This is a genomic window from Sanguibacter keddieii DSM 10542 (assembly GCF_000024925.1).
GTDB classification, from domain to species: Bacteria; Actinomycetota; Actinomycetes; order Actinomycetales; family Cellulomonadaceae; genus Sanguibacter; species Sanguibacter keddieii.
Genome location: NC_013521.1, coordinates 1,090,279 through 1,205,621, shown reverse-complemented (window position 1 = coordinate 1,205,621; position 115,343 = coordinate 1,090,279). Strand labels below are relative to the sequence as shown.

At 71.9% G+C, this 115,343-nt stretch carries 93 protein-coding genes and 1 tRNA gene (2 of these 94 only partly in view); 32 read left to right on the top strand and 62 right to left on the bottom strand.

The features are described from left to right. Positions 1 to 1,759, bottom strand: the 5' portion of a protein-coding gene (gene glgP, locus SKED_RS05070) for an alpha-glucan family phosphorylase (protein ID WP_012866055.1). It extends 809 nt beyond the left edge of the window; 1,759 of the gene's 2,568 nt are visible here — the first part of the coding sequence; the start codon lies at positions 1,757 to 1,759; its stop codon lies off the left edge, out of view. 428 nt (positions 1,760 to 2,187) lie between these two features. On the opposite strand from glgP, the gene SKED_RS05060 reads away from it, so the two are divergent. The 4 genes from SKED_RS05060 (at position 2,188) to glgB (ending at position 9,871) form a co-directional block, all read left to right on the top strand. After that, positions 2,188 to 4,179, top strand: coding sequence for an alpha-1,4-glucan--maltose-1-phosphate maltosyltransferase (locus SKED_RS05060; protein ID WP_012866052.1), 1,992 nt, complete (start codon positions 2,188 to 2,190; stop codon positions 4,177 to 4,179). Continuing rightward, positions 4,176 to 5,969, top strand: coding sequence for a maltose alpha-D-glucosyltransferase (gene treS, locus SKED_RS05055; protein ID WP_245534608.1), 1,794 nt, complete (start codon positions 4,176 to 4,178; stop codon positions 5,967 to 5,969). The genes SKED_RS05060 and treS overlap by 4 nt, the downstream gene beginning before the upstream one ends. A gap of 64 nt (positions 5,970 to 6,033) precedes the next feature. After that, positions 6,034 to 7,554 (top strand): maltokinase N-terminal cap-like domain-containing protein, encoded by a 1,521-nt coding sequence (locus tag SKED_RS05050; RefSeq protein ID WP_042438661.1) that lies wholly within the window; start codon positions 6,034 to 6,036, stop codon positions 7,552 to 7,554. A 70-nt stretch (positions 7,555 to 7,624) separates the two neighbouring features. Next, entirely contained in the window at positions 7,625 to 9,871 is a 2,247-nt protein-coding gene (gene glgB / locus SKED_RS05045) for a 1,4-alpha-glucan branching protein GlgB (RefSeq protein WP_012866049.1), read from the top strand. Positions 9,872 to 10,025: 154 nt separating this feature from the next. Here the strand turns inward: glgB and SKED_RS05040 are convergent, their stop codons facing one another. The 3 genes from SKED_RS05040 to SKED_RS18890 form a co-directional block, all read right to left on the bottom strand. After that, positions 10,026 to 10,967 carry a tetratricopeptide repeat protein gene (locus SKED_RS05040; RefSeq protein ID WP_012866048.1) on the bottom strand — a complete coding sequence of 314 codons (942 nt, stop codon included), beginning with the start codon at positions 10,965 to 10,967 and terminating at the stop codon, positions 10,026 to 10,028. A gap of 64 nt (positions 10,968 to 11,031) precedes the next feature. Then, positions 11,032 to 12,030 (bottom strand): DUF8094 domain-containing protein, encoded by a 999-nt coding sequence (locus SKED_RS05035; protein WP_052293872.1) that lies wholly within the window; start codon positions 12,028 to 12,030, stop codon positions 11,032 to 11,034. Then, on the bottom strand, positions 12,027 to 13,514 hold the full coding sequence (locus tag SKED_RS18890) for a hypothetical protein (protein WP_012866046.1): 1,488 nt from the start codon (positions 13,512 to 13,514) through the stop codon (positions 12,027 to 12,029). The genes SKED_RS05035 and SKED_RS18890 overlap by 4 nt, the downstream gene beginning before the upstream one ends. A 302-nt stretch (positions 13,515 to 13,816) precedes the next feature. Here SKED_RS18890 and SKED_RS05025 point away from each other — a divergent pair, with 302 nt between their 5' ends. After that, the gene (locus tag SKED_RS05025; RefSeq protein ID WP_012866045.1) at positions 13,817 to 15,859 is read left to right on the top strand and encodes a coiled-coil domain-containing protein; all 2,043 of its coding nucleotides are present in this window, start codon (positions 13,817 to 13,819) and stop codon (positions 15,857 to 15,859) included. A 12-nt stretch (positions 15,860 to 15,871) separates the two neighbouring features. Continuing rightward, entirely contained in the window at positions 15,872 to 16,318 is a 447-nt protein-coding gene (locus tag SKED_RS05020; RefSeq protein WP_012866044.1) for a hypothetical protein, read from the top strand. Positions 16,319 to 16,355: 37 nt separating this feature from the next. Here SKED_RS05020 and SKED_RS05015 read toward each other — a convergent pair whose 3' ends face one another. Together SKED_RS05015 and SKED_RS05010 are read right to left on the bottom strand one after the other, a co-directional pair. Beyond that, positions 16,356 to 17,225 carry an alpha/beta fold hydrolase gene (locus SKED_RS05015; RefSeq protein ID WP_012866043.1) on the bottom strand — a complete coding sequence of 290 codons (870 nt, stop codon included), beginning with the start codon at positions 17,223 to 17,225 and terminating at the stop codon, positions 16,356 to 16,358. Between the two features lie 93 nt (positions 17,226 to 17,318). Continuing rightward, a complete protein-coding gene (locus SKED_RS05010) occupies positions 17,319 to 17,600 on the bottom strand; it encodes a hypothetical protein (protein ID WP_012866042.1) in 282 nt (93 codons plus the stop codon). 168 nt (positions 17,601 to 17,768) lie between these two features. Here SKED_RS05010 and SKED_RS05005 point away from each other — a divergent pair, with 168 nt between their 5' ends. Both SKED_RS05005 and SKED_RS05000 read left to right on the top strand, forming a co-directional pair. Continuing rightward, a complete protein-coding gene (locus tag SKED_RS05005; protein WP_012866041.1) occupies positions 17,769 to 18,731 on the top strand; it encodes an FKBP-type peptidyl-prolyl cis-trans isomerase in 963 nt (320 codons plus the stop codon). Between the two features lie 147 nt (positions 18,732 to 18,878). Continuing rightward, a complete protein-coding gene (locus SKED_RS05000) occupies positions 18,879 to 19,391 on the top strand; it encodes a phosphoribosyltransferase (RefSeq protein WP_012866040.1) in 513 nt (170 codons plus the stop codon). Between the two features lie 142 nt (positions 19,392 to 19,533). Here SKED_RS05000 and nrdF read toward each other — a convergent pair whose 3' ends face one another. The 6 genes from nrdF to SKED_RS04970 all read right to left on the bottom strand — a co-directional run bounded on the left by nrdF (position 19,534) and on the right by SKED_RS04970 (position 28,387). Then, a complete protein-coding gene (gene nrdF, locus SKED_RS04995) occupies positions 19,534 to 20,511 on the bottom strand; it encodes a class 1b ribonucleoside-diphosphate reductase subunit beta (RefSeq protein WP_012866039.1) in 978 nt (325 codons plus the stop codon). A 319-nt stretch (positions 20,512 to 20,830) separates the two neighbouring features. Continuing rightward, positions 20,831 to 22,975: a class 1b ribonucleoside-diphosphate reductase subunit alpha gene (gene nrdE, locus SKED_RS04990; RefSeq protein WP_042437791.1), complete on the bottom strand. Its 2,145-nt coding sequence runs from the start codon at positions 22,973 to 22,975 to the stop codon at positions 20,831 to 20,833. Beyond that, the gene (gene nrdI / locus SKED_RS04985; RefSeq protein WP_012866037.1) at positions 22,945 to 23,361 is read right to left on the bottom strand and encodes a class Ib ribonucleoside-diphosphate reductase assembly flavoprotein NrdI; all 417 of its coding nucleotides are present in this window, start codon (positions 23,359 to 23,361) and stop codon (positions 22,945 to 22,947) included. The genes nrdE and nrdI overlap by 31 nt, the downstream gene beginning before the upstream one ends. A 17-nt stretch (positions 23,362 to 23,378) precedes the next feature. Next, the gene (nrdH, locus tag SKED_RS04980) at positions 23,379 to 23,624 is read right to left on the bottom strand and encodes a glutaredoxin-like protein NrdH (protein WP_012866036.1); all 246 of its coding nucleotides are present in this window, start codon (positions 23,622 to 23,624) and stop codon (positions 23,379 to 23,381) included. 598 nt (positions 23,625 to 24,222) lie between these two features. Then, entirely contained in the window at positions 24,223 to 25,662 is a 1,440-nt protein-coding gene (locus SKED_RS04975) for a GH1 family beta-glucosidase (RefSeq protein WP_012866035.1), read from the bottom strand. Positions 25,663 to 25,846: 184 nt separating this feature from the next. After that, positions 25,847 to 28,387 (bottom strand): glycoside hydrolase family 2 protein, encoded by a 2,541-nt coding sequence (locus SKED_RS04970; RefSeq protein ID WP_012866034.1) that lies wholly within the window; start codon positions 28,385 to 28,387, stop codon positions 25,847 to 25,849. 258 nt (positions 28,388 to 28,645) lie between these two features. On the opposite strand from SKED_RS04970, the gene SKED_RS04965 reads away from it, so the two are divergent. Both SKED_RS04965 and SKED_RS04960 read left to right on the top strand, forming a co-directional pair. Next, the gene (locus SKED_RS04965) at positions 28,646 to 29,935 is read left to right on the top strand and encodes an ROK family transcriptional regulator (protein WP_012866033.1); all 1,290 of its coding nucleotides are present in this window, start codon (positions 28,646 to 28,648) and stop codon (positions 29,933 to 29,935) included. Positions 29,936 to 29,944: 9 nt separating this feature from the next. Next, on the top strand, positions 29,945 to 31,192 hold the full coding sequence (locus SKED_RS04960) for an AGE family epimerase/isomerase (protein WP_012866032.1): 1,248 nt from the start codon (positions 29,945 to 29,947) through the stop codon (positions 31,190 to 31,192). Between the two features lie 296 nt (positions 31,193 to 31,488). Here SKED_RS04960 and yicI read toward each other — a convergent pair whose 3' ends face one another. Then, a complete protein-coding gene (yicI, locus tag SKED_RS04955; RefSeq protein WP_012866031.1) occupies positions 31,489 to 33,789 on the bottom strand; it encodes an alpha-xylosidase in 2,301 nt (766 codons plus the stop codon). Continuing rightward, on the bottom strand, positions 33,786 to 35,879 hold the full coding sequence (locus tag SKED_RS04950) for a beta-galactosidase (protein WP_012866030.1): 2,094 nt from the start codon (positions 35,877 to 35,879) through the stop codon (positions 33,786 to 33,788). The genes yicI and SKED_RS04950 overlap by 4 nt, the downstream gene beginning before the upstream one ends. A gap of 270 nt (positions 35,880 to 36,149) precedes the next feature. Between SKED_RS04950 and SKED_RS04945 the strand changes: the two genes are divergently transcribed. Then, entirely contained in the window at positions 36,150 to 37,178 is a 1,029-nt protein-coding gene (locus SKED_RS04945) for a LacI family DNA-binding transcriptional regulator (protein ID WP_012866029.1), read from the top strand. Here the strand turns inward: SKED_RS04945 and SKED_RS04940 are convergent. The 3 genes from SKED_RS04940 to SKED_RS04930 are packed head-to-tail and all read right to left on the bottom strand — an operon-like array spanning position 37,168 to position 40,828. Continuing rightward, a complete protein-coding gene (locus SKED_RS04940; protein WP_042437787.1) occupies positions 37,168 to 38,178 on the bottom strand; it encodes a carbohydrate ABC transporter permease in 1,011 nt (336 codons plus the stop codon). The genes SKED_RS04945 and SKED_RS04940 overlap by 11 nt on opposite strands. After that, entirely contained in the window at positions 38,175 to 39,170 is a 996-nt protein-coding gene (locus SKED_RS04935) for an ABC transporter permease (protein ID WP_012866027.1), read from the bottom strand. Before SKED_RS04935 ends, SKED_RS04940 begins: the two co-directional genes overlap by 4 nt. Then, positions 39,167 to 40,828: an extracellular solute-binding protein gene (locus SKED_RS04930; RefSeq protein ID WP_052293871.1), complete on the bottom strand. Its 1,662-nt coding sequence runs from the start codon at positions 40,826 to 40,828 to the stop codon at positions 39,167 to 39,169. Before SKED_RS04930 ends, SKED_RS04935 begins: the two co-directional genes overlap by 4 nt. A gap of 353 nt (positions 40,829 to 41,181) precedes the next feature. Here SKED_RS04930 and SKED_RS04925 point away from each other — a divergent pair, with 353 nt between their 5' ends. Next, positions 41,182 to 44,106, top strand: a complete 2,925-nt coding sequence (locus tag SKED_RS04925; RefSeq protein ID WP_012866025.1) for a beta-glucosidase family protein — start codon at positions 41,182 to 41,184, stop codon at positions 44,104 to 44,106. 96 nt (positions 44,107 to 44,202) lie between these two features. Here the strand turns inward: SKED_RS04925 and nucS are convergent, their stop codons facing one another. From nucS to argS, 27 genes are all read right to left on the bottom strand, one after another. Further along, a complete protein-coding gene (gene nucS, locus SKED_RS04920) occupies positions 44,203 to 44,898 on the bottom strand; it encodes an endonuclease NucS (RefSeq protein ID WP_012866024.1) in 696 nt (231 codons plus the stop codon). A 55-nt stretch (positions 44,899 to 44,953) separates the two neighbouring features. Then, positions 44,954 to 45,379: a DUF2550 domain-containing protein gene (locus SKED_RS04915; protein WP_012866023.1), complete on the bottom strand. Its 426-nt coding sequence runs from the start codon at positions 45,377 to 45,379 to the stop codon at positions 44,954 to 44,956. Positions 45,380 to 45,406: 27 nt separating this feature from the next. Continuing rightward, positions 45,407 to 45,688, bottom strand: coding sequence for a F0F1 ATP synthase subunit epsilon (locus SKED_RS04910; protein WP_012866022.1), 282 nt, complete (start codon positions 45,686 to 45,688; stop codon positions 45,407 to 45,409). Positions 45,689 to 45,734: 46 nt separating this feature from the next. Beyond that, entirely contained in the window at positions 45,735 to 47,216 is a 1,482-nt protein-coding gene (atpD, locus tag SKED_RS04905) for a F0F1 ATP synthase subunit beta (RefSeq protein ID WP_012866021.1), read from the bottom strand. A 100-nt stretch (positions 47,217 to 47,316) separates the two neighbouring features. Then, positions 47,317 to 48,213, bottom strand: a complete 897-nt coding sequence (locus SKED_RS04900; protein ID WP_012866020.1) for a F0F1 ATP synthase subunit gamma — start codon at positions 48,211 to 48,213, stop codon at positions 47,317 to 47,319. A gap of 3 nt (positions 48,214 to 48,216) precedes the next feature. Then, on the bottom strand, positions 48,217 to 49,848 hold the full coding sequence (gene atpA / locus SKED_RS04895) for a F0F1 ATP synthase subunit alpha (protein WP_012866019.1): 1,632 nt from the start codon (positions 49,846 to 49,848) through the stop codon (positions 48,217 to 48,219). Positions 49,849 to 49,935: 87 nt separating this feature from the next. After that, positions 49,936 to 50,751 carry a F0F1 ATP synthase subunit delta gene (locus SKED_RS04890; protein ID WP_012866018.1) on the bottom strand — a complete coding sequence of 272 codons (816 nt, stop codon included), beginning with the start codon at positions 50,749 to 50,751 and terminating at the stop codon, positions 49,936 to 49,938. Next, positions 50,751 to 51,332 (bottom strand): F0F1 ATP synthase subunit B, encoded by a 582-nt coding sequence (locus SKED_RS04885; RefSeq protein WP_042437784.1) that lies wholly within the window; start codon positions 51,330 to 51,332, stop codon positions 50,751 to 50,753. The genes SKED_RS04890 and SKED_RS04885 overlap by 1 nt, the downstream gene beginning before the upstream one ends. Then, complete coding sequence (gene atpE, locus SKED_RS04880) at positions 51,332 to 51,568, bottom strand: F0F1 ATP synthase subunit C (RefSeq protein ID WP_012866016.1); 237 nt, start codon at positions 51,566 to 51,568, stop codon at positions 51,332 to 51,334. Before atpE ends, SKED_RS04885 begins: the two co-directional genes overlap by 1 nt. A 134-nt stretch (positions 51,569 to 51,702) precedes the next feature. Next, on the bottom strand, positions 51,703 to 52,587 hold the full coding sequence (gene atpB, locus SKED_RS04875; RefSeq protein WP_012866015.1) for a F0F1 ATP synthase subunit A: 885 nt from the start codon (positions 52,585 to 52,587) through the stop codon (positions 51,703 to 51,705). A gap of 84 nt (positions 52,588 to 52,671) precedes the next feature. Further along, on the bottom strand, positions 52,672 to 53,178 hold the full coding sequence (locus SKED_RS04870) for a Cg1360 family ATP-synthase-associated protein (protein ID WP_012866014.1): 507 nt from the start codon (positions 53,176 to 53,178) through the stop codon (positions 52,672 to 52,674). Beyond that, complete coding sequence (locus SKED_RS04865; RefSeq protein WP_012866013.1) at positions 53,175 to 54,302, bottom strand: MraY family glycosyltransferase; 1,128 nt, start codon at positions 54,300 to 54,302, stop codon at positions 53,175 to 53,177. Before SKED_RS04865 ends, SKED_RS04870 begins: the two co-directional genes overlap by 4 nt. Further along, positions 54,299 to 55,054: an L-threonylcarbamoyladenylate synthase gene (locus tag SKED_RS04860; RefSeq protein WP_012866012.1), complete on the bottom strand. Its 756-nt coding sequence runs from the start codon at positions 55,052 to 55,054 to the stop codon at positions 54,299 to 54,301. Before SKED_RS04860 ends, SKED_RS04865 begins: the two co-directional genes overlap by 4 nt. Beyond that, positions 55,051 to 55,989, bottom strand: coding sequence for a peptide chain release factor N(5)-glutamine methyltransferase (gene prmC, locus SKED_RS04855; RefSeq protein WP_012866011.1), 939 nt, complete (start codon positions 55,987 to 55,989; stop codon positions 55,051 to 55,053). The genes SKED_RS04860 and prmC overlap by 4 nt, the downstream gene beginning before the upstream one ends. Before the next feature lie 3 nt (positions 55,990 to 55,992). After that, positions 55,993 to 57,078 (bottom strand): peptide chain release factor 1, encoded by a 1,086-nt coding sequence (gene prfA, locus SKED_RS04850; protein ID WP_012866010.1) that lies wholly within the window; start codon positions 57,076 to 57,078, stop codon positions 55,993 to 55,995. A 159-nt stretch (positions 57,079 to 57,237) separates the two neighbouring features. Beyond that, positions 57,238 to 57,447, bottom strand: a complete 210-nt coding sequence (gene rpmE / locus SKED_RS04845; protein WP_012866009.1) for a 50S ribosomal protein L31 — start codon at positions 57,445 to 57,447, stop codon at positions 57,238 to 57,240. 185 nt (positions 57,448 to 57,632) lie between these two features. Further along, positions 57,633 to 59,888: a transcription termination factor Rho gene (gene rho, locus SKED_RS04840; protein ID WP_012866008.1), complete on the bottom strand. Its 2,256-nt coding sequence runs from the start codon at positions 59,886 to 59,888 to the stop codon at positions 57,633 to 57,635. A gap of 379 nt (positions 59,889 to 60,267) precedes the next feature. Beyond that, entirely contained in the window at positions 60,268 to 61,215 is a 948-nt protein-coding gene (thrB, locus tag SKED_RS04835) for a homoserine kinase (protein ID WP_012866007.1), read from the bottom strand. Positions 61,216 to 61,231: 16 nt separating this feature from the next. Next, a complete protein-coding gene (gene thrC, locus SKED_RS04830) occupies positions 61,232 to 62,299 on the bottom strand; it encodes a threonine synthase (protein ID WP_012866006.1) in 1,068 nt (355 codons plus the stop codon). After that, on the bottom strand, positions 62,299 to 63,609 hold the full coding sequence (locus tag SKED_RS04825) for a homoserine dehydrogenase (RefSeq protein ID WP_012866005.1): 1,311 nt from the start codon (positions 63,607 to 63,609) through the stop codon (positions 62,299 to 62,301). The genes thrC and SKED_RS04825 overlap by 1 nt, the downstream gene beginning before the upstream one ends. A 110-nt stretch (positions 63,610 to 63,719) precedes the next feature. Then, positions 63,720 to 64,721: a hypothetical protein gene (locus SKED_RS04820; protein WP_012866004.1), complete on the bottom strand. Its 1,002-nt coding sequence runs from the start codon at positions 64,719 to 64,721 to the stop codon at positions 63,720 to 63,722. 16 nt (positions 64,722 to 64,737) lie between these two features. Further along, complete coding sequence (locus tag SKED_RS04815) at positions 64,738 to 65,664, bottom strand: heme ABC transporter ATP-binding protein (RefSeq protein ID WP_012866003.1); 927 nt, start codon at positions 65,662 to 65,664, stop codon at positions 64,738 to 64,740. Then, complete coding sequence (locus tag SKED_RS04810) at positions 65,661 to 66,833, bottom strand: FecCD family ABC transporter permease (RefSeq protein ID WP_012866002.1); 1,173 nt, start codon at positions 66,831 to 66,833, stop codon at positions 65,661 to 65,663. The genes SKED_RS04815 and SKED_RS04810 overlap by 4 nt, the downstream gene beginning before the upstream one ends. Then, a complete protein-coding gene (locus SKED_RS04805; RefSeq protein WP_012866001.1) occupies positions 66,830 to 68,014 on the bottom strand; it encodes a heme/hemin ABC transporter substrate-binding protein in 1,185 nt (394 codons plus the stop codon). Before SKED_RS04805 ends, SKED_RS04810 begins: the two co-directional genes overlap by 4 nt. 92 nt (positions 68,015 to 68,106) lie before the next feature. Then, positions 68,107 to 69,609: a hypothetical protein gene (locus SKED_RS04800; protein WP_143755660.1), complete on the bottom strand. Its 1,503-nt coding sequence runs from the start codon at positions 69,607 to 69,609 to the stop codon at positions 68,107 to 68,109. A gap of 74 nt (positions 69,610 to 69,683) precedes the next feature. Then, complete coding sequence (gene lysA / locus SKED_RS04795) at positions 69,684 to 71,072, bottom strand: diaminopimelate decarboxylase (protein WP_012865999.1); 1,389 nt, start codon at positions 71,070 to 71,072, stop codon at positions 69,684 to 69,686. Continuing rightward, complete coding sequence (gene argS, locus SKED_RS04790; protein WP_012865998.1) at positions 71,069 to 72,748, bottom strand: arginine--tRNA ligase; 1,680 nt, start codon at positions 72,746 to 72,748, stop codon at positions 71,069 to 71,071. Before argS ends, lysA begins: the two co-directional genes overlap by 4 nt. A gap of 217 nt (positions 72,749 to 72,965) precedes the next feature. Between argS and SKED_RS04785 the strand changes: the two genes are divergently transcribed. The 3 genes from SKED_RS04785 (at position 72,966) to SKED_RS20255 (ending at position 74,144) form a co-directional block, all read left to right on the top strand. Continuing rightward, complete coding sequence (locus SKED_RS04785) at positions 72,966 to 73,691, top strand: FadR/GntR family transcriptional regulator (RefSeq protein WP_012865997.1); 726 nt, start codon at positions 72,966 to 72,968, stop codon at positions 73,689 to 73,691. An 84-nt stretch (positions 73,692 to 73,775) separates the two neighbouring features. Beyond that, a tRNA-Arg gene (locus tag SKED_RS04780) sits at positions 73,776 to 73,851 on the top strand. A gap of 116 nt (positions 73,852 to 73,967) precedes the next feature. Further along, a complete protein-coding gene (locus SKED_RS20255; RefSeq protein ID WP_012865996.1) occupies positions 73,968 to 74,144 on the top strand; it encodes a hypothetical protein in 177 nt (58 codons plus the stop codon). A gap of 21 nt (positions 74,145 to 74,165) precedes the next feature. On the opposite strand, the gene SKED_RS04775 is transcribed toward SKED_RS20255, so the two are convergent. Then, positions 74,166 to 74,609: a GNAT family N-acetyltransferase gene (locus SKED_RS04775; RefSeq protein ID WP_012865995.1), complete on the bottom strand. Its 444-nt coding sequence runs from the start codon at positions 74,607 to 74,609 to the stop codon at positions 74,166 to 74,168. 76 nt (positions 74,610 to 74,685) lie between these two features. Between SKED_RS04775 and SKED_RS04770 the strand changes: the two genes are divergently transcribed. Continuing rightward, positions 74,686 to 75,243, top strand: a complete 558-nt coding sequence (locus tag SKED_RS04770) for a hypothetical protein (protein ID WP_012865994.1) — start codon at positions 74,686 to 74,688, stop codon at positions 75,241 to 75,243. Positions 75,244 to 75,276: 33 nt separating this feature from the next. Here SKED_RS04770 and SKED_RS04765 read toward each other — a convergent pair whose 3' ends face one another. From SKED_RS04765 to SKED_RS04750, 4 genes are all read right to left on the bottom strand, one after another. Beyond that, positions 75,277 to 76,314 carry an ABC transporter substrate-binding protein gene (locus SKED_RS04765; protein WP_012865993.1) on the bottom strand — a complete coding sequence of 346 codons (1,038 nt, stop codon included), beginning with the start codon at positions 76,312 to 76,314 and terminating at the stop codon, positions 75,277 to 75,279. 115 nt (positions 76,315 to 76,429) lie between these two features. Continuing rightward, entirely contained in the window at positions 76,430 to 77,332 is a 903-nt protein-coding gene (locus SKED_RS04760; protein WP_012865992.1) for a siderophore-interacting protein, read from the bottom strand. Positions 77,333 to 77,423: 91 nt separating this feature from the next. Next, on the bottom strand, positions 77,424 to 79,538 hold the full coding sequence (locus SKED_RS04755; RefSeq protein ID WP_012865991.1) for a hypothetical protein: 2,115 nt from the start codon (positions 79,536 to 79,538) through the stop codon (positions 77,424 to 77,426). A gap of 129 nt (positions 79,539 to 79,667) precedes the next feature. Next, entirely contained in the window at positions 79,668 to 80,600 is a 933-nt protein-coding gene (locus SKED_RS04750) for an AraC family transcriptional regulator (protein WP_012865990.1), read from the bottom strand. A gap of 96 nt (positions 80,601 to 80,696) precedes the next feature. Here SKED_RS04750 and SKED_RS04745 point away from each other — a divergent pair, with 96 nt between their 5' ends. The 3 genes from SKED_RS04745 (at position 80,697) to SKED_RS04735 (ending at position 84,915) form a co-directional block, all read left to right on the top strand. Next, the gene (locus tag SKED_RS04745; RefSeq protein ID WP_012865989.1) at positions 80,697 to 82,106 is read left to right on the top strand and encodes an MFS transporter; all 1,410 of its coding nucleotides are present in this window, start codon (positions 80,697 to 80,699) and stop codon (positions 82,104 to 82,106) included. Further along, entirely contained in the window at positions 82,106 to 82,978 is an 873-nt protein-coding gene (locus SKED_RS20480; RefSeq protein ID WP_012865988.1) for a helix-turn-helix domain-containing protein, read from the top strand. The genes SKED_RS04745 and SKED_RS20480 overlap by 1 nt, the downstream gene beginning before the upstream one ends. Positions 82,979 to 83,160: 182 nt before the next feature. Then, the gene (locus SKED_RS04735; protein WP_012865987.1) at positions 83,161 to 84,915 is read left to right on the top strand and encodes an HNH endonuclease signature motif containing protein; all 1,755 of its coding nucleotides are present in this window, start codon (positions 83,161 to 83,163) and stop codon (positions 84,913 to 84,915) included. Between the two features lie 107 nt (positions 84,916 to 85,022). Here the strand turns inward: SKED_RS04735 and SKED_RS18885 are convergent, their stop codons facing one another. The 5 genes from SKED_RS18885 to SKED_RS04705 form a co-directional block, all read right to left on the bottom strand. Continuing rightward, positions 85,023 to 85,751: a hypothetical protein gene (locus SKED_RS18885; protein WP_012865986.1), complete on the bottom strand. Its 729-nt coding sequence runs from the start codon at positions 85,749 to 85,751 to the stop codon at positions 85,023 to 85,025. A 185-nt stretch (positions 85,752 to 85,936) separates the two neighbouring features. Continuing rightward, on the bottom strand, positions 85,937 to 88,633 hold the full coding sequence (locus SKED_RS04720; RefSeq protein ID WP_012865985.1) for a purple acid phosphatase family protein: 2,697 nt from the start codon (positions 88,631 to 88,633) through the stop codon (positions 85,937 to 85,939). A 179-nt stretch (positions 88,634 to 88,812) separates the two neighbouring features. After that, complete coding sequence (locus SKED_RS04715) at positions 88,813 to 89,514, bottom strand: methylated-DNA--[protein]-cysteine S-methyltransferase (protein ID WP_012865984.1); 702 nt, start codon at positions 89,512 to 89,514, stop codon at positions 88,813 to 88,815. Beyond that, complete coding sequence (locus tag SKED_RS04710; RefSeq protein WP_012865983.1) at positions 89,501 to 90,058, bottom strand: RNA polymerase sigma factor; 558 nt, start codon at positions 90,056 to 90,058, stop codon at positions 89,501 to 89,503. The genes SKED_RS04715 and SKED_RS04710 overlap by 14 nt, the downstream gene beginning before the upstream one ends. After that, the gene (locus SKED_RS04705) at positions 90,058 to 90,606 is read right to left on the bottom strand and encodes a methylated-DNA--[protein]-cysteine S-methyltransferase (RefSeq protein WP_012865982.1); all 549 of its coding nucleotides are present in this window, start codon (positions 90,604 to 90,606) and stop codon (positions 90,058 to 90,060) included. The genes SKED_RS04710 and SKED_RS04705 overlap by 1 nt, the downstream gene beginning before the upstream one ends. A 229-nt stretch (positions 90,607 to 90,835) precedes the next feature. Here SKED_RS04705 and adhE point away from each other — a divergent pair, with 229 nt between their 5' ends. Then, entirely contained in the window at positions 90,836 to 93,649 is a 2,814-nt protein-coding gene (gene adhE, locus SKED_RS04700) for a bifunctional acetaldehyde-CoA/alcohol dehydrogenase (RefSeq protein ID WP_012865981.1), read from the top strand. 251 nt (positions 93,650 to 93,900) lie between these two features. Here adhE and SKED_RS04695 read toward each other — a convergent pair whose 3' ends face one another. The 3 genes from SKED_RS04695 to SKED_RS04685 form a co-directional block, all read right to left on the bottom strand. Beyond that, the gene (locus SKED_RS04695; protein WP_245534606.1) at positions 93,901 to 94,578 is read right to left on the bottom strand and encodes a M15 family metallopeptidase; all 678 of its coding nucleotides are present in this window, start codon (positions 94,576 to 94,578) and stop codon (positions 93,901 to 93,903) included. Between the two features lie 511 nt (positions 94,579 to 95,089). Continuing rightward, complete coding sequence (locus tag SKED_RS04690) at positions 95,090 to 96,130, bottom strand: hemolysin family protein (protein WP_012865979.1); 1,041 nt, start codon at positions 96,128 to 96,130, stop codon at positions 95,090 to 95,092. Next, complete coding sequence (locus SKED_RS04685) at positions 96,127 to 97,458, bottom strand: hemolysin family protein (protein WP_012865978.1); 1,332 nt, start codon at positions 97,456 to 97,458, stop codon at positions 96,127 to 96,129. Before SKED_RS04685 ends, SKED_RS04690 begins: the two co-directional genes overlap by 4 nt. A gap of 270 nt (positions 97,459 to 97,728) precedes the next feature. Here SKED_RS04685 and SKED_RS04680 point away from each other — a divergent pair, with 270 nt between their 5' ends. The 6 genes from SKED_RS04680 to SKED_RS04655 all read left to right on the top strand — a co-directional run bounded on the left by SKED_RS04680 (position 97,729) and on the right by SKED_RS04655 (position 106,456). Then, positions 97,729 to 98,463, top strand: a complete 735-nt coding sequence (locus SKED_RS04680; protein ID WP_012865977.1) for a response regulator transcription factor — start codon at positions 97,729 to 97,731, stop codon at positions 98,461 to 98,463. Positions 98,464 to 98,479: 16 nt separating this feature from the next. Next, entirely contained in the window at positions 98,480 to 99,628 is a 1,149-nt protein-coding gene (locus SKED_RS04675) for a HAMP domain-containing sensor histidine kinase (RefSeq protein WP_012865976.1), read from the top strand. Between the two features lie 40 nt (positions 99,629 to 99,668). After that, positions 99,669 to 100,628 carry an ABC transporter ATP-binding protein gene (locus SKED_RS04670; protein WP_012865975.1) on the top strand — a complete coding sequence of 320 codons (960 nt, stop codon included), beginning with the start codon at positions 99,669 to 99,671 and terminating at the stop codon, positions 100,626 to 100,628. Beyond that, the gene (locus SKED_RS04665; protein ID WP_012865974.1) at positions 100,625 to 101,443 is read left to right on the top strand and encodes an ABC transporter permease; all 819 of its coding nucleotides are present in this window, start codon (positions 100,625 to 100,627) and stop codon (positions 101,441 to 101,443) included. The genes SKED_RS04670 and SKED_RS04665 overlap by 4 nt, the downstream gene beginning before the upstream one ends. A 319-nt stretch (positions 101,444 to 101,762) precedes the next feature. Then, positions 101,763 to 105,650, top strand: a complete 3,888-nt coding sequence (locus SKED_RS04660) for a multifunctional oxoglutarate decarboxylase/oxoglutarate dehydrogenase thiamine pyrophosphate-binding subunit/dihydrolipoyllysine-residue succinyltransferase subunit (protein ID WP_042437780.1) — start codon at positions 101,763 to 101,765, stop codon at positions 105,648 to 105,650. 185 nt (positions 105,651 to 105,835) lie between these two features. After that, entirely contained in the window at positions 105,836 to 106,456 is a 621-nt protein-coding gene (locus SKED_RS04655; RefSeq protein WP_012865972.1) for a GDSL-type esterase/lipase family protein, read from the top strand. A 147-nt stretch (positions 106,457 to 106,603) separates the two neighbouring features. Here SKED_RS04655 and SKED_RS04650 read toward each other — a convergent pair whose 3' ends face one another. Continuing rightward, positions 106,604 to 107,458, bottom strand: coding sequence for a DUF4097 family beta strand repeat-containing protein (locus SKED_RS04650; protein ID WP_012865971.1), 855 nt, complete (start codon positions 107,456 to 107,458; stop codon positions 106,604 to 106,606). Positions 107,459 to 107,644: 186 nt separating this feature from the next. Next, positions 107,645 to 108,733: a type IV pilus twitching motility protein PilT gene (locus SKED_RS04645; protein ID WP_012865970.1), complete on the bottom strand. Its 1,089-nt coding sequence runs from the start codon at positions 108,731 to 108,733 to the stop codon at positions 107,645 to 107,647. A gap of 236 nt (positions 108,734 to 108,969) precedes the next feature. Here SKED_RS04645 and SKED_RS20950 point away from each other — a divergent pair, with 236 nt between their 5' ends. Further along, positions 108,970 to 109,044 carry a 50S ribosomal protein bL37 gene (locus SKED_RS20950; protein WP_156968370.1) on the top strand — a complete coding sequence of 25 codons (75 nt, stop codon included), beginning with the start codon at positions 108,970 to 108,972 and terminating at the stop codon, positions 109,042 to 109,044. 71 nt (positions 109,045 to 109,115) lie between these two features. On the opposite strand, the gene rsrA is transcribed toward SKED_RS20950, so the two are convergent. Both rsrA and SKED_RS04635 read right to left on the bottom strand, forming a co-directional pair. Further along, positions 109,116 to 109,358, bottom strand: coding sequence for a mycothiol system anti-sigma-R factor (gene rsrA / locus SKED_RS04640; protein WP_012865969.1), 243 nt, complete (start codon positions 109,356 to 109,358; stop codon positions 109,116 to 109,118). Continuing rightward, on the bottom strand, positions 109,355 to 110,077 hold the full coding sequence (locus SKED_RS04635) for a sigma-70 family RNA polymerase sigma factor (protein WP_281043973.1): 723 nt from the start codon (positions 110,075 to 110,077) through the stop codon (positions 109,355 to 109,357). Before SKED_RS04635 ends, rsrA begins: the two co-directional genes overlap by 4 nt. 230 nt (positions 110,078 to 110,307) lie before the next feature. On the opposite strand from SKED_RS04635, the gene SKED_RS04630 reads away from it, so the two are divergent. From SKED_RS04630 to hisN, 4 genes are all read left to right on the top strand, one after another. Then, on the top strand, positions 110,308 to 110,886 hold the full coding sequence (locus SKED_RS04630) for a DoxX family membrane protein (RefSeq protein ID WP_012865967.1): 579 nt from the start codon (positions 110,308 to 110,310) through the stop codon (positions 110,884 to 110,886). A 128-nt stretch (positions 110,887 to 111,014) separates the two neighbouring features. Beyond that, complete coding sequence (aroA, locus tag SKED_RS04625; RefSeq protein ID WP_012865966.1) at positions 111,015 to 112,361, top strand: 3-phosphoshikimate 1-carboxyvinyltransferase; 1,347 nt, start codon at positions 111,015 to 111,017, stop codon at positions 112,359 to 112,361. A 5-nt stretch (positions 112,362 to 112,366) separates the two neighbouring features. Continuing rightward, on the top strand, positions 112,367 to 113,401 hold the full coding sequence (rsgA, locus tag SKED_RS04620) for a ribosome small subunit-dependent GTPase A (RefSeq protein WP_012865965.1): 1,035 nt from the start codon (positions 112,367 to 112,369) through the stop codon (positions 113,399 to 113,401). 58 nt (positions 113,402 to 113,459) lie between these two features. After that, a complete protein-coding gene (gene hisN, locus SKED_RS04615) occupies positions 113,460 to 114,260 on the top strand; it encodes a histidinol-phosphatase (RefSeq protein WP_012865964.1) in 801 nt (266 codons plus the stop codon). 129 nt (positions 114,261 to 114,389) lie between these two features. On the opposite strand, the gene SKED_RS04610 is transcribed toward hisN, so the two are convergent. Beyond that, a complete protein-coding gene (locus SKED_RS04610; RefSeq protein WP_012865963.1) occupies positions 114,390 to 114,878 on the bottom strand; it encodes a DUF6912 family protein in 489 nt (162 codons plus the stop codon). Between the two features lie 388 nt (positions 114,879 to 115,266). Here SKED_RS04610 and SKED_RS19915 point away from each other — a divergent pair, with 388 nt between their 5' ends. Then, positions 115,267 to 115,343, top strand: partial view of an Rv3235 family protein gene (locus SKED_RS19915; protein ID WP_012865962.1) — the start only. The gene runs 466 nt beyond the window's last position; the window shows 77 of its 543 coding nt (coding positions 1-77); it begins with the start codon at positions 115,267 to 115,269; its stop codon lies off the right edge, out of view.

Here is a 115,343-nt window from a genome sequence, read left to right as displayed (position 1 = left end):
ACAGCGTCTGGGCCATGCCGATGTCGTAGTTCGGCAGGAAGACGATGCGGTGGCGCACCGCGGGGTCGTCGGTGAACTTCACGAGCTGCTGGATGAGGCGCTTGCCCTGGTCGTCGGCGGGGTGCGACTTCCCCGCGATGATCAGCTGGACCGGGCGCTCGGGGTCGAGCAGGAGCGCGCGGAGACGGTCGGGGTCGCGCAGCATGAGCGTGAGCCGCTTGTACGTCGGGACACGACGGGCGAAGCCGATCGTGAGGACGTCGGGCGAGAGCGCCTCGTCCACCCAGCCGAGCTCGGCGGGGCTCGCGCCGCGCTTGCGCCACGACTTGCGCAGCCGGGCGCGGGCGTCCTCGACGGTCTGCGCGCGCAGCTCGCGGCGCACGGCCCACAGCTCCGCGTCGGAGATCGCGTCCGGGTTCAGCCAGCCGGTCGCCCCCTCGAGCTCGGCGGGGGTGAATCGGCTCTCGGCGAGCTCGCTCACGCGACGGTCGACCCAGGTCGGGGCGTGCACGCCGTTGGTGATCGAGCTGATCGGCACCTCGGAGCCGTCGAAGCCCGGCCACAGACCGTTGAACATGCCGCGCGACACCTCGCCGTGCAGCAGCGAGACGCCGTTCGCCCGGCCACCCAGGCGCAGGCCCATGACAGCCATGTTGAAGACGGTCGGGTCGCCGCCCTCGTAGTCCTCGGCCCCGAGGGCGAGGATGCGGTCGAGCGGCACGCCCGCGATCTCGTTGTCCCCGCCGAAGTACTGGCTGATGGTGTCGACGCCAAAGCGGTCGATGCCGGCCGGCACGGGGGTGTGCGTGGTGAAGACCGTCGCGGAGCGGACGGCCTCGAGCGCCTCGTCGACACCGAGGCCGTGCTGCGCGACGAGCTCGGCCACGCGCTCGACACCGAGGAACCCCGCGTGCCCCTCGTTGGTGTGGTAGACCTCGGGCTCCGGCGCGCCGGTGAGGCGCGACCACAGGCGCAGCGCGCGGACGCCGCCGACGCCGAGCAGCAGCTCCTGCTGGAGGCGGTGCTCGCCACCGCCGCCGTACAGGCGGTCGGTGACCTTGCGGGCGAGGTCGTCGTTGTCGGGGATGTTCGAGTCCAGCAGCAGGAGCGGCACCCGGCCCACGGCGGCCATCCACACGTGGGCGTGCAGGGTCCGGCCGGCGGGCAGAGCGATCGAGACGGTCGCGGGCGTGCCGTCGTCCTCGCGGACCAGCGTGATGGGCATGCCGTCGGGGTCGAGCAGCGGGTAGTCCTCGACCTGCCACCCGTCGCGGGTCAGCGACTGGACGAAGTAGCCCGCGCCGTAGAGCAGGCCGACACCGACGATCGGCACACCGAGGTCGGAGGCGCTCTTGAGGTGGTCGCCCGCGAGGATCCCGAGGCCACCGGAGTACTGCGGCAGGACCTTGGTGATGCCGAACTCCGGGGAGAAGTACGCGACCGCGGCCGGGAGGTCGTCACCGGCGCCCTGGTACCAGCGCGGCTCCGTGAGGTACGTACGCAGGCCTGCGGCCTCGGCGCGGACGCGGTCCACGAGCTCCGCGTCGCCCGCGAGCGCGGCGAGCTTCTCGGGGCTCAGCGCCCCCAGGAGAGCGACCGGGTCCGCCTTGACCGAGGCCCAGAGCGCGGGGTCGAGGCTCTCGAACAGGTCGCGGGTCGGGCCGTGCCACGACCAGCGGAGGTTGTGGGCGAGCTCGTCGAGATCCTGGAGCGCGGCGGGGAGGACGGTGCGGACGGTGAACCTGCGGATGGCTTTCACCTGGCTGACACTAACCACCCGACGCCCGCTCCGTCACCAGTGCGCAGGTAAATTCTGCGTGCAGCATCCCGTCCACCCCCCGCAGGCACGTCCCGAGGCCCCCGACCAGGGCTTCGGTCCCGGTCCGCACGACGATTGTGCGCTCCTGAGTGTCCGGACGGGCCGGGAGTCGGTAGGTTCGTCAGGTGACCTCCAAGCGCAGCGCGAAGCCGTCCTCGCGAACCAGTCCTGCTCCCGCTCCGGCCGCCACCCCCGACACCACCAGCAGCCCGGCTGCCGCACCGGCGCAGCCGTCGGCCGCAGCACCGCCAGCACCTCCGGCCCTGTCGGCACAGCCGGCCCCCTCGGCACAGCCGGCACCCCAGACCGCGCCCACGCCCGTCGGTCGGCACTCCGCCGCCGAGCCGCGCGCCGTCGCGGTCCCCCTCGTGGACCCGATCGGCCGCATCCCCGTGGTCGACGTGGCTCCCGTGATCTCCGAGGGCCGCTGGCCCGCGAAGGCGAGCGTCGGCGAGGTCGTCCCCGTCGAGGCGACCGTGTTCCGCGAGGGGCACGACGCCGTCGCGGCCACGGCGGTCCTCGTGTCGCCGACCGGCGAGCGTCTCGAGGCGCGCATGGTCGACATCGCCCCCGGGCTGGACCGCTTCCGCGCCGAGCTCGCGCCGACGTCCGAGGGCGACTGGACCCTGCACGTCGAGGGCTGGTCGGACCCGTACGGCACGTGGGAGCACGACGCGACGGTCAAGATCGAGGCCGGCGTCGACGTGGACCTCATGCTGGCCGAGGGTGCCGCGCTGTTCGAGCGGGTCGCCGCGATGCCCGGGCTCTCGCCCGAGGACGCCCGGCTCGTCGAGGGCACCGTGACGGCGCTGCGCGACGCGACCCGCCCGCCGGAGGCGCGGCTCGCCGCGGCGACCGCACCCGAGGTGCACGCCGCGCTCGACCGCACCCCGCTGCGCGACATGGTCTCGCCGAGCCGCGCCTACCCGCTCCAGGTGGACCGCCCCCTGGCCCTGGCCGGGAGCTGGTACGAGTTCTTCCCGCGGTCCGAGGGGGCCCGTCTCGACGAGGCGTCCGGCACCTGGACCTCGGGCACGCTCACCACCGCCGCCGAGCGCCTCCCCGCGATCGCCGAGATGGGCTTCGACGTCGTGTACCTCACGCCGATCCACCCCATCGGGTCGACCAACCGCAAGGGCCGCAACAACACCCTCGACCCGCAGCCGGGCGACCCCGGGTCCCCCTACGGGATCGGCTCCACCGACGGCGGGCACGACGCGATCCACCCGGACCTGGGGACCTTCGACGACTTCGACGCCTTCGTGGCGCGGTCGCGCGGTCTGGGCATGGAGGTCGCGCTCGACCTCGCCCTCCAGTGCTCCCCCGACCACCCGTGGGTCACCGAGCACCCGGAGTGGTTCACGACGCGCGTCGACGGCTCGATCGCCTACGCCGAGAACCCGCCGAAGAAGTACCAGGACATCTACCCCCTGAACTTCGACAACGACCCCGAGGGCATCTACCTCGAGATCCTGCGCGTCGTCCGGGTGTGGGTCGACCACGGGGTGACGGCGTTCCGCGTCGACAACCCGCACACCAAGCCGCTGCCGTTCTGGGAGCGCCTCATCGCCGAGGTCCGTGTGGACCACCCCGAGGTCATCTTCCTCGCGGAGGCCTTCACCAAGCCCGCGATGATGCACACCCTCGCCAAGATCGGCTTCCACCAGTCGTACACGTACTTCACCTGGCGGAACACCAAGGAGGAGATCACCGAGTACCTCGAGGAGGTCTCCGGTCCGTCGGGCTCGTACATGCGCCCCAGCTTCTGGCCGACCACCCACGACATCCTGCCGCCGTACCTCCAGCAGGGTGGCGTCGCAGGCTTCGCGATCCGCGCGGTGCTCGCGGCGACGTCGTCGCCGACCTGGGGCATCTACTCGGGCTACGAGCTCGCCGAGCGGGTCCCGCGCCCCGGCGTCGAGGAGCAGGTCGACAACGAGAAGTACGAGTACAAGCCCCGCGACTGGTCGCAGGTCACCGAGGTCGGGATCTCGACGCTCCTCACCCGGCTCAACGAGATCCGTCGGGAGCACCCGGCCCTGCGCCAGCTGCGCAACCTCACCGTGCACCCGACGACGGACGACTCGATCATCGCGTTCTCGTCGCACCTCGCGGCCGAGCACTCCCCCACCGGCGTGGCCGACACGGTCGTGACGGTGCTCAACCTCGACCCGCACAGCACCCGCTCGGCGATGGTCTGGTTCGACACCGAGGCCCTCGGCCTGGGCTCCGAGCCCGGCCCGGCCTTCGCGGCACACGACCTGCTCACCGGCGAGACCTACTCGTGGGGCGCGCAGGCGTACGTCCAGCTCGACCCCTGGGCGAACTGCGCCCACATCATCGACGTGAGGCCGCTATGACGCGCGCGACCGACCCGCCCACCATGCCCATCCCCGTCGGGGCTCTGCCGCCGCGGCGCCAGCCGACCGCGCCCGGCGGCGGTGCGAGCGACCTCGCCCCCGACGGCGAGCACAGCTTCCCGGGCCTGTCCGACGACCCGGAGTGGTTCAAGACCGCCGTGTTCTACGAGGTGATCGTCCGGGCCTTCTCCGACTCGACCGGCGCCGGCTCCGGGGACATCCGCGGGCTCATCCAGCGGCTGGACTACCTCCAGTGGCTCGGCATCGACTGCCTGTGGCTGCCGCCGTTCTACCCCTCGCCGCTGCGCGACGGCGGGTACGACGTCGCCGACTACACGGCGATCGCGTCGCAGTACGGCGCGATGGCCGACTTCACCGAGCTCATCGACGAGGCGCACAAGCGCGGCATCCGTGTGGTGATCGACCTCGTGATGAACCACACGAGCGACGAGCACCCGTGGTTCCAGTCGTCGCGCTCGGACCCCGAGGGCCCGTACGGCGACTTCTACGTGTGGAACGACGAGAACACGAAGTACCAGGACGCCCGCATCATCTTCGTGGACACCGAGACGTCCAACTGGACCTTCGACCCCGTGCGCCGGCAGTACTTCTGGCACCGGTTCTTCTCGCACCAGCCCGACCTCAACTTCGAGAACCCCCGGGTCGTCGAGGCGATGATCGAGGTCGCACGGTTCTGGTGCCAGGTGGGTGTCGACGGGTTCCGTCTCGACGCCGTGCCCTACCTGTTCGAGGACGAGGGCACCAACTGCGAGAACCTCCCGGCGACCCACGAGTTCCTGCGCACGGTGCGCAAGGTCATCGACACGGAGTTCCCGGGTCGGATCATGCTCGCCGAGGCGAACCAGTGGCCGGAAGAGGTCGTCGAGTACTACGGCACCGAGGAGGAGCCGGAGTGCCACATGTGCTTCCACTTCCCGGTGATGCCGCGGATCTTCTACTCGATCAAGGACCAGCGGGCCAAGCCGATCATCGACATCCTCGCCGACACCCCGGCCATCCCGGCGGGGGCGCAGTGGGGCACGTTCCTGCGCAACCACGACGAGCTCACGCTCGAGATGGTCTCGACCGAGGAGCGCGCGTCGATGTACGGGTGGTACGCACCCGACCCGCGCATGCGGGCCAACGTGGGTATCCGCCGCCGCCTGGCGCCGCTGCTCGACAACTCCCGCAAGGAGATCGAGCTGGCGCACGCGCTCCTGCTCTCGCTCCCCGGCAGCCCGTGCCTGTACTACGGCGACGAGATCGGGATGGGCGACAACATCTGGCTGCCGGACCGTGACGCGGTCCGCACGCCGATGCAGTGGACCCCCGACCGCAACGCCGGGTTCTCGACGGCCGACCCCGGCAAGCTCTACCTGCCGCTCATCCAGTCGCTGGTGCACAACTACCAGCACACCAACGTCGAGGCGCAGTGGGCACAGCCCACCTCGCTGCTCCACTGGGTGCACGGCATGCTCAAGGTCCGTCGGCAGCACCCCGCCTTCGGCACGGGCACCTTCGTGCCGCTCGAGGCGGACAACGAGTCGGTGCTCGCGTTCCTGCGGGTCACGGAGGCCGAGACGATCCTCTGCGTGACGAACCTCGCGTCGACCGCACGATCGGCCCGGATCAAGGTCCCGGGGCACGCCGGGGCGCACCTCACGGACGTGTTCGGCGGTGCGTCGCTCGGTTCGACGAGCGCCGACGCCGACGTCGTGGTCACCTTGGGGTCACGCGACTTCTACTGGCTGGCCGTCACGGCACCCGAGGACACCCTCGAGGCGTCGTAACCAGCCCGGCGACCACCCACCGGTGGCCGCGGTCCACGACGACGAGGACGGCAGGTTCCCACCCATGGCAGACGCTCGACCCGCACCCACGACCACCGAGCGGCTCGACGCGCCCGACGTCCTCGACGCGGTGCGCGCCTGGCTGCCCGACCGGCGCTGGTTCCCCACGACGGCGGACGCCACGGCGGTGTCCCTCGTCGCCCGGACGGACCTGGGTGTCGACGACCGCGGTGCGCACGCGGTCGTCGACCTGCTGCGCGTGCCCGGGACCTCGTCGTCCTCCCCGATGACGCTCCAGGTGCCGCTCGTCCTCGAGCCGGCCGGCACCCCGCAGGCGACGGTCGACGGACGCGGCGTCGTCGCCGTCCTCGACGACGGGGCGCGGCTGGTCGACGGTGCCTACCACCCGGCCTTCGTGACCGCGTGGCTCGAGCGGGCCTCGTGGTCCGGGTGCCCGGCCGCGACCGCGGCCCGCGACTCCGCGGGCGGCCTCGACGTCCGCGGCCTGCACGTCCTCACCGGCGAGCAGTCCAACACCTCCGTCCTGCTCCCGGCGGTGGCCGGCGGCTCGATGCTCAAGGTCATCCGCGCCCTCGCCCCCGGGCAGAACCCCGACATCGTCGTCCCGCTCGCCCTGGTCCAGGCCGGGTGGGCCGGCGTGCCCGAGCCCTACGCGTGGAGCGAGACCGCCGTCGAGGAGGACCCGACGTCCGTCGGCACGGGCTCAGACGCGAGCACGAGCACCGCAGCACCCCTCCCCCAGCGGTGGAGCACGCACACGGGGGTGCTCGCCGAGCTCGTCCCGCAGGCGCGCGACGGCTTCGAGCTCGCCTGCGACTTCGCCCGCGAGGGCCAGCCCTTCGCCAACCCGGCCCGGGAGCTCGGGACCCAGGTCGCGCAGATGCACAGCGCGCTGCGTCGCGCCTTCGCCTCCGAGGTGCACGAGGCCGACCCGGCCTGGCTGCTCGACGCCATGCAGCGACGGGTGCGCTCCGCGGCAGGTGCGAGCAGCGCGGTCCGCTCACGGGTGGACCAGATCGACGCGTTCCTCGAGCACATGCGCGGCGTCGCCGAGGAGGCGGTCCGGCAGGGGCGCCCGCTGCCGCCCGTCCAGCGGATCCACGGCGACCTGCACCTGGGTCAGGCGCTCTACAGCCCGCAGAAGGGCTGGCGCATCCTCGACTTCGAGGGCGAGCCGCTGCGCCCGCTCACCGAGCGCACCCGTCCGGACCTGGGCGAGCGCGACGTCGCCGGGATGCTCCGGTCCTTCGACTACGCCTCGGCCGTCGGCGGAGCGACCTCGTCGGAGTGGGCGCGCGCAGCACGCCGTGCATTCCTCGAGGGCTACACCGGGTACCTCAGCGTGCCCGGAGCCCTCGGCTTCGGGCGTCCGCCGTCGCTCGCCGACCGGGTGCTCATCCGCGACGCCTTCGAGCTCGACAAGGCCCTGTACGAGGTGGTCTACGAGGAGCGCAACCGCCCGGACTGGATCTCGATCCCGCTCGGGGCCGTCGACCGCGTCCTCGGCGCCCTCCCCAGGCCCGCCACCTCGGCAGACGCCGGACCCGCCGGTCGCCGGGCATGACGCCCCTCCCCTGTGCTCGAGGCGCGCGCCAGTCGCTGCGCCTCGCCCCCGACCATGGAATGGTAGGACTATGACCGACCCCACACCCCCGGCTCCGACGACGACCACGGGACAGCGAGGAGCCCCGGCGGCCCCTCCTGTCCGGGTCCCCGCATCCCCGGAGGACCTCGCGGCCGTCGCGAACGGCACCTTCTTCGCCCCGCACAGCGTGCTGGGCGGTCACGTCGACCCCGCGTCCGGGGCCGTGACCGTCCGCGTGGTGCGCCCGCTCGCCGACGAGGTCCGGGTCATCACCCAGCTGGGCGGCGTCGCCGCCGAGCACGAGCAGGACGGCGTCTGGGTCGCCGTGCTCCCCGATGCCGACGGTCAGGTCCCGGACTACCGGGTGTCCGCCCGCTACGGCGAGGACGTCACGGTCGCGGACGACCCCTACAGGTTCCTGCCGACCGTCGGCGAGCTCGACCAGCACCTCGTCCGCGAGGGACGCCACGAAGAGCTCTGGACCGTCCTCGGTGCCACGGTGAAGACCTTCCCCGGCGTCATCGGAGAGGTGCACGGCACCGCCTTCGCCGTCTGGGCCCCCAACGCCCGCGCGGTCCGCGTGGTCGGGGACTTCAACACCTGGTCCGGCACCGGCCACCCGATGCGCTCCCTGGGTTCGACCGGCATCTGGGAGCTGTTCGTCCCCGACGTCGTCGCCGGCGCACGCTACAAGTTCGAGATCCTCTCGGCCGACGGCTCGTGGCACCAGAAGGCCGACCCGATGGCCAAGGGCACCGAGGTCCCGCCCGCCACGGCGTCGGTGGTCGTCGAGTCCGGCTACGAGTGGCAGGACGCGGGCTGGCTCGAGCGCCGCGCAGCGACCGACCCGCACGACGGCCCGCTGAGCATCTACGAGGTGCACCTCGGCTCGTGGCGCCAGGGCCTGAGCTACCGCGAGCTCGCGACCCAGCTCACCGAGTACGTCGTCGAGACGGGCTTCACGCACGTCGAGCTCATGCCCGTCGCCGAGCACCCCTTCGGCGGCTCCTGGGGCTACCAGGTGACGTCCTACTACGCGCCGACCTCACGGTTCGGCCACCCGGACGACCTGCGGTTCCTCGTGGACTCGCTCCACCAGGCCGGCATCGGCGTGATCGTCGACTGGGTCCCCGCGCACTTCCCCAAGGACTCCTGGGCGCTGGCCCGCTTCGACGGGACGCCGCTGTACGAGCACCCGGACCCGATGCTCGGCGAGCAGCCCGACTGGGGCACGTACGTGTTCAACTTCGGCCGCCCCGAGGTCCGCAACTTCCTCGTGGCGAACGCGACCTACTGGCTCGAGGAGTTCCACGTCGACGCCCTGCGAGTCGACGCCGTCGCGTCGATGCTCTACCTCGACTACTCGCGCGAGCCCGGGCAGTGGCGCCCCAACGCCCACGGCGGGCGGGAGAACCTCGACGCGATCGCCTTCCTCCAGGAGACCAACGCGACGGCGTACCGCCGCACCCCAGGGATCATGATGATCGCCGAGGAGTCGACGGCGTGGCCCGGTGTCACGGCGCCGACCGACGGCGGCGGGCTCGGCTTCGGCCTCAAGTGGAACATGGGGTGGATGAACGACACCCTCCGCTACCTGGCCGAGGAGCCCGTGAACCGTCGGTACCACCACCACGAGGCGACGTTCTCGCTCGTGTACGCGTACTCGGAGCAGTTCGTCCTGCCCATCAGCCACGACGAGGTCGTGCACGGCAAGGGCTCGCTGCTGCGCAAGATGCCCGGGGACGACTGGCAGCAGCTCGCCGGGGTCCGCGCGCTCTTCGCGTACCAGTGGGCGCACCCGGGCAAGAAGCTCACGTTCATGGGCAACGAGCTGGCGCAGGGCACGGAGTGGGCCGAGTCCCGCAGCCTCGACTGGTACCTGCTCGACCACGCGCCGCACGCGGGGGTCCAGCGTCTGGTCCGCGACCTCAACGCCGTGTACCGCGAGCACCCCGCGCTGTGGGCGCTCGACCACGACCCGGCGGGCTTCGAGTGGCTCGACGCCTCGGACGCCGACCACAACGTGCTCTCGTTCCTGCGTCGCGACCGTGACGGCGGTGTCGTGGCCGTGGTGGTGAACTTCGCCGGGACGGCGCACGCCGACTACCGCGTCCCGCTGCCCAGCGCCGGTCGCTGGCGCGAGGTGCTCAACACCGACGCGGAGGCGTACGGCGGCTCGGGCGTCGGCAACCTCGGTGCGGTGCACGCCGAGGACGTCCCGTGGACCGGGAGACCGTTCTCGGCGGTGGTGCAGGTCCCGCCGCTCGGCGCGGTGTACCTCACGCCCGAGGGCTGAGCGAGCGCTGAGGCGCTGGTCGTCGGTCGCCCTCCGGGGCGGCCGGTGGCCGACGGCCGGCGCGACAGCCAGGCAGCACGGCAGAGGGGACCACGGTGAGCCGTGGTCCCCTCTGCCGTGCCCGTCAGACCGGGCGGTGCGTCGGTGCTGCGCGTCAGTACAGCGCGTTGGTCAGTGCGCGGCGTGCCGGCGAGACGCGCGGGTCCTGCGGTCCGAGCAGGTCGAAGTACTCGACGAGGCGCTTGCGGAGCACGTCCTTGTCGTCGGCCCCCGGGACCAGCTCGATGAGCCGTCCCAGCGCGTCCTCGACCTTGCCGCCGGCGATGTCCATGTCGGCGACCGCGAGCTGGGCCTCGACGTCGGTGGGACGCTCGGCCGCGGCGGCGCGGACAGCCGCGAGGTCGGCGTCGCGGGTGCGCAGCAGGAGTCGGGCCTGGGCCAGGCCTGCCGGGGCGAGCTGGTCGCGCGGGTCCTCGCGGAGCGCCTGCTCGTAGGCGGCGACCGCCAGCTCCAGGTCGCCGGCCTCGATGGCCTCGTAGGCCTTGCGGTGCAGCGGCGGGAGCTCGGGCTCGGGCTCGGCGGCGGGTGCCGGGACCTGCTGCTGTCCCTCCGGCGGCGCGAGGACCCCGGTGACGCCGTTCTGCTCGGCTGCGGTGAGCAGCTCGTCGAGGACGGAGCGGATCTGCGCGTCGTCGGCGACGCCCTGGAACAGCGGCACCGGCTGCTGCCCGAGGATCGCGACGACCGTCGGGAAGCCCTGGACCTGGAACGCCTGGGCGATCTGCGGGTAGGCCGACGCGTCGATGCGGGCGAGCAGGAACCGGCCCGCGTACTCCTGCGTGAGCGTGCCGAGGGTCGTCGCGAGCCGGGCGTTCTCCGCGTCGGTCGGCAGCCAGAGCAGCGCGACCACGGGGACCTGGGCCGACTGCTGCACGACCGACGGGAACATCTCGTCGGTGATGTCGACGACGAAGCCGCCCGCGGCGGGAGCGCCGCCGGGCGTACCGGGCGGCGGGGCGGACGGCCGTCCGAGGGACGACAGGTCGACCGCTCCGCGGACGTCGAACTGGGAACCGGGGGCACCTGGCTGACTCATGGGTCCTATCTTTCCATCCGTCGGTGACACGTGGCGAACCGCCCGTGGCTCGTGCTGGGCGCTGTCAGGGGATCGAGGCGGAGGTCGTGAGGAACTCGCTGCCGACGACCGTCGTGCCGATCTCGCCACCCTCGGCGGGAGGGACGTAGATGCCGACGAGGATCGTGCGGCCGTAGGACACGGAGTTCGAGTCGGGGACGTCGCCGATGAGCGCGCGCTGCGCGGCGTTCGGGGACACGACGGCCCCTTCCTCGCCCGTGAGCGTCGAGGTCGAGTCGATCTGCGCGACGACCAGCGCACCGCCGTCGTCCGTGCGCACCGCGCGCAGCGCCCCCTCCGGCGCGGCGTAGGTCTCCGTGAACGTCCCGCTGAGCTCTTCCGCGATCGTCGACTGCTTGGTGAAGGCGTCGGCCATGGCGGCCCGCAGCGGGTCGTCCGGGAAGTCGGCGGCGAAGGCCGACTCCTCCCGGGAGGTCAGGACGTCGGCGTAGCGCGCGACGGCGTCGGCCGGGGTCATGAGCAGGCTGGCGTCGTCGGGCGCCACGGACTCGGTCCCGACGTTCGGTGCGGCGAAGGTCGGCAGGGTGATGGAGGGGAACAGCCGGATCCATGCCCAGAGCTTGTACTGGTCACGTGCTGTCGCCTGGTCGAGCACGTACATGCGCTCGGTCCCGAGGTCCTCCGGGCGCACCGAGACGGACAGCGCGGTGCGCGGCCACGTCTGGGTGGTCGGGAGGATCTCCGACTGCACGGTCGTGGGGAGCTCGGTGAGCCCGTCCGTGCTGCCCACCGCGGCAGCCACCTGGAGCTCGACGGTGCGCAGCGCGAGGGCGGGACCGGTGAGGCGCGGCTCCAGCTCGGCGGGGTCGAGGGTGGTCGACGCGTCGCCGAGGGCGACCCCGACCGCCTCGTAGACCGCCGCGTCCTGGACGCTCGAGAGGACGGGCGGCGCCACGCTGGGCGCCGGGTCGGTCTGGACCGTGGGGAGCTCGGGGGTGCACGCGGTGAGCGCGACCATCCCGGCGGCCACGAGGACGAGGGCGCGGGGGGCGCGGCGCATCATTCGGAGTCCTTGGTGGTGTCGTCGGTCGGTGACGGGGCGTCTGCGGCACCGTCGGCGTCGGTCGGTGCCACGGGCGGCCGGGCGGGCTGGGCCCACGGCGAGCGAGGAGCGCTCCACGCCGAGGGCTGCTGCTCGCGCCGGATCCTGCGGGCCGGTGCGCTCTCGTCGCCCGAGCGCAGCGTGATCCGCTGGAACGGCGAGGCCTGGTCGACCGGGCGGACCGGGGGCAGCTGCGTCGCAGGCTTCGCCACGGACGGGGTACCCGCAGGACGCGTGGCCGGAGGCGTGACGCCCGGGGTCGACGGTGCTGCGGCTGGCGCCGGAGAAGCACCGGGGGCGGGCGAGGGCGTCGCAGCAGCCGGTGTCGTCGGCGTCGTGGGTGCGGACGGCGTCGTAGGTGCGGACGGGGTCGTGGCGGAAGGCGCGGCGGTCGAGCCGGTCGCAGCCGTCGTCGAGGGGTCGGCCGCATCGGGCGTCCGGACGCCCCAGGCGGCGCGCCAGCTCGAGCCGGAGGTGGACCCGGTGCCCTCGGGCAGCCAGGCCGGACGGTGCGGCTCGGGCGCAGCGTCTGCGGCGGCGGTCTTCTCCGCAGCGCCGTCCTGCTCGTCGGCCGGCTTGACCACCGGGATGGCCCCGGTCCACGGCCACTGGCGCTTCGGGCGTGCGGCGGCCTCGGTGGCCTCCTGCTGCTCGCGCTCGGCCCGCTCACGCAGCTGGCGACGGGTCAGCGTCCCGGTCGCGGGAGCGTCCTCGGCCGTCGCGACGCTCGCGGAGCGGGCGGGTACGGGCGCGTTCGACCGGCGACGACGTCCGACCAGCAGGCCGTAGAGGAGCCCGAGGACCACGAGCAGCACGCCGAGCGCGACACCGGGCCACAGCAGCGGGGTGGTGACCTCGCGCGGCCACGAGAGCGTGAGCTGCGGCGCTGCCGCGTCCTCGCCGACGGCGGCCACGAGCATCACCTGGTCGGTCGACGAGGCGTCCCAGCGGAGCGAGGCGCTCCCGGTGCCGCTCGTCTCGGTGACCCACATGTCAGAGCCAGCAGGGTTCGGGCCTGGGGCGACGGGCTCAGCCGCCGCGTCGTCGGTGGCTGCGTCGGTCGCTGCTTCTTCCGTCGCAGCCTCGTCGGTCGCGGCCTCGTCCTCACCGGACTTCTCGACCGTGGCGACGGTGAGCGTGTCCCAGTCCGAGGCACCGGTGACCACGCGTGCGGGGTCGTCGCCGACCCATCCCTCGACGTCCACCTGGGACCCGACGGCGATCACGACCGTGGCGTCCTCAGAGGACCGCGCGGTGACGGTGACGTCCTCGTCCACGAGGGAGAGGACTCCCGGTGCCGTGGTCAGCAGGGTCGCCCCGGACGCGTCGGCGGTCGTGGAGACGGCGCCCGTGGTCATGACCGCGGTGTCGCTCGGGCGCCAGACGGTTGCAGACGCGACGCCGAGGCCCGCGACGACGAGCCCGGCGACCACGAGGCCGACCATAACGATTCTGTGCAGCACTGAGTGTTCCCTTCCGAACCTGATCTGTCAGCGTAGCGCCCGGCACCTTCCCGTGACGTGCCACGACGTCCCCGGACCACGGTCCGGGCACGGGGTTGCGGGGCGTGTTCACGAGACCGTCGAACCGATAGGGTGGTGGCGACCGAGCCTGTGCCGCAGTCAGCCCTCGTCAGAGAGGCCGGCTCACGCGGCCCCGGCACGCGCGACCACGCTCCGCCCACTCCTCGCCCCGGGCATGTGAATGTTCGGTGCAGCCTGCCCAACCCCGACCACGGAGGTCTGCTGTGTCCGACGAACGTCCGATCTTCCCTGTCGTCATGCGCGGCTACGACCGCAGCCAGGTCGACGGCCGGGTGAGGTCGCTCGAGTCGGCCCTCGCGGAGGCGCAGGCACGGGCCGAGGCGCTCGACGCCGACGTCCGCCGGACCGCGGGTGAGCTCAGCGCGGCACAGGACCAGCTGAGCGAGATCGACCGCCCGTCCTACGCAGGCCTCGGGTCCCGCATCGAGCAGCTCATGCGCTCGGCCGAGGAGCAGTCGAGCGACGTCATGGCGCAGGCGACCAGCCAGGCGCACGAGACCGTCGAGCGCGCCCGCCAGACCTCCACGCAGATCCGGTCGCGCGCCGAGAACGAGGCCGCCGAGATCCTCGCCGCCGCCCGCCGCGAGGCCGAGGAGGTCCGCACTGCGGCCGCCAACGAGGCGCACACGACCACCGAGTCGGCCGAGCGCCGCGCCGAGGAGCTCGTCGGGTCCGCCGAGCGCGAGGCCGCCCGCATCCAGACGGCCATCGCGACCGAGGAGACCGAGCGCCGCACGGCCCTCGAGCGCGAGCTCGGGACCCTGCGCGCGACGACCGAGCGCGAGACCACCGAGCTGCGGGTCACGACCGAGCGCGACGCGGACGAGCTCCGCACCCGCACGGAGGCCGAGACCACGACCCAGCGCGAGGAGGCCGACCGCTACTCCCGCGAGCTGCGCGCCTCCGCAGACGTCGAGACCTCCACGCTGCGCCACACCACCGAGACCGAGACCGCCGAGCTCCGCCGCTCGACCGAGGCGCAGGCGGCCCAGCTGCGCACGACGACGGCGCGCGAGACGGACGAGCTCCGTCAGCGGACCGAGTCGGACGCCGCCGCGCTGCGCACCGCGGTCGAGGACGAGGCCACCACCCGTCGCAACGAGCTCGACCGCGAGCTCGCGACGCTGCGGCAGGAGACCGAGGCGGAGATCGCCTCGCTCCGCTTCGGTGTCGACCAGGAGCTCGACGCCCTGCGCCTGCAGGCCGAGCACGACCTCAACGACCTGCGCGCCACGACCCAGGGCACGGTCAACGAGCAGCTGGCCAACGCCCAGCTGCAGGCCTCGCACCTCGTCGAGACCGCGCAGCGGGAGACCACCGAGCTCCGCGACACGGCCGCGCGCGAGACCACCGAGCTCCGCGACACCACCACCCGCGAGACCACCGAGCTCCGCGAGACCACGACCATCGAGGCCGAGCGGCTCGTCTCCGACGCCCGCCGCGAGGCCGAGGACGTCCTGTCGAGCGCCCGCGACGAGGCGTCGACCCTGCTGACCACCGCACGCGAGACCCTCGCTGCGGCCGAGCTCGACATCGCGGCCAAGCACGAGGCCGCGCAGCTCGCCGACACCGAGCTGCACGCGCAGAGCAAGGCCGAGACCGACAAGCTGCTCTCGGACGCCGAGCGTCACGCGGCCGAGGCCGAGCGCCGGGCTGCCGAGGCCCTCGCGACCTACGAGCAGATCCGCAAGGACTCGGACGCCCACGCCAAGGAGTCGGCCGAGGCGGCGCGCGCGTCGGCCGCGGAGATCCTCGGGTCCGCACGCCAGCAGTCGCAGGAGACGCTCTCGGACGCGCTCATCGAGTCGGAGCGCGAGCGGTCGACCGCCCAGCGCCAGGTCGACGACCTCAACCGCCAGCGCGAGTCCATCACCGCGTACCTCGACGAGCTGCGCTCGCTGCTGGGCAGCGAGCCGATCCCGAGCGCGCAGACCCTCGAGAAGGCTGCGGCCGTCGAGGAGTCCTTCGCGGCCGCGACCTCAGGCACCAGCACCCCGGAGCCGACCGTCGTCGACGCCGAGCCCGAGGCACCTGCCCCGAGCCCTGCGCCCGCGCCGAAGGCGAAGAAGGCCCCGCGTCCCGCACCGCTGTCGGCGCAGGGGACCCCGGCGCAGCAGGCCCGCAAGGCCGCACCCGCCAAGTCGGCCCGTCCGGCACCGGTGTCGGCGGCGCCGTCGAGCGCCCCTGAGACCGAGGGCGAGCCCGTCGGGGCAGATGCTGACGAGCCGTCGGCCGCCGAGCGCTGACGGTCTCACCCGATGACCGCAGGCAACGCCTCGTCGGACGCCGCGTGGCGCGAGGAACGCTCGCGCAACGCGGCGCACCAGGCCGCCGGGCTCGAGCGACGACGTGCCGCCGAGTCGGCCCAGGCTCGTGAGCTGATCCACGAGTTCGTCGCACGTGCGACCGCGCAGGGCGTACCGACCGTCCGCCTGGTCGCCCGTGCGTACCGGGGCAACGGGCGCTACCGCACGACGATCGACGGCTGGTACCTGCGCAAGAACCAGAGCGTCGGCGTCGGGACCGACGGCGAGTTCTACGTCCTCTCGGTCGAGGGGTCGCTGCGCACCCGCCTGCGGGGCGCGCAGGTCCAGCCGAGCGACCCGCCGCTCGTCCTCGGGCAGGGCGCCCGCGACGGAGAGTCGATCGACCTCACCGAGGCCCTGGCACGCGCCCTCGCCGGCACCACGGGTGGCCCGGCGTAAGACGTCCGGTCACGGGAGTCGGCACCGATGCCGCCAGCTACGCCCCGGGCTCGGTGATCTCACCGTCGCGGCGTACCAGCTCGGCGAGGGCCTCGGCGACAGCACCCGGCGCCTCGACGGCACTGAGGTGCCCGGCCCCCGGCACGACGACCAGCGCCGCGTCCGGCGCGGTGCCGGCCATCAGCTGCGCGCCGTCCAGGGGCGTCACGGTGTCGTCCTCCCCCACGACCACGACCACCGGGCCGCCGAAGCCGGCGAGGACCTCGGTACGGTCGGGCCTCGACGCCATCGCCCGCTGGGACCAGGCGACGCCGCTCGGACGCTGCTGGCCGATCCAGCCGGAGACCTCGTCGGGCAGCCCCGGGTGCTCGCCCACGCTGGTCGCGCTGAGGAGCGAGCCGACCATCCCGAGGACCGGCTCGACCGACCCGGAGGCCTCCACCTCGTCGGCGACACGCAACCGGTTGGCACGCGCCTCGTCGGCGTCGGCCGTGGCCTTGGTGTCGACGAGCGCGAGCCCGGCGACCAGGTCGGGGTGGCGCTCTGCGAGAGCGAGGGCGACGTAGCCACCCATGGACAGCCCTGCGACGAGCGCGCGCTGGTGTCCTGCGTCGCGCACCGCGGCGGCGACGGCGTCGGCCGAGGCGTCGAGGCTCGGTGCGTCCCCGTCCGGCAGCGGGGCCGAGCCCAGCCCAGGCAGGTCTGGCGCGAGCACGGGGATGCCGACGTCGAGCGCCTCGACCACGCCGTCCCACATGCGGTGGTCGACCGGGAAGCCGTGCAGGAGGACGAGCACGGTGCCTGCGTCGTGGGCCGGGGCGGCGTGCTCGCTGCGGTCTGCCTCCGGGCGGGTCGGCGTGCCGGGCTGGTCGTCGAGGGTCTGGTCGTCGAGGGTCTGGTCGGTCATGTGCGGGCCTCTTCTCGTCGGTCGGTCTGCGCTTCGGTCGAGCGTTTCGGGTCGACGCTGCGGTGCGTCGCTCCGGTGCGTCGTGGGTCGGGGTCAGCCCCAGCAGCGGGTGTGCCAGTGACGACGCTCGGCGAGCGCGGCCTCGCGCCCGAAGAGCGAGTCGCTCGCCCACGCGACCACGTGCGGCGCGCCCGCGGGCACGGGCTGGTGGCAGCCGGGGCAGGTGTAGGTCTTCTCGCTCGAGCGGACGCTCTGGACGGTCCACTCCTCGCCGCGACGGGTCTCGGTCCGGCGGCCGCCCGTGGCGCGCTCGAGGTCGAGAGGGCGCGGTTCTTCGCTGTACGGGCGGCGGGAGGAGCGGCGGGACGACGGCATCGGACCATTCTCCCCTGCCGGCGCCGGGGCGACCAGCCGTGCTCGTCGTGTGCACGGTCGGTGCACGGGTCGTAGGGGCTCGTGCGGTCCAGGCTCCGCACAGAGAGGGGGGCTACAGTTGTCGAGGCCGTTGACCGCGGCACATCCCCGGATCGAAGGACTGACGTCTTGAAGCACCGCACCGCGCGCGGAGTGACCGCGCTCACCATCGCCACCGCGCTCCTCCTCGCGGGATGCGGAAGCTCCGACGGAGACGACGCCACCCCCTCGGCCAGCGCGACCGACGCTGCGGCCGAGGCTCCAGAACCCACCGCCGAGGACGTCGCGGCCCTCGACGCCGTCACCGTGACCGGTGACGCCGGCACCGAGCCGACTCTCGAGTTCGAGTCGCCGCTCACCGTCACGGCACCGACCGTGCGGGTCCTCGACGAGGGCACCGGCGACGAGATGACCGAGGCGAGCCTCGCGTCGATGCAGTCCGTCGTCTACAACGCGGCCGACGGCACGGTCGTCGACTCCAGCTGGTCCGAGGAGGCCGCCCCCGAGTGGGACCTGGCGACCGACTTCTCCGGCGTCCCTGCCCTGCAGGAGGCCCTCGTCGGCAAGAAGGTCGGCACCCGCATCCTCTTCGCCCAGACGGGCTCTGATGGCGCCACCTACCTGTACGTCTTCGACTCGGTGAGCGTGCGCGACACCCCGACCCGCGCCGAGGGCGAGGTCGTCGCCCCGGCCGACGGTCTGCCGACCGTCACCCTGGCCGAGGACGGCGCGCCGAGCATCTCGATCCCGGACGGCTACACCGCTCCGGCCGAGCTCGTCGCGCAGACGCTCATCAAGGGCACCGGCCCGGTCGTGACCGAGGGCCAGAACGTCCAGGTCCAGTACACGGGCTGGAAGGTCGCCGACGGCGAGCAGTTCGACTCCTCGTGGGAGCGCGGCGCACCGTTCGTCGTGAACGGCCTCGGCTCCGGCCAGGTCATCGCGGGCTGGGACCAGGGCCTCGTCGGCCAGACGGTCGGCAGCCAGGTGCTCCTGGTCATCCCGAAGGACCTCGCGTACGGCGCGAGCGAGGGCAGCGAGCTCAAGGACGACGACCTCGTGTTCGTCGTGGACATCCTCCGCGCGGGCTGACGCCAGCACCGCTCGACCGAGAGCCCCGGACCCTTGCGGTCCGGGGCTCTCGGCGTCTGGGGGGCGCGTCGGCGGCGCGGGTCAGCGGACGCCGCCCAGGACCTTCGGTCGCACCCCGGGGTGCGGTGCGCCCCGTATCGTTGGGGGGTGAGCGAACTCAGCACCCCCAGCCCTGCCCGTGAAGTCCTGACGTGGGAGACCTTCGGTGTCGCCTCGCGTGAGCTGGCCGAGAAGGTGGTGGCGAGCGGGTTCCTCCCCGACGTCGTCGTCGCGGTCGCCCGGGGCGGCCTGCTCCCCGGTGGTGCTGTCGCCTACGCCCTGGGCACCAAGGGCGTCGGGACGCTCAACGTCGAGTTCTACACGGACATCGGCGAGACCCTCCCGGACCCGCGCGTCCTGCCGCCCCTCATGGACACCTCGGAGCTGCCCGGCTCGAAGGTCCTCGTCGTCGACGACGTGGCCGACTCGGGCCGCACCCTCGAGCTCGTGATGCGGATGATGGCGGCCAAGGGCGTGGAGGCCCGCTCCGCGGTCCTGTACTCCAAGCCTCGCTCCATCGTCACGCCGGACTACTCGTGGAAGGACACGGACCTGTGGATCACCTTCCCCTGGTCCGCCCAGCCGCCCGTCGAGGGCGCGCACACCGCTGCTCCCGAGTGACACCCACGGGACCGACCAGCCCCTGACCTCCTCCCGCCTGCGAGAGCTGCCTCTCGGAGCTCTTCGCGGCCTCGCACAGACGACAGAGCCCCCGCCCGCCCCTCTCGGGGTCGGACGGGGGCTCTGGTCGTTCAGACCGGGGTCAGAAGTCCCAGTCCTCGTCTTCGGTGTTGACGGCCTTGCCGATGACGTAGGAGGAGCCGGAGCCGGAGAAGAAGTCGTGGTTCTCGTCGGCGTTGGGGCTGAGGGCCGAGAGGATCGCGGGGTTGACGTCGGTCTCGTCCTTGGGGAAGAGGCCTTCGTAGCCGAGGTTCATGAGCGCCTTGTTGGCGTTGTACCGCAGGAACTTCTTGACGTCCTCGGTGAGGCCGACACCGTCGTAGAGGTCGGCGGTGTACTGGACCTCGTTCTCGTAGAGCTCGAAGAGGAGCTCGAAGGTGTAGGCCTTCATCTCGTCGCGCTCGGCGGGGCTGAGCTTCTCGAGTCCCTTCTGGTACTTGTAGCCGATGTAGTACCCGTGGACGGCCTCGTCGCGGATGATGAGGCGGATGAGGTCGGCCGTGTTGGTGAGCTTGGCGCGGCTGGACCAGTACATCGGCAGGTAGAAGCCGGAGTAGAAGAGGAAGGACTCGAGCAGCGTCGAGGCGACCTTCCGCTTGAGGGGCGAGTCGCCGTGGTAGTACTCGAGGACGATCTCGGCCTTGCGCTGGAGGTTGGCGTTCTCCTCCGACCAGCGGAACGCGTCGTCGATCTCCTGCGTGGAGATGAGCGTGGAGAAGATCGAGGAGTAGCTCTTGGCGTGGACCGACTCCATGAACGCGATGTTCGTGTAGACGGCTTCCTCGTGCGGCGTGATGGCGTCAGGGATGAGGCTGACGGCACCGACGGTCCCCTGGATGGTGTCGAGGAGCGTCAGCCCCGTGAACACACGGGTGGTGAGCTCCTTCTCGACGGGCGTGAGCGTCGCCCACGACTGGATGTCGTTGGACACCGGGACCTTCTCGGGCAGCCAGAAGTTCCCCGTGAGCCTGTCCCAGACCTCGGAGTCCTTCTCGTCCTCGACACGGTTCCAGTTGATCGCCTGGACCCGGCTGACCAGCTTGAGCTTTCCGGTGGACATCGCTCTGAACTCCCTCTCCCACCGACATCGATGGGGACTGACCAAACATCAAGAACCACACACCAGCAGGCACGAACCCACTGGCTTCCAGCAACACCCTACGTTCCCACCAGACCGCTCCAGGCTGAGCGCCTGGAGCGGTTCGAGGCAACAGCAGTCACACCCGACACAGCACCCCGCAACGCTCACCCAGCCGCACGCCGGCGAGGTCACGAGGTAGCACCTGGAGCGGACGAGGTCTGCGATCGTGGTGGGCCTGGCAGGCCGCCTGCGGCCCGGCGATCGCAGACCTCGTCCGCGGAAGGTGCGGACTACAGCATCACAGCATGCAGGAGACGCAACCCTCGACCTCGGTCCCCTCCAGCGCCAGCTGACGCAACCGGATGTAGTACAGCGTCTTGATCCCCTTGCGCCACGCGTAGATCTGCGCGCGGTTGACGTCACGCGTGGTCGCGGTGTCCTTGAAGAACAGCGTGAGCGAGAGTCCCTGGTCGACGTGCTGCGTGGCCGCGGCGTAGGTGTCGATGATCTTCTCGTAGCCGATCTCGTACGCGTCCTGGTAGTACTCCAGGTTGTCGTTGGTGAGGTACGGCGCCGGGTAGTAGACGCGCCCGATCTTGCCTTCCTTGCGGATCTCGATCTTCGAGGCCACGGGGTGGATCGAGGAGGTCGAGTTGTTGATGTAGCTGATGGAACCGGTCGGCGGCACGGCCTGGAGGTTCTGGTTGTAGATGCCGTGCTCCATGACGGATGCCTTGAGCTCGGCCCAGTCCTGCTGGGTGGGGATGTGCACGCCGGCGTCGGCGAAGATCTGGCGGACGCGGTCGGTGGCGGGCTCCCACACCTGGTCGGTGTACTTGTCGAAGTACTCGCCGGTGGCGTACTTGGAGTCCTCGAACCCGCCGAAGAAGCGCTTGCGCTCGATGGCGAGGCGGTTGGACGCTGCGATCGCGTGGAAGGCGACCGTGTAGAAGTAGATGTTGGTGAAGTCGATGCCCTCTTCGGAGCCGTAGAACACCCGCTCGCGTGCGAGGTAGCCGTGGAGGTTCATCTGGCCGAGGCCGATGGCGTGGCCGGACTCGTTGGCGCGTCGGATCGACGGGACGGAGTCGATGCTCGTCTGGTCGGAGACGGCGGTGAGGGCACGGATCGCGGTGTCGATGGTCTTGGCGAAGTCGGGCGAGTCCATGGCCTTGGCGATGTTCATGGAGCCGAGGTTGCAGGAGATGTCGCGCCCGATGTGCTCGTACGAGAGGTCGTCGTTGTAGGTCGACGGGGTCGAGACCTGGAGGATCTCGGAGCAGAGGTTCGAGTGCGTGATGCGGCCCTTGATGGGGTTGGCCGCGTTGACGGTGTCCTCGAACATGACGTACGGGTAGCCGGACTCGAACTGGAGCTCGGCGAGGGTCTGGAAGAACTCGCGGGCCTTGATCTTCGTCTTGCGGATGCGTCCGTCGTCGACCATCTCGTGGTACTTCTCGGAGATGGCGACGTCGGCGAAGGGCTTGCCGTAGACGCGCTCGACGTCGTAGGGCGAGAAGAGGTACATGTCCTCGTTCTTGCGGGCGAGCTCGAAGGTGATGTCGGGGATGACGACACCGAGCGAGAGCGTCTTGATGCGGATCTTCTCGTCGGCGTTCTCACGCTTGGTGTCGAGGAACCGCATGATGTCGGGGTGGTGCGCGTGCAGGTACACGGCTCCGGCGCCCTGGCGCGCTCCGAGCTGGTTGGCGTAGGAGAAGGAGTCTTCGAGGAGCTTCATCACGGGGATGACGCCGGAGGACTGGTTCTCGATGTGCTTGATGGGTGCGCCGTGCTCACGGATGTTGCTGAGCAGGAGGGCGACGCCGCCGCCGCGCTTGGAGAGCTGGAGGGCGGAGTTGATGCCGCGGGCGATCGACTCCATGTTGTCCTCGATGCGGAGGAGGAAGCAGGAGACGGCCTCGCCGCGCTGCGCCTTGCCCGAGTTGAGGAAGGTGGGGGTGGCGGGCTGGAAGCGCCCGGCGATGATCTCCTCGACGACGTTGACGGCCGTGGTCTCGTCGCCGTCGGCGAGGGTCAGGGCCACCATGCAGACGCGGTCTTCGAAGCGCTCGAGGTAGCGCTTGCCGTCGAAGGTCTTGAGCGTGTACGAGGTGTAGTACTTGAAGGCGCCGAGGAAGGTCTCGAAGCGGAACTTCTTGGAGTACGCGAGGTCGAAGAGCGACTTCACGAAGGCGGGGGTGTACTTCGCGAGGATCTCGGGCTCGTAGTACTTGTTCTCGACGAGGTACTCGAGCTTCTCCTCGAGGCTGTGGAAGAAGACCGTGTTCTGGTTGACGTGCTGCAGGAAGTACTGCCGCGCAGCCTGCCGGTCCTTGTCGAACTGGATCTCGCCGTCCGGTCCGTAGAGGTTGAGCATCGCGTTGAGCGAGTGGTAGTCGAGCTCGGTCTCTAGGCCGACTTCAGTGACTGTCGTTGCCAAAACTGTTCCAATCCTTCGCGGACGCGGAGAACGTCCTCGGTCGTCCCGAGGAGCTCGAAGCCGTAGAGGTACGGCACGGAGCACTTCTGGGAGACGATGGCGCCGGCGAGGCAGTAGGCCTCGCCGAAGTTGGTGTTCCCGGCGGCGATGACGCCCCGGATGAGCGACCGGTTCTGCTGGTCGTTGAGGAACTTGACGACCTGACGGGGCACTGCCCCGCCGTCGTTGCCTCCGCCGTAGGTCGGGACGACCAGGACGTAGGGCTCGTCGACCTGGAGAAACCCGTCCGCCGGGCGCAGCGGGATGCGCTGCGCCTCGACGTCGAGCTTCTGGACGAACCTGTGGGTGTTCTCCGAGGTGCTGGAGAAGTAGACGAGGCGTGCCACGTCAGGGACCTGTGGGGTCAGGCGACGGACGCGGACACCTTGGCCGCGAGCGCGTTGATCTGGTCGGGGCGGAACCCGGACCAGTGCTCGTCGCCGGCGACGACGACGGGGGCCTGGAGGTAGCCGAGGCCGCGGACCATCTCGAGGGCTTCCGGGTCCGCGCTGATGTCGACGATGGTGTAGTCGATGCCCTTCTTGTCGAGGGCTCGGTACGTCGCGTCGCACTGGACGCACGCCGGCTTGCTGTAGACCGTGATGCTCATGCGGAGTCTCCTCGAGGTGAGGGGCTGGGGAAGCCCGTGGGTAGCTGGTGGTGCGCTGCCGACGCTGCAGTGGTGAGGCCTGATCGGCGGGTTCCCCAGAGCTGTGTGGCGTGTCGTGCTGCGGTGTCTGAGCCCTCGCGCGGCTTGTGTGCTGACCTGCGCGCTGGGCGTGTAACCACTATACCTAGTGCCTCGACCCGTTGACCACCCCTAGAACTGGTACCGCGTGTCGCGAGAGACACACAGGTGTGGATGACGGTGTGGACAACCACCGAGGGCCCCGTCGCCCTCGCGGCGCAGCGGTGCAGAGCGCTGCCTCACCGCCTCGTCGAGTATCCCCGGGACCCCTGACATCCGGCGCTCGCCCCCTCTCGCGCCCTGGTCCCGACGAGGTCTGGCGGCTGTCCACCGCCTGTGGACGACGGCCGTCCACCACCGGTGGACAGGGACGATGAGACGACCGTCACCGCAGCCTCCAGGGGCGGGTGAAAAGGTGCTGCGTGCAACGCACCTCGGCGTGTCTGGCGGACGACGCACGTCGGCCCCGCCGGCACCCCCTGGTGAGGGTGCCGACGGGGCCGGAGGTGGTACGCCGGTGTCAGTACCGGACGTCGTCCACGGCCGGCAGCGTGCCGGTGGTGGCGAGGGTCCGGTACCAGAACGCCGAGTCCTTCCAGGTGCGCTCGAAGGTGTCGTAGTCGACGCGGACGATGCCGAAGCGGCGGTCGTAGCCGTAGCCCCACTCGAAGTTGTCGAGGAGCGACCAGGCGAAGTACCCGCGGACGTCGGCGCCGGCGTCGATGGCCGCGCCGACTGCGTCGACGTGGTCGTGCAGGTAGGACACCCGCAGCGGGTCGTGCACGCGGCCGTCGTCGGAGACCTCGTCGTAGAACGCGGCGCCGTTCTCGGTGATCATCATCGGCTGCTCGGGGTAGGCGTCGCGGACGGTGAGCAGCAGCTCGGTCATGCCGGCGGGATCGATGTTCCAGCCCATCGCCGTGTAGGGGCCCGGCTGCTGGAGGAACTCGACGTCGGTGACGCCGATCCACGGGGAGGCCGCCGAGGCGCCGTGGCCGTCGTTCTGCGCGGCCTCGCCGTCGCCCTCGAAGTGACGGACGCGGACGGTCGAGTAGTAGTTGACGCCCAGCACGTCGAGGCGCTGGCGGGTGATCTCACCGTCGCCCGGGAGCACGAAGGACCAGTCGGTCACGTGCGCGGTGTCGGCGAGGAGGTCGTCGGGGTAGGCGCCGTCGAGCGCCGGGCCGAGGAAAGCCCGGTTGGCGAGGGCGTCGATCTTCCGCACGGCGTCGAGGTCGGCCGCCGAGGCGGGGTCGTCGGGGCGGATCACGTGCAGGTTGAGCGTGATGGACACCTTGGCGGCGTCGCCGAGGACCTCACGGATCGCGAGGGCCGCGAGGCCGTGGGCGAGGTTGAGGTGGTGGACCGCGGCGAGCGCGGCCGCGGGCTCGGTGCGGCCCGGCGCGTGGACGCCCGACCCGTACCCGAGGTAGGCGGAGCACCAGGGCTCGTTGAGGGTGGTCCAGACGTCGATCCGGTCGCCGAGCTCCTCGGCCATGCGGCGGGCGTAGACCGCGAAGGCCTCGGCGGTCGCGCGGTTGGCCCAGCCGCCCTCGTCCTCGAGCTCCTGCGGGAGGTCCCAGTGGTAGAGCGTGACGACGGGCCTGACCCCGGCCTCGAGGAGGCCGTCGACGAGCGCCGAGTAGAAGGCGATGCCCTCGGGGTTGAACTCCCCCGTGCCGCCGGGCTGCACGCGCGACCACGAGATCGAGAACCTGTAGGCGTCGAGCCCGAGGTCCTTGATGTGCTGCACGTCCTCGGCCCACCGGTGGTAGTGGTCGTCGGCCTGGTCGCCGGTGTCGCCGTTGAGCGTCTTGCCGGGGGTGTGCGAGAACGTGTCCCAGATGGACGGGCCGCGGCCTCCCTCGGTCGCTGCTCCCTCGATCTGGTACGAGGCCGTCGCGGAACCCCAGACGAAGTCTGCGGGGAACTGGCGGGCGGCGGTGCCTGCTGCGGTCATGACTCTCCTCGATGTGTGCGGCGCTCGTCGTCGAAGCGCTTCGCCCCGACCCTATCTCGACCTGACCACGCCAGGCCGTCCTCCGTCCCGGGGTACGGGACAGGCCGGCGAGGTACCTCGTGGGATACCCCGCCGGCGTGTCCCGTCCCGGAGGGGCGGGGTGTCGAGGCCAGGCCTCGTGGGCTCAGGACCTCGCGCAGCTGTTGACCGACCGGACCACCGACGCCACGGACTCCGGCGTGCCCAGCTCGGCGACACGTTCTGCCGAGACCCCGGTGCCGCTCGACACGACAAAGGTGTGCGACTCCCCCGGGAGCAGGGAGACGAGCATGTCGTCGACGACCCCGTCGGGGACGATGCGGTCGGCGAGGACCGACACGTCGAGGGCCAGGGTCGCGGCCGACACGTCGACGACGAGCCCACCGTCGACGGCCCGGACCTCGACGTCCACCGCGGCCGGGTCGAGCACCAGGTCCTTGGGCTCGGCGAAGAGGTGGATCTCGCGGACGTCGTCGAGCTCGGCGACGAGCACCTCGCGCGTCGCGTCACCGGGGGTCGTCAGCGCGGCCGAGAGCGGCACCTCGTGGACCGAGCGCGCCGGCACCGCGACCGAGACCTGCTCGGTCTCGCCCTGCGCGGCGCCGGTGACGTCCACGCGACGCAGCGTCACCTCGCCCTCCCAGGCCTCGGCGTGGTCGTTGACCACCACGAGGGTCGGGACACCCTCGCGCGGCTGCACGGTGAGCAGCCGGTCCGCGTAGGCGTGGCGCAGCGCGTAGAACAGCGGCTTGGGCCGCTCGTCGCCGTCGACCGCGGCCCACGACGTCACGGGCCAGCAGTCGTTGAGCTGCCAGACGATCGAGCCGGCCGTCCGCGGCCAGTACGAGCGGTAGTGCTCGATGCCGTACTGCACGGCGTGCGCCTGGTTGAGCTGGGTGGTCCAGTGCCAGTCGTCGAAGGCCGACGGCGTGGGCAGGTGCGGCTCGAGCCCGCGGTCGAGCTTGAGGTTGCCGTCGGCGGCCTTCTGGTGGAGCAGGAACTCCGGCGACTCCTTGGTGAGCGCCGCCTCCGGGATCGACCGGGTGAGCGTGGTCCACGCGGGCGGCCCCTGGAAGCCGAACTCCGAGCTGAAGCGCGGGACCTGGTCGCGGTAGGTGGTGTAGTCGACGCGGTTCCACACCTCCCACTCGTGACGCGTGCCGTGGTCCGCGTCGTTCGGGTGGAAGGTCGGCGCCCCGCCGTCGACCTCGGCGCTGTAGCCCGGGCTGTAGGGCGAGCCGTCGCAGTACGGGCGCGTCGGGTCGAGCTCGGCCACGATCGCCGGGAAGAGCTCCGTGTAGTACCGGAAGCCCCAGGTCCGACCCTCGAGGTCCTGCTGCCAGCCCCAGTCGAGGTAGCCCCAGAGGTTCTCGTTGCCGCCGTTCCACAGCACCAGCGAGGCGTGCGGGGTGAGCCGCGCGACGTTCTCGCGCGCCTCGGCCTCCATCTCGGACCAGACCGGCTCCTCCTCCGGGTAGGCCGCGCAGGCGAGGAGGAAGTCCTGCCAGACCATGACGCCGCGCTCGTCGCAGACGTCGTAGAAGTCCTCGGTCTCGTAGATGCCGCCGCCCCAGACGCGCAGCAGGTTCATGTTGGCGTCGAGCGCCTGGTCGACGCGTCGCTCGAGGCGGTCGCGGGTGATGCGGGTGAGCAGGTGGTCGTCCGGGATCCAGTTGGCGCCCTTGACGAAGACCGCCTGGCCGTTGACCGAGATCGTGAAGGGCGTGCCGACGTCGTCGGGAGTCGTGTCGAGCTCGACGGTGCGGAAGCCGATGCGGCGCTCGTAGGTCTGGAGCGTCTCGCCGTCGGTCGTGCCGAGGGTCAGCGAGAGGTCGAAGAGGGGGTGCTCGCCGTAGCCGACCGGCCACCAGAGCGGGGCGCCCGGGACCTCGAGGTGCACGACGGCGGTCGACTCCCCGGGTGTGACCGTGACCGTCGCGACGTGGTCCCCGATGCCGTGGCCGGCCGCGAGCGCGGCGGTGAGGACGACGTCCCCGTGGTGGCGGTCGTCGACGCCGCGTCCGAGGTCGACGTGCACGTCGACGTGGCCGGTGCCGTCGGGCCCGACGGTCACGAGGGGGCGGACCTGCTGGAGGTGCGCGAGGGTCCAGCGCTCGAGGCGGACGCCCTTCCAGATGCCCGCGGTCTGGAGGTCGGGCCCCCAGTCCCAGCCGAAGGAGCAGGCCATCTTGCGGACCATGTTGAAGGGGTGGTCGTAGGCGCGGGGGCGCAGCACGATCTCGTCGGCGACCTCGCGGGCGTGGGCGAGGGCGGACCGCAGGTCGACGACCAGGTGGTTCTCGCCCTCGACGACGAGCCCTGCGACGTCGAACCGGTACCCGCGGTGCTGGTTGGCGGTGCGCCCGACGACGGTCCCGTTGAGCGTCACGGTCGCGACGGTGTCGAGGCCGTCGAAGACGAGGTCGAGGTGCTCGCCGTCCGCGGCGGCCGTCGCGGTGAAGGTGGTCTGGTAGCGCCAGTCGACCAGGTGCATCCAGGCGAGGGCGGTCTCGTTGAGGTCGAGGTAGGGGTCGGGGATCAGCCCGGCGTCGAGGAGGTCGGTGTGCGCGGTCCCGGGCACCTGCGCCGGGACGTCGGCGTCGAGGAGCCGTGGCGCCAGCTCGGTGGGCACCGGTCCGCCCGTGGCTCGCAGGGTCCATCCGGTGTGCAGCGTCTGGCTGATCATCTGTCGTGGGCTCCTGGGGGGTCGGTCGGCGGGGCCGCGCGAGACGTCGGCGGCTCGGATCGATGCGAAGAGGTGCTGCGGGTCGGTCTGCCACCCATCCTGGGGCACCCCGCGAGACTTCGTCAACCTTCCTCACCAACCGTTCGGAGCCTGGTCGCGACGCCGCTCTTCCACAATCTTCGGCGAGCGAATAAAGTCGGTACCGGGCAGCACGCACCCGCGTGCCGCCGTGCAGCAGGCGAGACAGAGCAGAGGTCCATGGCACAGGCGCAGCGCAGCGCGAGCACGTCGGTGATCGTCGACGCCATCCGGGCGTCCGGCACCGTCTCGCGCGTCGGGCTCACGGTGACGACCGGGCTCACCGGCGCGACCGTCTCGACGGTCGTACGGCGCCTCATCGACGACGGCCTCGTCGTCGAGACCGGACGCGCCGAGTCGACCGGCGGCAAGCCGCGGGTGCTGCTCGAGCTCGACCCGACCGCGCGCTACGCGGTCGGCGTGCACCTCGACCACGCCTCCATCACCTGCACGGTGACCGACCTCGCGGGCACCTCGGTCGCGCTGTCGACCCACCCCGGACCGGGGACCCGGTCCCCCGCGGAGGTCCTCGTGGAGACCGCCGCAGAGGTCGACCGGCTGGTCGACGAGGCCGGGGTGGACCGCAGCAGGGTCCTCGGCATCGGGTTCGTCGCGCCGGGCCCGCTGACCTCGGACGGCGGCATGCACCGCACCCCGCCAGAGATGCGCGCGTGGACGGACTACCCGATCACCTCCGAGCTCGGCCGGCTCACCGGGCTGCCCGTGGTGCTCGAGAACGACGCCACGGCCTCGGCCATCGGCGAGCACTGGGCCGGCGGGACAGGGACCGAGAACAGCTTCGCGGTGCTCTACATGGGCACCGGGCTCGGTGCCGGCCTGGTGCTCGACGGCGTCGCCTACCGCGGGTCGAGCGGCAACGCCGGCGAGATCGGCCACACCACCCTCGACCTCGACGGCCCCGTGTGCTGGTGCGGGACCCGCGGGTGCGTCGAGGTCCTCGCCGGACCGGCCGCGGTGGTCGCCGAGGCGCGCCGCTCACCCGACCTCGCCGCGGCCGCCGGCCTCTCGACAGGCACCTCCGGCTCCGAGCCCCAGCCGTCGGTGGTGAGCGACCTCGCGGCCGTCGCCCGGGCAGCGGCCGCGGGCCACCCGGGAGCGCGCGACGTCCTCGAGCGCTCCGCCCGGTACGTCGCCGCCGCGGCGCTGACCGCCGTGAACCTCCTCGACGTCCGGATGCTCGTGCTCACCGGGGCGAGCCTGGCCGCGGCTGGTGACATCTACCTGCCTGCGGTGCGCGGGGTCCTCGCCTCCTCGCTCTTCGCCCGCGGCGCGCACCCCGTCGACGTCCGGCTGTCCCGCACCGCCGCGACAGCACCGGCCCTCGGTGGCGCCGCCCTCGTCCTGCAGACGCACCTGGTGCCGGCACCAGGACCTCTCACCTCTCCAGGCCCCCTCGCCCCTCCTCGCCACGGCACCCCGCCGGGCGAGCCCACCCCCCTGTCGACGTAGGAGTCACCGATGACCTCACCTGCCCACAGCTGGCTGCGCACCCCCACCCACCTCGACTGGCTCGACGAGCACGCCCGCAGCCTGCTCGCCTTCGGCACCGGCTTCGTCAGCCCTGACGGCGGCGCCGGCTGGCTCGAGGACGACGGGTCCCTGGACGCGGAGCGCGGCGTCTTCACCTGGATCACCTGCCGCATGGCGCACGTCTACGGGCTCGGGGCACTGCTCGGGGTCCCCGGCAGCCGCCCGCTGGCCCAGGCCGCCCTCGACGCCCTGCGCGGGCGCCTCCACGACGACGTGAACGGCGGCTGGTACGCGTCGATCGCCGCCGACGGCACCGTCGACACGACCAAGAGCGGCTACGCGCACGCCTTCGTGGTGCTCGCCGCGAGCACCGGCGTCGTGGCCGACCTCGAGGGTGCGCAGGAGCTGCTCGACGACGCGCTCGAGGTGCTCGACACCCGGTTCTTCGACGCGGAGACCGGTCTGCACGTCGACGAGTGGGACGAGTCCTGGTCCGTGCTCGACCCCTACCGCGGGGTCAACGGCAACATGCACGCGGTCGAGGCCCTGCTCGCCGCGGCCGACGTCACCGGAGACGCCCGCTGGCGCGAGCGCGCCCTCGGCATCGCCCGCTACGTGGGCGTCGAGTGGGCACCGTCGAACGACTGGCGCATCCCGGAGCACTTCGACGAGGCCTGGGTCCCCCAGCCCGACCTCAACGAGTCGACGCCCGACGACCCCTTCAAGCCCTACGGGGCCACCGTCGGCCACGGCATCGAGTGGGCACGCCTGCTCCTCAACCTCTGGGCGGGCCTCGGCGAGGACGCCCCCGACTGGCTGGTGCCCGCGGCACGCGAGCTCTACGACCGCGCGGTCACCGACGGCTGGCGCGAGAGCACCCCGGGCGCCCACGGCTTCGTCTACACGACCGGCTGGGACGGCGAGCCCGTCGTCGAGACGCGCATGCACTGGGTCGCCGCGGAGGCCGTCGGTGCCGCCGCGTCGCTCGCGAAGGCGACCGGCGACGCCCGGTACGACGACGAGTACGCCCGGTGGTGGGACCACGTGGCCGCGGTCTTCCTCGACGGAGAGCACGGCTCGTGGCACCACGAGCTCGACGCGAGCAACACGCCGACGGCCAAGGTGTGGCCCGGCAAGCCCGACATCTACCACGCGTTCCAGGCCACCCTGTTCCCGCAGCTCCCCCTCGCCCCGTCGCTCTCGGTCGCCCTGCGCGACGGGCTGCTGCGCAGCTGAGGGCCCTCCTTGTCGACCGCTCTTCGACCGCTCGTCCACCCCTACCGGCCCGTTCCTCGCGCACGGCACGGCCACGCGAACGGGGCCTTGGTTGACGGATCCCCACGGAACCTGTCAAATCGCCCTAAACGCTGCTAAGGTCTGACTCAGTGCCACGCCGTCGTTCCCCTGCTGCGGCGTGGCACCTCCACTGAGGAGTCCGCCGGACCACCGCCGGCCGGCGGAGCCTCGCCGGCACGGGGTGCGTCTTCCCCACGAACGAGACGCACCCCCTGCCGGCACCAGGTCCTCCGCCGTCAGACCTCGACGACCAGCACCTCGACGTCGCCCGCGGCCTCGACCCGGTTCCCCCGGGTCTCGACGACCCAGGGCCGCTGCCCGTCCGACTCGACGCGACGGACCTCGACCCGGGTCCCCGTCCGCTCGACCGTGAAGCGTGCCGACACGGCCCCTCCGCCCGCGCTCGACGGGACCACGACCTCGCTCCGGTGACCGTCGGCGAGCTCCACGAGACGCAGCGTGACGCCGTCCGCCCAGTCGTAGTCGGGTCGGTCGGTCCGCGCCCCCACGGGCAGGACCGAGCCTGGCCGCACCAGGAGCGGCAGCGAGTCGAAGTCGTGCCGCTCCTCGACCCACCGTGGCCCGACCACCTGCTCCCCCGTGAGCAGGTGCGTCCACGTCCCCTCCGGGACGTAGTAGGTGACGTCACCGGTCTCCGAGAACACCGGGGCCACCAGCAGGCTGTCGCCCAGCATGTACTGCGTGTCGACCGTCGCCGCCGTCCGGTCCTGCGGGAACTCGAGCATCATCGGGCGCATCACCGGCAGCCCGCGGGTGTGCGCGAGCTCGCCGAGCCGCCCCAGGTAGGGCATGAGCGAGAGCTTGAGCCGCGTGAACAGCCGCGTGACGTCGACGGCCTCCTCGTCGAAGGCCCACGGGACGCGGTACGAGTCCGAGCCGTGCAGCCGCGAGTGCGACGACAGCAGGCCGAAGGCGGCCCAGCGCTTGAAGACCGCCGGGTCCGGTGTGCCCTCGAAGCCGCCGATGTCGTGGCTCCAGTACCCGAAGCCGGACAGGGCGAGCGACAGCCCGCCGCGCAGCGACTCGGCCATCGACACGAAGGTCGACTCGCAGTCGCCGCCCCAGTGCACCGGGAACTGCTGCCCGCCGGCCGTGGCCGCCCGGGCGAACAGGACCGCCTCGCCCTCGCCGCGCTCGGCGACCAGCAGGTCGAAGACCGCCTTGTTGTAGAGGTGGGTGTAGTAGTTGTGCATCGCCTGAGGGTCCGAGCCGTCGTGCCACACGACGTCCGTCGGGATGCGCTCGCCGAAGTCCGTCTTGAAGCAGTCCACGCCCTGGTCCAGCAGCACCTTGAGCTTGCTCTGGTACCAGGCGGTCGCGTCGGGGTTGGTGAAGTCGACGAGAGCCATGCCCGCCTGCCACATGTCCCACTGCCACACGTCGCCGTCGGCCGTGGTCACCAGGTACCCGAGCTCGCGCGCCTCCGCGAACAGGTGCGAGCGCTGCGCGATGTACGGGTTGATCCACGCGGAGATCTTCAGACCCCGCCCGCGCAGCCGCGCGAGCATGCCCTCCGGGTCGGGGAAGGTCGCCGGGTCCCACACGAAGTCGCACCAGTGGAACTGGCGCATCCAGAAGCAGTCGAAGTGGAAGACGCTCAGCGGCAGGTCCCGCTCGGCCATCCCGTCGATGAAGCCCGTCACCGTCTGCTCGTCGTAGTCCGTGGTGAACGAGGTCGACAGCCAGAGCCCGTAGGACCACGACGGCACCCGCGCCGGGCGCCCCGTGAGCGCCGTGAGCTTGTCGAGGATCTCCGCCGGCGTGGGCCCGTAGATGACGTAGTACTGGAGGTGCTGGCCCTCCACGCTGAACTGCGTCCGCGAGACCACCTCGGTGCCGATCTCGAAGGAGACCCGGTCCGGGTGCGCGACGAAGACCCCGTAGCCGGCGTCCGAGAGGTAGAACGGGACGTTCTTGTACGCCTGGTCGCTCGCCGTGCCGCCGTCCTCGTTCCAGATGTCGACCGACTGCCCGTTCTTGACGAAGGGCCCGAAGCGCTCGCCGAGCCCGTAGACGTGCTCGCCGACGCCGAGGGTCAGCTGCTCGTGGACGAAGCTGCGGCCGTCGTCGCGCGAGACCACGCCGACGCTGCGCGGCGTCGACGAGGTGAGCACCCGGCCGTCCGCCACGAACTCGACGCCCCACGGGCCGTCGGTCGAGACCCGGGCGGTCAGCGCCCCAGAGGTGATGCTCGCGACCGGGTCGGCGTCGATCCCCGGGGCGATCGCCTTCGCGTCGCCCGGCGTCCGGGCGATGTCGAAGGCCGGCCCGCGGTCCCGCACCCCCTGGAAGTGCTCGATCCGCACCCCGACGACGTCGTCGGCCGGGGTGTCGAAGGTGACCGTCACCTGCGGCCGGTTGAGGGTGTCGCCGCGCGACTCGATGCGCGCCGTCGGCGCGAAGACCGTCAGGCGCGCCCCGTCGGAGGTGTCCTCGGCGACCACCTCGTCGACCGAGCCGGGACGCAGGATGGAGACTCCGGGCAGGACCTGCCAGTAGCCGTCGGTGAACTTCATGAGGACCTCTCGGTGAGCACTAGGACGTCCACGGGCGGGACGACGGCCGAGCCACGGTGCACGGCGCTGGTGAGGAGGTCGGTGAGCGGGGTGCTCCCGACGGGGACGGAGACCGGCGAGCCGGTGTGGTTGAGGAGGAAGAGCAGGTCGCCGCGGCGCACCGCCTCGACCCCGAGACGTGCGGCGGGGGCGCCGAGGGCAGACAGCGTCCCGCGCTCTCGCAGCACCTCCGCGAGGACCGCGTCGAGCGCGTCGTCGGGCAGCAGCGCGCCCACGTACCAGGCGCGACCCGTGCCGGCCGAGCGGCGGACCACGACGGGCGCACCGCCGAGGCCGGCGGGTGCGCTGCTGCTCGCGGTGACGACCGCCTCGCCAGCGCTGTCTCCAGCGCCGTCGAGCCGCAGCCGCTCGACGTAGGAGTCCACGTGCGCGATACCGGGCAGGACCCCGTCGGGCCCGGCCCACAGGTCGGAGACCACGTCGAGCCCCGCGTCGTCGAGCGGCAGCCACTCCTCGCCGCTGGCACCGACCAGGTCCGCGAGCTGCACGGGGAAACGGCCGGGACGGACGTGCGCGTCACGGGTGGCGACGTCGCTGAACGGACCGAGGACGAGCGTGCCACCACCGGTGACGAAGGCCCGCAGGTTCGCCGCGTCCGGCTCGTCGAGCAGGTACAGGCTGGGGGCGAGGACGAGGTCGTACCCCTCGAGCGCGTCGCCCGGGCGGACCAGGTCGACCGCGACCCCCCGCTCCCACAACGACCGGTGCCAACGGCGGACCTCCTCGACCACCCGCAGCCGCCGGGTCGGGCCGGCCTCGCCCTCGGCAGCCCACCAGCTCGACCAGTCGAAGGCGATCGCGACGCTCGCCCGCGAGCGCCCGCCCACGACGGACCGCAGCCGGGCCAGGTCCGCGCCGAGGCGGACCACGCCGCGGTGCACCTCGGTGTCGGCCCCGGCGTGCGGGAGCATCGCCGAGTGGAAGCGCTCGGCCCCGGCGCGCGAGGCCCGCCACTGGAAGAAGCAGACGCCGTCCGCACCGTGCGCCACGGCCTGGAGGGACTCGAGGCGCATCCGCTCAGGGGTCTTGGGCACGTTGTGCTCGCGCCAGTTGACCGCGCCCACCGCCTGCTCCATGAGCAGCCACGGCGCGCCGCCGCCCAGCGACCGCATGAGGTCCTGGGTCAGCGCCGCCGAGGTCAGCGACGTGGGGTCTGTGGGGTCGGGGTACGCGTCGTCCGACACCACGTCGAGGTCGTCGGACCAGGACCAGTAGTCGACGAGGGGGAAGAACCCCATGAAGTTGGTCGTCACCGGCCGACGGTCGTCGCGCTCGCGGATGATGTCGCGCTGCTCGCGGTAGACGTCGCGCAGCGTGTCCGAGGTGAAGCGGCGGAAGTCGAGCTCCTGCGTCGGGTTGACGAGGTAGGGCGCCTTCCGGGGCGGGACGACCTCGTCCCACCTGCTGTACCGCTGGCTCCAGAAGGTGGTGCCCCACGCGTCGTTGAGGCCGTCGAGCGAGCCGTAGCGCTCGTCGAGCCAGGTCCGGAAGGCGAGGGCGGTCTCGTCCGAGTGGCAGACCTGCCCGAGCTCGTTGCCCACGTGCCACATGCGCACCGCCGGGTGGTCGACGTAGCGGTCGACGAGGTCACGGGTGATGTCGCGGGCGAAGGCCCGGTACACCGCGGACGACGGGCTGAACTGGTTGCGCGAGCCGTAGGTGAGCCGGACGCCGTCGCGGTCGACCGGGAGGGTCTCGGGGTAGAGGTGCCCCATCCACGGGGGCGGCGAGGCGGTCGGCGTCGCGAGGTCTACGGCGATCCCGTGGGCGTGCAGCAGGTCGAGGACCTCGTCGAGCCACCCGAAGCTGCGTGCGCCGGGACGGGGCTCGAGGAGGGCCCACGAGAACACCCCGACCGTCACGAGGTTGACGCCCGCGGCCTGCATGAGGAGCGCGTCCTCGAGCCAGGTCTCGCGGCCCCACTGCTCGGGGTTGTAGTCGCCGCCGTAGAGCACGCCGAGCTCGTCGGTGAGCGCGGACAGGGTGGGACGCGCCCTGGCGTCCGGCGCCCTGCTCTGGTGGTCCGTCATCGATCTCTCCTCACGTGCCTCTGCGCTCGGCTGCGGCCTGGCGGCGGGCCGCCTCCGCATCGTCGAAGCGCTTCAATGATTGTAGGGGCCGGGCTGCTGCCCGGTCACCCTCTTTCCTGCGTACTGCTGCCGAACCGAGGGGGCGCCACGGGGCGAAGATCCGTCGAAGCGCTGTCCCTGACGGCCGCGCTCGCCTACGCTGACCCTGCGCCCAGCGCACGTCTGCCGCTCTTCTGGGCGCAGACCGCCCGTCCGACCGAGGAGCACCCCGTGGCCACCATCGACGACGTCGCCCGCACGGCCGGCGTCTCCACCTCGACCGTGTCCTACGTGCTGAGCGGCAAGCGCCCGATCTCCGCGCCCACGCGGCTGCGCGTCGAGAAGGCCATCCGCGAGCTCGGCTACCGACCGCACGCCGGCGCCCGGGCCCTCGCCTCGAGCCGCACCCAGGTGATCGCGCTCATGGCACCGTTGCGTGTCGACGTGGACGTGAGCGTCATCATGCAGTTCGTCACCGGTGTCGTGACCGCCGCGCGGACCTACGAGCACGACGTGCTGCTCCTCACCCAGGACGACGCCGCCGGCCTGGACCGGGTGGCGAGCGGGTCGATGGTCGACGCGCTCGTGGTCATGGACATCGAGGACGACGACCCGCGCGTGCCGCTGCTCGCGACGCTGCGCCAGCCGACGGTGCTCATCGGCCTGCCGCACGAGGCCGCCGGCCTGAGCTGCGTGGACCTCGACTTCGAGGGTGCCGGCCGGCTGGCCGTCCGGCACCTCTCCGCTCGGGGGCACCGGGCCGTCGGCCTGGTGGGCTCGCCGCCCGCGGTGCTCGAGCGCCACACCTCGTACGCCGAGCGCATCCTGCGGGGGTTCCGCAGCGAGGCGCAGGCGCTCGACGTGCAGGCCGGGCACGTGGCCTGCGAGTCCTCCCCGAGCGGCGCGCGCGCCGCCGTCGACAGCCTGCTCGCCGCCGTGCCCGATGTCACCGCCGTCGTGGTCCACAACGAGGTCGCCCTCCCGTTCGTCGTCTCCGCGCTCCACGACCGCGGGCTGCGCACACCGGAGGACGTCTCCGTCCTCGCGGTGTGCCCGCCCGAGGTGGCCGAGTCGCAGCCTGTCCCGCTCAGCTCGATCGACCTCCCGGCGCACACCATCGGTGCGGTGGCCGTCGAGATGGTCATGGCCCGTCTGGACCAGGACCACCCCGCCGAGACCCGGCTGCTCACCCCGCGGGTGGTCGACCGCGGGAGCGTGCACGACCGGTCGGCCGTGCCCGAGCCGGGTGTCAGCCCTTGATCGCCCCGAAGATCACGCCCTTGGTGAAGTGGCGCTGCACGAAGGGGTAGACCAGCAGGATCGGCACGATCGCGAGGACCATCACGGCCATCTGGATCGGCAGGCCCGTCACGGCGCCCGACGCCACGTCCACCTGGCCGGTGCCGCTGCCGGGCAGCGTCACCCCCTGCAGGACGTAGGAGCGCAGCACCAGCTGGAGCGGCCACTTCTCGTTGTCGTTGATGTAGAGGATCGCGTTGAAGAACGCGTTCCAGTACCCGACGCCGTAGAACAGCGCGACGACCGCGGTCGCCGCCTTCGACATCGGCAGGACGAGCGACCCGAGGATGCGCCAGTCCCCCGCGCCGTCGATCCGCGCGGCGTCGAGGATGGCGGGCTCGATCCCCATGAAGAAGTTCCTCAGGATGAGCACGTTGAACGCCGAGACCGCCCCGGGCAGGATGAGCGCCCAGTACGAGTCGATGAGGCCCAGCTCGCTCACCAGCAGGTAGGTCGGGATGAGACCCGCGCCGAAGAACATGGTGATGAGGAAGACGAAGAGGATCGGCCGGTGGCCGAAGGAGTTCGACCTCGAGAGCCCGTAGGCCGCGAGGATCGACACCACGGTCGAGATGACCGTGCCGACCGCGGTGATCCCGATGCTGACGAGCGTCGCCCGGGTGACGATGCCGCCGCTGAGGATCTGCTTGTAGGCGTTGATCGTCAGCTCACCGGGGACGACCACGAGACCGCCGGCGCGCAGCGTCTCGGCCTGCGTCGACAGGCTGGTGAGCACCACGGTGTAGAGGGGGAAGACGACGACCAGGACCATGACGACGAGCGTGAGGAACTTCAGGCTCGCCCCCACGGGCGTCGGCGGCTCCTCCCAGACGGGACGGTGCTGCGAGTGGAACCGGCGCCGGCGACGGGGCGGCGGCGGGCCAGACCCGCGCTGCTCGTCGCGGACGTCGGCCGGGAGGACGGCCACGGAGGCCGAGAGCTCAGGTGATTGTCCGCTCATGCTCGCTTGTACACTCCCGATTCTCCGAAGACGTGCGCCAGCTTGTTCGCCCCGAGGACGAGCAGGAGGCTGACCACACCCTTGACCAGACCTGCCGCGGCCGCGAAGCTCCAGTCGCCGTACACGACGCCCTGGTAGTAGACGAAGGTGTCGATGACCTCGGACACCTCCGCACCGACCGCGCCGCGCTGCAGGATGAGCTGCTCGAACCCGACGGTGAGCGCGTCGCCCAGACGCAGGATGAGCAGCAGGATGATGACCGGCTTGAGGGCCGGGAGCGTGATGTGCCACATCCGTCGCCACCGGCTCGCACCGTCGACCGCCGAGGCCTCGTAGAGCTCGGGCGAGACCGTGCTCAGCGCGGCGAGGAAGATGATGATCCCCCAGCCGGCGTCCTTCCACACGGACTGCATCGTGATGAGGACGAGGAACGTGTCGGGGTTGGTCATGAGGTCGAAGCCCTGGTGACCGTGCGCCCGGAGGGTCTGGTTGATGAGCCCGGCGCCGCCGAAGATCTGCTGGAACAGCGTCACCACGAGCACCCACGAGAAGAAGTGCGGCAGGTAGACGATCGACTGGATCGTGGTGCGGATCCGCGGCGTGATCACGGAGTTCAGCAGCAGGGCCAGGACGATCGGCACCGGGAAGAAGAACACCAGCTGGAAGGCGGTGATCGTCAGGGTGTTGCCGACCGCGTTGAGGAACAGCGGGTTGCTGAACACGCGCTCGAAGTTGGACCAGCCCGCCCAGGTGCTGTTGACGAACCCGGAGTAGGGCGAGTAGTTCTGCCAGGCGATGACGTTGCCCAGCATCGGCACGTACGCGAACACGACCAGCAAGCCGACGGCCGGCAGCGTCATGATGAGCAGCGAGCGGTCCCGCCGCAGCCGGGTGCGCCAGCCGATCTTCCGCTGGACGACCGGCGGGCGCGCGGGCGGGGCAGGTTCCGCCGCCCCGCTCCGCGCCCCGTCCTTCACGTCGGGCGCCGTCACTGCTGGTCCAGGATGTCCTGGTAGAAGGCGCGCAGCTCGTCGCCGCCCGAGGACTTCCACGTCTCCACGGCGGAGTCGAGGTCGGAGATGGACTTGCGCCCGCGCGAGATGTCCTTCTCGAGGTCGACGAAGGGCTGCCCGATCGAGGCGTACTGCTGGGGCTCGGAGATCTGCTGGCCGTAGAACACCGGGTCGGTGATGAACTCCGAGGCAGCGGCCTGCCAGTTCGACGACGCCTCGACGTACCCGGGGTACTGGACGCGGGTGTTCGCGATCGGCCCGTCGACGAGGAACATGTAGGTCGGCTGGAGCTCGGTCGCCGCGAGGTCGGTCGGGACCGGCATCCCCTGGTCGTCCCGGGTGAAGTGCACGCCCTCGACGCCGTTGGCGACCACGTCGAACTCGGTCGTGCCGAAGGGCGCCGCGAGGACGTCGGCGAGCGAGAGCAGCTCCTTGATGCGCGCCTCGTCGTCGGACTTCTTGAGGAACGAGAAGATGTTGGCCGGGTTGCCCTTGAACAGGACCGGCGTCCCGCCGTCGGCGGCGAAGGGCAGGAACGGCTCCTGCCAGAAGTCGGGGTTGCTCGCGAGGTTGTCGCGCAGCGCCTCGTGCCACGAGCCGAGGCCGTCGTTGGCGATCACGGTCTTGCCGGACTGGAAGCGCTGCTTGGCGTCCCCGCTCTGGTCGGCGACGGCGTCCGGGTGGACCACGCCCGCGGCGAAGACCGCGGCGTTCCACTCGAGGGCCGCACGGTACTCCTCGCTCTCGACCCGGTGCACCAGCTTCCCGGCGTCGTCGAGCTTCCACTTGGGCGGGACCGCGTGGATGATCGCGGCGGTGTTCCAGAGGTCCTCGGTGCCCCAGCGCCCCGCGCTGGAGTCGGTGAGCTCGACGGCCAGGTCGATGAGGTCCTGGCCGGAGCGCACGTCGGGCGTGATGCCGAGGCCGTCGAGGACGTCCTTGCGGTAGAAGACCGCGTCGGTGAGGATCTCGCCCGGGAACGGCAGCCCGTAGAGCTTGCCGTTGAACACACAGAACTTCCAGGCGTCGGTCGGGATGTTGGCCAGGTTCGGGTACTCCTTGACCTTGTCGCCCCCGAGGTACGGGCTGAGGTCCTGGAACACGTTGCCGACGATCTCGCTGCCGAAGCGCGGCGGCAGGTTCCAGGTCGGCACGCAGACCCAGTCCGGGACGTCGCGCGAGGAGGCGAGCACCGTCGCGAGCTTGTCGCCGTAGGTGTTGCCGTCGGTGATCTGGAAGTCGATCGTCGAGCCGAGCAGGTCGTTGACCGCGGCGTAGTACTGGTTGCCGGACTTCGGCGGGATGGTGCCCCACAGCGGGGTCATGGCGGTGAAGGCGGTGCCCTTGCCCGGCGGGGTCGGGACCGACTGGACCAGCTCGGTCGGCAGGACCGAGAAGCCGGGGGTCGAGCCGTTGACGCTCGGGAAGTCCGGGGTGACGTAGTCGACCGGGACGTAGGTGGGGATGACGTCGGTGCCGGCGGCGACAAAACCGGTCGTCGGGGCCTGCCCGGAGCCTCCGCAGCCGGACAGCAGCGACGGGACGCCGACGACGGCGGCACCCGCGGCGAGCATCCCGAGGAAGGACCGACGGTTGACGTCGATGTCCATGAGGGTACGGGGGGTTCTGGTGTTCATGAGGGCGTCCTTCACTCCGGTGTGTGGTTCGCGGCACGTCGCTGTGCGTCTCAGGTGGTGCGTCTCTCGGGCGCTGCGCCTGGCGCGGCGCTCTCGAGGTGGTGCGGGGAGCGGGCCCGGACCGGGCTCGCGAGCGTCGAAGCGGTTCGACGAGTGGGACTCTACGACAGATGCCGGGATCCGACAAGGGTTCGTGGTCCCCACCCAGAAACCTTCCAGAGGCTCGGCATCTGGCCCCGCAGACGACGTGCCGTCGTGCTCGCCCAGGTCCGGGCGACCGCATCTGCGCACCTCCTAGCCATCGAACCGTTTCGAGGGCTAGCCTGTCCCCACCCGAACGAAGGACGACCACCGTGCGACCTCTGGCAGACGACGACGTCCAGCCGACCACACCGACGGCCACCCTCGAGCCGTCGGACCACGCCTTCTCACGACGCGCCCGTGCGCTCGTCGAGCAGATGACCACCGAGGAGAAGATCGCCTCGCTCCACCAGGTGTCGCCCGGGGTCCCCCGGCTCGGCCTGGCACCGTTCCGCACCGGCACCGAGGCGCTGCACGGCGTCTCGTGGCTCGGCACCGCGACGGTCTTCCCGCAGCCGGTCGGGCTCGCCGCCAGCTGGGACACCGACCTCGTGCGCCGTGTCGGTGACGCCGTCGCGACCGAGGTCCGCGCCAAGCACGCCGCCGACCCGACCGTGAGCCTCAACGTCTGGGCACCCGTGGTGAACCCGCTGCGCAACGCGCTCTGGGGACGCAACGAGGAGGGCTACTCCGAGGACCCGGCGCTGACGGCCGAGATCGCGACCGCCTACTGCCAGGGGCTCCGGGGCGGCCACCCCGCCTTCTGGAAGACGGTGCCCACCCTCAAGCACTTCCTCGCCTACAACAACGAGGTCGACCGCGCCGTGACGAGCTCGGGGCTGCGGCCCCGGGTGCTGCACGAGTACGAGCTCCCCGCCTACCGCGGACCGGTCGAGGCTGGCGTCGTGGGCGCCGTCATGCCGTCCTACAACCTCGTCAACGGCCGCCCCAACCACGTGGCGCGCGAGCTGCTCGACGAGCTGCGCTCGTGGACAGACCGCTCGCTGCTCGTGGTCTCGGACGCGGCCGCGCCCACCAACCTCGTCGAGGCCGAGCGCTACTTCACCTCCGAGACGGACTCGCACGCCGCGGCGCTGCTCGCCGGCGTCGACTCCTTCACCGACCACGACACGGAGTCGGGGCCCACGGTGAAGCACGTGACCGCCGCGCTCGAGGCCGGTCTGCTCACCGAGGAGGACGTCGACCGTGCCGTGGTCCGGCTGCTCGAGCTCCGGCTGCGCACCGGTGAGCTCGACCCGGGCCTCGACCCCTACGCGGGCATCACCGCCGACGAGATCGACCTCCCCGAGCACCGCGCTCTCGCCCGCGAGGCGACCGCAGCGGGTGTCGTGGTCCTCGCCAACGACGGGGTCCTCCCCCTCCTGGGCCCGGACCGTGCCGCGCCGACGCGCCTGGCCGTCGTCGGTCCGCTCGCCGACCGGGTGCTCCACGACTGGTACTCGGGCACTCCCCCGTACCTGTCAGACCTCGCCACCGCCCTCGGTGCGCGGCTGTCCAGCACCGAGGTGACCGTCGTGGACGGGTCCGACCGTGTCGGGCTCCGTGCGCGCAGCACCGGCACCTACCTGTCGGTGAGCGAGCCGGACGGGACCGTCACCGCGACCGCCGACCGGTGCGGCCCGGCGGAGGAGCTCGACGTGACCGACTGGGGGCACGGCGTCGTCACGCTCCGCAGCGTCGCGACGGGCGCGCTGCTGAGCGGTGGGCGGTGGATCGTCCGCGCGGACGCGAGCCGCGTCGGCGGGTGGGTCGCGCAGGAGACCTTCCGGCTGCACCGTCACCCCGACGGGGCGTGGTCGGTCCAGCACGTCGGCTCGGGCCGGTGGCTCCGCGTCCAGCACGAGGCACGCACCCTCGTGGCCGACGCGAGCACCGTCGAGTCCGCCGAGCGCTTCGACCTGCGGACTGTCCGCTCGGGCGAGGCCGCGGTCGCGGAGGCCGCAGCGGCCGCCGACGTGGTCGTCGTCGCCGTCGGCAACGACCCGCACGTCCACGGGCGCGAGACCGAGGACCGTCCCGACCTCGACCTCCCGCGCGCGGCCCGCGCTCTGTGGCGGGCGGCGCGCGAGGCAACCGACCGCGCCGTGCTCGCGGTCGTGTCGAGCTACCCCTACGCGCTCGGCGAGATCGCCGACGAGGCCGCCGCCGTCGTGTGGTCCTCGCACGCCGGCCAAGAGCTCGGCCCGGGTCTGACCGACGTGCTCGTCGGCGACGTCGAGCCGCGCGGTCGCCTCGCCCAGACCTGGGTCGCACGCACCGAGGACGCGGGCGACATCCTCGACTACGACGTGGTCGGCGCCCGCAGCACGTACTGGTACGCCGACACCCGCCCGCTGTACGCCTTCGGCCACGGGCTCGGGTACTCGACGGTGGAGTACGGCGAGGTCACGGCCGCGGTCTCGACGCTGCAGGTCCAGGTGGACGACGAGCTCGCCGACGACGCGGGCCCAGCCCGGCCGACCGGCCAGGTACCGGCCTTCGAGGTGTCGGTCCAGGTCGAGAACACCGGCTCCCGCACGATCCACGAGACCGTCCAGGTCTACGTGGCGCTGCCGTCCGGGCATCCGGCGGGCTCCCGGCGCCGCCTCGGAGGGCATCGCCAGGTGACCCTCGCGCCGGGCGAGGTCCGGCGGGTCGACGTGACCGTCGCCCCTGCCGCGCTCGCCACCTGGGACGCACGCGCCGAGCGCTGGCACACCGAGCCGGGGAGCTGGACCCTCGAGGTCGGCCGGTCGAGCGCCGACGTCCGGGCCCGCGCCACGGTCACGGTCGCCGGCCCGGCCTACCCCGACCTGGTCAGCGGGTCCACGGTCGACGCCGTCGCCTACGACACCGAGTCCGCGAGCGTCCTCGCCCCACGGACCTCGTCCCACGGCACGGTGGTGGGCATCCGGCCCGGCGCACGCTCGGCCACCGTCACCTTCGACCGCGTGGACCTCACCGACGTCGGCACGGTCGTCGTCGAGGCCGCCCGCTGGGGCGCCGGCCGTGCTGGCATCGAGGTGACGCTCCCCGACGGCACGCGGCACACCCTGCCTGCTGCCGACGCTCCCGACCCTGCCGACGACGCCTGGGCATCCGTCGAGGTCACCGTCCCGGAGACGAGCCGCACCTGCGGCACGCTCACCGTCCGTCTCGAGGGCCCCGCCCGCCTCGCCCGTCTCACCCTCCGCTGATCACCGACGAGGTACGGGGCGCGCCGGCGAGGTACCTCCTGGAGGCCCTCGCCGTCGCGCCCCGTACCTCGGGAGGAGTGTCGGGCGGGGGTGGGGTCAGAAGAGGCGGGAGTCGACGTCGTCGACGCCGCGCATCGCGTCGTAGTCGAGGACCAGGCAGGTGATGCCACGGTCGGTCGCGAGGGTGCGGGCCTGCGGCTTGATCTCCTGGGCCGCGTAGACGCCCCGGACAGGGCGGAGCATCGGGTCGCGGTTGAGGAGCTCGAGGTAGCGCGTGAGCTGCTCGACGCCGTCGATGTCGCCACGGCGCTTGATCTCGACGGCGACGGTGCCGCCGGAGGCGTCGCGGGCCAGGATGTCGACCGGGCCGATCGCGGTCGGGAACTCGCGGCGGACCAGGGAGTGCCCGGTCCCGAGGAGCTCGATCTGCGCGGCGAGCATCGCCTGCAGGTGGGCCTCGACGCCGTCCTTGATGAGACCCGGGTCGATGCCGAGGTCGTGCTTGGAGTCGTGGACGATCTCGTGCAGCTCGATCTCGAGCCGGTCGTCGCTCTTCGCGTGCTGGACGGCCCAGACCTCGGTCACGCCGCGCTCGACGGCCTCGGCGTCCGGTGCGGAGACCAGCATGGAGCAGGGCGGGCTCATCCAGTTGAGCGGCTTGTACGAGCCGCCGTCCGAGTGCAGCAGCACGCTGCCGTCGGCCTTGACCACGAGAAGGCGTGTCGCGAGCGGCAGGTGCGCCGAGAGCCTCCCCGTGTAGTGGGCCGAGCACCGGGCGACGACAAGACGCACAACAGACTCCTAGGTCGGGTTCGCAGGGTGTCCGAGCCAGGCCGGTCGAGCCTGCTCAGACGACGTAGTGACGGATGTTCGGCGGTGCCGCCTCGATCCACGAGGCGAGGCCCGCATAGGCACCGGAGGACATCGTGAGGTCGAAGACCATCTCACGGTACCGGCACTGCACGAGGTACAGGTCCGGCTGGCCGGCCTGGTCGAGCGGCACCCGGCCGGTCACGACGAGGTCGTCGCGCAGCCACTCGTGCTTCGGCGCCGGCCACAGGGACCGGGCGCGCCACCAGACGAGCCTGTCGGCGCGGTAGACGCCGAAGCCTGAGCTCCAGGGCCCGCCGGCGACGTCGTCGGTCCGCAGCCGCAGCGATGCCTCGAAGGAGCCGATGTGGCCGGACAACGCACGGAGCCGTGAGAACACCAGGGCCGCTCCGAGCACGGCTGCCAGGAGCAGCCCTGCAAGGACGACCAGAAGTGTTCCCACGGCTCCGTCAGTTCCCGTCGTCTGCCGTCAGCGCTTCGTGCCGATGGAGACGTCGAGGTCAGACGCGTCCACGACGATGGTCACCGCGTCGGAGTCCACCGAGAGGAAGCCCCCGGAGATCCCGACCGTGACGTCGTCGCCGTCGATCGCGGTGACCCGCACGACGCCGTCCCGCAGGACGGACAGCAGCGGGGTGTGGCCGGCGAGGACGCCGATCTCACCGTCGGCCGCGGGTGCGCTGACCTGCTTGGCCGCGCCGGACCAGACCTTGCGGTCTGCTGCGACGAGGTCGACCTCGAGCTGTGCCACGTGATTCTCCTTGAGTTCGGTGCGGGTCTGTCAGTCGAGCACAGCGTCAGACGCCGTACTCCTTCTGGATCCGCGCCCAGTTGCGCTCGAGGTCCTCGAGCCCACCGATGTTGAAGAAGGCCTGCTCGGAGATGTGGTCGAACTCTCCGTCGGCGATCTTCGAGAACGCCTCGATGGTCTCCGAGAGGGGGACCGTCGAGCCGGGCACGTTGGTGAACTGCTCGGCCATGTACGTGTTCTGCGAGAGGAACTGCTGGATGCGGCGCGCACGCGACACGACCGTCTTGTCCTCCTCGGAGAGCTCGTCGACACCGAGGATCGCGATGATGTCCTGCAGCTCCTTGTTGCGCTGGAGGATCTGCTTGACGCGCGTCGCGGTGTCGTAGTGCGCCTGGCCCACGTAGCGGGGGTCGAGGATGCGCGACGACGAGGCGAGCGGGTCGACGGCCGGGTAGAGACCGCGCGAGGCGATCTCTCGGGAGAGCTCCGTCGTCGCGTCGAGGTGCGCGAAGGTGGTCGCCGGCGCCGGGTCGGTGTAGTCGTCGGCAGGGACGTAGATCGCCTGGAGCGACGTGATCGAGTGACCACGCGTCGAGGTGATGCGCTCCTGCAGCTGACCCATCTCGTCGGCGAGGTTCGGCTGGTAGCCCACGGCGGACGGCATGCGGCCGAGCAGCGTGGAGACCTCGGAACCGGCCTGCGTGAAGCGGAAGATGTTGTCGATGAAGAGCAGCACGTCCTGCTTCTGCACGTCGCGGAAGTACTCCGCCATCGTCAGAGCAGAGAGGGCCACGCGAAGACGCGTGCCCGGCGGCTCGTCCATCTGGCCGAAGACGAGGGCCGTCTGCTTGATGACGCCCGACTCGGTCATCTCCTCGATGAGGTCGTTGCCCTCACGGGTGCGCTCGCCGACACCGGCGAACACCGACACACCGTTGTGGTTGTTGGCCACACGGTAGATCATCTCCTGGATGAGGACGGTCTTGCCGACACCTGCACCACCGAAGAGACCGATCTTCCCACCCTGGACGTACGGGGTGAGGAGGTCGATGACCTTGATGCCGGTCTCGAACATCGCGGTCTTCGACTCGAGCTGGTCGAATGCCGGGGGCTTGCGGTGGATCGGCCAGCGCTCGGTCACCTCGATCTGCTCGCCCGGCTTCGCGTTGAGCACGTTGCCGGTCACGTCGAAGACGTGGCCCTTGGTGACGTCGCCGACGGGGACGCTGATGGGCGACCCGGTGTCGGTGACGACGGCGCCGCGGACGAGGCCGTCGGTCGGCTTGAGCGCGATGGCACGGATGAGGGAGTCACCGAGGTGCTGGGCGACCTCGAGGGTGAGCGTGAAGGACTGCTCCCCCTCGCCCTGGGCCGAGAGGTCGATCTCGACCGTCAGGGCGTTGTACATGTCGGGGATGGAGTCGGCCGGGAACTCGATGTCGACGACCGGACCGATGACGCGGGCAACACGGCCCACGCCGGGTCCAGCCTGGGAACCGGCCGTGGCTTCGACGGACGTGGCGGTCATTACTGGCCTCGCTTCGCTGGGCCGGAGGTGAGTCCGGCGGGGTCTGTGCAGTGTGATGGTGCTGATGTCCTGGGGACGGTGACCGCGCGGTGCTGAGCGGTCACGATGCCGCCAGTGCGTCGGCACCGGAGACGATCTCGCTGATCTCCTGGGTGATCTCACCCTGGCGCGCCTGGTTCGCGAGCCTGGTGTACATGCGGATGAGGTCCTCGGCGTTCTCGGTGGCCGTGTGCATGGCCCGCTGGCGCGATGCCAGCTCCGAGGCGGCCGCCTGCAGCAGGCAGCTGAAGATGCGGCTGCGGACGTACCGCGGCAGCAGCCCGTCGAGGACGGCCTCGGGCGAGGGCTCGAAGTCGTACAGCGGCAGTGCCGCTGCAGGCTCCGAGGGTGCCACGCCGTCGACGATCTCGAGCGGGAGCATCCGGATGACCCGAGGACGCTGGGTCACCATGTTGACGAACTGGGTGTGCACCACGTGCAGCTCGGCGACACCGCCCTCGTCGGCCGGGGCGAGGAACGCCTCGAGGAGCGTGTCGGCGATCTGCTCGGCCTCTTCGGCGTCAGGAGCGTCCGACCCACCGGTCCAGGAGCCCACGATCGTGCGACCGCGGAACTGGTAGTAGGCGAGCGCACGACGACCGCTGACGTAGAGCTGGACGTCCTTGCCCTCGGCGGTGAGCTGCTCGATGAGCTGCTCCGCCTCGCGGATGACGCTGGCCGAGTAGGCCCCCGCCATGCCGCGGTCGGACGCGACGAGCAGCACCGCGGCGCGGTTGGTGTCCGTGCGCTCGGACGTCAGCGGGTGGCTGACGTCCGAGTGCGTGGCCACGGCCGACACGGCCCGCGTGATCGCGGTCGCGTACGGCTGCGCCGCGGTCACCCGCGCACGCGCCTTGCCGATGCGAGACGCCGCGATGAGCTCCTGGGCACGGAACATCTTCTTGAGCGACTGCGTCGACTTGATCCGCGCCTTGTAGACGCGCTGGTTGCCTGCCACGCGTCAGGCCTTCTTCTGCCGGACGATCTGCTCCTGCTCGACGTGAGCAGCCTCGTCCTGCTCCTCGTCGCCGCCGACGAGCGGCGACCCGTCACCCTTGAGGAAGCCGTTGCGGAACTCGTCCACCGCGGAGGTCAGGGCCGCCTCGGTGTCGTCCTCGAGCTTGCCCGACGACTTGATGGTCGTGAGCACCTCGGTGTTGCGGCGCAGGTGGTCGATGAGCTCGGCCTCGAAGCGGCGCACGTCCTCGACGGGCACGTCGTCGAGCTTGCCCTTTGTACCAGCCCAGATCGACGCGACCTGGTCCTCGATCGGGTACGGCGAGTACTGGGGCTGCTTGAGCAGCTCGAGCAGGCGCGCACCACGGGCGAGCTGAGCACGCGACGCGGGGTCGAGATCGGACGCGAACATCGCGAAGGCCTCGAGCGACCGGAACTGCGCGAGGTCGAGCTTGAGCGTTCCCGAGACCTTCTTCATGGCCTTGATCTGCGCGGAGCCACCGACTCGCGAGACCGAGATGCCGACGTCGACAGCGGGGCGCTGGTCAGCGTTGAAGAGGTCGGACTGGAGGAAGATCTGACCGTCGGTGATGGAGATGACGTTGGTCGGGATGTACGCCGACACGTCGTTCGCCTTGGTCTCGATGACCGGGAGACCGGTCATCGAGCCGGCACCGAGCTCGTCCGAGAGCTTCGCACAGCGCTCGAGCAGGCGGGAGTGCAGGTAGAAGACGTCACCCGGGTAGGCCTCGCGGCCCGGCGGACGACGCAGGAGGAGCGACACGGCACGGTACGCCTCGGCCTGCTTCGACAGGTCGTCGAAGATGATGAGGACGTGCTTGCCCTCGTACATCCAGTGCTGGCCGATGGCCGAGCCGGTGTACGGCGCGAGGTACTTGAAGCCCGCGGGGTCGGACGCGGGAGCCGCGACGATCGTCGTGTACTCGAGCGCGCCGGCCTCTTCGAGGGCGCCGCGGACCGACGCGATGGTCGAGCCCTTCTGGCCGATCGCCACGTAGATGCAGCGGACCTGCTTCGAGGGGTCCCCGGTCTCCCAGTTCTCCTTCTGGTTGATGATCGTGTCGATCGCGATCGCCGTCTTGCCGGTCTGGCGGTCACCGATGATCAGCTGACGCTGACCACGGCCGATCGGGATCATCGCGTCGATGGCCTTGAGGCCGGTCTGCAGCGGCTCGTGGACCGACTTGCGGGCCATGACGCCGGGAGCCTGGAGCTCGAGGGCACGGCGGCCGACGGTCTCGATCTCGCCGAGCCCGTCGATCGGTGCGCCGAGCGGGTCCACGACACGGCCGAGGTACCCGTCACCGACGGCGACGGAGAGGACCTCTCCGGTGCGGCGGACGACCTGTCCCTCTTCGATCCCGGTGAACTCACCGAGGATGACCACACCGATGGTGCGCACGTCGAGGTTCAGGGCCAGGCCCAGCGTGCCGTCCTCGAATCGCAGCAGCTCGTTGGCCATCGCGCCCGGAAGTCCTTCGACCTGAGCGATGCCGTCACCAGCCAGGACGACCCGGCCAACTTCCTCTGTGACGACAGACTCGGGCTCGTAGGACTTCACGAAGCTGTCCAGCGCGGCCCGAATCTCGTCGGGCCGGATCGTCAGCTCAGCCATTGCTTCTCTCCTGTCGTGGCCGCGTGTGCGGTCGAACGTTCATGTCTGTGGTGCCGGGTGTCACCGGCTGTGGACCGCTGGTCCTGGTCAAGAGGCCAGCTGCCGTCGGGCGGCTGCGAGCCGGCTGAGGACCGTCGAGTCGACGACGTCCGAGCCGATCTGGATGCGCAGCCCGCCGACGACCGTCGGGTCGACGGTCACGTTGAGCTGGACGGCCGACCCGTAGGCCTGCTCGAGCAGTGCTGCGAGCCTGTCCTGCTGGGTGGCGCTCAGCTCGGAGCCGGAGGTCACCGAGGCGACCTTGCGGGAACGGCGCTTCGCGGCGATCTCGCCGACACGGCCCAGGGCCGGGACGAACCGCTCGCCGCGAGGCTTCGCGGTCGCCCGGCGGCAGATCGCGACCGTCACCGGGTCCGCCTTGCCGACGAGGATGTCGTCGACCAGCTTCACGCGGCGTGCCGGGTCGGTGCTGCTGTCCGAGAGCGCCTGGCGCACCTCGCGCTGACCGACCAGCGTGCGGGTGATCTGGAACAGCTCGTGCTCGACCTTCGCGAGGTCGCCACGTGCCTCGGCCGAGGCCAGGTACGCGTCGATCCCCAGGATGTCGACGGCGTCGACGAGGTCACCCTCGTGCGACCACCGCGAGGTCACGAGGTCGGCGACCGCGTCGACCGTGTGCTGGTCGAACGCGCTCGACAGGAGGTTGCGCACGAGGCCCGCCTTGTCCGCTGCGGGACGTGACGGGTCTGCGAGAGACCGGCGCAGCGCCCCGGAGGCGTCGAGTGCGTCGACCACGGCGAACAGCTGGTCACCGATGGTGTAGGCCTGCTCCCCCGCAGCCGCGAGCACCGGCGCGAGCCGGAGCTGTGCGGCGTCGAGAGACGCCTGGCTGGTCCCGCGCATCACTTCCCCTTAGGTGCGGTGGTCAGGGCCGATGCCTCGAGCTCGTCGAGGAAGCGGTCGACCACACGAGACTGACGTGCCGTGTCCTCGAGGGACTCGCCGACGATCTTGGAGGCGAGCTCGGTGGCGAGCGCGCCGACGTCGTTGCGCAGCGAGGTGGACGCCTGCTGGCGCTCCGCCTCGATCTGACGCTGGGCGGTCTCGAAGATCCGTGCCGACTCCTCGGACGCCTTGGCCTTGGCCTCGGCGACGATGGCCGTGGCCTCGCCGCGTGCCTCCTCGCGGATGCGTGCGGCGTCGGTGCGAGCCTCCTGCAGCTGAGCCTTGTACTGGGCGAGCAGCGCGTCGGCCTCGGCCTGGGCGTGCTCGGCCTTGCTCAGGCCACCCTCGATCTTCGCGGTGCGCTCGTCGAGGATCGCCGTGAACTTCGGCAGGACCAGCTTGTAGAACATCAGGCCGACAGCGACCATGACGACCGCCGACCAGACGATGTCGTAGCTGGCGGGCAGGAACAGCTGGATCCCGTCGACGTCGCCCTCTGCGGCGGCCAGGACGGCCACCTCTGCGGTGAGGGCTGACATCACGCGGTGAAGAGGAAGCCGGCGACGATGCCGAGCAGGGCGAGCAGCTCGACGAAGGCGACACCGATGAACATGGTGGTGCGGAGCTGGCCGGCGACCTCAGGCTGGCGAGCCATGCCCTCGACGGTCTTGCCGATGAGGATACCCAGACCGATACCCGGGCCGAGCGTGCCGAGACCGTAACCGATGGTCGCGATGTTTCCGGTGAGCTCGGCGAGAGTGGTGGTGGTGTCCACTGGGGTGTTCCTTCCGTTGGGCGCCCGTGTCCGGGCGTCATGTGGGACGTGCTACGCGTCGTGCGTGGTGAGGTGCAGTTCAGGTGCGCTGGGCGCGGAGGGCGCGAGCCCTCGTGGGAGACCCGACCGTGAGGTCAGTGCTCCTCCTCGATCGACATCGAGATGTACACCGCTGCGAGCAGGGTGAAGACGTAGGCCTGGAGGGCTGCGACGAGCATCTCGAAGAGCGTGAAGCCCAGTCCTGCGGCGAGCGAGACGACGCCCATGGCCTTGAGGGCCCCGGCTGCCTCGAAGAAGAAGAACTGCGTCGCGCTGAAGCACAGGACGAGCAGCAGGTGACCGGCGATCATGTTCGCCGCGAGACGCAGGGCGAGCGTGACCGGCCGGAAGACGAAGACCTGGAGGATCTCGATCGGCGTGATGAGGAAGTAGAGGAACCACGGCACGCCGGGCGGGAAGAGGCTCGTCTTGAGGTACCCGAGCAGCCCGAACTTCTGGATGCCCGAGGCCAGGTAGACGACGTACACCCAGCCGGCCAGCAGCAGCGGCAGCCCGATGAGCGCGGTGCTGCCGATGTTGAGCAGCGGGATCACGCCGGTGATGTTGAAGGCGAGGATCGCGAAGAAGATCGTCGTGAGCATCGGGACGTACCGACGGGCGTTGTGCCCGAGGATCTCGTCGGCGATGCTGACACGCACGAAGTCGAGGCCCATCTCGGCGATGTTCTGGCCCCGTCCCGGCACCAGCTTCGCGCGGCGGGCCGCGATGACGAAGAGGGCGATGAGCACGATCGCCGCGAGGACGCGGACGAGCATGATGCGGTTGAACTCGAGGAACGAGCCCTCGAAGAAGATCGCAGACGGGAAGAACTCGGAGATCGACGGCGGGTGGAACTCTCCGCTCGCACCGGAGGCGCTGAGCAGCCCGATCGTGGCGATGGTGGACAGAGCAAACTCCCGGTGTTCATGGCCTCGTCGCCGGCTACCTTGCAGGCACGCGTCGATGGACCGGTCCGTCATGGATCAGAGGAATCCTAACCCACACCGTTGCATGACGAAGACTGGATCTTGGCAGAACCATCCCGACAAACGCTCGAAAGCATCCTATTTGGGTGAGATGTAGGGCTGACGTCCCTTGACGACCGAGTACATGTCGAGGCCGGCCGATCCGACGACACCGACCATCACGATCACGGCGAAGACGACCCGGTCGTAGAAGTCCATCTGGCCGAGGACCGCGAGGACCACCACGAGCACGATCATCTTGGCGATCCACACCCCCATGAGGACGGCCATCATCGTGTTGGGGCTCTTGTCGGCCGTGTAGAGCATCGAGGCGATGGTCGAGCCGGAGAAGAGCAGCGTGACGGCGACCCCGAGGACCGCCGCCCACACCCCCGCGGTGCCCGACACCAGGAGCCCGACGCCCACGCCGACGACGGCGATCACGACGAGCAGGGCGAGGGTCGCACGCAGGGCGGAGCGGAAGATCTCCTTGCTCACGTGCTCCGGCACGTAGGGCAGCGCGGCGGCTGTGTCCGTGCCCTCAGGGCTGTCGGGGCTGGCGGGGCTGTCAGGGCTGACCGGCGTGCTGTGGTCGGGGGTGCTCATCGGGACTGTCCTCCGGGGACTGCGTGGCGGGCCCCACGCTCGCGCCCGCGCAGCGGGCCCAGCGTGAGGATGATCGAGACGACGACGGCGACGCCGAGCCCGGCGAGCACGGTCTGCCAGGGCACGACGACGAGGGCTGCTGCACCGAAGGAGAAGACCGCGCTCCACAGGTACATGATGACGACCGCCCGCGGGTGCGAGTGGCCGAGCTGCAGCAGCCGGTGGTGCAGGTGCATGCGGTCGGGGTGGAACGGCGACTTCCCGGCGAGCAGGCGACGCACGACGGCGAGGCCCATGTCGAGCAGCGGCAGCATGAGGACCGCAGCCGGGAGCAGGATCGGGATGAAGGCCGGGATCTGCTGGCCGTCGGACGCCTGCTCGGGGTCGATCTGGCCCGTGACCACGATCGCGGCGGCGGCCATCGTGAGGCCGATGAGCATCGAGCCGGAGTCGCCCATGAAGATCTTCGACGGGTGGAAGTTGTGCGGCAGGAAACCCAGACACGCCCCCACCAGCGCCGAGACGATGAGGGTCGCGAGGTTGGAGTAGTCCGTGGGGTTCGCCTCGAGCGTGAGCAGGTAGGTGTAGACGAAGAACGCCGCACCACCGATGGCGATCATGCCCGCGGCGAGGCCGTCGAGGCCGTCGACGAAGTTCACCGCGTTCATCGCGATCACCACCGAGATCACGGTGACGAACAGCGACAGCCGGCTCGACCCGATCGTCAACCCTCCGATGGGCACCGTGATGAGCTGGACGCCCTGCCAGGCCATGAGCCCGGCCGCCAGCACCTGGCCGACGAGCTTGGTCATCCAGTCGAGGTCCCAGATGTCGTCGGCGACCCCCAGCAGGCAGACCATCCCGCCTGCGGCGAGGATCACCCACGCGTTGTTGTTGACCTCGAAGACCCCCTCGAGGAACCCCATCCGCGAGGCGAAGAGGAAAGCCGCGGCGAGGCCGAGGTACATCGCCACGCCGCCGAGCCGGGGGGTCGGGATGGTGTGGACGTCGCGCGAGCGCACCGCGGTGACGGCGTTGGTCTTGACGGCCAGCCAGCGCGCGAAGGGGGTGGCGAGGTAGGTCACGGCCGCCGCGACGAGCATGACCAGCAGGTAGACCCTCACCCGGCGTCGGCGTCCGTCTGGGGATCGGTCTCGGTGGCCGGCTCCGGTGTCGGTCCGCCCGCAGGCTCCGCCGACGCCTCGTCGGCCGGCTCGGGCACCGGCGGGAGGACGTCCTCGACGTGCGTCACGGTCCGCAGCTCCTCGAGCGAGATCGCACCGGCCCGCACGACGCGCAGGGTCTCCCCCGTCGCGTCCACGATGGTCGAGGCGACCCCGCCCGGGGCTGCGCCGGCGTCGAGGTAGGTCCGCACGGACGAGCCGAGCTGGGCGTGGGCCTCCTCGACGGTCGTCGCGGCAGGGCCTCCGGTGAGGTTCGCGCTCGAGACGGCCATCGGCCCGGTCCGGGCGAGGAGCGCCAGCGCGGTCGGGTGGTCCGGCATGCGGAGCGCGACCGTGCCGTGGGTGTCGCCGAGGTCCCAGGCGAGGGAGGGCTGTGCCGTGAGGATGAGCGTGAGGGCACCGGGCCAGAACCGCGTGGCGAGCGCGCGGGCGGCCTCGGGCACCTCGGTGGCGAGCCCGTCGAGGGTGGCGACGGAACCGACGAGGACGGGCGGGGGCATCTGGCGCCCGCGACCCTTCGCCGCGAGGAGGGCGGCCACGGCGTCGGCGTCGAAGGCGTCGGCCCCGATGCCGTAGACCGTGTCGGTCGGCAGGACGACGAGCGCCCCGGCCTGGACGGTGTTGACGGCCTCGTCGAGGGACGGTCCCCAGGTCGACGCGTCGTGTGCAGGGTGGATTCCAGACGTACTCACGACGACGAGTCTTCCACGACCGGCGGTGTGCTCCGACGAGCCACGACCATCCGGGGGCGTCCGGTGAGGTCCGGCAGGGTGCGCGCCGGCTCGAAGTCACCCGTGTCGTCCACCATCTGCCGGGCTCCGGCGTCCTGGACCTCGGCGTGCTCCATCACGTACAGGCCGCCCCGGACGAGGAGACGGGACGCTGCCCGGGTGACTCCGCGCGGCACCTCGAGGCCGTCGGGGCCGAGCCCGTAGAGCGCGACGGCCGGGTCGTGCTCGGCGACCTCGCGGTCCTTGGGGACCGCACCGGTCGGCACGTAGGGCGGGTTGGAGACGACCACGTCGCAGAGCCCGTCGAGCGCGGTCAGCGCGGTGCGGGCGTCGCCGCGGACGAGGGTCACGCGCGGTGCGATCCTGTCGACGTTGCGCCGGGCCCAGGCGTGGGCAGCGGCGTCGAGCTCGACCGCGTGCACCTCGGCCTCCGGCACCTCCTGGGCGATCGCCACGGCGATCGCCCCCGACCCGGTGCAGAGGTCGACGACGACGACGCGGCCGCGCTCGGCGACCACCCGCAGCGCCTCGTCGACGGCGACCTGCGCGACGACCTCGGTCTCGGGGCGCGGGACGAAGACGCCCGGTCCGACGTCGAGCTCGACGTGGCGGAACGGGGCCGTGCCGGTGAGGTGCTGGAGCGGCAGCCGCTCGGCACGGGACCGGGCGAGGCCCCGCAGCCGCTCGGCCTGCGCGGCCTCGGCGAGCACGGTCCTGCCGAGCAGGGCGGCGTGCTGGAGGTCGCCGCGGGACACGCCGGCGGCGAGGGCGACGAGGATCTCGGCGTCGACGCGGGGCGTCTCGATCCCGGCACCGGCGAGCTCACGGGCGACGACGCGCACCAGCACGTCCGCGGTGTGCGACGCGTCGAGCGTCGCCAGGGTCACCTCGACCACGGCTCAGCTGCCCGCGGCAGCGAGCCGCGCCGCCTCGTCGGCCTCGATGGCCGAGCGGACGACCGGCTCGAGGTCGCCGTCGAGCACCTGGTCGAGGTTGTAGGACTTGTAGCCCGTGCGGTGGTCCGCGATGCGGTTCTCCGGGTAGTTGTACGTCCGGATGCGCTCGGAGCGGTCGACGGTGCGCACCTGCGAGCGTCGGATGTCGTTCGCCGCCGCGGCCTCCTCCTCCTGGCGCGCGGCGAGCAGCCGGGCGCGGAGCACGCGCATGGCCTGCTCGCGGTTCTGGAGCTGCGACTTCTCGTTCTGCATCGACACGACGATCCCGGTGGGCACGTGCGTGATGCGGACGGCCGAGTCCGTCGTGTTGACGGACTGCCCACCCGGCCCGGACGACCTGTAGACGTCGATGCGGAGGTCGTTCTGGTCGATCTCGAGCTCACCGGCGTCCTCGACCTCGGGGAACACGAGCACCCCGGCCGCCGAGGTGTGGATGCGGCCCTGCGACTCGGTCACGGGGACGCGCTGCACGCGGTGCACACCGCCCTCGTACTTGAGGTTGGCCCAGGGGCCGTCCTCCGGCGCCACGGTGCCCTTGGCCTTCACGGCGACCTGGACGTCCTTGTAGCCGCCGAGGTCGGACTCGGTGGCCTCGATGACCTCGGTCTTCCAGCCGCGGCGCTCGGCGTACCGCAGGTACATGCGCAGCAGGTCGCCCGCGAACAGCGCGGACTCCTCGCCGCCCTCGCCGGCCTTGATCTCGAGGATCACGTCGCGCCCGTCGTCGGGGTCGCGCGGGATGAGGACCCGGCGCAGCTTCTCGGCGGCGTCGGTCGCGGCGGTCTGCAGCGCGGGGAGCTCCTCGGCGAAGGCGGGCTCCTCCGCGGCGAGCTCGGCTGCGGCCTCGGCGTCGTCGACGGCCGAGCGCCAGCCACGGTAGGCGGCGACGACCTGACCGAGCTCGGCGTAGCGGCGCCCGAGCGTGCGGGCGCGGGCGGCGTCGGCGTGCACGGCAGGGTCGGCGAGCTGCTGCTCGATCTCCGCGTGCTCGGCCAGCAGCGGCTCGGCGGCGACGAAGGTCTCACTCATCTGGGGTTCCTGCCTGCGGGGGTGGGACGTGCTGGTCGGCGAGCACCCGGGCCGTCGTCCGGTGGACGGGCCCGGGAATAGCAACAGCGCCGGTGAGACGCCGCACGACTGCCCCTGGAGAGGTTGTCGGCGGTACGTCTCACCGGCGCTGGAGGAGTGCTAGGACTTCTTGCCGTAGCGAGCCTCGAAGCGGGCCACGCGGCCACCGGTGTCGAGGATCTTCTGCTTGCCGGTGTAGAACGGGTGGCAGGCGGAGCAGACGTCGGAAGAGATCTTCCCGGAGGTCTGCGTGCTGCGGGTCGTGAACGTGTTGCCACAGGTGCAGGTGACCGTGGTGTCGACGTACTCGGGGTGGATTCCAGCCTTCATGCGGTGCATCTCCTTGGTTCGTGCGTCTGGGTCGAGGACAGGACAGCCCCCGTGAACCAGATGCCAACGGGACATCATGGCACAACCACCGACCGGACAGAAATAGTCCCGAGGGCAGCAGGCCGTCGTGCAGGCGCCTGGAGGGCGTGGCGCCGGGCGGGACCCGGCGCCGCGCCCTCCGGGCGTCAGATCGTGCGGCCGGCGTTCTCGTCGTCGACGAGACCGCTCGGCGTGGTCTTCTGGACCTGCATGAGGAACTCGGCGTTGGACTTGGTGTCCTTGAGCTTGCCGAGCAGCAGCTCGATCGCCTGCTGGTGGTCGAGCGCCCCCATGACGCGACGGAGCTTGTAGATCACGCGCAGCTCGTCCTGGCCCATGAGGATCTCCTCGCGGCGGGTGCCGGACGCGTTGACGTCGACCGCCGGGAAGATCCGCTTGTCGGCGAGGGAGCGCGCGAGGCGCAGCTCCATGTTGCCGGTGCCCTTGAACTCCTCGAAGATCACCTCGTCCATCTTCGAGCCGGTCTCGACGAGCGCCGACGCGAGGATGGTGAGCGAGCCACCGTTCTCGATGTTGCGCGCCGCGCCGAAGAACCGCTTGGGCGGGTACAGCGCCGAGGCGTCGACACCACCCGAGAGGATGCGGCCCGAGGCGGGCGCCGCGAGGTTGTACGCGCGGGACAGGCGGGTGAGCGAGTCGAGCAGCACGACGACGTCCTGGCCGAGCTCGACGAGGCGCTTGGCACGCTCGATGGCGAGCTCGGCGACGATCGTGTGGTCGGTGGCGGGGCGGTCGAAGGTCGAGGCGATGACCTCGCCCTTGACCGTGCGCTCCATGTCGGTGACCTCTTCGGGCCGCTCGTCGACGAGCACGACCATGAGGTGGACCTCAGGGTTGTTCGTCGTGATCGCGTTGGCGATCTGCTGCATGATGATCGTCTTGCCGGCCTTGGGCGGCGCGACGATGAGGCCGCGCTGGCCCTTGCCGATCGGGGCGACGATGTCGATGATGCGCGGCGTGAGGCGCGTCGGGTCCGGCATCTCGAGCCGCAGGCGCTCCTGCGGGTACAGCGGCGTCAGCTTGGCGAAGTCCGGACGGGTACGGGCCTCATCAGGAGCCGTGCCGTTGACGGTGTCGAGACGGACGAGCGCGTTGTACTTCTGGCGTCCGGCCGTGGCCTGGCCGCTCGTGTCGCCCTCGCGCGGCTGGCGGACGGCGCCGGTGATCGCGTCACCGCGTCGCAGGCCCGACTTCTTGACCTGGTTGAGCGAGACGTAGACGTCGTTCTGCCCCGGCAGGTAGCCGCTGGTCCGCACGAAGGCGTAGCTGTCGAGGATGTCGAGGATGCCCGCGACGGGGAGCAGGACGTCGTCCTCGCCCACCTCGATGTCGTCGAAGCTGAGGTCCGGTCCGCCGTTGCGGCTGCGGGTCCGCTTGCCACGGTCCCTGTCGCGGTCACGGTCACGGTCGCGGAACCTGTCGCGTCCCCGGCGACGACGGCCACCGCGCTCGTCGTCCTCCTCGTTCCCGGCTCCGGCAGGGGCGCCGTTGGTGCCGGCGCCGGCGTTGCCGCGCTCGGCAGCGCGCTGCTGCTCACGGTTCTGCTGCTCACGGTTCTGCTGGCCGTCGCGGCTCTGCTGGCCGTCACGGTTCTGGCGGCCGGCGCGCTGCTCGCGGGCCTGGCCGTCGCGGTTCTGCTGCTCGGAGGCCTGCTGCTTGTCGGCGCCGCGCTGCTCGGTGCGCTGCGCGTCGTCGGCCTGGGGCGCGTCTGCAGCGGCAGAACCTGCGGACCGTCCTGCGCGGCGCGAGCCGCGGTCCCGACGAGGAGGCAGGGTGACGTCGACGACGGCGTCCTTGGCGCGGGCGGCGCGCTCGTCGGCGGTCTCACCGGCGGCGAGGCGGACCTCGGATCGCTCGGAGCGGGTGCGCGACAGCTCGGGGCCGTCGAGGGAGATGTCGGCGACCGAGGCGGCAGGCGCCTCGGAGCGCCCGGCACGGCGCGAGCCTCGCTGCGCGCTGCGCCCGGACGTCTCGTCGCGGGGGGCGCTCTCGTCACGGCTGGAGGTCTCGTCGCGGGAGGAGGTCTCGTGGCGGGCCGAGGTCTCGGTGGCCGGGGCGGTGGTGGTCTCCGACCGCGTGGCCGAGGCTGCTGCGTCGTCCTTCGCGGGGGCGGACGACGAGGCCTCGGGCTGCGAGGCCTGCGCCTTCGAGGCCGAGGCCTTCGAGGCCGTCGCCTTCGTCGCGGGGCGGCTCGCGCCGCTGCCCTGCGTCGCCTTGATGGCGTCGACAAGATCGCTCTTGCGCATCTTGGACGTGCCCTTCACGCCGAGCTGGGAGGCCAGGGCCTGGAGCTCGGAGAGTCGCAGCGCGGAGATCGCGCCGGTCCGGGCGGTGCCACCGGCAGCGGCGCTGCGCTCGGTGGCGTCGATGGTGTCAGTCACGAAGGACCCTTCCCCTCGTACACAGCCGTGACTCGTTGACGAGGAGGCTGCGGGCGGTCGACGTCCGGCACCGATGCGGCCGGGACGTAGTAGGAACGCGTCACGCGACGACAGACGTCGAGAGGTGACACGGTTCGGAGTGCTTCCCGCGTGTGTGCCGGTCGCGACCATCGCCGCTGTCCGCTCCAGAGCAGGAGCGACTGTCGATGGTGCGCTGTGGGTGGCCTCCGCGATGTCGGCTGCACACCCGCGGCACGCTGCATCCCGGCTCAGAAGCCGGGCATAGCAGGAAACTGGACCCACTATAACACCGGCTCAGCCGCACGGTTCCCAGGGTCTGGGGGCCCGCCGGGTGATCTCGCGCCGCCCTCGTCCCGGGTCAGAGACGCTCGACGACCGCGCCGGTCCGGTCGATCTCCGGGCGCAGGACCGCCCACCCGGAGGTCCCGTCCAGGAGCTCGTCGAGGACGGCGGACAGGCGGGCGCGGTCCTGCCGCCGACCCGTGACCAGGACCGTCGGCCCGGCTCCCGACACCGTCGCGGCCTCGCCGCGGTCGCGCAGGCGCTGGACGAGGTCCCAGGTGCTCGGCATGACCGACGAGCGGTACCCCTGGTGGAGCCGGTCCTCGGTCGCGTCGAGCAGCAGGGTCGGGTCGGAGGACAGCGCGTGCACCAGCAGCGCCGCGCGCCCGGCCGTGAAGGCCGCGTCACCGTGCGGGACGGCCGCGGGGAGCACGCCGCGCGCGGTCTTCGTCGCGAGCCGCACGACGGGCACCACGACCGTGGTCTCGACGTCCGGGTGCACCACGAGCCGCGCGGCGCGCGGCACGCCCGCAGCGGTCGTCGAGGTCGTCGCCGTCGTCGACGTCCATGCCACCGTCGCACCGCCGTAGACCGCCGGCGCCGCGTTGTCCGGGTGCCCCTCGAGCTCGGTCGCGAGGGCGAGCACCGTCGCGTCGTCGAGGCTCTCGGGGTCCTCGACCAGCCCGCGCGCCGCGAGGAGCCCGGAGACGACGGCCGCCGCCGACGAGCCCATCCCCCGCCCGTGCGGGATCCGGTTGGTGCAGCTCAGGTGCAGCCCCGTGCGCGGCGCACCGACGTGGTCGAGGCCTCGCCGGAGCGCCGTGACGACGAGGTGCCGCTCGTCCGAGGGCACCTCACCGGCACCCTCGCCGACGACGTCGACCCGGACCTCGTCCGTGCCGAGCGTCCGGACCTCGAGCTCGTCGTGGTGCCCGAGCGCCAGCCCGAGGCTGTCGAAGCCCGGGCCGAGGTTCGCGCTCGTCGCGGGCACCCGCACCCGGACGTGGTCGGCTCCCAGCCTCATCCTCGGCACCGTCGGCTCAGAGACCGAGGGCGTCGGCGATCGAGACCACGTCGGCGGTCACGCGCTGCGGCACGATCTCCGAGCCGTCCGCGGTGCGCAGCGCCCACTGCGGGTCCTTGAGGCCGTGCCCGGTGACGGTCACGACGATCCGGGCACCGGCGGGCACCAGCCCGCGCTCGGCACGGGAGATGATCCCGGCGACGCCGGCCGCCGACGCAGGCTCGACGAAGACGCCGACCTCGGCGGAGAGGATGCGGTGCGCGAGGAGGATCTGCTCGTCGGTGACCGACTCGATGACGCCCTTCGACGTGTCGCGGGCCTCGACGGCCTGCTCCCACGACGCGGGGTTGCCGATGCGGATGGCCGTGGCGATGGTCTCGGGCTCGGTGATCGGGTGCCCGGCGACGATCGGGGCGGCACCTGCCGCCTGGAAGCCCCACATCTGCGGCAGGTGCGTCGAGATCCCCGCCTCGAGGTACTCGACGTAGCCCTTCCAGTACGCGGTGATGTTGCCGGCGTTGCCGACGGGCAGCGCGTGGATGGTCGGTGCGTCGCCGAGCACGTCGACGACCTCGAAGGAGCCCGTCTTCTGGCCCTGGATGCGGTCGGGGTTGACGGAGTTCACGAGCTCGACCGGGTACGCCTCGGCGAGCTTGCGGGCGGCCACGAGGCAGTCGTCGAAGTTGCCGTCCACCTGGAGGAGCTTCGCCCCGTGCGCGATGGCCTGGCTCAGCTTGCCCATGGCGATCTTGCCGTCCGGCACGAGGACCGCGCAGGTCATGCCCGCGGCGGTCGCGTAGGCGGCGGCCGAGGCGGAGGTGTTGCCCGTCGAGGCGCACACCACGGCCTGGGCACCCTTGTGCGCGGCCGCGGAGATGGCCGTCGTCATGCCGCGGTCCTTGAAGGACCCGGTCGGGTTCATGCCCTCGACCTTGAGGAAGACCTCCGCACCGGTCAGCGCGGAGAGCGCCGGGGCGGGGACCAGGGGCGTGCCGCCCTCGCCGAGGGTGACGACGTGCGTGGTGAGGTGCTCGGGCAGCAGGTCGGCGTACTCGCGGATGATGCCTTGCCACACGTGGGCCATCAGGAACCTTCAACTCTCAGGACGGACAGGATGCCCTGGACGGCGTCCAGGTCGGCGATCGCGGCCACGGTCCCGGCGAGCGCGGACTCCGTGGCGTGGTGCGTGGTGAAGACGAGGTGGGCGGCGGTGACGCCGTCCTGGGACCCCTCGATGGGCGCCTGGCGGACTGCCTCGATCGACACCGAGTGCTCGGCGACGACCTGGGCCACCTGGGCGAGGACACCGGGGCGGTCCGACACGGCGATCCGCACCTGGTACCGCGTCACGGCCGACGACGCCGGGGCGATCGGCAGCTGCGCGTAGTGCGACTCGGCCGGTCCCTTGCCGCCGAGCACGCGGTGGCGGGCGACCGACACGACGTCGCCGAGGACGGCCGACGCGGTGGGTGCGCCGCCCGCGCCGCGCCCGTAGAACATGAGCTCGCCGGCGGCCTCGGCCTCGACGAACACCGCGTTGAAGGCGCCGCGGACGCCGGCGAGCGGGTGCTCTGCGGGGACGAGGGCCGGGTGCACGCGGGCGGACACCCCGGCCTCGCTCGCCTCGCAGATCGCGAGCAGCTTGATGACGTGACCGGTCTGGCGGGCCCACGCGACGTCGTCGGCGGTGACGGCCGTGATGCCCTCGCGGCTGACGTCGTCGATCGTCACGCGGGTGTGGAAGGCGAGCGAGGCGAGGATCGCGGCCTTGGCCGCGGCGTCGTAGCCCTCGACGTCGGCCGTCGGGTCGGCCTCGGCGAACCCGAGCTCCTGCGCCTGGCGGACCGCGTCGTCGAGGGCCAGCCCGTGGGTGGCCATCTGGTCGAGGACGTAGTTGGTGGTGCCGTTGACGATGCCCAGCACCCGCTGGATGCGGTCGCCGGCGAGCGACTCGCGCACCGGGCGGACGATGGGGATCGCCCCTGCGACGGCGGCCTCGTAGTAGACGTCGACCCCGGCCTCGTCGGCCGCGCGGTAGAGGGTGGGGCCGTCCTCGGCGAGCAGCGCCTTGTTGGCCGTGACGACGGAGGCTCCCCCGGCGATCGCGTGCAGCAGGAGCGACCGGGCGGGCTCGATCCCGCCCATCACCTCGATGACGATGTCGGCGCCCTCGACGAGCGTCTGGGCGTCCTCGGTGAGCAGCGCCCGGTCGATCGACGGGTCGCGCGGCACCGAGGCGTCACGGACCGCGATCCCGACGAGGTCGAGGCGTGCGCCGACACGGGCGGCGAGGTCGTCGGACTGGTCGGTCAGCAGGCGCGCGACCTGGGTCCCGACCACCCCGCAGCCGAGGAGCGCGACGCGGAGCGCCGATGGTGCGGGCACGGTGGCCACCCTTCAGGTCGTGGATCAGGTCAGGCTGTCGAGCTGGCCCACAGGATACGCGCTCGGCGCACCTGGTCGGGCCGGGCGTCCGGGGTGCCGGCGCACCCCGCGGCGCCGGGTCAGGAGGCGGTCGAGGGACCGTCGCCCGGCGTGCCGTCGGTCGTCGTGCCGTCGGCAGAGCCCTCGGGCTCGCCGCCTGCGGGACCGCTCTGCGTCGCGGCGGCCTCGCGGGCGCGGATCTTGCGGATCCCGAGCACCACGAGGACGGTGAGCGCGGCGACGCCGCCGCCGATCGACAGCGCGAGGCGTGCCGACGGGGAGAGCAGCGCGTCGTCGTCGGTGTCGGCCGGGGCCGGGGTCGGCGCCTCGGTGGTCGCGGCGTCCGCGGGCTCGGTCGTCGCGTCGGCCTCCGCCTCGGCCTCCTCCTCTGCGAGCGCCGCGGCAGCCTCCTGCTCCTCGAGAGCCGCTGCGGCGGTCTCAGCAGCCTCAGCCTCAGCAGCCGCAGCCTCCGCGGCGGCGTCGGAGAAGGTCAGCGGCGTGAACGTCTCGTTGGTGGCGTTCTTGATGCCGTGCGCGCCGAAGGTGATGACCCCGCACTGCACCTGCGTGCAGTCGACGGGGGCGGCGTCGCCGGCCCGGTCCATCGCGTCGAACTGCGCAGCCGGGACGGTGAGCGGCGTCGACCAGCTGCCGTCCTCCGCGATGACGCCGCCGTTGGCGGCGGCCGCGGTGCCCGAGCCCGGGAACGCGACGAAGCGCTGGAAGCCGGCGTTCTCGGCGTCCTCGGTGTCCGGGGCGTAGAGGTAGTCCGCCCCGGTCGCTCCCCCGTTGCTCGGGCGCCACGCCCCGCCCTCGGCGTCGTCGACCCAGCCGAAGACCACGTAGATCCCCCCGGCGCCACCCTGGACGGACTGGAAGCCCGAGCCGGACACGGTGACGACGCTCCCCGCCGTGACGGTCCCGTCGGACGTCCCGGACTCGTCGGTGACGGTCACCTGCGGGTCCGCGGAGGCCGTCGTCGAGAGCCCGACGAGGCCGACGCTGGTGAGCAGGACGACCGCACCGGCGCGGGCGAGGGCGGAGCGGGTGGCAGACGGTCGGGGTGAGACGGGGCGCAGCACGGTGAGGTCCTCCTGGTCAGAGATCGGTCGGTCGGTCGTGCAGGTGGTCTGGGGTCGCAGGTCCGGCGGCGCTCCTGACGGCCCGCTCGCGGACCGGGAGGACCACGAGCTCGCCGCGCACGGGGTGCTCGATGACGTCGATCGGGTACCGGTACACCTCGGTGAGCAGCTCAGAGGTGAGGACGTCGCGCGGTGCACCGTACCCACGGAGCCGGCCGGCGTCGAGCACGGCCACCACGTCGGAGTACGCGGCGGCGAGCGTGAGGTCGTGCAGCACCACGACGACGGCGTCGCCGGCGGCGGCCTGGTCGCGCGCCTGGACCAGGACGGCTTCCTGGTGGCGGATGTCGAGGGCCGCGGTGGGCTCGTCGAGCATGAGGACACGGGTGCCCTGCGCGAGGACCCGCGCGAAGGACGCGCGGCCCTTCTCCCCGCCGGACAGCGTCGGGAACAGGCGGGGCGCGAGGTGCGTCACCTCGGCGACCTCCATCGAGCGCGCGACGACGAGGTCGTCCTCGTCCTCCTCGGGGAGGCCGCGCCACGGCGCGCGCCCCATCCGCACCACGTCCTCGACGTGGAAGGGGAAGGACAGCCGCTGCTCCTGCAGCAGCACGGCGCGGTGCCGTGCGAGCTCGGACAGGCGCAGCCCGTGCAGGTCCTGGCCGTGGAGGAGCACCCGACCGGCGCTCGGCGCGAGGTCGCCGGCCAGCACGGAGAGCAGCGTGGACTTCCCGGCGCCGTTCGGCCCTACCAGGGCGAGCACCTCGCCGGCGCGGACCTCGAGGTCGACCCCGGAGACGATGGGGACGCCGTCGAAGGCGACGTGGACGTCGTGCGCGCTCAGCGCGGCGGTGCTCGCGCCGCTCGAGGTGCCGAGGTCTTGCCCCGTGCCCTGCCGCTGGACACCCTGCGGCAGGAGGGTGCTGCTGCGGCGGCGCGTCATGCCCACCCTCCTGCGCTGCGACGGGTCTTGCGGATGAGCCAGAAGAAGAAGGGCCCGCCGACGAGCGCGGTGAGCATGCCGATCGGGAGGTCGGCGTAGGCGACCGCGGTGCGGGCCACGAGGTCGGCGGCGAGCAGCAGCACGGCACCGCCGAGGGCGGAGGCGGGCAGCAAGACGCGGTGGCCTGGACCCACGATCATCCGGATCAGGTGCGGCACCACGAGGCCCACGAAGGCGATGATGCCGCAGAAGGCGACCGCCGCCGCGGTGAGCAGCGCGACGAGGACCACCGACACGATGCGCAGGCGCTCGACGTCCACGCCGAGGTGGCGGGCCGAGCGCTCGCCGAGCGAGAGCAGGTCGAGGCGTCGGGCCAGCACCATGACGCCCGCGGTGCCGACGACCACGAGCGGTGCGACCACGGCGACGTACTGCCACCGCGTCCCGTTGAGGCTGCCGAGCTGCCAGAACACGATCTGCTCGCGGGCCTGCTGGTCGCCGAGGAAGGTGAGGAACGCGATGCCCGCACCGCACATGGCGTTGACCGCGACGCCGGTGAGCACGAGCGTGACGACCTCGGTCCGGCCCCCGGAGCGCGACACGAAGTACACGAGGAGCGTGGTGAGCAGGCCCCCGACGAAGGCGAAGGCCGCGACGGTCCAGGACCCGAGGAAGCTGAACCCGAAGACGATGACCGTGCAGGCGGCGAGCGCAGCGCCCGAGGACACGCCGACGACGCCGGGGTCGGCGAGCGGGTTGCCGAAGACGCCCTGCATGAGCGCCCCGGCGGACGCGAGCGCAGCGCCGACGAGGACTGCCATGACCACCCGCGGGAAGCGGATGGACCAGAGCGCGGCGTCGCCGTTGGGGTGCGTGACGCCGCCCGGACCGAGGCCCAGGCGCTCGAGCACCGACCCGAGCACCTCTGACGGCGGGATGCGCAGCTGGCCGCTGCCGGCCGAGACGACGGCCAGGACGACGAGCGCGACGGCGAGCCCCACGAACAGCGCCACGACCTTCGTCGGACGCGCACCGGATCGACGAGGCGGGGTCTTCGTGGCGCCGGCGAGGGTCGTGGTGACCGGGACCCGGGCCGGGTCCGTGGTCGGGTCGGCGGACGTCCTGGGTGCCGGGGCCGAGGACGGGCTGGTGGTCGAGCGAGAGGTCATGGCGTCGACGCACCCGGGGCGTAGAGGGCGACGGCGAGGGCGTCGAGGACGTCGGCGGTGCCGGGGCCATAGCTGAGGATCTCGTCGTCGCTCATGTCGACGACCCGACGGTTCTCCCCGGCGGGGGTGCTCTGCAGCGCGGGGATCGCGTCGAGGAGACCGTCCACGCCGCCGGTGGACTCGAGGCCCTTGGTCATGACGAGCACGAGGTCGGGGGCGGCCGAGACCAGCCCCTCGTCGTTGAGCGGCCGCATGCCGGTCCAGCCGATCTCGGTCGCGACGTCCGTCGCCCCGAGGGCCGTGATGAGGGTGTCGGCCCCGGAGTCCGTGCCGAACATGTAGTAGACGCCGGCCTGGCCCCGGACGTACAGGAAGGCGACGCGGAGCCGCTCGGCGGGGTCTTGCGGGGCGATCGCCGCGATCTCGGCGATCTTGGCGTCGATCTGGGCCGCGGACCGCTCGGCGAGCGCGGCGCCCTCCTCGGGGAGCCCGACGGCCGTGGCCACCTGGTCGATGATCGTGTCGACGTTCTCGAGCGAGCGCTCGGAGTCCACGACGACCACGGGGATGCCGGCGTCGCGCATCTGCAGCACGACGTCCCACGGGCCCAGGCTCGTGTCGGTGATGATCAGGGTCGGCGACAGCGCGAGGATCGCCTCGGCGTTGAGGTCGTGGCCGGACTGCGTCACGAGCGGGAGCCCGCCCACCTCGGGGAAGGACGACGACGCGTCACGCCCGACGAGGCTGTCGCCGAGTCCGAGCTCGTAGACGATCCGCGAGGTGGTGCCGTAGACGTCGAGGGCGAGGATCCGGCTGGTGTCGGTGACGGTGACCTCGGTGCCCTGCATGTCGGTCAGCGTCACGGGCAGGGCCGGCTCGGGCACGACGTCGGGGACCGGGATCGCCGACTCGGCGAGCACGGCGGTCGAGGGACCGACGTGCCCCTTCGGGTCGTCGACGAGCGTCGCGTCGACGAGGCGCACCCCGCCGTCGACCACCTCCGGGACGGCTGCCTGCGGCGCGGCGACCTGGCAGCCGGCGAGGGTCGCCGCGACGACCACGGCGAGCGCAGAGGCGAGCAGCGCGCGCGCTCCGGTCCGTGCGGTACGTGGGTGGCCGGTCATCTGCAGTCCGTTCGCGGTCGCGCGGCGGCGCCGTGCGGCACCGAGGGAGATCTCCACTTGCGGAGGTTTGGCTATCCTAACCCAGCACCGCGGAGGCCCCGGGCGACCTGGGTCACACCGGGAGCGAGCCGTGCGAGGTCTCCCGACCGTCAGTCCGTGGAGGCGACGCCCAGCGCCCGGAGGTCGTGGAGGTACCTGAGGTCGTCCTCCGCGTGCACTCCGTGCGGGTCGGCGACCAGCAGGACGTCCTCCCAGTCGGAGCGGACGAGCTCGAGCAGTGCGACCCGGAGCGCCGACCGCCCGGGGTCCACGGTGCGCCACTCCCCCGACGCAGCGGCCTCGGCCGTGACCACGGCGTGCAGCCCGGGGTTGCGACGGACGAACCTCGAGGGGTACCCGCGGATCGTGATGTCGCCGGTCGCCTCGGTGAGGTCGAGCATCCACTCGGGGTCCTCGAGCCGGTCGGCGTACCAGCGCGTGTAGCGTCCCTCGGTCTCGGGGTCGAGGTCGCTCAGCGCGGGGTCGAGCACCAGCCCCCGGACGCGCCCGCGGAGCGTGACGCGCCGCAGCTCGCACCCGAAGAGGAAGCCTGACCCGTGCGGGGCGCGCAGCCCGTCGACCGTGACGTCCTCGAGGACCGCGCCGCTCAGCGTGCTCGACTGCAGCTCGAGGTCGGTGACGTGCACTCGCGACACCCGCGGCCGGTCTCCGGGTTCCGCCGCCCGGGCGACGGCGCAGCCGTCGAGGGTGATGCGCTCGCCCCGGAGGTCGGCGACCTCCGCGCCGACCTCGAGCCGGTGGTCGCGGAGCACCGTGCGTGTCGGCGTGCGCCGAGACCTCCGCGAGAGGATCGCCTCTGCTGACTCTGTGGCCGTCGCGACGAGGGCCTCGAGGCCGTCCGAGCCCGCCACCGTCTCGACCAGCCCCGGCAGCACCGTGAGCGTGCGGGCACGTCCCAGGTCCGCGGGTGCGGCGACGACACCGTCACGGACGAGGTGGGCGCTGCTCAGGCCCGCGGGGAGGTCGGCCGACGCCAGCTCGGAGCCGTCGACCAGCGAGACCACGAGCAGCCGCTGGGGCGCGGCCGGTCGCTGCTGCGTCGCGCCGACCACGACGCCGGCGCCGTGGGCCAGCACGCGGACGACGCCCGCACGAGACGCCTCGGCGGGCGGGAAGGAGATCTTCAGTGGTGGGCGGCGTCGACGCCGCACGACGGTCAGGGTCGAGCCGTCGACGACGGTCTCCGTCGCCCCGGCAGAGCTGCCGACGACCACGAGCCCGTCGTCGCCGTCTCCCTCGACGTGGAGGTAGTCGTTGTTCTTGCCGATCCCCGTCCGGAGCGTCTGGGTGACGGTCTGGGTCGCGAGGTCCACCTGCGACAGACCGTGGTCTGTGAGGACCAGGGCGCCGCCACCCGGTCCGGGGACGGCCGCGCGGAGAGGTCCGCGGAGCCCGGGGACGACGCTCCAGCCACCGGAGCGCAGGTCGAGCACGCCCAGACGGGTGGTGGCACGTCCCTCTACCCAGGAGGTCAGGAGGGACGTGTCGTCGAGGAGCACGGTGCGCGACGGGTGGTGGTGCGGGGCGTCCTCCGGGACGGGGACGCGCAGCGCGTGCACCACCGGGCTCGGGATGGCTGGTCGTGGGTCCACACCGGGAGGGTAGCGCGCCCTCGTCGCCGCTCGCGAGGAGGCCCGCCCTGCCGGACGCGGCCTCCCCGCGGCGCTCAGCCGACGTCGAGCGAGAGCAGGTCGTCCTCGGTCTCGCGACGGACGATCACGCGCGCGGCGCCGTCGGCCACGGCCACCACGGGCGGGCGCAGCACGTGGTTGTAGTTGCTGGCCATCGAGCGGCCGTAGGCGCCGGTCGCAGGCACCGCGAGGAGGTCGCCGCGGGCGACGTCCGCCGGGAGCTCGATGTCGGAGATGACGATGTCGCCGCTCTCGCAGTGCTTGCCGACCACCCGGGCCGCGACGGTCTCCGCCGAGCCGGTGCGGTTGGCCAGGCGAGCGGTGTACTCGGCCTCGTAGAGGGCGGGCCGGATGTTGTCGCTCATCCCGCCGTCGACCGACACGTAGGTGCGGACGCTGCCGTCCTCGAGGGTCACCGGCTTGACGACGCCGACCGTGTAGAGCGTGACCGTCGTCGAGCCGACCACGGAGCGGCCCGGCTCGATCGAGATGCGCGGGACCGTGGTGCCGAGCTCTGCGCAGACGGAGCCGACGACGTCCGCGAGGTCGCGGGCGAGCGCGGGTACGTCGATCGGGACGTCGGAGGGGACGTACGCGATGCCGTACCCGCCGCCGAGGTCGAGCTCGGGGAGCAGGTAGCCGGTGGCCGCCTGGAGCTCGGCCCTCAGCGCCAGCATCTTGCGGGCGTTGGCCTCGAAGGCTGCGGCGTCCTGGATCTGGGACCCGATGTGCGTGTGCGCGCCGAGGAGCTCGAGCTCCGGGTGCTCGAGGACTGCCTGGAGGGCCGCGAGGGCCTGTCCCCCGGTGAGCGAGACACCGAACTTCTGGTCCTCGTGCGCGGTCGAGATGAACTCGTGCCCGCCGGCGTGGATGCCCGTGGTGACCCGGACCATGACGGGGACGCGTGCGCCGCCGTCGCGCCCTGCGGCGCGGGCCAGCTCGGCCACCCGGTCGATCTCGGCGAAGGAGTCGACCACGATGCGGCCGACCTCCGCCTCGATGGCGCGCGTGATCTCGTCGTCCGACTTGTTGTTGCCGTGCAGGCCGATCTCGGCACCCGGCACGCCGGCCCGGAGCGCGACGGCGAGCTCACCGCCCGTGCAGGTGTCGACACGCAGGCCCTCTTCACGGGCCCAGCGCGCCACGGCGACCGACAGGAACGACTTGCCGGCGTAGTAGACGTCGACCTCGGCCCCGACCGACCCGAAGGCCTCGGAGAAGGAGTCGCGGAACAGCCGTGCCCGGTCGCGGAAGTGCTGCTCGTCCAGGACGAAGGCCGGCGTGCCGAAGTCACGGGCCAGGTCGGTCGCCGTCAGACCGGCGAGGGTGAGCTCGCCGTCCGTGGTGAGCGCGGCGGTCGTCGGCCACACGTGCTGCTCGAGCGGACGCGCCGCTGCGGCGCCCGCGGCGGGGTGCCCGCTCACATCCGCTCCGGGGCGCTCACACCGAGCAGCGCGAGGCCGTTGGCGAGGACCTGGCGGGTGGCGTCGTTGAGCCAGAGGCGCGTGCGGTGCGTGTCACCGATCTCCTCGTCGCCGACCGGCGTCACGCGGACGTCGGCGTACCACTTGTGGTACGCCCCGGCGAGGGCCTCGAGGTAGCGAGCCACGCGGTGCGGCTCGCGGAGCTCGGCGGCCTGCGCGATGACGCGCGGGAACTCGGTGAGCGAGCCGAGCAGCGCCGACTCCGTCTCCGCGGTGAGCAGCGACGGGTCGAAGGCGTCCTCGCGGCGCACGCCGTGGTCTGCCGCGTTGCGGGCGACGTTCGCGGTGCGCGCGTGGGCGTACTGGACGTAGTAGACCGGGTTCTCGTTCGTGGCCTTCGACAGCAGGTCGAGGTCGATGTCGAGGCTCGAGTCGGTCGAGGAGCGCACGAGCGAGTAGCGCGCGGCGTCGACGCCGACCGCGTCCACGAGGTCCTCGAGCGTCACGACGGTGCCGGCGCGCTTGGACATGCGCAGCGGCTCGCCGTCCTTGAGCAGGTTGACCATCTGACCGATGAGGATCTGCAGGTTGGTGCCGGGCTGGTCGCCGAAGGCCGCGCACACGGCCATCATGCGGCCGACGTACCCGTGGTGGTCCGCGCCGAGCATGATGATGACCTCGTCGGCGCCACGCTCGCGCTTGTCGAGGTAGTAGGCGATGTCGCCGGCGATGTAGGCGGCCTGACCGTCGGACTTGATGACCACGCGGTCCTTGTCGTCGCCGAAGTCCGTGGTGCGCAGCCAGGTGGCGCCGTCGGCCTCGAACATGTGGCCAGAGTCCTTCAACCGCGCGATCGCGCGGTCCACAGCACCGGTCTCGTGGAGCGTGTCCTCGTGGAAGTACACGTCGAAGTCCACGCCGAAGCCGTGCAGCGCGGCCTTGATCTCGGTGAACATGCGGTCGACGCCGATCGACCGGAAGACCTCCTGGGCCTCCTCGTCGGGGAGCGTCAGCGGGTCCGGGCCACCCGCGGCGGCGACGTCCGCGAGGACCGCGTCGGCGATGTCCTGGATGTACTGGCCGCCGTAGCCGTCCTCCGGGGCGTCCTCGCCCTTGGCCCGGGCGAGCAGCGAGCGCGAGAAGCGGTCGATCTGCGCGCCGTGGTCGTTGAAGTAGTACTCGCGGGTCACCTCGGCGCCCGCCGCCTCGAGGACGCGCGCGAGCGAGTCGCCCACGGCGGCCCAGCGGACGCCGCCGATGTGGATGGGACCGGTCGGGTTGGCGGAGACGAACTCCAGGTTGACCTTCTTGCCGGCCTCGGCCACGCCGCGGCCGTAGCCGGCGCCCTGGTCGATCACCGTGCGGGCGAGCTCGCCCGCCGCCGCGGCGTCGAGGGTGATGTTGAGGAACCCGGGGCCCGCGACCGCGACGCTCTTGACGCCGGGCGTCTCCGCGAAGCGGACGGCGAGGTCGTCGGCGAGGGCGCGCGGCTGGGTGCCTGCCTTCTTGGCCAGCTGGAGCGCGATGTTGGTGGCCCAGTCTCCGTGCTCGCGCTGGCGCGGTCGCTCGACGAGGATCTGCTCGGGCAGAGCGTCGAGGTCGAGGGCCAGGGTGCCGTCGGCGATCTTGGCGGCGAGGGCAGCGCGGAGTGCTTCGGAGAGCTCGTTGGGGGTCACCGGTCGATCCTAGCGAAGTCGTCGGTGGTTCCCGCCCTCTTTCTCGCGGAGCGCACGCCCGGTCCTCGCCCTGCTCGCTCGTCGACCTGCCCGGCCCAGATCTCGCCCGCGGACCCCGGCCCACGGCGCACCCGACTCCCGTACTCTCCGGGGAAGACGACGTGCAGCGCCGGACGTCGACGGCGCACCGAGGCCAGCGATCGAGAAGGTTCGTGGAATGAGTGACAAGTCAGGGCTGATCGACCGTGCCGTCAACCAGCTGCGGGCCCGGATCTCCTCCGGCGACTGGCCCGTCGGCAGCAAGATCCCGACCGAGCCCGCGCTCACCGAGCTGCTCGGCGTCGGCCGCAACACGGTCCGCGAGGCCGTGCAGTCCCTGGTGCACGCCGGCCTGCTGGTCCGCCGGCAGGGGTCGGGCACCTACGTCCTGTCCGACTCCGAGCTCATGGTGGTCATGGGGCGCGAGATCGCCGGTGCCACCCAGCAGCACGTGCTCGAGATCCGTCGCAGCCTCGAGGTCGAGTCCGCCCGGCTCGCGGCAGTGCGCCGTACGCCCGCCGACATCGCGGTGCTGCGGGACCTCAACACCGCCCGGCAGGACGCCTTCGCCATCGGCGACGTCGACCTCATGGTCTCGAGCGACCTCGCCCTGCACCGTGCGATCGCGGCCGCCGCCGGCAACCCCGTCCTGCAGTCGCTCTACGAGAACCTCATCGACGCGATCGGCGCCAACATCCGCACCAACGTCATCGGGCTGGTGCACACCCGCTCCGAGGACGACCACGACGCGCTCGTCGACGCGATCGAGGCGGGCGACCCCGAGCGCGCCATCGACGAGATCACGTCGTACCTGGCGGTGTACATCTCCGGCCAGGGGGCGACCGGCTCCGAGGCCTCGGCGCCGAGCACCGCGACCAGCGGCCGGACCGGCCAGCCGAGGTGAACCACCCGTCGGGGTGCTGGTAGTGTGCTCCATGCCTGACCGGGCGGTCCTCGCAGCGCGAGACGCCGCCCGATCCTGGTCCCCGCCCTCGTAGCTCAGGGGATAGAGCGTCTGCCTCCGGAGCAGAAGGTCGTAGGTTCGAATCCTATCGAGGGCACCACCGCCGCGGTTCGCGGCACAGCACCACCGACATCACCGCCCGCGGCACCGACGCCGCTGCGGAGGGAGGGCCGGATCATCACAAGCTCTCCCGCTCCCCGACGCCACCCTCGCCTCGTGGTCTCGCTGATCCTCCTCGGCACCTTCGTGCTGGCGCTCGGGCGGGTCCCCGGCATGGAGTCCTGGATCGCCGTCTGCGCGATCGCCTCGCTCGTGCTGGTCTCCGTGGCGATGGTCCTGGCTGTCCGGGAGATGGTCACCCGCGGGAGGCCGACACCGTCGTCACGCCGCTAGGGCTCAGCGGCCGGACAGCACTCAGCGTCCGGAGGGCCGGTCCGCTCGCGTCATGAAGACGTCGACGTCGTCCTGCGAGTCCACGGTGAAGCCGTGCCGCTCGTAGAGACGACGGGCCGGGCTGCCCTGCAGCACGTTCAGCCGGAACGGCCTGGGGTCCTCCTCGGCGAGGACCGTCCGCAGCACCCGGCCGCCGATCCCCCGCCCCTGCACGTCCGGCGCGAGGTAGAAGTGCTCGAGCCACCGCGCGTCGTCCTCGATGCGGACGGCGACGCACCCGACCTCGACGTCGTCCTCGAGGACCACCCGGGTGCTCGCCGGGAGGTAGCCGTCACGCATCCGCTGGCGGACACGGTGCGGGTCGTAGCGGCCGAGCCGCTCCAGGTCGTCGCGGAGCACCTCCGCGCGGAGCTCCACCATCCACTCGATGTCGTGCTCCGTCGCGGAGCGGTAGGTCGTCGCCACAGGAGGATCTTACGAGCGGCCGGCCGGTCACCGGTCCGCCTGGTCGGCTCGCAGCACCTCGGATAGCGTCGAGAGCATGCCCGACGTCTCCAGCTCCGTCTCCATCTCTGGCTCTGGCACTGGCTCTGGCGATGACCAGCTCGCCGTGCGCCTGTTCGTCGGCCACGACCGGACGCCCCTGTGGTTCCCCGGACCCCGCGACCTCGACGAGACGCTCCTCGACGACGAGCTCACCGAGGCGCTGCACGCCTGGGAGTCCGACTGGTACGCCAGCCGAGACGTCGGCACCTTCGAGTGGGTCAGCACGACTCCCGAGATCGAGCACCTCCGGCGCGGTGTCGACCTGGCCCGCAGGCTCGCCCTGGCCCTCGGGTCGGAGCACGTCGTCGAGGTCGACCAGGCGGTCGAGCCACCGGCCGCCGGACCTGGGCCAGCAAGGCTGCGCATCAGGTCCGACGGCCCGGCCAGGCAGCCCGAGGCAGCACGACGGTTCACGGCATGGGCTGACGAAGAGCGAGCAGAGCACGAGCGCGTCCGGTCTGCGGCGCGCAAGGGCTGGTCGGCCTACGCTCCGCGCTCCGGTGCGACGTTCCGTCCGAGCAGCCCTGAGGAGATCCCGCAGGGCGACCACTGACGGCACATCGCACCGGCGACCAGGCGCGCCTGGTCAGCTGCGAGGTTCGAGGACCGTCGTCTCGACGCGCTCGAGCCAGGCGAGGGCGGTGCCGTAGTCGGTGACCGACCCGTAGACCGGGTAGACGGAGCCGGTCTGCTGGGCGGGCAGCGCGGCGAACAGCGGGGTGAGGACGGTGGTCGCCAGGCCGGGCGTCAGCTCACCGTCGGGGCGGGCACCAGCGACGATGATGTCGGCCTCGCCGAGCACCTCGTCGGTCAGCTCGGGGGCGATGTACTCCCACCCGTTGTCGTTCGCCTCGGGGACGCTCGGCGCGATGGTCACGCCGAGGTCCTCGAAGTAGAGCGAGCCGACGGCGCCGGTCGGGAAGAGGGCGGAGAACCCGCCCTCGACGTCGCCGTCGCCGATGGCGGCCCAGCGCTCGTCGGCGATGGTGCTGGCGTACGTGGTGGTGACCTCGTCGAGCTTCGCGTCGTAGGCGGCGTGCGCCTCGTCGAGCTCGTCGGAGGCGTTGACGGCGTCGGCGATCCCGGTGCTGATGGTGCGCCAGTCTCCGCGGTACTCCCCCTCGACCACGACGGTGGGGGCGATCTCCGAGAGCAGCGCGTAGGTCTGCTCGTCGATCTCGAGGGCGTCGCCGACGATGAGGTCGGGCTCGGCCGCGAGGACCGCCTCGACGTTGAGCTCGAAGAACGCGCCGACCGTCGGCAGCCCGTCGACGAGGTCGAGCTGCTCTGCGGTGAACTCCGTCGAGTAGCTCGAGTAGTCCTGGACCGCGACCGGCGTGACGCCGACGGCCTGCAGCTGCCACGGGGTGTCGTAGGAGACGGCGACGACGCGCTGCGGGTCCGACGGGACCTCGATCGGCCCGTAGGCGCTCTCGACCGTGCGGGTCGTCGGCTGGTCGGCGGCCTGCGACGAGCCGTCGGAGGCAGGCTCCGCGGCGTCGGTCGTGGTCGAGCAGGCCGCGAGCGCGAGCGCGAGGGCTGCGGCGGCAGCGGTGGTCGTCAGGCGCGCGCGGCTGGTCCGCTGGGCGGGCGTCGTGACGGCGGTGCGGGATCGGTGGTTCATCGGTCCTTCTCAGCATGAGGGCCCCGGGGAGCAACACCCGGAGTGAGGTAAGGCTCACCTCAGAAGAGAAGGTATGCCAGACCACCCACCGCTATGGGGACAACCGACCCCGCTATCAGGACACGACGTGCTCGTGCTCGTGCTCGTGCTCGTGCTCGTGCTCGTGCTCGTGCTCGTGCTCGTGCTCGTGCTCGTGCTCGTGCTCGTGCTCGTGCTCGTGAGCATCGTCGCGGTCGGCGCGGACGTTGGACGCGCCCGCCGTCCAGTACCCGACCACCTGGTGGCGGTCGCGGGGCATCCCCCACACCGCCCGCAGGTGCCGTCGCACGTCCCGGCTCGCCGCACTCTCGCACGCCACCCACGCGTAGCCAGGCCCCTCAGGCACCTCGAGCGCGCGCACGGCGTCCGCGAGCGCCTGCCCGGTCCGCTCTCCGTCGGGCGTGACCAGCCACGTCCAGGTCACGTCGCCAGCAGTCTCGAGCTCCTGGCGGTCGTCAGCGCTCGGCACCTCGACGACGGCGTGGACGACGGTCCCGGGCGCGAGCTCCTCGACGATGCGCCCGAGGCCGGGCAGGCCGGTGGGGTCGGCGACGAGCAGCTGCCAGGCGCTGTCGTCCGGGGCCTCGTGGTACCCGCGCGGCTCTCCGCCGTTGAAGACACCGAGCACGTGCCCGGGCTGGGCACTCACCGCCCAGTCGGAGGCGAGGCCGCCCGGGTGCACCGCGAGATCGACGACGATCGTGCGGCCCCCGTCGAGGACCTTGCGCACCGTGTAGTGGCGCCACGGCGGCTCAGCGCCGGCGAGCGCCTCGGGGCCGAGCGTCCCGTAGTCGCGCTGGTTGAAGAACTCGACGTCGGCGACGGTCTCCCCCGGGAACGGGAAGGCGAGGTCGATGCGCTCGTCGCCGTGGCCGTGCGTCGGCCAGGTCCAGTCGCCGACGGCCTCGAGGTGGACACGGACCATGCGCGGCGTGAGGTGCGTCGCGGAGGCGACGCGTGCCGGGTAGCAGAAGGACATCAGGCCACCGTAGTGCGGGCACGGAGCGTCGGTCTGGCCGTCCGTGTCGACGACCGGACAGGTCGTGTCCCGCGCCGCCCGCCGGTCGGCGTCAGCGGTGGGCGCGGCGCGCTCGCGAGGCCAGGACTGCAGCGACGCCCGTCGTGAGCGCCACCAGTGTCGCGAGCAGCCCGAGCACGCTCGAGTCCGCACCGGTGCTCGCGAGGGTCGGCGACGACGTGGCCGAGCCGCCGGAGAGGTGCGCCGCAGGCGCTGCTGCCGGAGCCGCGGGAAGGGCCACCGGTGCGACCGGGACGGGGACCTGCGGGACGGGGACCTGCGGAACCTCAGGCGTCGGCGTCCCCGGCGTCGGGGTACCGGGCGTCGGGGTACCGGGCGTCGGCTCCTCGGGCGAGGGGACCTCAGCTGCTGTGACGTCGAGCGGGACGCGCCCTGCCTCGACGCCGTCCAGCAGCAGGACGAGGTGGTGCCGGCCCGTCGGGGTGTCGGACGGGATCGCGAACCTCGCCGAGAGCGTCCCCTCGCTCGTGGAGGTCACCGTCCCGAGCGGGACGGGCGTCGAGTGCAGCTCGACCTGGTAGTCCGTGCTGAACAGCAGCCCTGCGACACTGAGGTCGACGGTTCCTCCGACCACCGCTGCTGCGACGCCCCCGGCAGGTGCACCGACCAGCGCGAGGTCGGGTCGGGCGATGCGACCGCTCGGTGCCGACGCGACGACGTACGGCTGGTGGTCGACGGCGTGCGCCGTCGCGAGGACGTACACGACCTCTCCCACCAGGCCCTCCGTCATCGGCAGCACCGCCCCGGTCTCGCCCTCGACCGGCGTCCCGTCCTCGAGATACCACTGGTAGTCGAAGGACTCCGGTCGCGGCGTCCAGGCGCTCGTGTCGAGCGTCGCGACGAGGGTGCCACCGAGGGTGTGCTGACCGACCAGCACCGGAGGCGCACCGGGTGAGAACTCCGCGAGGCGCACCGTGCTCGAGAACGACGAGTTGGGGGTCGTGTACGGGGACGTCCCGGGCGCGCGGAGGGTGGCGACCACGTAGACCGGCGTGCCCACGAGGGCTGCGGTCGGGACGAAAGTCGACCCCGAGGCCTGCACGACAGCACCCGTGTCCGCGCGGTGCCAGACGTACTCGACCGACACGGGCACCGGGGTGAGGCCGGTGACGTCGAGGGTCGCCGTGAAGGCGGTCCCCAGCATCCCGCTGCCGGACACCGCAGGCACGGGCACCTGGTCGAACTCCGCGAGGCGCACCGTGCTGGAGAAGGCGGAGTTGGTGGTCGTGTACGGCGAGGCGCCGTCCGCGGACAGCGTGGCGACGACGTAGACCGGGGTCCCGAGCAGCGCGGAGGGGGCGACGAAGGTGCTGCCACCGGACTGGACGACCTCGCCCGTGTCGGCACGGTGCCAGGTGTAGGCCACGGTCTGCGGGACAGGGGTGATCCCGGCGACGTCGAGCGACGCCGTGTATGTCGACCCCACGATCCCGGTCCCCGTGACCGACGGAGCCGGGACGTGCGCGAACTCGGCCAGGCGCACCGCGCTGGAGAACGGCGAGTTGGAGGTCGTGTAGGGCGAGGTGTCGGGCGCCCGGACGGTCGCGATCGCGTAGACCGCGGTCCCGACGAGCGACGAGGTCGCCCTCAGCGTGCTGCCACCGGTCTGCACGACCGCACCGGTGTCGACGCGGTACCAGACGTAGTCGACGGACGTCGGGGTCGGCGTGGTGTCGCTGGTGCTCAGCGACGCCGTGAAGTCCGTCCCCACCACGCCGCTGCCCGACACCGTCGGGTCAGGCACGCCCGAGAAGGACCCCAGGTGGATCGTCGGCGACCCGGTCGTCGAGGCCACCGCCATGAGGCTGCCGTCGCGGAAGGCCCTCGCCTCGACGTAGAGCATCGTCCCGACCTCGGCAGCGGTCGGGGTGAGGACGGCACCGCCGGCGTCGGCCCCGGAGTGCACGACCGCGCCGTCGTCGAACCGGTACCAGGAGTACACGACCAGGTCGGGCGCCGGGTCCCACGGCGTCACGGTCCGCACGGCGAGAGCGTCGCCCACCCGTCCCGAGCCGTCGATCGTGAGGGTCGCCGCCGTGGCTCCCACCGCCTGCGCCGGGACGGCACCGAGGAGCGAGAGGACACCGCCGATCGCGAGTGCGAGGACCGCGGCTGTCGCGCGTCGGATGCTGGGTGCTCGGGTCATGGTGTCCTCGATGGGTGAGCTGGACGCACGGCGGCTCCGTGGCGGCGTGACCCGAGAGGTCGGGTCATCACGCACTATCGGCGTTCCGTCCGCCACCATGAGGCGTCCGGCGCGGCAGGCAGCCGGTGCTCAGCGCTCCCGCGCGTCGAGGCTCCGCAGGTAGGCGGCCGGGGTGTGGCCGAGGGTCTGGCGGAACAGGTCGGTGAAGGTGCTGGGGTTCGCGTACCCGAGACGGTGGGCGACGGCAGCCACCGAACGCCCCGAGGAGATCTCGAGGAGCGCCTGGCGCATCCGCACGAGGATGCGCCACCGCGTGAGCGTCACCCCGGTCTCCCGGACGAACCCCCGCGAGAGGGTGCGCGAGCTGATGTTGAGCGTGTCCGCCCACTCGGTGAGCGTGCGGTCGTCCGCGGGGTCGGCGACGATCGCGTCGGCCACGGACCGCAGGCGCAGGTCGGTGGGCATCGTGATGTCGAGGGAGGCGCTCTCGACCGGGACCAGCAGGTCGACCACCACCTGCTGGAGCCGCAGGCGGACGTCGTCGTCGAGCGTCGAGGACTTGTTGTGGAGCACCAGCTCGTGCACCGCACGGCTCAGCGTGACCCCGGCGATCCCGGCACCCCAGGACGGGCTGACGCGCTCCGGGGCGAGGTACGTGACGTGGGTGAGGGTGCCCGGCGCGGCCCGGACGTGGTGCCGGGTGAGGGCGGGGATCCAGATGCCCAGGCCCGGCGGGACCGTCCACAGCTGGTCGTCCGTCTCGACCGTCAGCGAGCCGGCCGTGGCCCAGATCAGCTCGTGCTCCCGGTGCAGCCCGTCGACCCAGCTGCCGCCGTCGGGCGTGAGGATGGTCTCGGTGATGAGCAGCCACGGCTCCTCGACGCGTGCGGGCTCGGCGTGGACCTCGGCGTCGGCGTCTGACCCCCGCCCCTCGGGTGGCGGTGTCGCTGCCGTCCTCGTGCCCGACGTCGGTGCCGTCGCGGGCCGGTGAGCGCCTCGCCGGTCGTCGAGGACCGGCGCCACCCACAGGCGCGTCGCGTCAGCCTGGTCAGGGTGCGGCACAGCACGACATCCTACGAGGGCAGGGACCACAGCCGGGGCCGCAGCGCAGCGCAGCGCTTGACCCTGACGCACGGTCAGGGCTGCACGATCGGGCTCATGACACGTCACGCAGTCCTCTACCTCACCGCGAGCGCCCTGTCGCTCCTCGGCAACTCGGTCGTCGCGGTCGCTCTCCCGCTCCTCGTGCTGATGCGCACCGGCAGCGCGACCAGCGCCGGGACCGTCGCCCTCGCGACCGCGGTCCCCGCGATCCTCGTCGGGGTCGTCGGCGGCCTCGTGATCGACCGGGTGGGCCGGCGCCGGGCCTCGATCGTCTCGGACGTCGTCTCTGCCGTCGCGGTCGCGGCGCTCCCGGTGGTCGACCTCCTCACCGGCCTGGACCTCGGGTGGTTCGTCGCCCTCGGAGTTCTCGGTGCGATCGGGGACGTCCCTGGTATGACCGCCCGAGAGGCGCTCGTGCCTGCGGTCGCGCGCTCGTCGGGGGTCCCGCTCGAGCGGCTCGTCGGCATCCGGGAGAGCATCGAGGCCGGTGTCATGGTGGTCGGGCCTGCCCTGGCCGGGGTGCTGCTGGTGACGCTCGGGGACACGACCGTCCTGTGGGTCACCGCGGCGACCTCCGCGCTCGCGGCGCTCGTGACAGCCATGCTGCCGAGGGCCCTCGACACGTTGCCGGCGCAGCCCGACGGCGCCGACGCTCACGACGGCTCCCTGCCGACGTCGCCGGCGCTGCCCCGCCGAGGTGGTCGTGCGCGTGCTGCGCTCCGACGGTCGTCCGACGAGCTCCGCGCCGGGCTCGCCGTCGTCATCCGCGACCGCCTGCTGCTGGGCGGCACCCTGCTCTCCCTGGGGTCGTTGCTGGCGCTGGCCGGTCTGCAGGGCATCGTGCTTCCCGTGCACTTCACGACGACCGGAGAGCCCGGACGTCTGGGGCTCGTCCTGAGCGCCATGGCAGCCGGGCTACTGGTCGGGGCGACGCTCTACTCCGTCCTCGGCCCGCGCATGAGTCCCCGGACCGTCTTCGTGTCCTCCATGCTGGGGGTGGGGGTCGGGGTGGTCGGGATGAGTCTGCTGCCCGTGACGTGGCTGCTCCTCGCCTCGGCCGCGGTCGCCGGGGTGTCCAGCGGGCTGATGAACCCCGTGCTGCAGGTCGCGATGATGCGCCGGACACCCGAGGCGGCGCGCGGTCGCGTGCTGGGGCTGCAGGGCTCGGCGATGATGGCCGTCGCACCCGTCGCGGTCTTCGGTGCCGGGCTGCTGGTCGACGCTGCCGGGCTGCGGGCGACGGGCGTCGTGGTGGCGGTCGGGTTCGTAGTGGTCGTGGTGCTCGGCGTTCTGTCTCCGGCGCTGCGCGGTCTCGGGGACGCGGACGGCGAGTCAGCCGACGACGACGACGACGACGATGGGACGGTGCGCGACGGTGTGGACCTCGCCGTCGACGTACGCGATACTCGCCTCCTGCCGACCGCCGCCCCTGCGGACGGCACCCCGCGTGCAGGAGGCTCGTGATGCTGACGATCGGCGAGGTGGCCCGGCTCGCCGGGACGACCGTGCGCGCCGTCCGCCACTACACGACGACCGGGCTGGTCGCCGAGCCCGAGCGGGACGCCTCGGGGTACCGGCGGTACGGGTCGACGGACCTCGTCCGGGTGGTGCGGATCCGTCGCCTCCGAGACCTCGGCATCCCGCTATCGCAGGTCGCCGCTCTGCTCGACGCCCCGCCGGAGGCTGTGAGGCTGGCCCTCGACGCTCTCGACACCGAGCTGAGCGCGTCGATCGCCGAGCTGCAGGAGCGCCGCGACCGGTTGCGGGCGCTGCGTGACGACGACCTCGACGTCGAGCTTCCCGAAGGCTTGTCCGACCTCCCGCGCCGGCTGCTGGCGGCGGGTGTGTCGCCCGGGAGCGTCGCCCTCGAGAAGGAGGCCCTGCTGCTCGGTCTCGCCGTGCTCGAGGACGGCTTCCCGGGGACGATCTCGGAGTTCTACGGCACGCTCCTCGACGACGAGTCGCGGTGGTCGAGGTCCGCCGCGCTGTCCGCCCAGATGGACGGGCTCCCTGACGACGCGAGCGCCGCAGAGGTCGACACGCTGGCGCGCGGGTTCCTCGCGCTCTTGGAGCCGCAGCATGCCCCAGAGGTCACGACCGAGGGATCACCGCAGGACCGTCTGGTCGTCAGGCTGCTCGACGACTTCACCGCCACGCTCGCGACGGGCCAGCGACGCGTGCTCCAGAGGGTCGTCGAGCTCGCGGGAGAGGTGGGAGAGGTGGGAGAGGTGGGAGACCGTGGTGCGGCGGGCGCGGCGGGCGCGGCGGGCGCGGCGGGCGCGGCCGCGCGAGGGGATGACGGAGCGGGCGCTCGTACCGGCAGCACGTCTCGGTAGCCGACCACGCTCGGGACGACGGGGCCGCGGTGCGTCCTGTACCGGCCCCCCGGCGGGATGTCAGTGGGTATCGGTAGATTCATCTCATGACGACCGAAACGCCTGAACCGACCGAACGGGATGCCGGTGTGCTTGCCGTGCCTGGCCCGTCGGAGGTAGCGGGCTCCGGCGTTCCCTGGACGATGACGCCGGCTGAGGCGGGCGAGGGGTTGGCCGTGCTGGTCGACGCGGTCGTGGCGATCGAGGCTGAGATCGCGGCGCTGTCGGCGCGTCGAGCAGCACTGGTCGACCGCGCTCGGCGGTGGTCACGAGAGGCTACCGACGCCGTCGCTCGAGGCCGAGGTGAGGACCGCGCTCCGTTCCTGGACCATCGCCTGGCCGAGCGGTCCCTGGTCTCTGAGATCGCGTGCGCGCTGCGCCTGCCTGAACGTTCAGCGGGCAACCTGCTGATCGAGTCGCAGGCTCTGGTGCACGAGCACCCCGCCACGATGGCCACGCTGCGTGAGGGGCAGGTGTCCTACCGGCACGCACAGACGGTCCTCGACGCGACCATGGGCCTGGACGAACCGTCAGTCCGCGAGCTGGACGCGTTGCTGGCCCAGAAGGCCCAGGCGTTGACGGTCTCTCGCCTCAAGACCGTCGCCCGGCGTGAGCGTGAGCGCCGCGACTCGCGCCCGTTGGTCGAGCGCCACCAGGTCGCCGCCGTCGATCGCCACGTGGAGCTGCAGCCCGGCCAGGACGGCATGGCATGGCTGCACCACCTCCTCCCCGCGGTCCAGGCCACCGCGATCTTCCACCGGTTGACCGACATCGCCACGGCGGTCCAAGGCCCCGACGAGCCCCGCACCTTGGCGCAGCTTCGCGCCGACGCCAGCGTGGACCTGATGCTTGATGACGACGCACGGGCGGCCTTGATGGCTGCCCCCTGCGACACCGGACAGATACCGGCAGGTGAGACCCCCACGGCCACCTCGGGCACCTCGGGCACGAACGCAAACATGGACACGGTCGCAGGCGGGGACACGGATACGCGAACAGGCACGGGCACGGGCACGGGCACGGGCACGGGCACGGGCCGAATGATCGACAGCAGCGCCGTGGGCACCACCGTCATGACTGTCACCGCGGAGCACCACACCGCGGGCAACCCCCGTCAGTCGATCGCGGGCATCGCCGACCGTGTCTCCCTCGGAGGCATCAAGCCTCAGGTCGCGGTCACCATCCCCGTCATGACCCTGCTCGGCCACTCCGACGAGCCCGGTGACCTCGCCGGACACGGCCCCATCGACGCACACACCGCCCGACGCCTCGCAGCCCAGGCACCGAGCTTCCTGCGGATCTTGACCCACCCCGAGACCGGGACAGTCCTTTCCGTCGGACGAGACCGCTACGCAGTCCCCGCAGACCTCAAGACCTGGCTCAGGCTGCGCGACGAGACCTGCCGCTTCCCCGGATGCTCACGCAGAGCCCAACGCTGCGACATCGACCACGTCAAGGACTGGGCCCACGGCGGAACCACCGACCACCACAACCTCATCCACCTCTGCCGCCACCACCACCGCCTCAAGCACACCACCACCTGGACCGTCAGCACCGAACCACCCGACAGACCAGACACCGCGCCACCAGAAGGCAGCCCACCCCACAGCGGTCCATCCGACAGCGGTCCATCCGACAGCAGCCCACCCCACTGCGGCTCGCCGAACAAGGACAGCACACACGGGGAACGACACCACAGCGACTCGGCACCGACCGCCGACGTCGTGCGCTGGACCGCGCCCACCGGGCGCGAGTACCTCGACCACGCTGCTCTCCAGATCAGCACCGCCGCGTCGGGGGATGCTGGGCCGACGGCAACCGATACCGTCGCCGGTCGACGTCCAGACGAACCGGCCGGTGAAACCGCCTCGACCTTCGCCGACGAGCCTCCGTTCTGAGGGCCGGTCCATGCGTCTCCGGGTGAACTGGGCTCGTCGACCACCCCTCCCCGCGCTCGACGCCGGACACCTCGATCGGTGCTCCTCGCGCGGTGGTACGCCGCCACTCAGGGGAGCGCGAGGACGTAGCCAGTCGTGCCCGACGCTACGGCGGCGAGCCCTGCGGACAGCGCCTCGCGAGTGCGCGGCGCGACGTCAGGAGCCGCTCCCCCGATGCTCGCCTCGGGCTCTGGTGCTGGCCTTGCCCCGGGTCCGGACCCGGACCCGGACCCGGACCATACGACAGCCGTGACGTTGGCCGTCGGTTCTGGGAGCTGGGCGCCGATGGTCAGGAACTGCTGGTCGAGGGTCGACGCAGACACGCGGTCGAGCGCGTCGAGCATCGCGGGACCGAGGACGACCACGACGTCCGGGGCCGCGCCGAGAGCGAGCTCAAGGAGCGCTTCCGGGTCTGCGACGTGCTCGGGGAGCGCAACCGCGTGCGTGACGGTCGCCCCCACGTCGTCCGCGAACGCGTCGACCGCCCGGACTGCAGCGTCGGTGTCGGCCGTCTCGTCGGAGACCACGACTGCCAGCGTGAGGCCCGGCGGCACAGCGTCCGTCGGGTCGGCACGGGGCGCGAGCGTGCTCCCAGGAGCAGGCGCGTCGGTGTCCACCACGTCAGCAGCCGTCTCGGTGACCGACTCGACGGGCAGCCCCGGAGGGTGCTGACGGTCGAAGGTGACGGGCGCCGTCGAGCAGGCCGTGAGGGTGGCGAGCGCTGCGGTGGTCGCGGCGACTGCGGCCAGGGCGGCGAAGAGCGTGTGCCGGCGGGAGGTGTCGTCCTGAGGTGTCACGCGGGGGCCATCCTCTCGGAGGGTGGTGCTGATCATTGGGGGTCTGTGCTGGTGCTGGTGCTGGTGCTGGTGCTGGTGCTGGTGCTGGTGCTGCGGAGCGTCGTGTGGAGCCCCTGCCGCTCTGTGGCCCTGGGCGGGCGAGTGCCCGCCCAGGACCCCAGGAGCGTCCGATCAGAAGCCGGCCGTCAGGCCTTCGCGCTCGTCCTGCGGCGGACGACGAGCACGCCCGCGCCGACTGCAGTCAGGAGGACGGCCAGGACTCCGGCGACGGCGCCAGCGGCTCCGGTCGAGGCGAGACCGCCACCAGCAGGCCCGGCTGCAGAGATCTCGATCTGCTGCCAGCCGATGACGACGCCGTCTGCGTCGACCACCGCGATGCGGTGGACCCCGGCCGGGGCGTCCGTCGGGATGGTGACCCGCACCGTGCCGTCAGCGGCCACGACCTGCGTCGCCAGCAGGCGCGGAGTCGAGAAGAGCCACACGTCGACCGTCCGGCCGGCGTGCGCCGTCCCGACGAGGACGGTGACCGGCTGACCGGCGACCGCAGCGGTCGGGGCGGTGATACGGCCCCGAGCGGCATCGGTGAGCTCAGGCGCGGTCGGCGCGCCGGGGACCGTCGGCGCAGGCGAGCCCGGGGTGCCGGGGGTGCCGGGAGCAGTCGGGGGCGGGGTGCCGGGGGTACCAGGCGTCCCCGGGGTTCCCGGCGCTCCAGGGGTCCCGGGGGTCGGCTCCGGAGCCGGGGTGGGGTCGGTCGACGGGTCCGGAGCCGGGCTGGGGCCGGGGGTCGGCTCGGTCGTCGGACCCGGCGTCGGACCCGGGTCGGGAGTCGGCTCGGTCGTCGGACCCGGCGTCGGACCCGGGTCGGGAGTCGGCTCGGGGTCCGGCGTGGGCTCGGGGTCCGGCGTCGGCTCGGGGTCCGGCGTGGGCTCAGGGTCGGGGGTCCCGACTGCAGCCTTCTTGAGCGTCACACGGTCGACGACGCTGTTCACGGGCTTGTCGGCACCGTTCTGCTGGCTGCGCATGGTCGAGATGGTGATCGCCTGGTCGGTGACCTCGACGTGGGAGTAGTTGCGGACCTTCTCCTGGTTGATCACCGAGGCGTAGAAGGCGTCGGGTGCCCGCACGTCGTAGTACTTGGACCCGCTCGCGGAGTTGGCCGTGACGTAGAGGACCTCCCCCTCCCCCGCGGTGACCTCGGCCTGGCCGGGGACCTCGGTGGTGCTGGCGCGGTCGCCGTCCTTCATGAGGAAGCTGCGGGTGTAGCTGTGGTCGTGACCCTGCAGCACCAGGTCGATGCCGAGGTCCGAGATGATCGGCGGGAGGGCCGCCCGGAAGTCCTTGATCTGCGTGTCGTTCACGTGCGAGGCGACGGAGTAGATCGAGTGGTGGAAGGCCAGGACCGTCCACGTCGCGTCCCCGCCCTGCTCGGCGACGACGCGCCGCAGGAACGCCTCGTGCGAGGCCATGTCCGAGCTGTTCGTGTTGATGTTGAGGTACAGGACGTCCTTGTAGGTGAACCAGTAGTCGCCGCCCGAGGACGTGCTGTTGCGTGCGGCACCTGCCGTCGGGTCGTTGTTGGGCACCGTGTAGTGCTGCTCGTATGCCTTGGAGCCGACGTCGTGGTTGCCGTTGGTCGGCACCAGCGGGATGCTGCGCAGCTGGTCGGGCGCGAGGAACGCCTCGTACTGGGGCTCGCTGCCCGCTGCCTCGACCTGGTCACCGGCCGAGAAGATCATCTCGCTGCCGGGGAACGCGGCCTCGGCCACGTCCAGCGTGTCGGTCCACCCGGCCTGGTCGCGCGCGACGTTCCCGGACGCGCCGATCTGCGGGTCGCCGATGAACAGGAAGTCGTAGTCGCCGGAGAAGGTGCCGGTCGAGAACGGGTACGTCGCGGACCACCCGTCGGTGTCGCTGCCGACCCTGTAGACGTAGTCGGTCGACGCGGCGAGGTCTGCGAGCGTCGCGGAGCGTCGGAACTCACCGCTCGACGTGGGCCCGCCGGTCGCCAGGACCGTCGTCGCCGAGGCCGGCATCTGCCCGTCCACCACGGCCGCGGCCGGGGCGAGCTGTACCTGCTGCGGGGAGTCGACGTTCGTGTACCAGGTGATGCTGCGCGAGGTCTCGTCGGAGCCGACGGTCATGACGACGTCCGTGTGCTCGGCGTCGACGACGAGCGGCACCGGGGCGAGGGACTTCATGTCGAGGTAGATGTCCGAGCTGGAGGCGCGGTCCTGGTAGAGCGCCACCGCGATGGTGTTCTCGCCCGCGACGAGGTCCTCGACCGGGACGGTGAAGGTGTGCGCGACCGGGTTGCCGCCGTTGGCGCCCGCGTACATGAGGTTGCGCTCGGCCTCGGGAGCCGCCTCGACGCGGTCGTCGACGAATCCGGCGACCTTGTCGCCGTTGACGAAGACCTGCACCGCGTCGTCGAAGACGATGTCGCCGCGCAGACCGCGGATCTCGGCGATCTGCTCGGCCGTCACGTTGAAGGTCGTGCGGAAGTGGTACGTCGGGACGGTCGGGGCCGCCGTGCCGTCGAGGTAGTGGTTGAGCAGCGTCGTGATCGGGAAGGCCGCGCCGATGCCCGTCGCGAGGCCGTTCTTGGCGCCGAAGGCACCGGACGCGGTAGCCCAGGCGGAGTCGTCGAAGGCAGCGGTGGTCCAGGTGAGCCTGTCGGCGTCCCCGGCGGACGGGTCGGTGCCGTCGTCGGAGTACGTCCACGGGGTGGCGGTGTCGACGAAGGAGTCGGGGAGGGTGGTGGCGGCCTCGGCGGTCGGGGCGACAGCCGTCAGCGCCCCACCTCCGACGATCAGGCACGCGGCTGCTGCTGCGACAGCTCGGGCCAGGCGCGGCGCTCGACGCGCCACGGTCGTGTCGTTCACGAAGGTTCTCTCCAGGTTCTCACCTCGCTGTGGCGAGGCGCTCGGTCCCGACGGTGCGTCGGCGGTCGGGAGACGCCTCGAGCACCGTAGGGAGCGACGGTGGAGACCGGGTGTCGTGGTGCTGAACCGGGTGAGAACTCACGGCGGACGGCTGGCTCGGGCCAGCAGCCGAGGACGCGTCAGCGCGCAGCCTCCAGGTCGAGCAGCCAGCCCTTGGCGTCGGCTCCCCCGACGTACTGGCCCAGGGCGCCGTCCGAACGGACCACGCGGTGGCACGGCACGACGAGCGGCAACGGGTTGGTCGCGCAGGCGGTCCCGACGGCGCGGACCGCCCGCGGGCTGCCCGCGAGCGCGGCCACGGCCGCGTAGCTGGCCGTCTGCCCGTAGGGGATGTCCGGGAGGTGGCGAACGACCTCGCGTCGGAACCCGCTGGTCAGGGCGAGGTCGAGCGGGAGGTCGAAGCGCGTGCGCCTGCCGGCGAGGTACTCCTCGAGCTCGCGCACCACGGGATCCAGCCGCGCCGGTGCGCGCAGCACCCGAGGGCTGACCTTCCGGGCGAGCGTGTCGAGCACCTGGTCGAAGCCCTCGACGGCGAACGCGAGGCGCAGGACGCCGACCTCGGTCGCCGCGACCAGCATCTCGCCCACCGGGGTGTCGACGGTGCGGTAGGCGACGTCGAGCACGCCGTCGTCCGCCGCGGCCTGCGCCAGCCTGGCACGGAGCCTGCCCTCGACGGTCGCGCCCGCCGTCGGGTCGAGGTCGGCGAGGTCGCGGTCGCGGTCGCGGTCGGCGAGGTCACCGTCGCGGTCGACCGTGTCACCAAGGTCGTCGTGGAGAGGTCCGGGCTGGATGCTCCTGCCCTGTGTGTCAGCGTCGTGCACGGTGCACCTCCTGGGTCCTGGACGTCGTCTGGATCTGTGTCGTGCGGGGAGCCCGACCCGAGCCCACGTCCTGGTCCTGGTCCGCGAGCGCCGCGCGCAGCGCCTTCGTGCCGTCCGCTGCTGCGCGCCGGGCCGCCGCCTCGGTCCCTCCGAGCAGCGCGGCGACCTCGGCGTAGGGCAGGCCTCCGAGGTGGTGGAGGGCGACGGACTCACGCTGCTTGGTCGGCAGCGCGGCGAGGGCCGAGTAGAGGTCGAGCCGCTCGGCGACCCCGACCGCCTGGGTGGCCGGACGCTCGGGGAGGGCCTCGACGGGCAGCGCCCGTCGTGCGCGGGCGCGCAGGTGGTCGACGCACCTGCGACGCGCGATCGTGACGAGCCACGCCTCGACGTTCGCGTCGTCCGGGAGGTCGGGGTAGGCACGCATCGCGGAGAGGAAGGAGTCCGCCCACGCGTCGTCCGCGTCGTCCGGGCCCACGAGCGCCCGGCAGACGCGCAGCACGGCGGGGCCGTGCTGCGAGACGACGTGGTCGAAGGCGGCGCGCATCAGAAGAGCGTGTCCGCTCTGCGCCGCGGGTCCTCGAGCGCGAGCAGCAGCTCCTTGCGGGCGACCCCGCCGGCGTACCCGGTGAGCGTCCCGTCCGAGCCGACGACGCGGTGGCACGGGACGACGATCGACAGCGGGTTGCGGCCGTTGGCCGCACCGACGGCACGCACGAGGCGGGCGTCGCCCAGGGCGAGCGCGAGGTCGAGGTAGCTGCGCGTGGTCCCGTAGGGGATCTCGGCCAGCTGCTCCCAGACACGGAGCTGGAAGGGCGTGCCGACCGCGGCGGTCGGCACGGTGAACACCGTCCGCTCCCCCGCGAAGTACTCGGCGAGCTCCGCCTCGAGCTGGTCGGCACCGCGCTGGTCGGCACCGGGCTGGTCGACACCGGGCTGGTCGACACCGGGCTGACCTGTCGGCTGCGTCCACGGCTCCCCGAAGGTCGCGGGCAGGTGTGCGGCGTCGGCCATGTACAGGCCGCTGAGCACCCCGTCGGTGCTCACGGCCGTCAGCGGTCCGACGGGCGACTCGATCACCCGGTACGTCCTCACGTGTCGTCCTCTCGTCTGCGGCTGGAGCCATCATCCCAGCCACCCTGAAGACGTCTGGCACCCGTGGTTCGTGAGGTCGGGCGTCCACGACGTCCGCAACCTCCCGAGGAACTACAGCTGGCGGTCGACTCCTCAAAACATGGGACCTTTGACGCATGTGAGGGCCACCACACCCGAATAGCGTGGAAGACATCACCTACCCCGCAGCACATCCTGATCGAAGGACCTGATGACTCTCACCGACGCACCGACCACAGTCGCCGCAGAGATCGACGCACTCGTGACCGCAGGCAACGCCGCGCTCGCCGAGTACGCGAGCTTCACGCAGGAGCAGATCGACCACATCGTCAAGAAGGCGTCGGTCGCTGCCCTCAACCAGCACGGCGAGCTCGCGGTGCACGCCGTCCGCGAGACCGGCCGCGGGGTGTTCGAGGACAAGGCCGTGAAGAACATCTTCGCGTGCGAGCACGTCACCAACTCGATGCAGAACCTCAAGACCGTCGGCATCATCGGCCGCGACGAGCTCACGGGAATCACCGAGATCGCCGAGCCCGTCGGCGTGATCTGCGGCGTCACCCCGGTGACCAACCCGACCTCGACGGCGATCTTCAAGTCGCTCATCGCGCTCAAGACCCGCAACCCGATCATCTTCGGCTTCCACCCCTCGGCCCAGCAGTCCTCGGTCGCCGCGGCCCGTGTCGTCCGTGACGCCGCCGTCGCGGCAGGCGCACCGGCCGACTGCATCCAGTGGGTCGAGCACCCGTCGCTCGAGGCCACCAACCTCCTCATGAACCACCCGGGCGTCGCGCTCATCCTCGCGACCGGTGGCAACGCGATGGTCCGGGCCGCGTACTCCTGCGGCAAGCCCGCCCTCGGGGTCGGCGCCGGCAACGTCCCCGCCTTCATCGAGCGCAGCGCCAAGCTCAAGCGCGCCGTCAACGACGTGGTCCTCTCGAAGGCCTTCGACAACGGCATGATCTGCGCCTCCGAGCAGGCCGTCATCCTCGACGCCCCGATCTACGACGAGGCCATGGCCGAGTTCGCGACCCTGCACGCCTACACCGTGAACGCCGCCGAGAAGGCGATGCTCGAGGAGTTCATCTTCGGCGTCCAGGCCGACGGCACCAACTGCGGCGAGGCCAAGCTCAACCCGACGGTCGTCGGCCAGAGCCCCGAGTGGATCGCCTCCAAGGCGGGCTTCACGGTCCCCGAGGGCACGTCGATCATCCTCGCCGAGGTCTCCGAGGTCGGGCCGTCCGAGCCCCTCACCCGCGAGAAGCTCTGCCCCGTGCTCGCCGTGCTGCGCGCCGACGGCGCCGAGGAGGGCATCCGCCTCTCCGAGCAGATGGTGGAGTTCGACGGCCTCGGCCACTCGGGCTCGATCCACTCCGAGGACCAGGCGATCATCGAGGAGTTCGGCTCCCGCGTGAAGGCCGTCCGCATCATCACCAACGCGCCCAGCTCGCTCGGCGGCATCGGCGACATCTACAACGCCTTCATCCCCTCGCTGACCCTCGGCTGCGGCTCCTACGGCCACAACTCGGTCTCCAACAACGTGTCGGCCATCAACCTCGTCAACATCAAGCGCATCGGCCGGAGGAACAACAACTTGCAGTGGTTCAAGGTCCCCGCCAAGACGTACTTCGAGCCGAACGCCATCCGCTACCTCGCCGACATGCGGGGCATCAGCCGGGTCACCATCGTCACCGACTCGACCATGACCCGCCTCGGCTTCGTCGACAAGATCCTCGACGTGCTCAACCGCCGCGGCGACCGCGTCGCCCTGCAGATCATCGACGACATCCTCCCCGAGCCGACCGTCGACTCGGTCACCGCAGGTGCCGAGCTCATGCGGGCCTTCCACCCCGACACGATCATCGCCCTCGGTGGCGGATCGCCCATGGACGCCGCGAAGGTCATGTGGCTCCTGTACGAGCACCCCGAGATCGAGTTCGCGGACATGAAGGAGAAGTTCTTCGACGTCCGCAAGCGCGCCTTCAAGTTCCCCGACCTCGGCGAGAAGGCCAGCCTCGTCTGCATCCCGACCACCTCGGGCACCGGCTCCGAGATGACCCCCTTCGCGGTCATCACCGACCCGGTCACGGGCAAGAAGTACCCGCTCGCCGACTACGCGCTCACCCCGACCGTCGCCATCGTCGACCCCGCGCTGACCGCGATGATGCCCGGCTTCCTCGCTGCCGACTCCGGCTTCGACGCCCTGACCCACGCGACCGAGGCCTTCGTCTCCGTCTACGCGAACGACTTCACCGACGGCCTCTGCCTGCACGCCATCAAGCTGATCTTCGAGAACATCGAGGCCTCGGTCAACGGCGCACCGGGCAGCACCGACCAGACGGTCGTCAAGGCCCGCGAGAAGATGCACAACGCCGCGACCATCGCCGGCATGGCCTTCGGCAACGCGTTCCTCGGGATCGTGCACGCGATGGCGCACGTCACCGGGTCGGCCTTCCACCTCATCCACGGCCGCACCAACGCGACCTACCTGCCGCACGTCATCCGCTACAACGGCACCGTGCCCACGAAGCTCACCAGCTGGCCCAAGTACGAGCACTACGTCGCACCCGAGCGCTTCCAGGAGATCGCCAAGCACCTCGGGCTCCCGGCGTCGACCCCGGCCGAGGGTGTCGAGTCCTACGCCAAGGCCGTCGAGGCGCTCCGCGACAAGGTCGGCATCGCCCCGTCCTTCCAGGCCCAGGGCGTGGCCGAGGAAGACTTCATCGGGAGCCTGGACATGCTCGCCATGGGTGCCTACGAGGACCAGTGCGCACCGGCCAACCCCCGCATGCCGATGCTCGAGGACATGAAGACCATCATGGAGGCCGCGTACTACGGCACCTCCTTCGAGGCCGTCCGGGCCAGCCGACGGGCCGCCGTCGAGCCGACCGTCCCGGCCGAGGCCACCGTCCCGGCCGAGGCCCTCGTCAGCGTCCCCGCGGAGACCACGCCGGGCACCACCCCGGACGACGCAGCCGAGACCTCCGCGGAGCCCGCAGCGGCCCCGAAGAAGGGCCGCCGCCGCTAGGGCTGCGCTGCCTGAGGCACGGACGAGAGGCCCCGCTCCACGTCGGAGCGGGGCCTCTCACGTCGTCGAGGCGTACCGGCAGACACCTGCTCCCGCCGAAGCCGTCCGCAGATCCGACAGACCCTGCCCGCAGACCCGACAGTCCCTGTCCGCAGACGCCGAGAGCCCCTGCCTGCAGACACTGAGAGCCCCTGTCCAGGAGGACAGGGGCTCTCAGGTGGTGCAGGTACGGGTGGAGCAGCGGGACGAGGTCAGCTGCGTCCCTCGACGCCCTCGGTGAACTCCCAGTGCCACGGCTCGTAGGCGCCGCTGCCGCCGGGACGTGCCCAGGCCGGGTTGTCCCAGCCGTACTTCGGGGCGTTCTCCTTGAGCCAGCTGAACTTCGCGGGGGGTGAGTACGTCGCGGAGTTGAGGTCGACCGCAAGGCCCCAGCCGTGCTCCGACTTGCCGGGCGTCGCGGCGAGCCCACCCTTGGAGCCCTTGAGCGACACCTGCGACGCGAGCGTCCGGTAGCCGTCGGTGATGAGCATGCTCTCGCCCCACGCGGCCTTGTAGGCCTCGTTGAGCGCGGTGAGGGCGTCGGCCGCGTCGGCACGGACGTACTTGCCGGTGCCCCAGAGCTCGCACAGGCCGTCCTGCGACAGGTTGCCGTTGGAGCCGCTGGGCATCGTCATGATGTCGCAGCCGGAGGCGGTCAGCGAGGTGCGGTCCTCGGAGCGGCTCGCCGCGGCGACGGTGCGCTCCTCGGTGGGCACCGACTGCGCGAGGCTGGCCGGGACGGTCGAGCCGCCGGAGCCGGTCGCGAGGACGCTCGTGGCGGTCGGGCCGACGGCCTCGGCAGGCGCGTCGGGCAGCTCGACGACCGGTGCGGCCGCGTCGAGGGACTCCGCCTGGAGCTCCGTGGACGCGCTCCCAGCTCCAGCCGACACGGGCACGGCGATGGTCGCGACAGCGAGGCTGGTCAGGACCGCGGCACGCGGGATCCAGCGGTGGTTCGCCGACTGGGCCGAGGGCGCCGTCGGGGCAGAGGTCCGTCGGGTCCGGGCGGGACGGCGCGACTCGCGTTCTGCTGCTTCACGGAGTGCCCGTCGGGAGAGGGGAGCATCACCTGCGTTCAGGTCGGACTGCTGCTCCACCACACCTCCATCGTCGTGCTGCGTACCTGCCGGCTGGTGCCGGGCAGACGAAGCGGCCTCGCTCCTCGGTCCGGTTCGACCCGGACGAGGTGGCAAGACCGCAGAACCTCTATCACGGAACAGTAACGAAGGATCGCCCCGTTTCCAACCCCGTCACGGCAAGTTCACCTGCGGGGGACGTGAGGACGGCGTGAGGAGCCCGTGAAGCCGCAGGTGCTCCCACGGCCCCCGGCGACACCCGAGCGGGCCGTGTGACAGCCCGCACAGGAGGTGCAGGAGGTACACGAGGCACCGCGCCCGTCCCCTACCGCGCCTCGCGCTGCATGGCGTCACGCACCTCGCCGACGAGCTCCTCGAGGATGTCCTCGAGGAACACGACACCGAGCACGCGCTCGCCGTCCCAGACCCGCGCGAGGTGCGCGCCCGAGCGCTGCATCGCCCGCAGGACGGCCTCGACCTCGTCGCCGGGCGACGCCTCGGCGAGCGCCCGGGTCCGCCACACCTGGAGCGGGACGTCCCGCTGGTCGTCCGTCGCGAAGAGGACGTCCTTGAGGTGCAGGTAGCCGATGAGGTCGCCGCCGGGGTCGGCGACCGGGAAGCGGCTGTACCCCGTCCGCGCCACGAGCCGCTCGACCTCGTCGGGCGTGCAGCCCTCCGCGAGGGTCACGAGGCCGTCGAGCGGCACCATGACGTCGGCGGCGGTGCGCTCGGAGAACTCGATCGCACCGGCGAGCAGGCCCTGCTCGTCGACGAGCGAGCCCTGCGCCTGCGAGTGCTCGAGGATCGACTGCACCTCCTCGGCGGTGAAGGCCGACGCGACCTCGTCCTTGGGCTCGACGCCCGTCAGACGCACCGCGTGGTTGGCGAGCCAGTTGAGGGCCACGATCACCGGGCGCAGGACACGGCCGATGATCACCAGCGGCGGCCCGAACCACAGCACGGCCTTGTCCGGCCCGGAGACCGACAGGTTCTTGGGGACCATCTCGCCGAGCACCACGTGCAGGTAGACGACCACGGCGAGCGCCAGCACGAAGGAGATCGGGTGCACGAGGGCCGAGCTCACGCCGAGCGCCTCGAGCGGACCCTCGATGAGGTGCGCGAGCGCCGGCTCGGCGATCACGCCGAGCCCGGTCGAGCACACGGTCACGCCGAGCTGCGCACAGGCCAGCATGAGGGAGACGTGCTCCATCGCCCACAGCACCGTCTTGGCGCGCTTGTTGCCCGCGAGCGCCAGCGGCTCGATCGCGCTGCGTCGGGCCGAGATGATCGCGAACTCCGCGCCCACGAAGAACGCGTTGGCGGCGAGCAGCAGCACGCCGATGGTCAGTGCGAGCCCGGAGCTCATGCCGTGTCCCCCGTCCGCAGGCGGAGCCGGTCGACCCGGCGCCCGTCCATCTCCTCGACCGTCGCCGTGATGGTGGCTCCCTCGTACTCCGCGTCGATGCGGACCTCGTCGCCGACCACGGGGACCCGGCCGAGCCGGGCCATGACCAGGCCGCCGAGGGTCTCGTAGTCGGGGCCCTCGGGGACGCGCAGCGTCGTGCGCTCCTCGAGCTCGTCGGGGCGCAGCAGCCCGGGGACGACCCACGAGCCGTCCGAGGCGAGCAGCGCGCCCGCGCGCCGTGCGTCGTGCTCGTCGGAGACCTCGCCGACGAGCTCCTCGACCACGTCCTCGAAGGTCACCACGCCGGAGGTGCCGCCGTACTCGTCGACGACCACGGCCATCTGCATGCCGAAGGACCGCAGCTCGACGAGCAGCGGTCCCAGCCGCACGGTCTCGGGCACCCGGGGGGCCTCGTCCATGAGTGCGACCGCCGGGACGTGGTCGCGCCGCTCGCGCGGGACGGCCACGGCCCGTCGCAGGTGGACCAGCCCGACGATGTCGTCGCGGGAGGCGTCGATCACGGGGAAGCGCGAGTGGCCGGTGCGTCGGGCGAGCTCGATGACCTCGTTGGCGGTGTCCTCCCGAGCGACGACCGCCACGCGCATCCGGTCGGTCATGACGTCGACGGCGGTGAGCTCGTCGAGCTCGACGGCGTTGGTGATGAGCCGGGCGGTCGAGACGTCGAGCGTGCCGACCTGCGCCGACCTGCGGACCAGTGCCGCGAGCTCGGGGGCGGAGCGCGCGCCCGACAGCTCTTCCTTGGGCTCGACGCCCACGCGGCGCAGGATCGCGTTGGCGGAGCCGTTGAGGGCGGCGATGACGGGTCGCAGGAGCCGGGTGAACACACGCTGGACGGGGACCACCTGGCGGGCGGTCGGCAGCGGGCGGCTCAGGGCGTAGTTCTTGGGGATGAGCTCGCCGAAGAGCATCGAGAAGAAGTTGACCAGCAGGAGCGACACGGTCACGGCGAGCACGCCGGCGACGGTCGCCGACAGCGCCGTGCTCTCGAGCGGGCCGCCGACGAGGTTCGCGATCGCGGGCTGGGCCGTGTAGCCGAGCAGGATGGTGGTGATGGTGATGCCCACCTGCGCGGAGGAGAGCTCCGTCGACAGGTGCTTGACCGCGCCGCGGACGCTCCGGCCCCGCCAGTCGGGCGAGTCCTCCTCGTCGTCGTCGTCCGAGCCGACGACCGCGGGGTCGAGCGTGACGAGCGAGAACTCGCTCGCGACGAACACGGCGGTCCCGATGGTGAGGAGGACCCCGAGGCCGATGAACAACCAGTCGGTCACCGAGGTTCACCGCCGCCGTGCGTCCAGCAGGCCCTGCGGACCAGCCCCCCGCACAGTGCGCGCGCAGCGCGCGGGCGAGGAAGACCTGGGCCGAGGTGAGTCGAGGTCGGGGGGAGATGTCGAGACGAGCCGTCAGCAGTCATCAGGATGAGAATAATAGCCGCGCCGCCGCACGCCACCGGGCCGCCTCCACAGTTCCTCCAGCGAACGCTCGCGCCTCGCCCGCCGTTTCTCGTGCCGAACCCCGGCCCGGTGTGGGATTGTGTGAACATGTCAGCCATCTCACCGCGCCCGGACAGCCCCTCAGCAGGGGCCTCGATCCTCATCGTCGAGGACGAGCCTGCGATCGCGACCGCGATCGCCCAACGACTGGGCGCCGAGGGGTGGCGCACGGAGGTCGCCCGCGACGGGCTCAGCGGCGTCGAGGCCGCCGCACGCATGCTCCCGGACGCCGTGGTGCTCGACGTGATGCTCCCCGGCATCGACGGGCTCGAGGTGTGCCGCCGCATCCAGGCAGAGCGCCCCGTCCCGATCCTCATGCTCACCGCTCGCGACGACGAGACCGACATGCTCATCGGGCTCGGGGTCGGCGCCGACGACTACATGACCAAGCCGTTCTCGATGCGCGAGCTCGTCGCGCGTCTCAAGGCCCTGCTGCGCCGGGTCGACCGCGCCGCGCAGGCCTCGTCGGCGCCCGACGGTGCCGAGCCGCCGATGGTCATCGGCGACGTGGTGATCGACCGTGCCCAGCGCCGGGTGCACCGTGCCGAGCAGGAGATCCACCTCACCCCGACGGAGTTCGAGCTGCTCGTGATGCTCGCGAGCTCTCCGAAGACCGTGCAGACCCGCGAGCGCCTGCTCGCCGAGGTCTGGGACTGGGCCGACGCGAGCGGGACCCGCACCGTCGACTCCCACATCAAGGCGCTGCGCCGCAAGCTCGGCGCGGACCTCATCCGCACGGTGCACGGGGTGGGCTACGCCTTCGAGCCGCCTGCGAGCGCCTGAGCCGGGAGTGCCCTCGATGAGCAGCCCGCGCACCGTCCGTCCGCTGCGGCCGCACCTGCCGGACGTGCGGCCGCTCGACCGGTTCAAGACCCTCAAGATCAAGATGGCGATCGTCGTCGCGGCCTCCGTGACGCTCGCCGCCTTCGTCACGTGGCTCGGCCTGCGGCACGACCTCGGCCCGACGCGGACCTTCCCGCTCGCCGTGCTCGCGTCGATGCTCTTCACCATGGTCGTGGCCCGCGGCATGACGTCGCCGCTGCGCGAGATGACGGCGGCGGCACGGTCGATGTCCGAGGGCGACTACAGCCGCCGAGTGCAGGCGACGAGCCGCGACGAGGTCGGCCAGCTCGCGACCGCGTTCAACATCATGGCGGAGGATCTCGACTCCTCCGACCGCGTGCGCCGCGAGCTCATCGCCAACGTGTCGCACGAGCTGCGGACCCCCGTGGCGGCGCTGCACGCCCAGCTCGAGAACCTCGTCGACGGGGTGGTCGAGCCGACGCCGGCGACCATGCAGACGGCGCTCACCCAGACGGAGCGCCTCACCCGGCTCATCGCCTACCTGCTCGACCTCTCGCGGGTGGAGGCCGGCGCCGCCGACCTCAACCTCACCGAGGTGGTCGCCCTCGACTTCCTCGAGGACACGGTGAGCTCGGTGTCGACGATCGAGGCGGGCAAGCAGCTCGCGTTCTTCGTCGAGGTCGAGCCCGAGGACGCCACGTTCACGGCCGACCCCGAGCGGTTGCGGCAGATCCTGGTGAACCTGCTGCACAACGCGATCCGGCACTCCCCCTTCATGGGAGAGGTGAGCATCCTGGCGCGGCGCACCGCCGACGAGATCGTCTTCGACGTGAGCGACAACGGCCCGGGGGTCGCCGTCGAGGACCGTCAGCGGATCTTCGAGCGGTTCGCCCGTGGCGGGACCGGCCCCAACGGTGCGCCGACGGCAGGCGGCACCGGGTCGGGCGGCACGGGGATCGGCCTGGCCATCGTGCGCTGGGCCGTCGACCTGCACGGCGGCACCGTCGAGGTCGCCGACACCCTCGCGGGAGCGACGATGCGCGTCGCCCTCCCCCAGCCTCCCGAGTCCGGGGCGCACGGTCCGCAGGACGGCGCAGCGGACGACGGCACGGACAGCACCGGCGACGTGGTCGGCCTGCGCTGACCCCTTGTTCTATCACCGCTAGAACAACTAGGGTTGTCGCATGCCCACGCCCCACACCGCCGACCACCCGCTCCCGACGACGCCTGCACCGCCCGGGACCGTCTCGCTGCGCGGCCTGACCAAGCGCTTCGGCGCGGTGACGGCCGTCGACGACCTCACGGTCGACGTCCTCCCAGGGCGCGTCACCGGGTTCCTGGGCCCGAACGGTGCCGGGAAGACCACCACGCTCCGCATGCTCCTGGGACTGGTCTCGTCCACGAGCGGCAGCGCGACGATCTCCGGGCTCCGCTACAGCCAGATCTCCGACCCGCTGCGCGAGGTGGGCGCAGCCCTCGAGGCCACGAGCTTCCACCCCGGACGCTCGGGGCTCGACCACCTGCGCACCTACGCCCCGTACGCCGGCGCTGACGACGCACGCTGCCACGAGCTCCTCGAGCAGGTCGGGCTGCAGCCCGCCGGCCGACGACGCGTGGGCGGGTACTCGCTCGGCATGCGCCAGAGGCTCGCCCTCGCGACCACGCTGCTCGGCGACCCGCAGGTGCTGCTCCTCGACGAGCCCGCGAACGGCCTCGACCCCGAGGGGATCCGGTGGCTGCGCGGGTTCCTGCGCCACCTCGCGGCGCAGGGCAAGACCGTCCTGGTCTCCAGCCACATGCTCTCCGAGGTCCAGCAGTCCGTCGACGACGTCGTGATCATCGCCCGGGGACGCCTGGTCCACTCCTCCTCGATGGCCGAGCTCGGCGCCCTCGCCGCGCCGCGCGTCGCCGTCGCCTCACCCGATGCCGACGGTCTCGCGCGGCTCGTCGCCGACCAGGGGTGGCACGTGTCCGGCGTGGCACCCGACGGCCGCACGCTCGAGGTCGACCACGTGAGCACCGCCCAGGTCGGGGCGGCCGCCTTCGCGTCCGGCGTCGAGCTGCACACCCTGGCCGACCGGACCGACAGCCTCGAGGACCTCTTCCTCCGGCTCACGCAGACGACGACGGGAGCCGCAGCATGAACGTCGCCCTGCGCAGCGAGTACCGCAAGCTCGTCACCACCCGCGTCTGGTGGGTGCTGCTCCTGGCCATGGCCGCCTACATGGCCTTCATCGGGGTGCTCCTCGGCTGGTCGCTCGCCGCGGGCAGCGCAGACGTCGGTGGCGTCGGTGGCGTCGGCGGCGCAGACCTCACCTCCCCGGACAGCATCCGTGGATCGGTGTACGGGACCGCGACCGCCTTCGGCTACGTGTTCCCCGTGGTCGTCGGGGCGCTCTCGATGACCGGGGAGTACCGGCACGGGACCATCACGCCGACCTTCCTCGCGAGCCCGTCGCGGACCCGCGTGCTCGTCGCGAAGATGCTCGCGTCCCTGCCGGTCGGCGCCCTCTACGGCACGGTCGCCACCCTCGCGGTCGTGGGCGCCGGGGCCGCCGGACTGGCGCTCGGCGGCGCGCCGACGCTCCTCGGCGACGCCGAGACCTGGACGCTCGTGGCCCGCTCCGTCCTCGCGCTCACCGTGTGGGCACCCGTCGGCGTGGCGCTCGGCTCGATCGTCACGAACCAGGTGCTCGCCGTCATCGCGATCCTCGTCTGGACGCAGTTCCTCGAGGCGGTGCTCAGGCTCGGCCTCGCCCAGGCCGGGGACGTCGGCACGACGGTCGCGAGCTACCTCCCGGGCGCCGCCGGGGAGTCGATCACGGGCGGCAGCTTCTTCTCCGCCGCCGGCGTGGCCGACACGCTCCCGTGGGGCGTCGGGCTCGCGGTCCTCGTCGGCTATGCGCTCGTCCTCGCGACGATCGGGGCTCGCACCACCCTCCGGCGCGACGTCGCCTGACCCCCACCGGCCCCGCGCGACCGGTTGACCGCGTGCCCGCGGGGCCGGTTGACCGCGTGCCGGCGGGGCGCCGCCGGCGCGCAGCACACCGCCCGGCCGCCATACCCGGGCCAGACGAATCCCACACCCTCTTTGGGCGATCACCAGACTCTCGTTGCCCTGCGTTTGCCAGCCGGTGAAGTCTGGAGAGATCGGACGAAACTCACTGGGCGAATAACCCCGGTTCCGGTCCGGGACCTTGGTCCCGAGGCCCTAGGCTGGGACGGTCAGATACCGCAGTCTGCGGTAGCGATCTGTACGAAAGTGGGCGAACCCTTCCGTGTCCTCGAATGCTGAGTCAGAGTCGATCAGCGCTGTGAGCGCCATCTTCGGAGCCAACGAGTGGCTGGTCGACGAGCTGTACGAGCAGTTCCTCGCCGACAAGAACGCGGTCGACCCCGCGTGGTGGGAGTTCTTCGAGAGCTACACGCCGGGCGAGACCAGCCCCGACACGTCGTCGCTCAGCACCCCCGAGGCGGCGGCGACCTCGAAGCCCGCAGCACCCTCGGGCCCCGCAGCGCAGGCGAAGGACGCGAGCACCGCCGCCGCGTCCGCGCCGGAGCCCGAGAGCGCATCCCCGGCACCCGCCGAGAAGGCCAGCGCCGCCGCAGCCGCGCCGCGCGCCCACGGCGAGCAGGCCGCCCGCCAGGCGCAGAAGGTCCAGAAGGCCGCCGAGTCCCAGGAAGCAGCCGTGCACGCCGACTCCCCCACCCAGCCCCCGGTCGCCACAGCCCAGCCTGCGACCGCCCCCTACGCCGAGGTCGCCAAGGCGCGCACCTCCCCCTCGTCCCCGTCGGGCGAGGACGACGTGCAGAAGCTCCGCGGGCCCGCCGCCCGCGTGGTCTCGAACATGGAGGCCAGCCTCACCGTCCCGACCGCGACGTCGGTGCGCGCCATCCCGGCCAAGCTCATGGTCGACAACCGCATCGTCATCAACAACCACCTCGTCCGCGGTCGCGGCGGCAAGGTGTCGTTCACGCACCTCATCGGCTTCGCGCTCGTCGAGGCCCTCAAGGAGATGCCCTCGATGAACGCGGCCTACGCGCTCGTCGACGGCAAGCCCTCGGTGATCCGGCCCGCGCACGTGAACTTCGGCCTCGCGATCGACCTCCCGAAGCCCGACGGCACCCGCCAGCTCCTCGTCCCGAGCATCAAGGCCGCCGAGACGATGGACTTCGCGCAGTTCTGGGCCGCCTACGAGGACATCGTCCGCCGCGCCCGCAACAACAAGCTCACGGTCGAGGACCACCAGGGCGCCACGATCTCGCTCACCAACCCCGGCACCATCGGCACCGTGCACTCCGTGCCGCGCCTGGTGACCGGCCAGGGCGCGATCATCGGCGTCGGCGCGATGGACTACCCGGCCGAGTTCGCCGGCGCCTCCCTCGAGCAGCTGTCCAAGATGGCGATCTCCAAGGTCCTCACCATCACCTCGACCTACGACCACCGGATCATCCAGGGCGCCGCCTCTGGCGACTTCCTGCGGATCCTGGGCATCAAGCTGCTCGGCGAGGACGGGTTCTACGACCGCGTCTTCACCTCGCTGCGGGTCCCCTACGAGCCCGTGCGCTGGGTGCGCGACAACACCGTCGACGCCGACGCCGAGGCCGCCAAGCCCGCGCGCATCGCCGAGCTCATCCACTCGTACCGCTCGCGCGGACACCTCATGGCGGACACCGACCCGCTGGCCTACCGCCAGCGCAAGCACCCCGACCTCGACGTCCAGACGCACGGCCTCACGCTGTGGGACCTCGACCGTGTCTTCCCCGTCAACGGGTTCGGCCCCAAGCCCAAGGCGACGCTCCGCGACGTCCTCGGCCTGCTGCGCGACTCGTACTGCCGCACCATCGGCGCGGAGTACATGCACCTGGCCGACCGCACCCAGCGCAAGTGGCTGCAGGAGCGCCTCGAGGCCGGGTACGAGCGCACGCCTCGCGAGGAGCAGCTGCGGATCCTGCGCAGGCTCAACTCCGCCGAGGCCTTCGAGACCTTCCTGCAGACCAAGTTCGTCGGCCAGAAGCGCTTCTCGCTCGAGGGCGGCGAGTCCGTCATCGCGCTCCTCGACGGTGTGCTCTCGGGCGCGGCCGACGCCGGGCTCGACGAGGTCTGCATCGGCATGGCGCACCGCGGGCGCCTCAACGTGCTCGCCAACATCGCCGGCAAGAGCTACGCGCAGATCTTCTCGGAGTTCGAGGGCAACCAGGACCCGCGCACGGTCCAGGGCTCCGGAGACGTCAAGTACCACCTCGGCACCGAGGGCACCTTCACGTCCGAGTCGGGCGCGACCACCAAGGTGTACCTCGCGGCCAACCCCTCGCACCTCGAGGCCGTCGACCCCGTGCTCGAGGGCATCGTCCGCGCCAAGCAGGACCGGATCGACCTCGGCGGCGACGGGTTCTCGGTGCTGCCGATCCTCATCCACGGCGACGCGGCCTTCGCCGGCCAGGGCGTCGTGACCGAGGTCCTCAACCTCGCCCAGCTGCGCGGCTACCGCACCGGCGGGACGATCCACGTGGTCATCAACAACCAGGTGGGCTTCACCACCGGCCCGTCGTCCTCGCGCTCGACCCTCTACTGCACCGACGTGGCCAAGGGCCTCCAGGTGCCGATCTTCCACGTGAACGGCGACGACCCCGAGGCCGTCGTCCGCGTCGCACAGCTCGCCTTCGAGTTCCGCGAGCAGTTCGACCGCGACGTCATCATCGACATGGTCTGCTACCGCCGACGTGGCCACAACGAGGGCGACGACCCCTCGATGACCCAGCCGCTCATGTACAACCTCATCGAGGCCAAGCGCTCGGTCCGCAAGCTCTACACCGAGAACCTCGTCGCCCGCGGCGACATCAGCGTCGAGGAGGCCGAGCAGGTCCTCGCCGACTACCAGGCACAGCTCGAGCGGGTCTTCACCGAGACGCGCGAGGGTGGCTACACCCCGCCGGCCAACTCCGACCCCGTGGCCGGCCTCGAGCGGCCCGAGTCGCAGCGCGAGGACGCCGGCACCATGGTCGGCTGGAAGACCGCGACGGACCAGGCGGTCCTCGACCGGATCGGCCAGGCGCACGCCACGCCGCCCGAGGGCTTCACCGTGCACCCCAAGCTCGCGCAGCTCCTCGAGAAGCGTGCGGCGATGTCTTCCGAGGGTGGCATCGACTGGGGCTACGGCGAGATCCTCGCCTTCGGCTCGCTCCTCATGGAGGGCACGCCGATCCGTCTCGCCGGGCAGGACTCGCGCCGCGGCACCTTCGTGCAGCGCCACGCGGTCATGCACGACCGCGAGACCGGCGCCGAGTGGACTCCCCTGCTCTACCTCTCGGGCGACCAGGCGAAGCTCTGGGTCTACGACTCCTCGCTCAGCGAGTTCGCCGCCCTCGGCTTCGAGTACGGCTACTCGGTCGAGCGCCCCGACGCGCTCGTGCTGTGGGAGGCGCAGTTCGGCGACTTCGTCAACGGCGCCCAGACGATCATCGACGAGTTCATCTCGTCGGCCGAGCAGAAGTGGGGCCAGAACTCCTCGGTCGTGCTGCTGCTGCCGCACGGCTACGAGGGTCAGGGACCGGACCACTCCTCCGCCCGCGTCGAGCGGTTCCTCCAGCTGTGCGCCGAGGACAACCTCACGGTCGCGTTCCCGAGCACGCCGGCGTCGTACTTCCACCTGCTGCGCCGTCAGGCCTACGACCGCCCGCGCCGTCCGCTCGTGGTGATGACCCCGAAGTCGATGCTCCGCCTCAAGGCTGCTGCGTCCCCGACCGAGGACTTCACCAGCGGCACCTTCCGCGAGATCATCCGCGACGACCTCGCCGAGGCCCAGGCCTCGAAGGTCGACCGCGTGCTGCTCTGCTCGGGCAAGGTCTACTACGACCTGATCGCCCACCGCGTGAAGAGCGGCGACACGTCGACCGCGATCGTCCGCCTCGAGCAGCTCTACCCGCTCGAGGGCGAGATGCTCACCGAGGCCGTCGCGGCCTTCGGTGACGCCGAGCTCGTGTGGGTCCAGGACGAGCCCGAGAACCAGGGTGCGTGGCCGTTCATCGCGCTCAACGCCCCCGAGGCGCTCGGCCGCGAGATGCGGGTCGTCTCGCGCTCCGCGTCGGCCTCGCCGGCGGCGGGCTCCGCCAAGAAGCACCTCGCCGAGCAGACGGACCTCGTCGAGCGGGCCTTCGCCCGCTGAGAGCCAGCACCGTACTGCTCTGCCCGGACGGGCGCACGACACGCACTCGCGTGGCGGGCGCCCGTTCCGCGTCTGCGGCCACCACCTGACGGACAATGGGGCGAGCAGGCCCCACGGACGCCCGGCACCCTCGCCGTCCCACGTCTTCCCACGCCGTCCCTCAGACCGAACGACCAGGAGCACCCGTGACATCGCCAGGCCAGGACCAGCTGCGCATCTGCGTCGTCGGCGACGAGCTCGCCGCCGGCGTCGGAGACCCGAAGGGGCTCGGCTGGCTCGGACGGGTCACCGCCCGCACCCACGCACCCGCGCTGACCATGGTGTTCCCGCTCGTCGTCCCCGGCGAGACCACCACCGCCCTCAGCGCCCGCTGGGAGGGCGAGTTCAACCGCCGCGCGACGGGCGCCCCCGAGGTCGACCACCGGCTCGTCATCGCGCTCGGCCGCGCCGACGTCGACGCCGACCTCTCGGTCGCGCGCAGCCGCCTCAACCTCGCGAACATGCTCGACGTCGCCGACTCCCGCCGCGTCCCCGCCTTCGTGGTCGGTCCGCCCCCGGGGGCAGACGCCGACCGTGAGCGCCTCGCCGAGCTGTCCTCCGCCTTCGGGGACGTCGCCAACCGTCGCAGGGTCCCCTACGTCGACACCTTCACGCCCCTGGTCGACCACGAGCAGTGGCTCGGCGACCTCGCCGCCAACGGCACGCCCTACCCCGGCCAGGCCGGCTACGGCCTCATGGCGTGGCTCGTGCTGCACACCGGCTGGTACCGCTGGCTCGGCCTCCCGGACGACGACCAGACCGCCTGAGCCTGGAGGCCAGAGGCACCGGCACGCAGCCGCAGGTCTCGACAGACGACAAGGAGCCCGCACTCGGTGAGTGCGGGCTCCTCCCTGTCTTGCTCGGCGCTGCTCGGCTCAGTGCCGCTCGACGCCGATCGGCGCTCGTCGTCGCCGTCAGAGCGTGTGCGACACCGTGATGTCGCCGGACACCGTGCTGGCGTCGACGAAGAGCGTCGCGCCGGGCTCGTCCCGGGTGATCTGGGCCGTGCGGCTCTCGCCCTTGATGCGCTCGCCGTCGAAGGACGCCGTCCCGGTGACGGTGCGCGCCCGGAGGTCGATGCCGGTCTCCGGCGCGACACGGACCGAGATCCGCCCCGACACCGTCTTGGTGGTGACCTGACCTGACGCACCGGCCAGCTCGAGGGCGACGTCGCCCGACACGGTCTGCGCGTCCACGCGGGTGAGCGTGCCGGCCACGTGCGCCGACCCGGAGACGGTCCGGACGGTGGCGCGGCCGGCGTGCCGCGTCACGGCAGCCCGCCCTGAGGCGGTGGTGAGGGACAGCGGTCCGGAGATCCCCACGGCCTCGGCCGATCCGCTCGCCGTCGTCACCGAGACGGACGCCTCGACGTCCTGCACGCTCACGTCAGAGCGCACCGTCGTCACCTTGACCGTCGCCGCGCGGGGGACGCGGACCACCACGTCGGCGCTGTCCTTGGCCGAGACGCTCTTGAACCGGTCGACGAGGCCCTCGACGCCGGAGAAGTCGTACGACACCGAGAAGGTCTCGCCCTCGAGCCGTGCCACGACGGGACGGTCGGAGAGCGCCGTGACGTCGAGCTCGACGTCGGCACGGTCGTGCGCCTCGACGCGCACCGTGCCACCGGTGAGGGCCACGACCACCCGCGTGATCGGCCCGTCGCCCGCGCCAGGCTGCTCGCCGAAGGCTGCCGCCGCGTCAGCCGCGTTGGCCACCACAGAGGTCGTCAGGGTCCGCGGGGCCGCGATCACCCAGGTCTCGTTGCGCATGCATCCTCCAGGTCGTGGCGGTGCAGGTCAGCGCTCAGGCGTGCGCCCGGGCCCTGCACCTCGTCGTCCCACCGTAGACGTCCCGGCTGGGTGCCACCAGAGACGGGGCCCCGGAGACGAGGTCCGCGTCTGGCCGGCTGACGCGCCGCACAGGCAGCACAGGCAGCACAGGCAGCACAGGCTGCGTCAGCCGATGAGGCCTGCCCCGCGCAGCTCGACCGTGAGGTCCTGGGGGTTGGTCGACACGGCACACGCGTCCTCGTAGCTCACGACCCCGTCACGGACCAGGTCGAACAGGTGCTGGTCGAAGGTCTGCATCTTGTAGTAGCCACCGTCGGCGATGAGGTCCAGCAGCGGCGGGTTGTTCCCGGGGTCGACGATCGCCTCGGCCGTCCGCCCGGTGTTGACCATGACCTCGCACACGACGCGCCGACCGGCGGAGTCGGCCCGGCGGACCAGGCGCTGCGACACGACGCCCCGCAGCGACTGCGACAGCGCCGAGCGCACCTGGGTCTGCTCGTGGGGCGGGAAGAAGTCGACCACGCGGTTGATGGTCTCCTGCGCGTCGATGGTGTGGAGGGTCGACATCACCAGGTGACCGGTCTCGGCGGCGGCCAGCGCCGCCCGGACTGTCTCGGCATCGCGCATCTCGCCGACGAGGATCACATCAGGGTCCTGGCGCATCGCGGCGCGCAGCGCAGAGCCGAAGTCGTTGGTGTCGTGGCGGACCTCGCGCTGCGAGATGATCGCCTTCTTGTCCTCGTGGAGCACCTCGATCGGGTCCTCGATCGAGATGATGTTCACCTCGCGGAGGGTGTTGATGAGGTCGACCATCGACGCGAGGGTGGTCGTCTTGCCGGACCCGGTCGGCCCGGTGACCAGCACCAGCCCGCGCGGCTCGAGCGCGAGCTCGCCGACCACCTCGGGGAGACCGAGCTCGGAGAGCGACACGGTCCCCTCGGTGACGCGCCGCAGGACGAGCCCGACGTGCCCGCGCGCCTGGTAGGCGTTGACACGGAAGCGCCCGACGCCGTCGAGCTGGTAGGCGAAGTCGGCCTCGTGGTTGCGCTCGAAGTCCGTGAGGAAGCTGTCGGGGAGCACCTCCGCGAGCATCGCGAGGGTGTCCGCGGGCTCGAGCGGCGCGACCTGCAGCCGGCGCAGACGGCCGTCGACGCGCACCCGCGGCGACGAGCCGACCTTGCAGTGCAGGTCGGAGGCCCCGGTGCTCGCGAGGGCGTGGAGCAGCGGGATGACGGACTGGCGCGGTTCACTCACGTGCGGTCCATCGGCAGGTCACGACCCGAACTTGAGCGTCACGTCCCGAGCTACGGGGCGCATGCTGGTCCGGCAGTCTCGGGGCTCAGGTGCGCCTGCGGTCCGACGGGCTCGAGGCTCCGGGGCGCATGCTGGTCCGTCGAGTTCGAGGCACAGCCTCAGGTGTGGGACCATAGAGACGAGGCAGTGCGCTCACGCGCGCGGCCAACCAGTCCTTTCGACGTCAGGGAGTAACCATGAGCAAGCGCGGACGCAAGCGTCGCAGCCGTAAGGGCAGCGCAGCGAATCACGGCAAGCGTCCCAACGCCTGATTCGTCGATACGTACACGAAGGGCCCTGTCGCAGCTGCGACAGGGCCCTTCGTGTGTCGTGAGGTCCGCGCTCAGCCCTCGCTGAGCAGCGTGATCTGCGAGTGGATGCGGACGCGCAGGTGCTCGGGCGCCTGCTCCGTGCAGGAACGGCGCAGCAGGCGCTTGACCATCTCGTCGATGCCGAGCTCGGCCAGGCACGGGGAGCACTCGGCGACGTGCACGCGCATCTTCTCGGCGTCCGAGGCGGTCATCTCGGAGTCCAGGAACTCGAAGAGGTGCTTCATCACCTCGTCGCAGCTGTCGTCGTCCTTCACCGTTCCCCCTTCGTGCCGGTCGTGCTCTTGGTGCGGTCGGCCCCGGAGAAGCCGCGGTCTGCCGCGTAGTCGTTCAGCAGCCCCCGCAGCTGGCCGCGACCGCGGTGCAGCCGCGACATCACGGTGCCGATCGGCGTGCCCATGATCTCGGCGATCTCCTTGTACGGGAACCCCTCGACGTCCGCGAGGTACACCGCGATCCGGCGGTCCTCCGGGATCTCCTGGAGCGCCCGCTTGACGTCCGAGTCGGGCAGCCGGTCCAGCGCCTCGGCCTCGGCCGAGCGCAGCCCGGTCGACGTGTGCGACGCGGCGCGGGCGATCTGCCAGTCCTCGACGTCCTCGGCCGCAGACTGCAGCGGCTCGCGCTGCTTCTTGCGGTACGTGTTGATGAACGTGTTCGTGAGGATCCGGTACAGCCACGCCTTGAGGTTCGTGTCCGGCCGGTACTGGTGGAACGCGGCGAACGCCTTGGCGAAGGTCTCCTGGACCAGGTCCTCGGCGTCGCTCGGGTTGCGGGTCATCCGCAGCGCGGCGGAGTAGAGCTGGTCGAGGTGCGCGAGCGCGTCGCGCTCGAACCGTCGGGTCCGCTCGGCGTCGCCCTCGGCCTCGGGCGCGCGGTTGGTGTCGTCAGTCATCACGGCCGAGCCTAGTGCCACCGGTCCTCCGGCGCCTCCACGGCCCGCACGGCTGGTCGCGGTCTCTTCGAGTACACATGTCACGACGGCGTCAACACGGCACCGGGGGTCTGCATTCCCGGCGGGGCGCGGGTGAGGCGGCGCAGACACAGATGATGCGGGTGACGCGCCTGAGGCCGTGACGTCCCTGCCCACCGACGGGACGCTCCCGACCTCGCGGGGCGTCTCTGCACGTCCGGCGATAGAGTCGGGAGGAGACGGTGCCGGGCTCGCCCCAGCGCCTGCCGGACCACTGGTCGTGAGGAGACCCACCGATGCTGCTTCGCAAGATCGCCCGCCCACTGCTCGCCACCTGGTTCGTGCACGACGGCCTCGACGCGCTCCGCCACCCCGCCGCGCACGCCGTGACGGCACGGGGACCGGCCGACAAGGTCACCGCCGCCCTCGGTCAGCAGCCGCTGTCCGAGAGCCAGCTGAAGTCGGCCGTCCGCGCGCACGGCGCGCTGACCGTCGCCGCCGGCCTCTCGATGGCCACTGGCCGTGCGCCCCGACGCTCCGCGCTGCTCCTCGCAGCGCTCACGCTCCCCGTCGCTGTCGCCGACGAGCCCTTCACCTCCGGCCCGGTCTCCCGCTCGGTGCGCACGGAGCGGTTCGTCCGCCGTCTCGGTGCGCTCGGCGCCGCGCTCCTCGCCGGCGTCGACACCGAGGGCAAGCCGGGCATGTCGTGGCGTCTCGACCACGCCCGCGACAAGCACGCCGCGGTGAAGGCCGCCAAGGAGACCACCGCCCTGCGCGCCGCCCGCGTGGCCAAGGTGAGCAAGGCCGCCACCAAGGCGAAGACCCAGGCGTCGTCCGCGACGTCCAGGGTCGTCGACGCCGTGACGCCCGACTGACCTCCGCCCCCTCCGCCCCCTCCGGCCGTCTCCACGGCGGCTCGCGGCCTCTCGAGGCCGCCGCAGACACCACCCGGGCCCCGAGACCGCTGCCGGTCTCGGGGCCCGGGTGCCATAACCTGGGGGGCATGACGAGCACCCCAGGAACTCCCGCGACGAGCCCCGCCGAGCACGCCGACCTCTGGGCGGCCCCGACCCTCGCGCCGGTAGCGGGACAGCTCGACGCGACCGTCGAGGTCCCCGGGTCCAAGTCCCTCACCAACCGCTACCTGGTGCTCGCCGCGCTCGCCGACGGCCCCGGCACCCTCCGCGGTGCGCTCCGCAGCCGCGACACCGACCTCATGGTCGACGCGCTGCGCTCGCTCGGCGCGACCGTCACCGAGGGCGAGAGCCCGAGCGAGTGGCACATCACCCCCGGCACCGTCTCCGGCGACGTCACCGTCGACTGCGGCCTCGCGGGCACCGTCATGCGGTTCGTGCCGGCCGTCGCCGCCCTGTCGGGTGCGCGCGTCACCCTCGACGGGGACGAGGGCGCACGGGTGCGCCCCATGGGCCCCATCCTCGACGGCCTGCGCGGCCTCGGCGTCCGTGTGGACGACGGAGGGCGCGGTCTGCTGCCGTTCACCATCCAGGGCGCGGGCTCGGTCCGCGGCGGGTCCGTCGACGTCGACGCCTCGGCCTCGAGCCAGTTCGTGTCCGGCCTGCTGCTCGCCGCGGCCCGCTTCGAGCAGGGCCTCACGCTGCGGCACACCGGCGCGACCCTGCCGAGCATCCCGCACATCGACATGACGGTCGAGCTCCTCCGCGAGGCGGGCGTGACCGTCGACGCCTCTCGCCCGGCCATCTGGCAGGTCTCCCCCGGCCCCGTCGCAGCCCGCGACGTCCGGGTCGAGCCCGACCTCTCCAACGCCGGGCCCTTCCTCGCCGCGGCGCTCGTCGCCGGCGGCACCGTCCGGGTGCCGGGCTGGCCGACGACGACCACCCAGCCCGGCGCGATGATGCCCGAGCTCCTCACCCGCATGGGTGGCTCCGCGCACCTCGACGGCGACGTGCTCACCGTCACCGGGACGGGCGAGATCCACGGCATCGACGTCGACCTGCACGCCGCCGGAGAGCTCGCGCCGACCATCGCCGCCCTCGCCGCGATCGCCGGGTCGCCGAGCCGGCTGCGCGGCATCGCGCACCTCCGCGGGCACGAGACCGACCGCCTCGCGGCCCTCGCGACCGAGATCACCCGCCTCGGCGGCCAGGCCGAGCAGACGAGCGACGGCCTCGTCATCACCCCGCGCCCGCTGCACGGAGGGGTCTTCGAGACGTACCACGACCACCGCATGGCCACGGCCGGGGCGATCATCGGTCTGCGCGTGCCCGGGGTCCAGGTCCAGGACGTGGGCACGACCGCGAAGACGCTGCCGGGCTTCACCGACCTCTGGTCCGGGATGCTCGCACCCGCCTCCGACGGCACCGGGGCCTGAGCCCCGTGGGACGACGCCCGATCGACGAGTCCGACTTCCACAGCCGCCCGAGCAAGCGTGGCTCGCGGCCCCGCACCAAGACCCGCCCCGAGCACGAGGACGCGGTCTCCGGCCTCGTCACCGGCGTCGACCGCGGCCGCTACACCCTGCTCGTCGACGAGGACCAGCCCGACGAGCACGTGGTCACGGCCATGAAGGCGCGCGAGCTGACGCGCCAGCGCGTGGTCTGCGGCGACCGCGTCGACGTCGTCGGTGACACGACGGGCGAGGAGGGCAGCCTCGCACGCATCGTCCGGATCACCGAGCGCGCGACCGTGCTGCGGCGTACCGCAGACGACACCGACCCCTACGAGCGCATCATCGTGGCGAACGCCGACCAGCTGGTGATCGTCACGGCCCTCGCCGACCCCGAGCCCCGCACACGCATGATCGACCGCTGCGTGGTCGCCGCCTACGACGCCGGCATGGACGTGCTGCTGTGCCTCACCAAGGCAGACCTGGCCTCCCCCGACGCCCTGCGGTCCCTGTACGAGCCCATCGGCGTCTCGGTGGTCACCACGTCGCGCGGCGACGAGGGTGAGATCACCCCGCTCGAGGCCGTCCGCGACTCGCTGTCCGGACGGACCTCGGTGTTCGTGGGGCACTCGGGCGTCGGCAAGTCCACGCTCGTCAACGCGCTCGTCCCCGGCGCCCGTCGCACCACCGGCGTCGTCAACGACGTGACCGGACGCGGCCGCCAGACCTCGACGTCGGCGGTCGCGCTGCGCCTCCCCGAGCACGACGGCGCCCGCGGCTGGGTCATCGACACCCCGGGCGTGCGGTCCTTCGGGCTCGCGCACGTGCAGATCGAGCACCTGCTCACCGCCTTCGACGACCTCGACGAGGTCGCGCAGGAGTGCCCGCGCGGCTGCACCCACCTCGAGGGGTCTCCGGACTGCGCGCTCGACGAGTGGGTCGCGGCGTCACCCGACGACGAGGTCCGGGCCGCCCGCGCAGCACGCCTCGACTCCTTCCGCCGGCTGCTGGTCTCGCGCGCCTGAGACCTCGTCTCGCGCGCCTGACCGCAGGTCGCAGGCTCGCCAGGCTACGGTGAGAGACATGATCGCCCGCCCGCACTACGACGACGACCTCCGGCTCGCGCTCGTGATCGCCGACCAGGTCGACGCGCAGACCATGGCCCGCTTCAAGGCGCTCGACCTGCACGTCGAGTCCAAGCCCGACCACACGCCGGTCACGGACGCCGACCGCAGCGCCGAGGAGATCATCCGCGGGCAGCTGAGCCGCTCGCGCGGGCGCGACGCCGTCCTCGGGGAAGAGTTCGGCGCCACGGGCCACGGCTCCCGCCGGTGGATCGTCGACCCGATCGACGGCACCAAGAACTTCGTCCGCGGCGTGCCCGTCTGGGCCACGCTCATCGCGCTCGCCGAGGGCGACGAGATCGTGGTCGGCGTGGTGAGCGCCCCGGCGCTCGGACGGCGCTGGTGGGCCGCGCAGGGCACCGGCGCGTGGACCGGCCGGTCGCTGTCCTCCGCGACGCGGCTCCAGGTGTCCGGGGTCAGGGACATCGCCGACGCCTCGATGTCGTACTCGAGCCTCAGCGGGTGGGAGGAGCGCGGGCGGCTGCCGCACTTCCTCGACCTCTCCCGGCAGACGTGGCGCACGCGCGCCTACGGCGACTTCTGGTCCTACATGCTCGTCGCCGAGGGGGCCGTGGACATCGCGGTCGAGCCCGAGCTCGAGCTCTACGACATGGCAGCCCTCGTGCCCATCGTCACCGAGGCCGGCGGACGCTTCACGTCGCTCGCCGGGGTGGACGGTCCCTTCGGCGGCAACGCAGCGGTGACCAACGGGCACCTGCACGACCACGTCCTGGCGACGGTCGGCTTCGGGGCGCACTGACCCCGTCCGGGTACGGGAGGGGCCGGTCAGAGATGCTGGGCCGGTCAGAGGCACTGGGCCGGTCAGAGGGGTCGGGCCGGCAGGTGGCGTCGGGCTGGCCGGTGGCGTCGGGCTGGCGGGTGGCGCTGCTCAGCGTGGGATGGCGCTGAGCTCGGTGGCGTCGTACCAGAGGAGGTCGCGGTCGGCGAGGCGCTCGATGGCGTCGTCGTCCCCGCCCATGACAGCCTGGATGTCGCTCGCGGCCTCGGGCTCGTCGACGTGCGCGCACACGATCCGGACGCCGGTGAGTGGACCGTCGACGTGCACCGCGCTGGGAGCGAGCTCGTCGTCCGACGCACCGTCGGCGGCGAGGACTCGCACGGATACGTCGGGCACGTCCACGGAGACCACCGCGCGCAGCCACGGGACGGCCGGGTCGGCCGCGACGAGGACGAGCGAGTCGTCCGCCGCGGCGAGCTGGGCCACGAACTCCACCTCCTCGAGGTCGTCGACCCCCTCTGCCGCGAGCTCTGCCACGAGCTGCGGGGTGGCCGCGTGCGCGCCCCGGGACTCGAGGGTGAGGGTGGGGCCGGTGAGGGCGTCGAGCTCGGCGAGCGTCACGGGGACGTAGAGGCGCATGGCCCTAGTGTGCCACCAGCGTGAGGACAGAGGGGCTCAGGCGCCCGGGAGGTGCTCTCCTGGTGCTGCCGAGCACTGCCGAGCCCTGTCGAGCCCTGTCGAGCACTGAGCCGGCACGACGTCGCTCACACCCCCTGCTGCCAGTCGACCTGCAGTCGACCTGCAGTCGACCTGCACTCGCCCAGCGGTGGACGGCAACCGTTGTCCACAGGCACGAGCGCACAATCTGCGCACTTTATCCACAGAGTCGCTTTTATGTGTACTTTGTCAACCAGGCGTCGCTATACCTGGAGACCCGAGGGGCCACCATGGACGGCCGTCGGCCGGACCTCATGGCGCGGCCCACCGTCCAGCCTGGTCCCTGACCTCACGACACGAAGGACCGCACATGACTGCGCTGGCCCCCGCTGCCGAGATCCCCGACAGGCAGACGCCCCGTCAACCACAGACTCCCACGGAGCACCG

Excerpts from the sequence above, each read along its gene's own strand:
- treS (WP_245534608.1), top strand. The coding sequence starts at position 4,176 with ATGACGCGCGCGACCGACCCGCCCACCATGCCCATCCCCGTCGGGGCT.
- SKED_RS05050 (WP_042438661.1), top strand. The coding sequence starts at position 6,034 with ATGGCAGACGCTCGACCCGCACCCACGACCACCGAGCGGCTCGACGCG.
- glgB (WP_012866049.1), top strand. The coding sequence starts at position 7,625 with ATGACCGACCCCACACCCCCGGCTCCGACGACGACCACGGGACAGCGA.
- SKED_RS05040 (WP_012866048.1), bottom strand. The coding sequence starts at position 10,967 with ATGAGTCAGCCAGGTGCCCCCGGTTCCCAGTTCGACGTCCGCGGAGCG.
- SKED_RS05035 (WP_052293872.1), bottom strand. The coding sequence starts at position 12,030 with ATGATGCGCCGCGCCCCCCGCGCCCTCGTCCTCGTGGCCGCCGGGATG.
- SKED_RS18890 (WP_012866046.1), bottom strand. The coding sequence starts at position 13,514 with ATGGTCGGCCTCGTGGTCGCCGGGCTCGTCGTCGCGGGCCTCGGCGTC.
- SKED_RS05020 (WP_012866044.1), top strand. The coding sequence starts at position 15,872 with ATGACCGCAGGCAACGCCTCGTCGGACGCCGCGTGGCGCGAGGAACGC.
- SKED_RS05015 (WP_012866043.1), bottom strand. The coding sequence starts at position 17,225 with ATGACCGACCAGACCCTCGACGACCAGACCCTCGACGACCAGCCCGGC.
- SKED_RS05010 (WP_012866042.1), bottom strand. The coding sequence starts at position 17,600 with ATGCCGTCGTCCCGCCGCTCCTCCCGCCGCCCGTACAGCGAAGAACCG.
- nrdF (WP_012866039.1), bottom strand. The coding sequence starts at position 20,511 with ATGTCCACCGGAAAGCTCAAGCTGGTCAGCCGGGTCCAGGCGATCAAC.
- nrdH (WP_012866036.1), bottom strand. The coding sequence starts at position 23,624 with ATGAGCATCACGGTCTACAGCAAGCCGGCGTGCGTCCAGTGCGACGCG.
- SKED_RS04975 (WP_012866035.1), bottom strand. The coding sequence starts at position 25,662 with ATGACCGCAGCAGGCACCGCCGCCCGCCAGTTCCCCGCAGACTTCGTC.
- SKED_RS04970 (WP_012866034.1), bottom strand. The coding sequence starts at position 28,387 with ATGATCAGCCAGACGCTGCACACCGGATGGACCCTGCGAGCCACGGGC.
- SKED_RS04965 (WP_012866033.1), top strand. The coding sequence starts at position 28,646 with ATGGCACAGGCGCAGCGCAGCGCGAGCACGTCGGTGATCGTCGACGCC.
- SKED_RS04960 (WP_012866032.1), top strand. The coding sequence starts at position 29,945 with ATGACCTCACCTGCCCACAGCTGGCTGCGCACCCCCACCCACCTCGAC.
- yicI (WP_012866031.1), bottom strand. The coding sequence starts at position 33,789 with ATGAAGTTCACCGACGGCTACTGGCAGGTCCTGCCCGGAGTCTCCATC.
- SKED_RS04950 (WP_012866030.1), bottom strand. The coding sequence starts at position 35,879 with ATGACGGACCACCAGAGCAGGGCGCCGGACGCCAGGGCGCGTCCCACC.
- SKED_RS04940 (WP_042437787.1), bottom strand. The coding sequence starts at position 38,178 with ATGAGCGGACAATCACCTGAGCTCTCGGCCTCCGTGGCCGTCCTCCCG.
- SKED_RS04930 (WP_052293871.1), bottom strand. The coding sequence starts at position 40,828 with ATGAACACCAGAACCCCCCGTACCCTCATGGACATCGACGTCAACCGT.
- atpD (WP_012866021.1), bottom strand. The coding sequence starts at position 47,216 with ATGACCGCCACGTCCGTCGAAGCCACGGCCGGTTCCCAGGCTGGACCC.
- atpA (WP_012866019.1), bottom strand. The coding sequence starts at position 49,848 with ATGGCTGAGCTGACGATCCGGCCCGACGAGATTCGGGCCGCGCTGGAC.
- SKED_RS04890 (WP_012866018.1), bottom strand. The coding sequence starts at position 50,751 with ATGCGCGGGACCAGCCAGGCGTCTCTCGACGCCGCACAGCTCCGGCTC.
- SKED_RS04885 (WP_042437784.1), bottom strand. The coding sequence starts at position 51,332 with ATGTCAGCCCTCACCGCAGAGGTGGCCGTCCTGGCCGCCGCAGAGGGC.
- atpB (WP_012866015.1), bottom strand. The coding sequence starts at position 52,587 with ATGACGGACCGGTCCATCGACGCGTGCCTGCAAGGTAGCCGGCGACGA.
- SKED_RS04870 (WP_012866014.1), bottom strand. The coding sequence starts at position 53,178 with ATGAGCACCCCCGACCACAGCACGCCGGTCAGCCCTGACAGCCCCGCC.
- prfA (WP_012866010.1), bottom strand. The coding sequence starts at position 57,078 with ATGAGTGAGACCTTCGTCGCCGCCGAGCCGCTGCTGGCCGAGCACGCG.
- rpmE (WP_012866009.1), bottom strand. The coding sequence starts at position 57,447 with ATGAAGGCTGGAATCCACCCCGAGTACGTCGACACCACGGTCACCTGC.
- thrB (WP_012866007.1), bottom strand. The coding sequence starts at position 61,215 with ATGAGGCTGGGAGCCGACCACGTCCGGGTGCGGGTGCCCGCGACGAGC.
- thrC (WP_012866006.1), bottom strand. The coding sequence starts at position 62,299 with ATGGCCCACGTGTGGCAAGGCATCATCCGCGAGTACGCCGACCTGCTG.
- SKED_RS04815 (WP_012866003.1), bottom strand. The coding sequence starts at position 65,664 with ATGACGCGCCGCCGCAGCAGCACCCTCCTGCCGCAGGGTGTCCAGCGG.
- SKED_RS04810 (WP_012866002.1), bottom strand. The coding sequence starts at position 66,833 with ATGACCTCTCGCTCGACCACCAGCCCGTCCTCGGCCCCGGCACCCAGG.
- SKED_RS04785 (WP_012865997.1), top strand. The coding sequence starts at position 72,966 with ATGAGTGACAAGTCAGGGCTGATCGACCGTGCCGTCAACCAGCTGCGG.
- SKED_RS04770 (WP_012865994.1), top strand. The coding sequence starts at position 74,686 with ATGCCCGACGTCTCCAGCTCCGTCTCCATCTCTGGCTCTGGCACTGGC.
- SKED_RS04765 (WP_012865993.1), bottom strand. The coding sequence starts at position 76,314 with ATGAACCACCGATCCCGCACCGCCGTCACGACGCCCGCCCAGCGGACC.
- SKED_RS04760 (WP_012865992.1), bottom strand. The coding sequence starts at position 77,332 with ATGTCCTTCTGCTACCCGGCACGCGTCGCCTCCGCGACGCACCTCACG.
- SKED_RS04755 (WP_012865991.1), bottom strand. The coding sequence starts at position 79,538 with ATGACCCGAGCACCCAGCATCCGACGCGCGACAGCCGCGGTCCTCGCA.
- SKED_RS04745 (WP_012865989.1), top strand. The coding sequence starts at position 80,697 with ATGACACGTCACGCAGTCCTCTACCTCACCGCGAGCGCCCTGTCGCTC.
- SKED_RS20480 (WP_012865988.1), top strand. The coding sequence starts at position 82,106 with ATGCTGACGATCGGCGAGGTGGCCCGGCTCGCCGGGACGACCGTGCGC.
- SKED_RS04735 (WP_012865987.1), top strand. The coding sequence starts at position 83,161 with ATGACGCCGGCTGAGGCGGGCGAGGGGTTGGCCGTGCTGGTCGACGCG.
- SKED_RS04710 (WP_012865983.1), bottom strand. The coding sequence starts at position 90,058 with ATGCGCGCCGCCTTCGACCACGTCGTCTCGCAGCACGGCCCCGCCGTG.
- adhE (WP_012865981.1), top strand. The coding sequence starts at position 90,836 with ATGACTCTCACCGACGCACCGACCACAGTCGCCGCAGAGATCGACGCA.
- SKED_RS04690 (WP_012865979.1), bottom strand. The coding sequence starts at position 96,130 with ATGAGCTCCGGGCTCGCACTGACCATCGGCGTGCTGCTGCTCGCCGCC.
- SKED_RS04680 (WP_012865977.1), top strand. The coding sequence starts at position 97,729 with ATGTCAGCCATCTCACCGCGCCCGGACAGCCCCTCAGCAGGGGCCTCG.
- SKED_RS04675 (WP_012865976.1), top strand. The coding sequence starts at position 98,480 with ATGAGCAGCCCGCGCACCGTCCGTCCGCTGCGGCCGCACCTGCCGGAC.
- SKED_RS04670 (WP_012865975.1), top strand. The coding sequence starts at position 99,669 with ATGCCCACGCCCCACACCGCCGACCACCCGCTCCCGACGACGCCTGCA.
- SKED_RS04665 (WP_012865974.1), top strand. The coding sequence starts at position 100,625 with ATGAACGTCGCCCTGCGCAGCGAGTACCGCAAGCTCGTCACCACCCGC.
- SKED_RS04650 (WP_012865971.1), bottom strand. The coding sequence starts at position 107,458 with ATGCGCAACGAGACCTGGGTGATCGCGGCCCCGCGGACCCTGACGACC.
- SKED_RS04630 (WP_012865967.1), top strand. The coding sequence starts at position 110,308 with ATGCTGCTTCGCAAGATCGCCCGCCCACTGCTCGCCACCTGGTTCGTG.
- aroA (WP_012865966.1), top strand. The coding sequence starts at position 111,015 with ATGACGAGCACCCCAGGAACTCCCGCGACGAGCCCCGCCGAGCACGCC.
- hisN (WP_012865964.1), top strand. The coding sequence starts at position 113,460 with ATGATCGCCCGCCCGCACTACGACGACGACCTCCGGCTCGCGCTCGTG.
- SKED_RS04610 (WP_012865963.1), bottom strand. The coding sequence starts at position 114,878 with ATGCGCCTCTACGTCCCCGTGACGCTCGCCGAGCTCGACGCCCTCACC.